Here is an 89881-nt window from a genome sequence, read left to right on the forward strand (position 1 = left end):
GCGACCAGGCCGGGCAGCACCTGTGGGACTGGTTCATGCACTGCATTTTTGTGCTGGGGCGGGTGCATGCCGACCCGCACCCGGGCAACTTTCTGTTCGCGCCCGATGGCACGGTGGGCGTGCTCGACTTTGGCTGCACGCGTGCCCTGCCCAGCGCATTCCGAGCGCAGGTGGTGCAGGCGTGGTCGGCCCTGCTGCGCGCTCCCGCCGACCCCGCGCACAACGCGCAGGTGCTGCAGGCCTACCAGGCGCTGGGGCTCTTGCGCAAGGACCTGACCGTGCAGGCCTACACCAGCGAACTCGCCCCCGCACTGGCCGAGATGCAGGCCTGGCAGATGGAGCCCTTCACCCAGCCGGTGTTTGACTTTGGCACCAAGACACCGCCGCCCATCACCCCCGGCCAGCACCAGCGCGTGCTGGGCCAGCACCTCGCCCAGATCCCCGGCGAGATGCCCGCGTTCGAACGCATGTGGATGGGGCTGATGCACCTGCTGACGCGGCTGGGTGCCCGCGTGCACACCCGGGCCCACGGGGCGCTGGCCATTCACCCATGACCAACACGGCGCTGACCCTGGCGGCAGCCGGGCTGGCCCTGGTGGGTGTGGCCCATTCGGTGCTGGGGGAGCTTCTGCTGTTTCGCAGCCTGCGCACGCAGGGGCACCAAACGGCGGGGCGCCTGGAGTCCGGCACTGCGCGGCAGGTGCTGCATACCCCGCACCTGCGCATCCTGTGGGGCACCTGGCATGTGGCCTCGGTGCTGAGCTGGGCGTTGAGCGCCCTGCTCTGGCGCCTGGGCACCGCGCCTTGGGACGCGGCCCTGGGCGCCTGGGCCGCCGACGCCGTGGGCATTGCCACCCTGGCCAGTGGCATGCTGGTGTTCTTTGCCACGCACGGCAGACACCCGGCGTGGTGCGCGTTGCTGGTGATTGCGACGCTGGTGTGGTGGCGCTGAAGCAAGCCATCGCGGGCGGATGGATGGGGGACGCCGACGCCGGACGCCTGAGCAGGCGTGACAAAAATCACACGGCAACCGTTTGCCTCCGAAGTCGGCAACACAACTTCACAAAGCTTCGCAATGGGACTACACCGGCTTGACGCAGCGTGCGCACCATGAAGTCTCCGGTTCCGCAAGGAATCACATCTGAGGAGAACCTTATGGCCCGCAAAGCACTTGCCGCTGTGTCCATCGCCCTGCTGTCGCTGGGCGCCGCGAGCGCGGCGCAGGCGCAGACCAGCGCCACCGTTGTCATCCAGGCAGGTACGCCTGTCTACCAGCAACCCGCCCCGGTGCGCGTGCAGTACCAGGCGCCGCCCCCACCCCGCTACGAGGTGGCGCCGCACCCGCGCCGCGGCATGGTGTGGGTGCCCGGCCACTGGGAATGGCGTGGCCACCGCCACGTGTGGATGCAGGGCTACTGGGTGAAGGCCCGCCCCGGCTACCACTACCGCGAGCCCCGCTGGGTAGAACATGGCGGTCGCTGGAACATGCAGCCCGGCGGCTGGGACCGTGATGGCGATGGCATCCCCAACCGCCGCGACCGGGACCGTGACGGAGACGGCGTGCCCAACCGCTACGACCAGCGCCCGGACAACCCGTACCGCCGCTGATCCCCCTTGGTGGGACCGCTGCGCGGGCCGACATGCAATGGGCAGCCCGGCTGACAGACGCCCCACCACCCACCGGCCACGATGAGGCCACAGACGCAACACCCGGCCCGACGCAGGCAGTGCCTGCGGTCGGCCAGACACGACAAGGAGTTCACCATGACCCACGCCACTTTCTTGCGCAACACCTTCACCGCAGCGGCCCTGTCCGTGACAACGCTGACGGCGCTGACAGGGGCCATCACACCGGCACAGGCCGCCACGCAAGCCACTGTCATCGTGCAGTCGGGCCCGCAGCAGGGCATCGTCATTCCGGCACCCCCGCCACCCCGCCGCGAAGCCGTTCCACACGCCCGCAAGGGACAGGTGTGGGTGCCTGGCTACTGGGACTGGCGGGGCCACCGCCATGTATGGGTGGCAGGCCACTTTGAAAAGGTGCGGCCAGGCTACCGCTATCGCACCCCCCAGTGGGAGCAGCGCGACGGGCGCTGGGAGCTGCACCGGGGCGGTTGGGACCGCGATGGCGACGGCATTGCCAACCGCAATGACCGCGACCGTGACGGCGACGGCGTGCCCAACCGCCGCGACCACCAGCCGGACAACCCACGCCGCAACTGATCGACGCTCCGCTGGCTAGCCAGGGCGCCAGGCCCTGTGCCTTTATGGCAGGTGCAACACCGCCTGCCCCAGCCCGGGAAAGTCGGCCACCACCTCGGCCCCCGGCGCCACCAGCACGGTGCCGGTGCATGACCCGGTGGTGACCCAGTGCCCCGCGCGCAGTCCACCCAGGCTGCGCGCGCCTTCGTTGGCCAGCCACACCAGCAGGCGCAGCGGGTCGCCCGCCGGGTTGCCCCAGGTGGCATGTTGCACGGCCACGGCCCCGTTTACCGACAAAGTCACCGCTTGCGCCAGGGGCTGTGCGGTGGCCACTTCGTCGGTGCCAGTCCCCACAATCAGCGCTCCGTGGCATGCCTGGTCGGCCAGGCGGCTCCACTCGCCCTGCTGCGCCCAGGCAGCAAAGCGCGTGTCGCACACCTCGATGGCGGCCCGCACCGACGCCACGGCCGCCAGCACTTCGGCGGCGCTGTAGGGGGTGGCGCGGGCGGGCAGGTCGGCCCCCAGTTCGTAGACCCATTCCGCCTCCACCCCCATCACGGCAAAACCAGATGCAGCCAGCAACACGGGCTCGCCCGCTGCAGCCACCCACACCGAATCGCGGGTGAGTGCAGCGCGTGCCGGTTGCGCCTGGGGCGACGCAGCCCCGACCTTCCAGCCAGCGATGTGCCCGCGTGCACGCACCACCGCGTCTTGCACGGCATAGGCCTCGGAGGCATCCCGCGGGCGCAGCCCTGCGGGAAAGTCCAACGGGCGGGGCGTGCGCACTTCCCGGGCCTGGGTGATGACGGCGGCGCTGGCGGCAGGGTCCAAAGCGGTGGGGGACATGACAAAACTCTCCGTGGTGCAAGGGGTCGGCGGGATTATCGGCACCTTCCCCCATCGGCCCCGCCCCGCTGCATCAGCAACGATTGCGCCCCATTAGCCGCCGGAGTTGATCCGGCGCACAGGCTTGCCCCCTAGAATCGGCCTCGCAGGAGAGCACGGCAGGCACAGGCCACCGCTGCACCGAAGGCGCAAACTCCCATACACGCTCAGGTCCCGTACTGCACCATTCATCAAAGCCGTCTGGAGAGCCGCCTCGCGCAACGCGAAGCGCACCGAAGGAGCAAGCCGCAGCCCGGGTGGGTAGCGGTGAATCTCTCAGGTACCAAGGACAGGGGGAGCGGCAGCTAGGGCATTCATGCGCCAGCTGCACGCTATTGAATTCATAGCTGCCAGCGCATGTTTTTCTAGCGCCAGAGCCCAGAAAGGCTTTGAAAATCATGCGCGTGATCGTTTTGGGCGCCGGCTTGCTCGGCGTGACTTCGGCTTATTTCCTCTCGCAACTGGGTCACGAAGTGACCGTCATCGACCGCCAGGGCACGCCCGGCGCCGAAACCAGCTTTGCCAACGGCGGCCAGATCTCGGTGAGCCACGCCGAGCCCTGGGCCAACCCCAATGCGCCGCTCAAGGTGCTGCAATGGCTGGGCAAGGAAGATGCGCCCTTGCTCTTCCGCCTGCGCGCCGACATGCGCCAGTGGCTGTGGGGCCTGTCCTTCCTGCGCAACTGCACGCCCGCACGCACGCGCCACAACATCGAACAGATCGTGCGCCTGGGCACCTACAGCCGCGACACGCTGCAGCAGCTGCGCGCGGCCACTGGCATCCAGTACGACCAGCGCACACAGGGCATCCTGCACTTCTATACCAACCAAAAAGAATTCGACGGCGCGCTGGCCCCGGCCGAGCAGATGCGCGCGCTGGGCTGCGAGCGCCAGGTGATCAGTGCTGACGAGGCCGTGCGCATCGAGCCCGCGCTGGCCCACATCCGCCCGCAGCTCGCAGGCGCCACCTACACGGCCGAAGATGAATCCGGCGACGCCAACCAGTTCACGCGCGAGCTGGCCAAGCTGTGCGAGGCGGCGGGCGTGCAGTTCCGCATGGGCCACCACATCACCGCACTGCGCGAGGTGGGCGGCCGTATCGACCATGTCGAAGTGACCAATGCCGAAGGCCGCTTCGAGCGCGTGCGCGGCGATGCGTTTGTGCTGGCCATGGGCTCGTTCAGCCCGCTGCTGGCGCAGCCGCTGGGCATCCAGCTGCCCATCTACCCGGCCAAGGGCTACTCGGTGACGATGCCGGTCAAGGACGCCAGCAAGGCACACCAGGTGAGCCTGACGGACGACGAGTTCAAGCTCGTGTTCTCACGCTACACCAGCGAGCGGGGCGACCGCCTGCGCATTGCGGGCACGGCGGAATTGAATGGCTACGACCGCCACCTGAACCAGGTGCGCTGCGAGGCCATCGTGCGGCGGGTGGAGCAGCTCTTCCCCGGCGCCGGCGACACCACCCAGGCGCAGTTCTGGAGCGGCCTGCGCCCCGCCACGCCCAGCAACGTGCCGCTGATCGGCAAGACCAAAGTGGGCAATTTGTTCCTCAACACCGGCCACGGCACGCTGGGCTGGACGCACGCCTGCGGCTCGGGCAAGGCGCTGGCCGACATCGTGAGTGGCCGCGTGCCCGAGGTGGACTTTGCGTTCCAGGGGCTGCAAGGGCGCGCAGCCGGGGCGGCGCTGGTGCCGTCGCGCACGGCGGCCTGAGGCAGCGCGCGGTTGCAGGCGGTTGCAGCGAGGCCACGCTGCAACCGGTGCGAAAGGCTGCGCCTACTTGGCCGCGCCCGTGGCGTGCGCCACAAACTGCGCCACGGCCAACATGTCCTTCTCGCTCATGCGCTCGGCATACGAGGGCATTACACCGATGCCCGCCTTGAGCGCGCGCAACACGCGGCCCGCGTCGGGCTTCAACTCATCCAGCACCGGTCCGACCTGACCTTCAGCACCCGCAGCCTGCAGCGTGTGGCACACGGCGCAGGCGGGCTGGATCTTGGTGAACAGCTCCTTGCCGCGCGCCAGTTCGGCCGGGTCGGCGGCCGCAGCCGACGCACAGGCGCCAGCTGCCCACAGCGCCGCGGCAAGGCGACGCGCTCCGTTGCTCCCACCCATCTCAGGCCACGGTCACGGTGACGGCGTGGTCGCGCCAGCTGGCGTTGTTGTAGCCGCCCAGGTTTTCCTCGCGCTGCTCGGCCTGCACATTGCCTGCCGTGTCGGTGGCGCGGCTGGCCAACACATGGGTGCCCGCCTCCAGGCGCACGGGCAGCGCAAACTGCCGCCAGGCAAAGGGGCCCAGGTCGGGGCCGATGAGCTTGGCCGCCTGCCAGGTCTTGCCGCCGTCGGCCGACACCTCCACGCCCTTGATTCCGCGCGTGCCGCCAAAGGCCACGCCATGCACCTGCACCTGGCCGGGCTTGAGGGGGCCCTTGTCGGCCAAGGGGCCGTTGATCCAGGACTTCACGCCCATCTCCCACACCGAAGGCTGGTCGGGGCTGGCCTTGCTGCCGGGCGGCGACATGCGGTAGCCATGCGACATGATGCGGGCCTGCGACTGCGCGCTGGTGAAGGCCACGCGCTTGACGTACTTGATGTTGTTCACGCCCTGGTAGCCGGGCACCACCAGTCGCAGCGGGCCGCCATGTGCCAGCGACAGCGGCTCGCCATTCATCTCCCAGGCCAGCAGCGCATCGTCCATCGCCTTCACGGGCACCGAGCGCTCCACCAGCACCGACAGCGGGTCCACCCCCTCGGGCAGCTTCTCGCCGCCTGTGCCGGTCAGGTAGGTCGCGCCATCGGCCAGCCCGCCGAGGGCCGCCACCACGTTGCGCAGCGGCACACCGCTCCAGACCACACAGCCTGCAGCACCCACCGACCAGGGGGTGCCACTGGGCTTGCTGGGGAAAAAGCCCCGGCCGTTGCCCGAGCACTGCAACACGGTGGCCACGGTCTCCACGCCCAGCGTCTTGAGCTCGGCCAGGGTCAGGCTGCGCGGGCTTTTGACCCCTTCGATGGACACCGTCCACGCGTCGCGGTTGTCCAGGATGGCCGCGTCGGGCGCGGGCAGGTTGTTGCGCACGTACAGCTGGTTGGACGGCGTGATGACGCTGGTGCCGAACGCGGAGCGCCGCGTTTCCAGGGTGCTGCTGCTGTGCACGATCAGCGCATCCGGCGACTTCCACCCTGCATAGGCGGGCAGCGGCTTGGCTGCGGGGGCGGCGGCCTGCTGGGCGCGCGCACTGCCCGTCCATCCGGCCAGGCCCAGCGCGCTCAGGGCGGCAGCACTTCCGGCCAGCATGTGGCGGCGCGGCAGGGTCATCGAATCTTTCATGCGAACGTCTCCAAAGAGTGGGTGAACAAAACCTTTCGCCCCCGATTCCCCTCGCAAGCGCAGGGCGTCGGGCCAGCCCGCATTCTGTGCGGCAGCACTTCGCACCGCACGTGCGGCGTCGTTAGCAGAAGTAACAAAAACAAAACATCGGAAACATTCGTACGCAGGTGCGGAGGCCGTGGGCATATTCGCGCTTTGTTGTGGGGAGAGGAAAAGCGCTATGAACATCATCAGAAAACGATCCTGGCGACCCATTGGGCTGCTCCTGCTCTGGGGCCTGGGTTGCAGCAACGCGCTGGCCCAGCTGACGGCCATCGTGGTCGTGGAGCCCACGGCCCGCAAGGCCGCGCACTCCATCCTGCGCACCTCGGCCGAGTCGGGCTTGTCGAAGGCGGCGGGCCAGCCTGTAGCGCTGACCACTAGCGACGACCTGGCCGACGTGATGCGCGCCACCCGCAGCGCGGGCTATGACATCTTCATTGCGCCAGCCCAGGTGGCGGCATCTGCACTGCAACGCGGCTACGAACTGGTGGGCGCCACGCACAAATCGGACAAGTACCTGCTGGTCGGGCTGCAGCCCATCGCCACCGTGCCCGCCATGAAAGGCCGGCGGCTGTACCTGCCCCAGCAGGACTCGGTCTACACCTACATGGCGCGCGGCATGCTGAACGAGGCGGGGTTGTCGTTCCAGGACCTGCGGGCGGTGCAGTACGAAAAATTCCCCCAGGCGGGCCTCACGGCCCTGACCCTGGGCGCGGCCGACGCCACCGTGGTGCGCGAGGACGACTGGGCCGAATGGTCGGCGGCGCACCCCGGCATCGCGCGGGTGCTGGCTACGTCGCAGCCCGTACCGGGCGGGTTCTCCATCGTGGTCAAGAAAGACCTGCCTGCGGATGCACGCAGCAAGCTGGCCCAGTGGTTCAGCACATCGTCCTCGGCCAGCGGCCTGCCGCTGGTCTCGGTGCGCCCGGAGGCTATGGAATACCGCCGCGTGGCCGAACTGGGGCTGTTCACCCCCACCAGCCTGCCTGGCGTGAACCGCATCACCGCGCGCGAAGCGCAGACCCTGCTGGCACAAGGCGCCACCCTGGTGGACACGCGCACCGAAAAGGAATTCAAGACCAAGCGCATCCGTGGCGCCGTGTTTGCGGCCTACGTGGAAAAGAGCCTGAAGGACGTGGCCTTCAATGCGGCGCAGGACGACTTCCAGGCGCTGGACAAGCTGCCAGGGCTGGACAAGGCCAAGCCGGTGATTTTTGCGTGCAATGGCGCCGAGTGCTGGAAGTCCTACAAGGCCGCCAAAGTGGCCACCACCAAGGGATTCCAGTCGGTGTACTGGCTGCGCGGGGGGCTGCCTGAATGGGACGAGACCGGCTTGCCCACAGAGGGTGGTTAGGAACCTGCGCGGGGCCTCCGGGCCCCAGTCCTTACAATGGGTTGCTTATCAACACCCAAGGGCGCGTAAGGCGCCCTTTGTATGGAAATAGCAATACTGTTCGCCCTCATCTTCCTCAACGGCCTGTTTGCCATGTCAGAGATCGCTCTGGTCACGGCCCGCAAGGTGCGGTTGCAAAAGCTGATTGATGAGGGCGATAGCGGTGCCGCCGCTGCCGTGAAGCTGGGCGAAGACCCCACGCGCTTCCTCTCCACCATCCAGATCGGCATCACGTCCATCGGCGTGCTGAACGGTATCGTGGGCGAGGCTGCCCTGGCAGCGCCGCTGGCATCGTGGCTGGAGCGCCTGGGCGTGCCGCTGCCCTACGGTGGCTACGCGGCCACCGGGCTGGTGGTGGTGCTGATCACGTACTTCTCCATCGTGGTGGGCGAGCTGGTGCCCAAGCGCATCGGTCAGTCGTACCCCGAAACCTTTGCCCGCTTGGTAGCGCGGCCCATCAACTTTCTGGCACTGGCCACCAAGCCGTTTGTGCTGCTGCTGTCCACGTCCACTCGCACCCTGCTGCGCCTGCTGGGCGTGAAGGAAACCAGCGGCAGCCCAGTGACCGAAGAAGAGATCCACGCCATGCTGGTCGAAGGCACGACGGCCGGTGTGATCGAGTCGCACGAGCACACCATGGTGCGCAACGTGTTCCGCCTGGACGACCGCCAGATCGGCTCGCTGATGGTGCCGCGTGGCGATGTGGTGTGCCTGGACATCGATGCTCCGTTTGAAGAAAACCTGAAGTGCATCGAAGAGTCCGACCACGCACGCTTCCCGGTGGTGCGCGGTGGCATGGACAACATCCTGGGCGTGATCAATGCGCGCCAATGGTTGTCGCGCACGCTGCGCGACAAGGCGCGCGGCGGCCTGGCCGACCAGCCGTTGCAGACGGCGCTGTATGTGCCCGAAACCATCACGGGCATGGAGCTGCTGGACAACTTCCGCCTGTCGGACGTGCACATGGCCTTTGTGATCGACGAATACGGCGAGGTGCAGGGCATCGTCACGCTGCAGGACCTGATCGAAGCCATCACCGGCGAGTTCCAGCCGCGCGACCCCGAAACCTCGTGGGCGCTGCAACGTGAGGATGGCAGCTGGCTGCTGGACGGCCACATCCCCGTGCCCGAGCTGAAAGACCGCCTGAACCTGGACGCCGTGCCCGAAGAAGAACGCGGCCGCTACCACACGCTCAGCGGCATGATCATGCTGCTGACCGGCCGCCTGCCCAAGGTGACCGACACGGTGCAGTGGGAGGACTGGAAGCTGGAAGTGGTGGACATGGATGGCAAGACCATCGACAAGATCCTGGCCACGCGGCTGACGCCCGAGGAAAAAGCCGAGTCCGACGAGAACGGCGCGGGCTGACCGAACCCGCCGGGGGGACTGCTTGCCGGCAAGCCCCCTCTTTCCTCTTCTACATCAGGACGGTGAGGGCTCGCCGTCCACAAACACCGTCAACACGCCGGTGTAGCCGTACAGATGGTGGTGGGCGATCTCGCCCCCCGCAAAGAACCCCGCCAGGGGCACATCGCCCAGCGCGTGGCGCACGATCTGCAGCTCGGCGCTGGGCCCGCCAAAATGCGGGCCGCCCCGGCCCGAGCAGCTCACATAAATCGCGCCGCAAATGCGCCGCCCAACGGGCGGTTGAGCGCCAGCGGGCGTTGCGGCTCCCGGCGCAGCATCGAGGCCGCCGGGGGCGTCGGACGACAGCATCGGCGCGGACTCCAGTTCCTCGGGCGATAGCTCCTCCCGGATTTCGGCGCAGATGCGCATGAGGTCGGCACGCGCCGCCGCCACGTTGCGCTGGCAGAACGCCAGATGCATGCCCGGCTCCACACGGTCGGCCAGCGCCACACCCCGGCGAGAACCGTCCAGCCCCAGGATATGGCGCACGCGCGTGTCGGCGCCAAAGTGGCCCGTGCGGCGCTGTCCCTGCGGTTGTTCACCGGCGTTGACCAGGCCTGCCAGCGTGGCGCGCACCTTGCGCAGCGCGGGCTGCGGGTCGCCCCCGTCGAGCGAGACCTGCAGCGTGTCGAGCAGCACATCCAGCGCAGGCTCGCCGTCGAGCGCGAGCACGACGTTGTCCTGCGCGGCCGTGATGGTGTGCAGCGCGCCCACGGGCTGGCAGCCCTGCGTGACACGCGACACCACCGACACGCCCGGGCCAAACGCCACGCCCGAGAGACCGCCGTCAAACACCCCGCTGGCACCGCCTTGCCCGACGATGTTGCCGTCGCCGCCCACGGCAAACTGCACGCTGGCTGTGCGGCTGGCGCTGAGGCCGCCGAACAGATAGCCCGTGTCGGTCCGCGCAGCCATCTCGGCGAGCAGTTCGGTGAGGTCCGGCGTGTGGCCGTCGGCATGCACCAGCGCGGTGTGGGCCACAAAGCCCGTGCCGGCGTGCGGCGCATGGGCAGGCAGCGGCGCCACGCCCGAGAACACGCGGTACTGGTCAGCCGGCACATCCAGCAGCATGACCGAGAGCGCGGGCTCATCAAAGTATTCGGCATTGTTGGCCGACACGCCCACCCCCACGGTGCCGCTCCAGTCGGTCACTTCAGGCAGCTCACCGCTCAGGTAGTCGAGCAGCGCCTGGGCTTCGTTGGCGTAGTGGTCGGTGATGTAGAGCAGGCCCAGGGTGGGGGCCGATGCGTAGTCGGGCAGCGCCATCTGGGCGCGCAGCTGCGCCAGCACCAGCGCAGCGGCCATGCGCCACTGGGGGTGGGTGGCGTGGCCGGTGGGAAAGAGTTTCATGGTGAGGGTCTCCGTGCCGGGGCGGGAGGTGATGCAACGTGGCACCACCCGCGTGCTGCCGCACCCGCCCGCGTTGGCGTCAGCCCGCTCGCTTGCGGGCAGCCGGGCTGCGGGTGCCGCCGGCCTTCTTGGCGGCGGGCTTCGTGGTGGTTTTGCGGGCTGCGGGCTTCTTGGCCGCAGCAGTCTTTTTTGCGGCGCCTGCGGATGATGCCGCCGCGCGCTTGGCGCCGCCCTGCATGGTCTGCATGCCCTTGGCCGCAAACTGGCTGGCCATGCCGGTGGCCGTCTTCAGGGCTTCCTTGGCCAGGCCGGTGGCCATGTTCTTGGTGGTGTCGATGGCAGTCTGCTTGGCCGCGTCCTTCATGGCGTTGGCCGCGATCTGCTGGAACTGGCTGGTGAGCGCTCCCCACCACTGCATCGGGTCCACCACGGCGGGCTCGGCCGCAGCCGCAGTCTTGCCCTTGGCTTTGGGCTTGGATTTGGCGGCCGGCTCAGCGTCGTCCTCGGTCTCTTCCGGTGCTTCCTCAGCGGCGGCGCGGCCCGTGACGCGGGCCGCCGCACCAGCCACGGCCTCGGCGGCGCCGCTCACGGTGTCGGCGGCCTTTTGCACGCCACTCATCACTGTGTCGGCGGTCTTGAGCTTGAAGGCGTTGGCCACATCGCCCATGCTGAAGTTCATGCCCTTGAGCGTGGCCAGGGTCATCTTCTGCACCTCCAGCGCCTGGATGGTGGCGGCCAGCGCGCGGGAGTTCTGCTCCAACCAGAACTGCACGGCCTTCAGCTCTTCAATGCGCTTTTCCAGCTCTTCCACGCTGATGGTGGGGGCCACCCAGTTGGAGAGGTTGGGCAACTGCGGAATGCTGCTGGACGCCCCCTTGGCCAGGCTTTGCAGAAAGTCAAAACCGGGGACGAATTTGCCGAAACCGAAGTTGTTGGATGTGTCGCTCATGGCCGCTCCGCGAGAGGTGGGTCGTTGGAACCTGCTCCAGGTTCTTGAGGAGGCACAGCTTACTCCAATGCGTTGCGCCCGCGAAGGCGCTGCGGTCGTGGGGATCTCAGTGTTTGTGCCCATCCATCATGCTGCCCGCCGTGGCGCCGCCGGGTGCGGAGGTGCCCACCGGCACCGTCAGGTTCAGCTTGCTTTCCACGCCCTTGGCGTCCTGGAACACCAGGGTGAGCGGCACCGTGCTGTCCTTGGCCAGCGGCGCCTTCAGGTCCAGCAGCATGACGTGGTAGCCGCCGGGCTTGAGCTCCACCGTCTTGCCCGCCGGCAGGTCCAGCGCGGGCACGGCGCGCATCTTCATGATGTCGCCTTCCATCTTCATCTCGTGCACTTCGGCCAGGCCGGCCGCGGGCGACTCGGCGCGCACCAGGCGCGCGCCGTCCTTGGCCGTGAGGCGCATGAACGCGCCCGTGGCCTTCTGGCCCTGCACGCTGGCGCGGGCCCAGGCGCCTTCGACCTTGACGGCGGCGGTCTGCGCCCATGCCGGGGCGCTGAGCAGTGCAGCAATGATGGCGGCGGTGTGAAGCAGTGTTTTCATGGTGAATGTCTTTCGGTTGGCTCAAAGAAAAGAGGGATAGAGGGGGATGAGGGGCTGGGCCCGACTGTCAATGATTGTGGGCAGCCGCGCCACCGCTGGGCAGAATCTCCAGCGCTGCCGCAGGGGACTTGAGGTCTGACAGCTTCTGGCCCGCCTGGGGCACATCCACCCAGTCGTTACGGCCTTCGACGCAGACCTGGCGCACGGGCCAGTACACGGTTCCTGCTTGCTCGGGGGCGGTGGCGACCAGCACGAACTCGTCGTAGTGGGCGCTCTGCAGCATGTCGTCTGCGGTCTTGGCTGTCCAGGTCACGCGCACCACGTCTTCGGTGATGGTGCGGCCATGGCTGGTGTACGGCTGTGCCAGCTTGTCGCGCTGCACGTCGAGCGTCCAGCCCGGCTTGGGCATGGGGCGCGCGCCGCGCATGCCCGCGGGGATGTCCACCACCACCTGCCGCGTGGGCGATGCGCCGCAGCCGTGGCCCACCTTGAACGCGGCCTTGTAGCTAGCGCCGGCCGGTGCCACCTGGTATTCAAGCACCACATGGGCCGATGCAGTGCCAAACAGGGCGGTAGCGCTAGTCAAACATGCGGCAGCAGCTATCTTTTTCATAGTATTCAACAACATGGGGAGTATTCCTTTCAGAGGGAGACCTTCAACTCAGCCATGTAGCTGCGCTGCGGGTAGGGGTGGAAGTTCCAGAACTGGTAGTTGTTCAGGTTGTCGATGCCCACGGCGGCGCTGACCGCTTTGGTGATCTGGTAGCGCACGCGCACATCGGTAGTGAAGTAGCGGCTTGCGCCCTGGTAGGCAAAACCGTTGGGATCGCTGTTGTCGAGCGTGCTGTATTGCTTGCCGCTGTAGCGCGCGCCCAGGGTGTACGACCATTTATCGTCCGGCCGGTAGGTGGCCACGGCGGTAGCGCGCCACTCGGGGATGCGTGGTTGCCATTTGCCGACGCTGGCGGGGAACTTGTCGTTGCGCGTGATCTTGGAGTCTGTCCAGGTCAGGCTGCTGCCCAGCTCCAGCCCACGCACGAAGACGTTGGCGGCCTGGTACGACAGCTCAATGCCCTTGGTACTGATGGCGTCCACGTTCTGCACGTTGGTGACGTTGGGGGTGACGAGCACATTGGTCTGAGAGTACAGCGCGTCCTTGGTGCGCTCAAAGAACGCCGTCAGGCGCAGCAAACCGTTGCCTAGGTCCCGCTCGGCCGTCAGCTCGGTGGTCCAGCTCTTTTCGGGCTTGAGGTTGGGGTCGTTGTTGATGAGCGTGCCGCTGCCGCTGATGCCGCCCTGGTACAGCTCAGACACCGTGGGCATGCGTACGGCGCGGCCTGTCGATGCCTTGAGCACCCAGAGGTCGCTGGCCTGGTAGGCCACCGCAGCCTTGGGCGAGAGGTAGTTTTCGTTGCGATCAGGGTGGCCCACGGTGGTGGTGGCGTTGCCTGTCTGGCCGTTGCTGGCGCTCCAACGCTCGGCGCGAGCGCCCAGCACGGCCTTCCATTGGGGCGCGATCTTCCAGGTGTCTTGCGCCCACAGGCCGATGAGCTGCGTGTCGCCGTTGAAGGCTTGGTTGCGGGCACCTGCGGCACCGTTGATCCAGTTGGTCGTGGTGTTCTCCACGGTGCGCAGCTGGTAGCTGTCGCGCTGCAGGCCAAAGTCCACGATGTGTGCGCCCAACACCCCATCAGGCCGCCAGGTGCCCTTGGCGGCCAGGGTGTTCCAGCCCGTGCCCTTGCTGTTGACAATGCGCCCTGCCCCGCCGTTCAGCGCCGCGGGCAGTGCCACGGTGGCGGCGCGCAGGGTGTCGGTCTGGTAGTCGTACAGGCTGGCGGCTACCTCCCAGTCAAACACGCCTTGCGTGCGGCTCTTGACCGACAGGCCGTGCATGAAATGCGTGAGGTCTTCGTTGGAGACGTTGAAGTCGGTGGGCGTGAGCGCGAACGAGCGGCCGTTGATGTTGACCGTGCCGCTGTACACCGCATTGCCATTGGCGTCGCGCAGGTAGCTGGTGGGCCGACCTTCGGACTCGTTGTGCCACCAGCCCAAGGTGTAGGCGGCCCGCACCGTGGGCGAGAAGTCGTAAGCGATCTTGGCCTTGATGTGGTCTTGCTGCGTGTGGTACTGCGTGGCGGTGCCCAGCAGATACCAGGGCTGGTTGCTGCGGTTGTTGTCCAGTACGGCGCCCGTCACGGGTGTGCCCGCACTGCCCACGGCACCTGCCGACACGAGGCGCGTGGGGAAGGTGAGCGGCTGGCCTTCGCTGTCGGTCTTGTTGAAGTTAAGGAACCACGACCAGTCGCCATTCTTATTGCCCACCGAGGCGCTCACCTGCTTGCCGCCGTAGGTGCCGTTGGTGCTGTACAGGTCGAACGGCTGGTGCTGGTAGCTCACCTGCCCGTGCGCCTCAAACTTCGTCGGCATGCGCGTAAGGTAGTCCACCACCGCGCCCACCGAGTTGCCTGCGTAGGCGGCCGAGAACGGGCCGTAGAGCACGTCCACGCGCTCGATCTCTTCGGGCGTGACCAGCATCCAGCGCGGCGCGTTGGTGGGGCCGTTGCCCAGGTAGTTACTCAGCAAGATGCCATCGGCAAACACCATGGAGCGCGCCGGGTTGCCCGTGCCCGACGCGCGGGTGGACAACACGGCGTGGTTGTAGTCGCCGATGTAGCGCTTGCGCACCAGCAGACTGGGCAGGTACTTGAGGGCGTCTTCGCTGTCGGTGGCGTTGATCGAGTGCTCGATCTGCTCGCGCGTCACGCCTTCGATGGTGGTGGGGATCTGCGTGGGCAGAGAGGTGGGCTGGCCACCGCTGATGGTAACCACGCCCAGTTCCTTGACCGGGGCATGGCTGGCAGTGCTGGTGCTTGCGCTATCAGCGGCGGAGGAAGCACCGGCATACGTGATGCCCAGGACGAGGGGAAAGGCACTGGCCACGGCCAGCGCCATGCGGCTTTTGCGCATGGAAACTCCTGAAAATCAAGCCAAATAGGCCGCAAGCGCAGGTGAATCATGCGCAAGCAGCTATCGAATCAATAGCGATTTCAGGAGAGCGATGGGGGCCCGCGCGGCGGCAGCGGCGCGGCAGTGCGCGCTGCAATGTGCGCGGCAGGGATGGGGCGCAGGGCATGCGCCAGGGGGTGAACCACAGGCAGCTGGGCCTGGGATGCGGGAGGGGGAGCGCCCACATGCGCACACAGCGGGCAGTCCAGCGTGTGGCTGGACAGTTCCTTGGCGCCGTCGTCGGTCTTGACCAGCACCTTGATGGCGCCCGAGCCCGAGCAAATCAGCTCCATGGCCTGCGGATGCACCAGCGGCGACGCCACCGCCACGCCGATCGACAACACAAACCACGCCAGCACCAGGCGGGCGAGCCAGCGAAGGCTGCGAAGGGTTTGCAGGGACGGCAAGGACATGGAGGCGCCATTGTAGGTGCGCGGCTCGCGCCGACCGGCGCGCGGGTCATCTGCGTGACCGCTTGACGCCACCCACCGACCTAGGATGTGCGCCTGCCAACACCACAAACAAGGAGACACGCCATGCTCACACTCTGCGGCTTTTCGGCCAGCAACTACTACAACAAGGTCAAGCTGGCCCTGCTCGAAAAGGGCCTGCCGTTCACCGAAGAGCTGGCCTGGGTGGGCGAAACCGACCGCAGCGCCAGCCCGCTGGGCAAGGTGCCCTACCTGCGCACGCCGCAGGGACCGCTGTGTGAGTCTGCCGTGATGGCCGACTACATCGAAGCCGCCCATCCCGAGCACCCGCTGATCCCGGCCGACCCCTACCAAGCCGCCAAGGTGCGCGAGCTGATCACATTCCTGGAACTGCACCTGGAGCTGGTCGCGCGCAACCTGTATCCCCAGGCCTTCTTTGGCGGCACCGTGAGCGAGACGGCCAAGGAAAAGGTCGGCGCACAGCTGCAGAAGAACATTGCCGCCTTCGGCCAGCTGGCCCAGTTCAGCCCCTACGTGGGCGGCGACACCTTCACCATGGCCGACTGCGCGGCCATCGTGCACCTGCCGCTGGTCAGCTCGGCCACCAAGATCGTCTACGGCAAGGACTACCTGGCCGACCTGCCCGTGCGCGACTACCTGGCCCGCATGGCCGAGCGCCCCCATGTGCAGCGCGTGAACGCGGACCGCAAGACCAACACAGCCGAAATGCTGGCGCGCCCGCCCAAGCGCTGAGCCCTCCCCGCAGCGGTGTCACCGGGCAGTGACACCGCGCGCCATCCCTTGACCTTGGTCAACCCACCGCGCCGCGCACAGGCGCACCATGCAGGTATCCGATCACCCCGAGGAGACCCCGCATGGACAAGACCCAAGCCGCCCCATTTCGCCAGCAGTTGCTGACCCGGCAGTCCGAGCTGCTGGCCCAGCTGGCCGCACAGCGCGGCGGCGTCATCGGTCGCGCCGAAGTGGCCGCTGAACACTTTGGGCAACCGGAAGACCCACGCGCCCAGGTGGCCACCGAGCGCGAACTGGAATTTGCCCTGGGCGAACGCGAAACTGCGCACCTAGCGGCTGTCGAAGCCGCCCTCGCCCGCATCGAAGCGGGCACATATGGCGAGTGCACAGACTGCGGCGCCCACATCACCGCCGCCCGCCTGCATGCCCAACCCGAGGCAGCGCGCTGCGTGCATTGCCAGGAAAAGGCCGAGCAACACCCGCGTGCTGCGTGAGCAGGTTCGCCCGCTCCCCCCTCTTCCTTCCCGTTTTTGTCATCACTTCAAGAAAGCCGATTCATGAGCACTTTTCACGCCGTTGTCTGGATGGACCAATCCGAAGCCCATGTGGTGATGTTCGACCGCGAACACGCCGAAGCTCAGCGCATCAAGTCCCGCAGCCACCACAAGCACCAGGGCAAGGCCGAAGACCTCGCACCGTTTTTTGCCGAAGTGGCCCAGGCCCTGACCCACACCCGCGAGGTGCTGCTGGCCGGCCCGGGCCTGGTGCGCAACCAGTTCCGCGACTGGACCGCCAAACACCATGCGGCCGTGGCCGGCGTGGTCGTGGACTCGGTGGCCGCGGACCATCCGACAGACGCCCAGCTGGTGGCCATGGCGCGCCAGTACTTCAAGAAGTTTGACAACATGGCCGCCGATCCGTCGGTCGCCTGACCGACCTCCCGGCCACGCCACGGCGTGGCCCCTGGCTGCTATCCTCTGCGGGATGCGCAGCCTCTTTCACCTCGCCTTTCACGTCACCGACCTGGACGCCGCCCGCCGCTTTTACGGCGGCGTGCTGGGCTGCCAGGAAGGCCGAAGCACCGACACCTGGGTGGACTTCGATTTTTTTGGCCACCAGATCTCGTTGCACCTGGGCACACCGTTTGCCAGCGCCCGCACCGGGCATGTGGGGGACCACCTGGTCCCCATGCCGCATTTCGGCGCCATTCTGGAACTCCCCGACTGGCATGCACTGGCCGCGCGGTTGAAGGCCGCCGGCACTGCCTTCGTGCTGGAGCCGCAGGTGCGCTTTGAAGGCCAGCCCGGCGAGCAGTGGACGATGTTCTTCCACGACCCCAGCGGCAATCCGATCGAGATCAAGGGCTTTCGCTCGCTGGACGCGGTGTACGCAACGTGAGCTACACCTTCGCGTCGGCCACCATCCTGCTCCTGCTGATCACCGATCCGCTGGGCAACATCCCTATCTTTGCCAATGCCCTGCGGGGCGTGGCGCCCGAGCGCCGGGCGCGGGTGATCCTGCGGGAGGTGCTGATTGCGTTTGCCCTGCTGCTGGTGTTCCTGTTCTTCGGGGCAGAGTTTCTGCGGGTGATGAACCTGAGCGACCTGTCGCTGCAGATTGCCGGCGCCGTGGTGCTGTTTTTGATCGCGCTGCGCATGATCTTTCCGTCGGCAGATGGTCCGCAGGCGGAGCTGCCCGGCGAGCCGCTGATCGTGCCGCTGGCCATTCCTGCGCTGGCAGGCCCTTCGGCACTGGCCACCGTCATGCTGCTGGTGGCCCAGGCGCCGGAGCGGCGATGGGAATGGGTGGGCGCGCTGTGCGTCACCATGGCCGTGTGTGCCGTGGTGCTCTTGCTGGCCGAACGCATCCAGCGCCTGGTGGGCGAACGCGTGGTGATGGCGTTTGAACGCCTGATGGGTCTGGTCCTGGTTGCGATCTCTGTCGAGATGCTGATCCGGGGCATCAAGCAGCTCGCACACCAGTTGTAACGTAGCCGTCGGCAGCCAGGCAGCCTGCCGCTGCGCCAGCCTCGGTGGGCGTGGCACCGCACCCGACGCCTTGCACCACCGCGGGGTCCCTTCGCCTCAGCGGCGCTGCAGGATCGGCATGCTCCCCAAGGCAAACACCGAGTTGGGCACATTGACCCGCGCCATCAGTGGACGGGGCTTGGGCGCCAGGGGCAGCTTGGTCCGGGCAGCCGGGGCCTTTTCCTCCACCACCGTGCCCTGCTTCAGGGCCTGGTCCACCAAGTCCTGCAGCGTCACCGACTGCAGGTATTCCATCACGCGGGAGTTGAAGCTGGTCCACAGCTCGCCCGTCATGGATTTGACCTGCGCAGCCTGGCCAGCGCCAAGGTTCTGCAGCTCGTCGTTCTTGAGGTTCTCCACCGCCAGGATGATTTCGGCCACCGACACCTGCTCGGCCCGCCGCGCCAGCGTGTAGCCGCCGCCTGGTCCGCGGGTACTGTCCACGAGGCCGGCACGGCGCAGCGCGCTGAACAGCTGCTCCAGGTAGGAAAGGGAAATGCCCTGCCGCGCGCTGATGGTGGACAAGGGCACGGGCCGCAGCTTCTGGCGCAGGGCCAGGTCGGTCATGGCGGATACCGCCAGCTGTCCTCGGGTCGTGATACGCATCGTTGCTACTCCTTGTGAACACAGGCAGCTACAGGCCGCAGCGCAGATCGCCACGGAAGCTGCCAAACGTCAATGTAGATAGTTTCATACTTCGCGTATATTCGTTTTATCGTGTTTTTTTCTTCGATTTTTTCGAAGCTTTGAGGTCTCCATGAATTTCAAGCACTTGCGTTACTTCTGGACGGTGGCCAAGGCAGGCGGCGTGATGCGGGCGGGTGAGCAGCTGAACACCACCCCGCAAACGCTGTCTGGCCAGATCAAGCAGCTGGAAGAATGGCTGGGCCACGACCTGTTCCGCAAGCGGGGGCGCGGCCTGGAGCTGACCAGCGAGGGCCGCGTGGCACTGGGCTATGCTGAGCAGATCTTTGCGCTGGGGGACGAGCTGGAAAAATCCATCCGGCTGGCGCGGGGGCAGGAGAAGCCCCTGGAGTTCCGGGTGGGCGTGGCCGACTCGATTGCCAAATCCGTCGCCTACCACCTGCTGGAGCCCGCGCTGGGGATGCCGCAGCGCGTGCACATGACCTGCCATGAGGGCAAGTTTCCCGAACTGATTGCGCAGTTGAGCCTGCACCGGCTGGACCTGGTGCTGGCCGATGAGCCGGTGTCCAACAAGATCGGCGTCAAGGCCTTCAACCACCCGCTGGGCACCAGCAGCATGAGTTTTCTGTGCGCCCCCGCCTTGAGGGCCCAGCTGGAGGGACCCTTCCCACAGTGCCTGCATGGCGCGCCCATGCTCATTCAAGGCCCCATGTCGTCCGTGCGCCAGCAGCTCGACCATTGGCTGAACAAGCACCAACTGCAGCCCCGCCTGGTCGGTGAGTTCGACGACAGTGCGTTGATGAATGCGTTTGGACGTGAAGGCCGGGGCATCTTCACCTCCCCCTCCGTACTGGACGAGGAGACCACGGCCCAGTTTGGCGTGGAAGTCATCGGGCGCTCCTCCGAACTGGTGGAGGAGTTCTTTGCCATCTCCGTCGAAAGGCGCATCACCCACCCTTGTGTGGTGGCCATCACCAAAGCCGCGAAGGCGGATCTTTTTGCCCATTGAGCCCGTCGGAAACGTCGCGGTAGTCGGGCACCTCCACGGCAGTCTGAACAGGAGACCGCGAAGGCAATCCACCCTTGGCAGCGCCTAGCGCGTCAACCATCGGGCGCACAAACAAAAACGCCCACTGGGTAGTGGGCGTTTTGCTTTAGCAAGGATTGCTATGTTTTGGTTGCGCGAGAAGGATTTGAACCTCCGACCTTTGGGTTATGAGCCCAACGAGCTACCAGACTGCTCCATCGCGCGATAAGGAGTAAATTATACCCTATTATTCAGCTGCTGCCGAATTATTTTCGGTTTCTGCAGCACGGTCGACCAGTTCGACCAGGGCCATGGGCGCATTGTCGCCCACGCGGAAGCCCATCTTCAGGATGCGGGTGTAGCCACCAGGACGCACCTTGAAACGGGGGCCCAGGTCGTTGAACAGCTTGGTCACGCTATCACGGTCGCGCAGACGGTTGAAAGCCAGGCGGCGGTTGGCCACGGAGTCTTCCTTGGCCAGGGTGATCATGGGCTCGATCACGCGGCGCAGTTCCTTGGCCTTGGGAACGGTGGTCTTGATGACTTCGTGCTCGATGAGCGAGTTCATCATGTTCTGCAGCATCGCGAGGCGGTGCGAGCTGGTGCGGTTGAGTTTGCGAAGGCCGTGTCCGTGGCGCATGGTGCTTTCTTTCTACTGTCTATGTAATTAAATCGGGCAGCCGGATCAGGTACTGTCCGAGGCACTGTTCCCCGTGAGGAACGAAAAGTCCCCCTTTCGGAGGACATCAAACCGGGCGCCCAAACTTTGGGCAGCCTTCGATTATAGCTTTGGCTTAACGCTTGTCCAGACCTGCTGGAGGCCAGTTCTCAAGCTTCATGCCCAAGGTGAGGCCGCGCGATGCCAGCACTTCCTTGATTTCGTTGAGCGACTTGCGACCCAGGTTAGGCGTCTTGAGCAGCTCGTTCTCGGTGCGCTGGATCAGGTCACCGATGTAATAGATGTTCTCCGCCTTCAGGCAGTTGGCAGAACGCACGGTCAGTTCCAGCTCGTCCACAGGACGCAGCAGGATCGGATCGAACGTCGCATTACCACGTGGGCCTGCAGGTGCATCGAATGCAGCCAGTTCGCCGCCTTCGAGCTGCGCAAATACCGCCAGCTGTTCCACCAGGATCTTGGCCGATGCGCGCACAGCGTCTTCGGCAGTGATCGCACCGTTGGTTTCGATCTCGACCACCAGCTTGTCCAGGTCGGTACGCTGCTCCACACGGGCGCTTTCCACGGTGTAGCTCACGCGCTTCACGGGGGAGAACGATGCGTCCAGCACAATGCGGCCAATCGACTTGGTCGATTCGTCGGCATAGCGGCGCATGTTACCGGGCACATAGCCACGACCCTTCTCCACCTTGATCTGCATGTCCAGCTTCCCGCCGGCAGACAGGTTGGCGATCACGTGATCAGGGTTGACGATTTCCACATCGTGAGGGGTCTGGATATCACGGGCAGTGACCACACCTTCGCCATCTTTGCGCAGGCTCAGTGTCACTTCGTCACGGTTGTGGAGCTTGAAAACCACGCCCTTGAGGTTCAACAGGATGTTGACCACGTCCTCTTGAACGCCGTCGATGGACGAATACTCGTGCAGAACGCCTGCAATCGTGACTTCCGTCGCTGCGTAACCCACCATGGACGAGAGCAGGACGCGCCGGATGGCATTGCCCAGCGTGTGGCCGTACCCACGCTCGAACGGCTCCAGTGCGACCTTGGCACGGTTATGGCCAAGCTGTTCGACATTGATCGCCTTGGGTTTCAGCAAATTGGTTTGCATTCAGACTTCCTCTCAATACCCCCAGCTCGTTACACCGGTAAGGCTGGTGAAGCACCTAAACCGCGATGCCTCGCGGTTCAGGGACGGTTTGCTTGAAATACTTCCGTACTCTACGGATTAACGCGAGTACAACTCAACGATCAGCGATTCGTTGATGTCGGCGCCGAACTCGTCGCGGTCAGGCACCTTCTTGAACACGCCTTCAGCCTTGTCGGCGTTCACTTCAACCCAGGCAGGCATGCCCACTTGGGCTGCCAGCTGCAGAGCCTCGACCACGCGGGCTTGCTTCTTGGACTTTTCGCGGACAGCAACCACGTCACCCACCTTGACCAGGTACGAAGCGATGTTCACCGATTTGCCGTTCACCGTGATCGACTTGTGGGACACCAGTTGGCGCGCTTCAGCGCGGGTGGAGCCGAAACCCATGCGGTACACGACGTTGTCCAGACGCGATTCCAGCAGGAACAGCAGGTTGGCGCCGGTGTTGCCCTTCTTGCCGTCGGCAGCTTCGAAGTAACGGCGGAACTGCTTTTCCAGCACGCCGTACATACGCTTGACCTTCTGCTTTTCACGCAGTTGCAGACCGTAGTCAGAGGTGCGGGCGCCCGAAGTGCGGCCGTGTTGGCCGGGCTTGGAGTCGAACTTGGACTTGTCCGCGATGGAGCGACGTGCGCTCTTCAGGAACAGGTCGGTGCCTTCACGGCGGGAGAGTTTGGCCTTGGGGCCGAGATAACGTGCCACTTGAGCTTCCTTTGTGTCATCTGCCGCAAACCATTGCGGGAGCCGCCTGAGGCGCTTGCGCGTTCACAGGCGGCGGTGGGCTTAGAGAGAAATTAGATACGACGGCGCTTTTGAGGGCGGCAGCCGTTGTGAGGCACCGGGGTCACATCGGAGATCGATGTGATGCGGATGCCCAGTGCGCCCAGTGCGCGCACCGACGACTCACGGCCAGGACCTGGGCCCTTGATTTCCACGTCAAGGTTCTTGATACCTTGATCGATGGCAGCGCGGCCGGCCACTTCGGAAGCCACCTGGGCTGCGAAGGGGGTGGACTTGCGCGAGCCCTTGAAACCTTGGCCACCGGACGAAGCCCATGACAGAGCGTTGCCCTGGCGATCGGTGATCGTGATGATGGTGTTGTTGAACGAGGCGTGCACGTGGGCAATGCCGTCCGAAACGTTCTTCCGGACCTTCTTGCGGACGCGCTGAGCTGCGTTATTGGCAGGAGACTTAGCCATGATGATCTTTCAATCTTTATTTCTTCAGTGCAGCAGCACCCTTGCGCGGACCCTTGCGAGTGCGTGCATTGGTACGAGTGCGCTGACCACGCATTGGCAGACCGCGGCGATGGCGGAAGCCACGATAGCAGCCGATGTCCATCAAACGCTTGATGTTCATCGTGGTTTCGCGGCGCAGGTCACCTTCAATGGTGAACTGCTCGATTTGCTCGCGAATTTTTTCCAGATCGCCGTCCGTCAGATCTTTGATCTTCTTGGAGTAAGCGATACCAGTTGCTTCGCAGATCTTGCGAGCGCGGGTGCGACCAATGCCAAAAATGGCGGTCAAACCGATTTCCGCGTGCTTGTGCGGCGGAATGTTAATGCCAGCGATACGTGCCATATGCGTCCTCTAATACTTTCCAATCAACCTTGGCGCTGCTTGTGACGCAGATCCGTGCAGATCACACGCACCACACCCTTGCGGCGGATGATCTTGCAGTTGCGGCAGATTTTTTTGACCGAAGCCGAAACTCTCATTGCATTCTCCTAAAACTTTTCCATCCGTCCCGGCTGCTTCGCACGGAACACAATTTGTGCCCGCGAAAATCGTGGGGCGCCAATTCAACCGATATCCAACTCTTTGCAGACAGCGCCGTGCGCCGCCTTGGTGCCATCAACCGCCTGCACCGCCCTTGAAGTTCGCCTTCTTGAGCAGCGATTCGTACTGCTGCGACATCATGTAGTTCTGAACCTGGGCCATAAAGTCCATGGTCACCACCACAATGATCAGCAGCGAGGTTCCACCAAAGTAAAACGGAACGTTGTACTTCAGGATCAGGAACTCGGGCAGCAGACACACAAAAGTGATGTACACCGCGCCCGCCAACGTCAGGCGAACCAGGATCTTGTCGATGTAACGTGCAGTTTGCTCACCTGGACGAATGCCCGGGATGAACGCGCCGCTCTTCTTCAGGTTGTCTGCAGTCTCGCGGCTGTTGAACACCAAAGCCGTGTAGAAGAAGCAGAAGAAGACGATCGCTGCAGCGTAGAACATCACATAGATCGGCTGACCTGGCGTCAGTGCACCCGAGATGTCCTTCAGCCAACGCATCGATTCGCCAGCGCTGAACCAGTTCACCACGGTCGCAGGCAACAGGATGATCGACGATGCGAAGATCGGAGGAATCACGCCCGCCATGTTCAGCTTCAAGGGCAGGTGCGACGACTGGCCGCCATACACCTTGTTGCCGACTTGTCGTCGTGCGTAATTCACCAGGATCTTGCGCTGACCACGCTCCACGAACACCACGAAGTAAGTCACGAGACCCACCACGATGACGATGAAGATGGCTGCGAGGATGCTCATTGCACCGGTGCGTACCAGTTCCAGAAGACCGCCGATCGAGCTGGGCAGACCGGCAGCAATACCACCGAAGATCAGGATCGAGATCCCGTTGCCCAGACCACGCTCCGTGATCTGCTCACCCAGCCACATCAGGAACATGGTTCCCGCGGTCAGGCTGACCACTGCCGTCAGGCGGAAGCCAAAACCGGGGCTCAGCACCAGACCAGCAGAGCTTTCAAGGGCCACTGCAATACCCAGCGACTGGAACAGGGCCAAGCCCAGGGTCCCATAACGAGTGTACTGCGTGATCTTCCGGCGGCCGGCTTCGCCTTCCTTCTTCAACTGCTCGAAGGCGGGCAGCACGTACGTCATCAGCTGCATGATGATCGATGCCGAGATGTACGGCATGATCCCCAGAGCAAACACCGTGAAACGCGACAGCGCGCCACCCGAGAACATGTTGAACAGGTTCAGGATGCCGCCCTGCTGGCCACTGAACAGCTGCTGAAGTTGGGCTGGATCGATGCCCGGCACGGGGATATGCGCCCCGATGCGGTACACGACCAGCGCCAGCAACAGAAAAACCAGACGCCGACGCAGATCGCCGAATTTTCCGGTCTTTGCAATTTGAGCCGCGCTAGTAGCCACAGATGCCTTCCTTCAGTGCCACACTCAGGCGACGCTGCCACCAGCAGCTTCGATGGCTGCCTTGGCACCTGCCGTAGCGCCCACGCCAGACAGCTTGACTGCCTTGGTCAGGGAACCGCTCTTGATGACCTTGACCACCTTGGCCAGCTCGCCCACCAGACCAGCTTGCTTCAGTGCCAGAACGTCCACTTCAGCCAGACCCAGTTGGTCCAGGGCTGTCAGCGTCACTTCCGCATTGAACTTGAGCAGGTGCGACTTGAAGCCGCGCTTGGGCAAGCGACGTTGCAGAGGCATTTGACCGCCTTCGAAGCCCACCTTGTGGTAGCCACCGGAGCGGGACTTTTGGCCCTTGTGACCACGGCCAGCGGTCTTGCCCAGGCCGGAGCCGATACCACGGCCTACGCGGCGCTTGGCATGCTTGGCGCCGTCTGCGGGCTTGATGCTATTGAGTTCCATGATCTATCTCTCAGACGATTTTGACCAGGTAGCTGATCTTGTTAATCATGCCGCGAACTTCGGGCGAATCCTTCAATTCGCTGACGCTGTTCAGCTTGCGCAGACCCAGGCCACGGACGGTGGCGCGGTGCGATTCCTTGGTGCCAATCGGGCTGCGCACCAGTTGAATCTTGACGGTTTGTTGCGTTGTCATATTCAGGCTCCGGTTCAGGCGAAGATGTCTTCGACTGTCTTGCCGCGCTTGGCTGCAACGTTCGATGGAGTCGTCGAATTGACGAGCGCATCAAAGGTAGCACGGACCATGTTGTAGGGGTTGGACGAACCATGGCTCTTGGCCACGATGTCGGTCACACCCAGCACTTCAAAGACTGCGCGCATCGGGCCGCCGGCGATGATACCGGTACCCTTGGGAGCGGGAGCCATCATCACAACAGCCGCGCCATGGTGGCCGGTCACGTTGTGATAGATGGTGCCGTTCTTCAGAGACACCTTGACCATGTTGCGGCGAGCTTCTTCCATCGCCTTTTGCACGGCAGCAGGCACTTCCTTGGACTTGCCCTTGCCCATGCCCACGCGGCCATCACCGTCGCCAACCACCGTCAGTGCAGCGAAACCGAGGATACGGCCACCCTTCACGACTTTGGTCACGCGGTTGACCGCGATCATTTTTTCGCGCAGACCGTCGTCACGACCTTCGTCTTGCACTTTGGGTTGAAATTTAGCCATTTTGTATTCCGCTCCGCTTAGAACTGCAGGCCGGCTTCACGGGCTGCGTCGGCCAGAGCCTTGACGCGACCGTGGTAGGCAAAGCCTGCGCGATCAAATGCAACCTTCTCGACACCTGCAGCCTTCGCCTTTTCAGCGATACGCTTGCCGATGACCTGGGCTGCAGCGGCGTTGCCACCCTTGCCCGAACCGCCGAGCGACTTGCGCACGTCGGCTTCTGCCGTCGAAGCGCTTGCCAGCACCTTGCTGCCGTCGCCGGAAATCACACTGGCGTAGATATGGAGGTTCGTACGGTTCACGGTGAGACGCGCCACGCCTTGCTGTGCAATGCGGATGCGGGTCTGACGCGAACGACGAAGACGCTGCTCTTTCTTGGTCAACATGTTGCAGCTCCTTATTTCTTCTTGGTCTCTTTGATCGTGATCTTTTCGTCCGCATAGCGGATGCCCTTGCCCTTGTAGGGCTCGGGTGGACGAACAGCACGGATCTCAGCAGCGATTTGACCGACGCGTTGACGATCGGCACCCTTAATCACCACTTCCGTGGGCGTGGGGGTGGCAACCGTGATACCAGCGGGCATCTCGATGTTGACCGGGTGCGAATAACCGACGGCCAGATTGAGCTTGGAACCGGCTGCAGCAGCCTTGTAGCCCACGCCCACCAGGCTCAGCTTCTTTTCAAAGCCCTTGCTGACACCGACCACCATGTTGTTAACCAACTGGCGAATCGTGCCGCTCATGGCATTGGCTTCGCGGGAATCATTGGCAGGCTCAAAGCTGAGCTTGCCGTCATTGCTGGACACCTTCACCAGCGCGTTTTGCGCCAGCGACAGGGTGCCGCCAGAGCCCTTGACGGAGATCTGGTCGCTTTTCACGGACACATCCACACCTGCGGGGATGGTCACGGGCATTTTTCCTACTCGGGACATTTCAGTTTCTCCTCAATGCCGCGGGTTAGGCCACGTAGCAGAGCACTTCGCCACCGACACCGGTAGCGCGCGCCTTGCGATCGGTCATAACGCCCTTGGGCGTCGTGACAATTGCCACACCCAGACCGTTCATGACTTGTGGAATGGAATCACGGCCTTTGTAGACACGCAGACCAGGGCGGCTGACGCGCTCGATGCGCTCAATCACGGGACGGCCTGCGTAGTACTTCAGGGCAATTTCGAGTTCGGATTTGCCAGCTTCGGTCTTGACCTGGAAGCCGTCGATATAACCTTCGTCCTTCAGCACCTGGGCGATGGCGATCTTCACTTTGGAAGAAGGCACCAGAACCGTGGCCTTGGAGACCATCTGTGCATTACGGATGCGGGTCAGCAAGTCAGCGATGGGATCACTCATGCTCATGTTTAATCTCTCCTGCCTGCTTACCAGCTGGCCTTGGTGACACCGGGGATGTCGCCATTGAAAGCCAGTTCGCGGATCTTGGCGCGAGCCAGACCGAATTGACGGAAGGTGCCGCGTGGACGACCGGTGATTTCGCAACGGTTGCGCTGACGCGTGGGGTTGGCATTGCGGGGGAGCTTTTGCAGGCCCAGGCGGGCTGCATCACGCTCTTCGTCGCTGCGCTTGGCATCGCCAGCGATTGCCTTCAGTTCCGCATACTTGGTTGCGTACTTGGCTGCCAGTTTTTCGCGCTTCAGTTCGCGCTGGATCAAAGCTACTTTAGCCATGCTTCGCCTCAGTTCTTGAACGGGAAACGGAAACCAGCGAGAAGCGCCTTGGCTTCTTCGTCAGACTTGGCCGTCGTGGTGATGCTGATATTGAGACCGCGCAAAGCGTCAACCTTGTCGTACTCAATTTCAGGGAAGATGATCTGTTCTTTGACGCCGATGTTGTAGTTGCCACGGCCGTCGAAAGCGCGACCGGAGATACCACGGAAGTCACGAACGCGGGGCAGAGCCACGGTCACGAAACGGTCCAGGAACTCATACATCTGCACGCCACGCAGCGTGACCATGCAACCGATGGCCTGGCCTTCGCGGATCTTGAAACCGGCGATAGCCTTCTTGGCCTTGGTCACCACAGGCTTCTGACCGGCAATCTTGGTCAGGTCGGCCACGGCGTTATCCATCACCTTCTTGTCCGAGACTGCTTCGCTCACGCCCATATTCAGGGTGATCTTGGTCAGACGGGGAACCTGCATCGGCGAGGTGTAACCGAACTGCTTGGTCAGTTCGGGAGCGATCTTGTCGCGGTAAATGTCTTGGAGTCGTGCCATGTTTACCCCTTAGGCCGCCTTGATTTCAGCGCCGCTGGACTTGAACACGCGAACGCGCGAACCGTCAGCCTGCACCTTGATGCCCACGCGATCAGCCTTGCCAGTAGCGGCATTGAAGATGGCCACATTGGACTGGTGAATCGGCATGGCCTTTTCGATGATGCCGCCGGTCGTACCCTTCATGGGGTTCGGCTTGGCGTGCTTCTTGACCAGATTGATGCCGTCGATGACGAGGTGGGAGTCATCCTTGCGCAGCGTGACGGTGCCACGCTTGCCCTTGTCACGGCCGGTCAGCACGATGACTTCGTCGCCCTTGCGAATCTTGTTCATGGCGCGTCCTTAGAGAACTTCAGGAGCCAGGGACACGATCTTCATGAACTTCTCGGTACGCAGTTCACGCGTCACGGGTCCAAAGATGCGGGTGCCGATAGGCTCCAACTTTGCATTCAGCAACACTGCAGCATTGCCGTCGAATTTGACGAGCGAACCGTCGCCGCGACGAATACCCTTCGCCGTGCGAACCACCACTGCGCTGTAAACCTCGCCTTTTTTGACGCGGCCACGTGGAGCGGCTTCTTTGATGCTCACCTTGATGATGTCGCCAACGCTTGCATAGCGACGCTTCGAGCCACCCAGCACCTTGATGCAAAGGACGGACTTGGCGCCGGTATTGTCGGCAACCTCTAACCGAGATTCTGTCTGGATCATTTCAATATTCCCAACTTGCACCAGAAGACAACAGCCCCAGAGAACTTCTCAAGGGCCGCAAATCAGCCAGTCAGTCTTGGGCCCGTCGTCCGCACCGCAAACCATTTGCAGCACTTCCCGCTGGGCAGAAACTTCACGTAAGAAACGCGAAGCCTTCGATTATTGCAAAACACTTTCGGGAAGTCAAGCCCGTGTTATGCAGGCACATGCAGATACTGTGGCGCCAGCGCCAGGAAGGCGTCCAGTTGCGGGTCGGAGCCCAGCTCCTCGCTCAGGATGCGGGCGACGACGGGCGCCAACTCCATGGCCTTGCGGGCATCCAGGAACAGCAGGCGCGAGCGGCGCGCCAGCACATCCTCCACCGTGCAGGCATATTCAAACCGGGCCGCAAAACGGACCATGGCCTCGGTCAGGCCGCCGCCCAAATCTGTTTGTGCGCCTGGCATCGCCCGCACCTCGGCCGCTTCGCTGCCGTAGGAGTGCAACCCCTGGGCGTCGCTGATCCGGTGCTGGACCGGCTCCCGTGGCGTGCCCACCAGCGGCAACTGGTTCGTCACACCGGCAGGCTTTTCGGGCAGCAGACCCGTGGCGAAGCATTTTTGCAACACATCTTCGGCCATGGCCCGGTAGGTGGTCCACTTTCCGCCGGTCACGGTGATCAGGCCGCTGCGGCTCGCCAGCACCGTGTGCTCCCGGCTGATCTTCTTGGTGTTGTCGCCGTCGTCGTCTTGCGGCTTGACCAGCGGGCGCAAGCCCACCCAGATGCTGCGGATGTCCTCGACGCGGGGCGCGCGGGTCAGGTAGCGGGCGGATTCCTCCAGGATGAAGCGCACTTCCTCACGGAAGGGCTCGGGCTCACGCACCACGTCCTGGCGCGGGCTGTCGGTGGTGCCCAGAATGAGTTTGCCCAGCCAGGGCACGGCAAACAGCACGCGGCCATCGGCCGTCTTGGGCACCATCAAGGCGTGGTCGGACGGCAAGAACTCCCGGTCCACCACGATGTGCACGCCCTGGCTGGGCGCCACCATGGGCTTGACGGGCCGCCCGATGGCTTCGCCGTCCATCTGGCGCAGGGTGTCCACCCACACGCCCGTGGCGTTGACCACCGACCGTGCGCGCACGGTGAACTGCTGGCCGCTGTCCGCGTCCTCGCAGACAAAGCCCACGACCTTGCCCGCCTCGTGGACCAAAGACTTGGCCGGGCAGTAATTGACCACCAAGGCGCCCAGGCTGGCCGCCGTGCGCGCCAGCGCCAGAGCCAGGCGCGCATCGTCAAACTGGCCATCCCAGTACTTGACTCCGCCTTTCAGGCCCTCGGTACGGGCGGTGGGCAGGCACCGCAGGGTGCTCTCGCGCCCCAGGAACTGGGTGGCGCCCAGGCCCGCCTTGCCCGCCAGCGCGTCGTACATCATCAGCCCGACGCCGTAAAAGGGGGTTTCCCAGAAACGGTACGACGGCATCACGAAAGGCAGTGGCTGCGCCAGATGGGGCGCGTTGTGCAGCAGCGTGGTGCGCTCGTGCAGCGCCTCGCGCACCAGGGCGATGTTGCCCTGCGCCAGGTAACGGACTCCGCCATGCACCAGCTTCGTGGCGCGGGACGACGTCCCTTTGGCGAAATCGTGGGAATCCACCAGCACCACGCTGAAGCCGCGTGCCGCAGCATCCAGCGCCACCCCCAGGCCCGTCGCGCCCCCGCCGATCACGGCGAGGTCGTATTGGTGCGGCTGCGCCAGGCGGGCCAGGAGGTCGGCGCGCCGTGTGGGGAGGGGAGCGGTGGCAATGGTCATGGGGTGATTGTCCATGGGCGGAGTAAAAACCAAGGGTTTACCCTTGAATTCCTGACACTCCCGGGGTGAGAACCCGCCCCAAACCTCATGGAGGCCGGGGCGGTATGGAGCAAAAAAGGCAGCCAGAGACCTTGTGAGCCCTGGCTGCCGATCAATGGTGGTTACAAAAACCCCTTGATCTGCGGATCAGCGCGTCTTGCCGTCCTTCCACGCCTGCAGCAGTGTGTTGTAGGCAATCGTCTGGCCCTTGGGCTTCTCATTGGCGAGCTTGGCCCAAGGTGCCTGCTTGTCGCTCAGCCACTTGGAAGGATCGCTCTTGGGGTTCAGCTTGGGCGCGCAGTGGGCCATGCCGGCGCGCTCCAGACGGGCCATCACCTGGTCCATTTCGTCAGCCAGCGTGTCCATGGCGCCCTGGGGCGTCTTTTCACCCGTCACAGCCTGGGCCACGTTCTTCCACCAGAGCTGGGCCAGCTTGGGGTAGTCAGGCACGTTGGTGCCGGTGGGCGACCATGCCACGCGGGCGGGGCTGCGGTAGAACTCCACCAGGCCACCCAGCTTGGGTGCCATGTCGGTCATGGCCTTGGACTGGATGTCCGACTCGCGGATCGGGGTCAGGCCCACCATGGTCTTCTTCAGCGAAGTGGTCTTGGCGGTCACGAACTGGGCGTAGAGCCAGGCAGCTGCCGTCTTGTTGGCGTCGTGGTCCTTGAAGAAGGTCCAGCTGCCCACGTCCTGGTAGCCGTTCTGCATGCCTTGCTTCCAGTACGGGCCGTTGGGGCCGGGGGCCATGCGCCACTTGGGCGTGCCGTCGGCGTTCACCACCGGCAAGCCGGGCTTGGTCATGTCGGCCGTGAAGGCGGTGTACCAGAAAATCTGCTGCGCGATCTGGCCCTGGGCGGGCACGGGACCGGCTTCGCCGAAGGTCATGCCCGTGGCTTCCTTGGGCGCGTACTTCTTCATCCAGTCCACGTACTTGGTGAGGGCGTAGACGGCAGCGGGCGAGTTGGTCGCACCGCCACGGGCCACGCTGGCGCCCACGGGGGTGCACTTGTCGTCGGCCACGCGGATGCCCCACTCGTCGATCGGCAGGCCATTGGGCGTGCCAATGTCGGCAGAACCTGCCATGGACAGCCAGGCATCGGTAAAGCGCCAGCCCAGCGACGGGTCCTTCTTGCCGTAGTCCATGTGACCATAGATCGGCTTGCCGTCGATGTTCTTCACGTCGTTGGTAAAGAACTCGGCGATGTCTTCATAGGCCGACCAGTTCAGCGGCACGCCCAGGTCGTAGCCGTACTTGGCCTTGAACTTGTCCTTCAGGTCCTTGCGGTCGAACAGGTCGGCGCGGAACCAGTACAGGTTGGCGAACTGCTGGTCGGGCAGCTGGTACAGCTTGCCATCGGGCGCCGTGGTGAACTTGGTGCCGATGTAGTCCTTGATGTCGATGCCGGGGTTGGTCCACTCCTTGCCTGCGCCGCCCATGTAGTCGGTCAGGTTCATGATCTTGCCGTAGCGGTAGTGCGTGCCGATCAGGTCCGAGTCCGAGATCCAGCCGTCATAGATGGACTTGCCCGACTGCATGGAGGTCTGCAGCTTCTCGACCACGTCCCCTTCCTGGATCAGGTCGTGCTTGACCTTGATGCCGGTAATTTCCTCAAACGCCTTGGCGAGCGTCTTGGATTCGTACTCGTGCGTGGTGATGGTTTCGGAAACGACCGAAATTTCCTTCACGCCCTTGGCCTGGAGTTTTTTGGCGGCGTCGATGAACCACTTCATCTCGGCCATCTGCTGGTCTTTGCTCAGCGTGGATGGCTGGAATTCGCTGTCGATCCACTTCTTGGCCTCGGCCTCGCCGGCCCAGGCAGCCTGCCCCATCGCCAGAGCCGCGGCGGCGAAAGCGATCGCCTTGAACTGCATCTTCATTGCTGTCTCCTCTCAGATTGAGACCCCCATTGGTAGACCGGCACCAACCCGGGGGGGAACCAGGCCAGGCCTTCGACACTACAAAATCAATAGCTAGCAGCGCATATTCCTCTAGCGCTACCGGCTGTTTTTGCTTCAACCCTTGCGCAGGATCAGCACCAAGAGCGCCATCGACGCCACAAAGCTGATCCACACCGACGGCTCGGCCGACAGGCTGAACCACTGGACCAGCTTGCCGCTGATGCCCACAAAAATCAGGTTCACGTAGGCCGCCGACAGCAGGCCGATAAAGAGGCGGTCACCGCGCGTGGTCTCCAGCGGCAAGAAGCCCTTGCGCATCGTCGTGGGCGACTTGATCTCCCACACCGTCATGCCGATCAGCATCAGCACGATGCACGTGAAGAACACCGCCACCGGCAACGTCCAGGCCATCCAGTCAAACATGGGTACCCCCCTGAGCGCCTGCGGCGCTTCCCCCCAGGGGGACGCAGCCCGCGGCCGGGCAAAGCCCGCTCCGCGGCTGCCGCTGGCTCGGGAAGCAGCGCGCGCGCTGCTGCGGGTTGTTGTGGTTCATAGGTCGGCTTCCCCTCATATCAAACCCGGCCCATCGCAAAGCCTTTTGCGATGTAGTGCCGCACAAACCAGATCACGATGGCGCCGGGCACGATGGTCAGCACCCCGGCGGCAGCCAGCGTCGCCCAGTCCATGCCGCTCGCGCTCACGGTGCGCGTCATCGTGGCCACGATGGGCTTGGCGTTCACGCTGGTCAGCGTGCGGGCCAGCAGCAGCTCCACCCAGCTGAACATGAAGCAGAAGAACGCCGCCACACCCACGCCCGCCTTGATCAGCGGCAGGAAGATGGTCACGAAAAAGCGCGGAAAGCTGTAGCCGTCGATGTACGCCGTCTCGTCGATCTCGCGCGGGATGCCGCTCATGAAGCCTTCGAGAATCCACACCGCCAGCGGCACGTTGAACAACAGGTGCGCCAGCGCCACCGCGATGTGCGTGTCCATGAGCCCCACGGTGGTGTAGAGCTGAAAGAACGGCAGCAAAAACACGGCTGGTGGCGTCATGCGGTTGGTCAACAGCCAGAAGAACACATGCTTGTCGCCCAGGAACTGGTAGCGGCTGAAGGCATAGGCCGCCGGCAGCGCCACGGTGAGCGAGATCACCGTATTGATGCCCACGTAGATCAGGCTGTTGATGTAGCCCGAATACCAAGACTCGTCCGTGAAGATGGTCTTGTAGTTGGCCCAGGTGAAGTGCTGGGGGAAGAACGTGAAGGTCGACAGAATCTCCTCGTTCGTCTTGAAGCTCATGTTGACCATCCAGTAGATGGGCAGCAGCGCGAACAGCAGGTAGACCACCAGAAAGATCGACCGCTTCTGGAAGCGCTTTTCATTCATGGCCGGCTCCTTCGTTGCTGGCGGTGCCCACGCGCTGCATCCAGTTGTAGAGGATGAAGCACAGCAGCAAGATGATGAAGAAATAGATCAGCGAGAACGCTGCGGCAGGCCCCAGGTCGAACTGGCCCACGGCCTTGGTCGTGAGGTACTGGCTCAGGAAAGTGGTGGCATTGCCCGGTCCGCCACCGGTGAGCACGAAGGGCTCGGTGTAGATCATGAAGCTGTCCATGAAGCGCAGCAGCACGGCAATCATCAGCACGCCACGCATCTTGGGCAGCTGGATGTAGCGGAACACCGCGAACTTGCTCGCGCCGTCAATGCGGGCCGCCTGGTAGTACGCGTCGGGGATGGAGCGCAGACCGGCAAACGCCAGCAGCGCGACCAGCGGCGTCCAGTGCCACACGTCCATCAGCAGCACCGTGAGCCAGGCCTGCGTGGCGTTACCGGTGTAGCTGTATTCGATGCCCATCTCCTGCAGCAGCCGGCCCATGAGGCCGATGTCGGCACGGCCATAGATCTGCCAGATGGTGCCCACCACGTTCCAGGGAATCAGCAGCGACAGCGCCACCACCACCAGCACTGCGGACGACTTCCAGCCCTGCGCGGGCATGGACAGCGCCAGCAGGATGCCCAGCGGAATCTCCACCGCCAGCACGGCCAGCGAGAAGGTAAGCTGGCGCAGCAGCGCGGCGTGCAGCTCCTCGTCGCGCATCACCTGCACGAACCACTCGGTGCCCACAAACACGCGGCGCTCGGGGCTGATGATGTCCTGCACCGAGTAGTTCACCACCGTCATCAGCGGCAGGATGGCCGAGAAGGCCACACACAGGATCACCGGCAGGATCAGGAACCAGGCTTTCTGGTTGACGGGCTTGGTCGTTGTGCTCATCCCAGGAGCTCCTCATTTTGGTAGAAGCAGGTGTGCTCGCCCAGCACCTGCAGCCAGGCCGTGTCACCGGCCGATGGCAGGCGCGTCTCGGGCGTGAAACGCGCCTTGACGGTGTGCTCGCCCACCTTGGCGGTCAGCATCTGGTAGGTGCCGATGTCCTGCACCTGTACCACCGTGCCGGGCAGTGCACCGGCCTGTTGCGGCTGGGCCAGCGCCAGGTATTCGGGGCGGATGCCGACCTGCAGGGCGCCAGCGGGTAGCATGCGGCCCACGGGGCTGGCCAGGCGGTTGCCGGCCACGGTGAGGCTGTCGCCCTCGCTGTGCGCCGGCAAGAAGTTCATGCCCGGCGAGCCAATGAAGTGCCCCACGAAGGTGTGTGCGGGCCGCTCGAACAAGGCGTCGGCCGAGCCGACCTGCACGGCCTTGCCGCGCGTCATGACTACCACCTTGTCGGCAAAGGTCAGCGCCTCCACCTGGTCGTGGGTCACATAGATCAGCGTGAGCTTGAGTTCGTGGTGAATTTGCTTGAGCTTGCGCCGCAGCTGCCACTTGAGGTGTGGGTCGATCACCGTGAGCGGTTCGTCGAACAGCACGGCGGCCACGTCCGCGCGCACCAGGCCACGGCCCAGCGAAATCTTCTGCTTGGCATCCGCCGCCAGGCCTGCCGCGCGCTGGTTGAGCTGGCCGCTCATCTCCAGCATCTCGGCGATCACACCCACGCGCTGCTTGATCTGGTCCTCGGGCACCTTGCGGTTGCGCAGCGGAAAAGCCAGGTTCTCGGCCACCGTCATGGTGTCGTAGATCACGGGGAACTGGAACACCTGCGCAATGTTGCGCTCCTGCGGGCTGGCGCGCGTCACGTCGCGGCCGTCGAACAGCACCTTGCCATGCGAGGGCACAAGCAGGCCCGACATGATGTTGAGCATGGTGGTCTTGCCACAGCCCGAAGGGCCGAGCAGCGCATAGGCGCCGCCGTCCTCGAACTCCATCTTGAGCGGCAGCAGCGCGTAGTCGCTGTCCTGCTGCGGGTTGGGCTTGTACGAATGCGCCAAGTCCAGGCTGATGCGGGCCATGTCAGCGCCCTCCTTGTGCGGTAGCAGGCCGGGCGGGCGCCCAGGCCAGTCGGCCGTCGGCACCAAACACGTAGGCCTGGGCGGGGTCCAGGTGCAGCGTGATGGGCGTGCCCAGTTCAAAGTAATGCACGCCGGTCAGCTGCGCCACCAGGTCGCCCCAGGGCGTGGCCGCGTGCACAAAGGTGTCGGAGCCCGAAATCTCGGCCAGTTCCACCACCCCGGCCACGCTGACGTCGCCCGGGCGGGCCGCAACCCGCAGCGCACTGGCGCGCACGCCCACGGTGAGGCCGGCGGCTGCCGCCACGCCTTGTGGCAGCGGCACACTCAGCTCCAGGCCGCCCTGCAGGCGCACCCCGGAAGGCGTGGCCGATGCGGCAATCAGGTTCATCGGCGGGTCGCTGAAAGCGCGCGCCACGCGCAGCGAATTGGGCGCATGGAACACCTCGGCCGTGGGGCCGTACTGCAGCAGCTGGCCTTCGTCCAGCACCGCCGTGTAGCCGCCCAGCAGCAGGGCCTCGCCCGGCTCGGTGGTGGCGTAGACCACGGTGGACTGGCCGGCGGCAAACAGCTGGGTCAGCTCCTCGCGCAGTTCTTCGCGCAGTTTGTAGTCCAGGTTGACCAGGGGTTCATCCAGCAGCATCAGCGGCGCGCCCTTGGCCAGGGCGCGGGCCAGTGCCACGCGCTGCTGCTGGCCTCCCGACAGCTCGGCCGGGTAGCGGTCCAGGAACATGTCGATGTGCAGGCGGCTGGCAATTTCAAGCACGCGGGCGTCGATGTTCTTTTCGCCACGCAGCTTCAGGGGCGACGCAATGTTGGCCGCCACCTTCATCGAGGGGTAGTTGATGAACTGCTGGTACACCATGGCCACATTGCGGTCGCGCACGGGGGTGCCCGTCACGTCCTTGCCATCTACCAAAACGCGCCCGTGGGTGGGCACATCCAGCCCCGCCATGATGCGCATCAGGCTGGTCTTGCCCGCCTGGGTCGCTCCCAGCAACACCGTCACGGCATTGGGCTGCAGCGACAGGTTCATGTCGTACAGCCAGGTCTGCGCCCCGACTTTTTTGCTGATGCTGTCCAACGCCAGCTGCATGAAGCATCCTCTTCCGGCCCTGCGGCCTGTGTGAAAGGGCTGCACACACGCACGGCAGCCCTCAAATTTCGATCTTTTTCATTTTTGTTCCTTTTTGTTCGAATCGAATCAAGGTTTACCCTTAATCAATTCGTTTTTGTTCGATTTACAGTCTTTAGCGTGTCACCGGGCGCCCAAGCGGATGTTTCAGATTCGTTACGATTCGGTGACAAACCACTGCGCACCACACCCCACCGTGAACACCAATCCCCGCCAACTCCAACTCCTCGAAGAAGTGCGCGCACGCAAGTCCGCCACGGTGGAACAACTTGCCGACACCCTGGGGGTCACGCTGCAGACGGTGCGCCGCGATGTGCAGCGCCTCGCGGAGTCGGGACTGCTCACGCGCTTTCATGGCGGCGTGCGCGTGCCCAGCTCCACGGTGGAGAACCTGGCACACACCCAGCGCGAAAACCTGCATGCCGAAGGCAAGGCACGCATTGCGCGCGCCGTGGCCGAACAGGTGCCCAACGACTGCTCGCTGATCCTGAACATCGGCACCACCACCGAGGCCATTGCCAAGGCGCTGCTGCACCACCGGGGCCTGCGCGTGATCACCAACAACCTGAATGTGGCCGCCATCCTGAGCGGCAACCCCGAGTGCGAGGTCATCGTGGCGGGCGGCGTGGTGCGCGCGCGCGACCGGGGCATCGTGGGCGAAGCGGCGGTGGATTTCATCCGCCAGTTCAAGGTGGACATTGCGCTCATCGGCATTTCGGGCATCGAGCCGGACGGGTCGCTGCGCGACTTCGACTACCGCGAAGTGAAGGTGGCGCAAACCATCATCGAACACGCGCGCGAGGTCTGGCTGGCGGCCGACTTCAGCAAGTTCAACCGCCCGGCCATGGTGCAACTGGCCACGCTGGCACAGATCGACCGACTGTTCACCGACGCACCGCCGCCACAACCTTTCCCGGCCCTGCTGCAAGATGCTGAAGTCATCTGCACGGTAGCTGCATAGCTTCCCCTATCCTTTGCCCCCATGACCTACCTGCTAGCCCTCGACCAAGGCACCTCCAGCTCCCGCAGCATCGTTTTTGACGAAGGCGGCCACATCGTGGCGCAGGCGCAGCTGGAGCTGCCGCAGATCTACCCCCAGCCCGGCTGGGTGGAGCACGACCCGCTGGAAATCTGGCGCACCCAGATCGCCACCGCGCGCGACGCGCTGGCCAAGGCGGGCATTGCGGCCAGCGACATACGCGCTGTCGGCATCACCAACCAGCGCGAGACCACCGTGCTGTGGAACCGCCAAACCGGGCAGCCCGTGCACCACGCCATCGTGTGGCAGGACCGGCGCGCCGAACCCGCCTGCGCCCAGCTGCGCGAACAAGGCCATGCCGCCACCATCCAGGCCAAGACCGGCCTGCTGGTGGACGCCTACTTCTCCGGCACCAAACTGCAGTGGATGCTGGACCATGTGCCCGGCGCGCGGCAAGCGGCCGAGCGCGGCGAGCTGGCCTTTGGCACGGTGGACAGCTGGCTGATGTGGAAGCTCACCCACGGCAAAGTGCACGTGACGGATGTGAGCAACGCCTCGCGCACCATGCTGTTCAATGTGCACACCAACCAGTGGGACGACGAGCTGCTGGCGCTGCTGCGCATTCCCAAGGCGCTGATGCCAGAGGTGCTGCCGTCCAGCGCCCACTTTGGCGACATCGCGGCCGACCTGCTGGGCCACGCCATCCGCATTGGCGGCGTGGCGGGCGACCAGCAAAGCGCGCTGTTCGGCCAGGCCTGCTTCACGGCGGGCATGGCCAAGAACACCTATGGCACGGGCTGCTTCATGCTCATGCACACAGGCGGCAGGTTCCAGACATCGCAAAACGGCCTGCTCACCACCAGCGCGGCGCAGCCGGGCACGCAGCCCGAATTCGCCATGGAAGGCAGCGTGTTTGTGGGCGGCGCCGTGGTCCAGTGGCTGCGCGACGGCCTGCGCGCCATCTCCACCAGCAACGAGGTGGAGTCACTGGCCCAAAGCGTGCCCGATTCGGGCGGCGTGATGATGGTGCCCGCCTTCACCGGCCTCGGCGCCCCCTACTGGAAGCCTGACGCACGCGGCACCATCACGGGCCTCACGCGTGGCACCACGCTGGGCCACATTGCGCGCGCGGCGCTCGAAAGCATTGCCTACCAGAGCGCCGCCCTGCTGCTGGCCATGAGCCGCGACGCCGTGGCCGCCGGCGGCGCCCCGGTGAGCGAGCTGCGTGTGGACGGCGGCGCCTGCATCAACGACTTGCTGATGCAGTTCCAGGCCGACCTACTGGGCATCCCGGTGGTGCGGCCTGCAGTCATCGAGACCACCGCTTTGGGCGCGGCCTACCTGGCAGGGCTGTCGAGCGGCGTGTACCGCAGCACGGATGAACTCTCGCGGCTGTGGCGCGCCGACCGCCGCTTTGTGCCCACGCTCGGCAGCGCGCGTGCGCAGGAGCTGATGGCGAACTGGGAACACGCCGTGCGCCAAACTACGGCAGCCTGAGGTCCCCGCGGCGCTGGGGTGACAAAGTCTCTGCCGTCCCAGTAGCCCGTCTTTCCTCCCATGAGTCCTGCCGCTGTCGCCGCTGCAGACATGGACTGACGGCCCGGCGGCGCTACCATCGTGGCCCTTCCTTGTTTGCCACCTTGCCTGCACGCACCATGAGCCAGACCACTGCCTCCCCAAACCTCCCCACCATCGCCTTCATCGGCGGCGGCAACATGGCCAGCGCCATCATCGGCGGGCTGATCCGCCAGGGCCACCCGGCCAGCCAGATCGAGGTGGTCGAGCCCTACGCTCCCACGCGCGAGGCGTTGCTCAAGAACTTTGGACTCACGGCGCAGCCCGAGGCGGGCGCCGCACTGCAGCGCGCCAGCATCGTGGTCTGGGCGGTCAAGCCCCAGACCTTCAAGGACGCCGCCGCGCAGGCCAAGGCGCACACCCAGCAGGCCCTGCACCTGAGCGTGGCGGCGGGCATCCGCTCGGACAGCATCGCCCAGTGGCTGGGCACCGAGCGCATCGTGCGCACCATGCCCAACACGCCCGCGCTGGTGGGCAAGGGCATGAGCGCGATCTACGCACGCCCCGCCGTGACCAGCGCCGAGCGCCAGAGCGTGGAGGCCATCATGGCGTCCACCGGCGAATTCCTGTGGGTGGAGAGCGAGACCCAGCTGGACGCGGTCACCGCCCTGTCGGGCTCGGGCCCGGCCTATGTTTTCTACTTCCTCGAAGCCATGACACGCGCCGGCGTGGGCATGGGCCTGACCGAAGCGCAGGCGCACCAGTTGGCCGTGGGCACGTTTGTGGGCGCGTCCGAGCTGGCCCGCCGTTCCGACGAATCCCCCGCCGTGCTGCGCGAACGCGTCACGTCCAAGGGCGGCACCACCTACGCGGCCCTGCAGTCGATGGAAGCCAGCGGCGTATCGCAGGCGTTCGAGGCCGCCATGCGCGCCGCCGAAAAACGTGCCAACGAACTGGGCAACGAGTTCGGATCTTGATGTTTTGGGGCGGTAGCGCTAGTCGATCAAGCGCTGACCGCTATCAATTAGTGAGCATTGCGCGCACGAGGTAACTGCCCGCAATGCCCGCAAACACCGTGGCGCCCAGCCAGTGGTTGATGCGGAACGCCTTGAAGCAGCCCTCGCGGGTGCGGGTGCGGATGAGCGTGATGTGCCACACGGCCTGGGCCAACGCCACCGCAAGCGCTACATAAAAAATAGCACCGAGGGCATGTGGTTGTAGCGCTACCGCCCAAATTCCCAAGAAAAGCAGATAGAACACCACGATGGCGGCCACATCCAGCCGCCCCAGGGTGATGGCCGAGGTCTTGATGCCGATCTTCAGGTCGTCGTCGCGGTCCACCATGGCGTATTCGGTGTCGTAAGCCAGCACCCAGAACATATTGCCCAGCCACATCCACCACGCCACCGCGGGCACGCTGCCCTGCACAGCGGCAAACGCGATGACGATGCCAAAGTTGAACGCAATGCCCAGCACCGCCTGGGGCATGGAGATGATGCGCTTGGTGAACGGGTAGGCAATGGCCACCAGCACGGCGGGTACCGACCACGCGATGGCGGCGGTGTTGGTGGTGAGCACCAGGCCAAAAGACACCAGCGCCAGCACTGCCCCCAGGCCCAGCGCCTCCTTCACCGACACCGCACCGGTGGTCACCGGGCGCTGCGCCGTGCGCTTGACGTGTTTGTCAAAGTCGCGGTCGGCCACGTCGTTCACGCAGCAGCCTGCGCTGCGCATAAGAAAGGTTCCAAGAACAAACACTGCCAGCAGGTGCCAGCCCGGAAACCCGTCGGCCGCAATCCACAACGCGCTCAGCGTGGGCCACAGGCACACCAGCCAGCCCGCAGGGCGGTCCCAGCGGATCAGGTCGAGGTAAAGCGAAAAACGGCTGCGGGCAGGGACATATTGCGGCGACATGGCGGGACGATCAAATGCGAAAAAAGCAGGCCCGGCAGCAAGGCGCTGCGGCGGGTGGCAAACCACGGGCGCACCGAATGTAGCAGCTGCGCCGCAGCCCGCTGGCGCAGCGCGCGCAAGCCGCGTAACAGCGCCCTACTGGCGCGTAAAACCCGTTACAGTCTCCGGTTCTCCCCCAACGCACCCGCCCTTTGGGGCACCAACGCATGCCCCATACATCGACCTCCCAGGCCGCCACGCGTTTTGCTGTCCCCCGCGGAATGCTGGTGGGATTTGTGATTGCCGCACTCGCCACCGTGCTGATCGCGCTGGTGAACTTCCGCACCGCCCAGGTGCGCGCGCAAGCGGTGGAGGCCATGGACGAGACCACGGTGACCATGCGCCACCTCAACCTGTTCGTGTCCTCGCTGAAGGACGCCGAGACCGGCCAGCGCGGCTACCTGCTGACGGGGGACGACACCTACCTGCAGCCCTACAACCTGTCGCTGAGCGCCATGGAGCGCAACATGGCGCGCCTGAAGGAACTGACGGACGACAGCGCCGTGCAGCGGCGCCTGGTGCTGCAGATCGACGACCTGCGCCACGAAAAACTGCGCGAGCTGGGCGAGACCATTGAACTGCGCCGCTCCAAGGGCCAGGAAGCCGCCGTGGCCGTGACCCGTAATGATGCCGGCCGCGTGCTGATGGACCGCATCCGCGACCTGGCGTCGGACCTGTCCACGCTGCTGAACCAGCAACTGGAGAGCGACCGCAAGCAATGGGTGGAGGCTGCGGCCATGTCCACCTACTACTCCTGGGGCGGCTCGTTCGTGCTGCTGGTGCTCATCTGCCTGTCGGCCGCCGCCAATGCGCGGGAGTACCGCCTCAAGGCGCAGCAGTCCTGGGTGGCGGCCGGCCTCAACGGGCTGAGCCAGCGCATCCAGGGCGACCACCGGCTGGAAGACCTGGGCCAGCTCACACTCGAATACCTGGCGCAGTACCTGCGCGCCGCCGTGGGTGCGGGCTACGTGGCCGACTGCAATGGCGCACTCACCCTGTTTGGGGGTTACGCCCTGCCCCGCGAGCGGCTGGAGCAGCGCCTGCTGCCCGGCGAGGGCCTGGTGGGCCAGGTGGCGCGCTCGCGCCAGATGCTACATGTGCGCGATGTGCCCGCCGGGCACCTGATGGTGTCGTCCAGCACCGGCCAGTCCGCACCGACCGAACTGCTGCTGGCACCCGCCATCGAGAACGGCGAAGTCTTTGCCGTGATCGAGCTGGGCTTTCATCGCCCGCTGACGGAGCCCGAGCGCACCCTGATGGAACGCGCCTCGGGCATCCTGGCGGTGGCGATTCGCGCGGGCATTGACCGCAACCGTCTGGAGGCCTTGCTGGAAGAAACCCAGCGCCAGTCCGAAGAGCTGCAGACCCAGCAAGAAGAACTGCGCGTGAGCAACGAGGAGCTGGAGCAGCAAAGCCGCATCCTGCAAGAGTCGCAGGCCCAGATGGAGGTGCAGCAGACCGAGCTGGAGCAGACCAACGCCCACCTGGAGGCGCAGACCCAGCAGCTGGAATACCAGCGCGAGCAACTGCTGCGCGCCCAAAGCGCCATGACGGACAAGGCCCGCGAGCTGGAGCTGGCCAGCCAGTACAAGAGCGAGTTCCTGGCCAACATGAGCCACGAGCTGCGCACGCCGCTCAACTCGACCCTGATCCTGGCCAAGCTGCTGTCCGACAACAAGCAGGGCAACCTGAGCGCCGAGCAGGTGAAGTACGCGCAGACCATTTACGCGGCGGGCAACGACCTGCTGGCACTCATCAACGACATCCTCGACCTGTCCAAGATCGAGGCCGGCCAAGCCACCGTGTCGGTGGAAACGGTGACGCTGTCCAAGGCCCTACAAACCCTCATCGACCCGCTGCGCCCGCTGGCACAAGAGAAGGGCCTGACGCTCACGGCCACCGTTGCGCCCGACGCCCCCGCCACACTGGACACCGACCCGCAGCGCCTGGGACAGGTGCTGAAGAACCTGCTGTCCAACGCGCTCAAGTTCACCGAGAAGGGCTCGGTGGCGCTGCATGTGTCGCGCAACCCGGACGACACCCTGTCGTTCGCCGTGAAGGACACGGGCATCGGCATCCCGGCGCACCAGCAGGAGCTGATTTTCGAAGCCTTCCGCCAGGCCGATGGCAGCACGCACCGCAAATACGGCGGCACGGGCCTGGGCCTGTCGATCTCGCGCGACCTGGCGCAGCTGCTGGGCGGATCGATCCACGTGCACAGCACGCCGGGCGAAGGCAGCGTCTTCACCCTGGTGCTGCCCCAGAAGCTGGTGCCCCCGTCGCCAGAAGCGGCCCCCGCAGCGCCGCTGGCGGCCCCTGCTCCAGCCCATGCGGCGGCACCGGTCGTCGCACCCGCCCCCTCTGCCCCAGCATTGCCGCCCGTGACTGCACCCGTTTCACCCGCAGCCCCGCGCCTTGCGGGCGCGCGCAGCATTCTGGTGATCGAAGACGACGTGCGCTTTGCGCAGATCCTGAGCGACCTGGCGCGGGAGATGGACTTCGACTGCCACCTGGCCCACAACGCGGCCGACGGCCTGGCCTATGCGATACACAGCCTGCCCAGCGCCATCGTGCTGGACGTGAACCTGCCCGACTTTTCGGGCCTGGGCGTGCTCGACCAGCTCAAGCGCAACCCGGCCACGCGCCACATCCCGGTGCACGTGGTTTCGGTGGCCGACTACTCCCAAGAGGCCCTGGGCCGGGGGGCCGTGGGCTACGCCCTCAAGCCCGTCAAGCGCGACGAACTGGTGCATGCCTTGCAGCGGCTCGAAGCCAAGTTCACCCAGAACCTGCGGCGCGTGCTGGTGGTGGAAGACGACGAGCGCCAGCGCGAGAGCGTGCGCCACCTGCTCACCAACGACGACGTGGAGATCGTGGGCGCCGGCACGGCGGCTGAGGCGCTGGCGCACCTGCGCGGCTCTACCTTCGACTGCATGGTGATGGACCTGAACCTGCCCGACCTGAGCGGTTACGAACTGCTGCAGCAGATGACCGAGCAGGACGGCGTCTCCTTCCCGCCGGTCATCGTGTACACGGGCCGCGCCCTGTCACGCGACGAGGAGCAGCAACTGCGCCGGTTCTCCAAGTCCATCATCATCAAGGACGCGCGCTCGCCCGAGCGGCTGCTGGACGAAGTCACCCTGTTCCTACACCAGGTGGAGTCCGAACTGTCGGCAGAGCACCGCCAGATGCTGCAGGTGGCCCGCAACCGCGAGACTGCCCTGGAAGGCCGCAATGTGCTGGTGGTGGAAGACGATGTGCGCAACGTGTTTGCGCTCTCCAGCATTCTGGAGCCCACCGGCATCCGCGTGGAGATTGCGCGCAACGGCCTGGAGGCCCTGCAGGCGCTGGAGCGCGCCGGCAGCGGCGGCCACCCTGCGATTGACCTGGTGCTGATGGACATCATGATGCCGGAGATGGACGGCTACACCGCCATGCGCGAGATCCGCAACCGCCCCGAGTGGCGCCGCCTGCCCATCATCGCGTTGACCGCCAAGGCCATGAAGGACGATCAGGAAAAATGCCTGGCCGCCGGGGCCAACGACTACATCGCCAAACCGCTGGACGTGGAGAAGCTGCTGTCCCTGGTGCGGGTGTGGATGCCCAAGTAGGCCCCGCCATGCCGCACCGCAAGGCCCGCACCGCCGACATCGAGCAGCGCCTGCTGATCGATGCCATCTACCACCGCTACCACTACGACTTCCGGGGCTACGCGCAGGCGTCGCTCAAGCGGCGGCTGGCGTCGGCACTGGTGCAGTTTGACTGCAAGACGCTGTCGCAGCTGCAGGACCGCGTGCTGCACGAACCCGCCGTGTTCCCTGCGCTGCTCGAATACCTCACCGTGCAGGTGAGCGACATGTTCCGCGACCCGAGTTACTTCCAGGCGCTGCGCCAGGAGGTGGTGCCGCTGCTGCGCACCTACCCGTCGCTCAAGGTCTGGGTGGCCGGATGCAGCGCGGGGGAGGAGGTGTATTCGCTGGCCATCCTGCTACAGGAAGAAGGCCTGCTGGACCGCACCCTGATCTACGCCACCGACATCAACCCGCACGCGCTGCGCGCCGCCGAGTCGGGCGTGTTCGACGTGTCGCGGGTGGCGGCTTTTACCGAGAACCATGCGCGCTCCGGCGCCCGCAGCTCGTTGTCGGACTACTACGCCGCTGCCTATGGCCGCGTGGTGTTCGACAAGGGGCTGCGTGAGCACATGGTGTTCTCCGACCACAGCCTGGCCACCGACAGCGTGTTCGCCGAAGTCCATCTGGTGTCGTGCCGCAATGTGCTCATCTACTTCGAGCGCGACCTGCAGGACCGCGCCCTGGGGCTGTTCCGCGAGTCACTGTGCCACCGGGGGTTTCTGGGCCTGGGCTCCAAGGAGTCGCTGCGGTTTTCGGCGCACACCGATGCGTTCGACGACTTCGTGCTGCAAGACCGCATTTACCGCAAGAAGGCCGGGCTGTGAGCACCACCGACCGCGCACCCAGGCCAGTGCCCCCCGGGGGCTACGCCGCCATCGTGGTGGGCGGGTCTTCGGGCGGTATTGACGCCTTGCTGGAACTGCTGCCCGCGCTGCCCGCCACCCTGCAGGCGGCGGTGCTGGTGGTGCTGCATCTACCCCGGGACCGGCGCAGCCTGCTGGTGGAGATTTTTCAGCCCCGCTGCGCCCTGCCGCTGCGCGAGGCGCAGGACAAGGATGCCATCACGCCAGGATCGGTGAGCTTTGCGCCACCGGACTACCACCTGCTGGTCGATGCTGGGCCCCAGGGCCCGCATGTGGGGCTGTCGGTGGACCCGCCCCTGCATTTTTCGCGCCCCTCCATCGACGTACTGTTCGAGTCGGCGGCGGACCACTATGGCCAGCGGCTGGTGGGCATTCTGCTGTCGGGCGCCAACGAAGACGGCGTGCACGGCCTGCAAGCCATTCAGGCGGCGGGTGGCCTCACCATCGTGCAAGACCCTGCCAGCGCCAGCATGCCCACCATGCCGCAGGCGGCCCTCGCGGCCGTGGCGGTGGACCACATCCTGCCCCCTGAAGGCATTGCAAGGCTGCTGGCGGACCTGCACCAGCGCCAGCAGCTTTGATACGGGCATATGCGTCCTTGCTTGAGAACCCCATCCACCCTCCCCACCGCCCATGCCCCAGACCGACCGCACCAAATGCCTGCTCGTTGACGATGTCGAGGAAAACCTCATCGCCCTGGAGGCGCTGCTGCAACGCGACGGGCTGGACATCCTCAAGGCCCAGTCGGGCCCCGAGGCCCTGGAACTGCTGCTGGCCCACGACGATGTGGCCCTGGCCTTGCTGGACGTGCAGATGCCCGAGATGAACGGCTTTGAGCTGGCAGAGCTGATCCGGGGCAGCGAACGCACTAGACACATTCCGCTTATCTTCATGACGGCGGGCTCGCGCGAGCAGAACTGGCAGTTCCGGGGGTACGAGAGCGGTGCGGTGGACTTTTTGTACAAGCCCATCGACCCGCACATGCTCACCAACAAGGCCAGCGTGTTCTTTGAGCTGCACCGCCGCAAACAGGCGTTGGCGCACGAGCTGCGCGCGCGCACCGAGGCGTTGCGCATCAACGAAATGTTCATGGCCGTGCTCAGCCACGACCTGCGCACACCGCTGCAGTCCATCGTCGCTGCGGCCTCCGTACTCAAGCGTCAGCCGTCGCCCGACAAGACTGCCCTGATGGCCGACCGGGTGCTGAGCGCGAGCCAGCGCATGGGCCACATGATCGAAGACCTGCTGGACGTGACCCGCATCCGCCAGGCGGGCGGGCTGGCCCTGCAACTGGGCCCTGCCCACATGCAAACGCTGGTGCAGCGCACGCTGGACGAGGTGGCGACCAGCCACCCAGAGCGCCCCATCGACTCCACGCTCGCAGGGGATCTGGCCGGCACCTGGGACGCCGAGCGCCTGTGCCAGGTGGTCACCAACCTGGTGGGCAACGCCCTGCACCACGGCAGCGTCGACCACCCGGTGCGCATTGCGGTGGACGGCACCCGCCCCGAGGAGGTGAGCATCACGGTGTCCAACGGCGGCACCATTCCCCCGGGGCTGCTGCCACATCTGTTTGACCCGTTCCGGGGCGGTGAGCGCGAGCCGGGCCGCCACCAGGGGCTGGGGCTGGGGTTGTTCATTGCGCACCAGATCGTGCGGGCCCACCATGGAACCATTGAGGCCCGGTCACACAACGATGTGACGAGCTTTCGGGTGACGTTGCCACGCCACGCGCCCGCACGCAGCCCCCGCAGTTGACGCAGCGCAGCCCCATCACACGTCCCAGACCCTCAGGGTCCAGGGAGGCGCGATGGGGAAGAAGGAAAGAGGAAGGCAGGAAACGCGAGCGGTGGCCGCCCGCCAGACTTAGAAAGGCTAGCAAAACTCAGCGAAGCGGTTCTAGCCAGGCGCTGTGTCGCAGGCAGTACGAGCAGTACGACAAGACACAGCAACGACGCCAGAAGAGTTTTGTGACCCGCTCTCAACCGGCGGCTGCAGCCAGCGCGGTATGAATGGAAGTCAGGAGCTGTTCCAGCTCTTCCAGCTCGAAAGGCTTGAGCAAGACGCGCACATTGGGGCCCCATTGGGTTGGATGGCTGCCCAGTTCGTAGCCGGAGCACAGCACCACCCACCGCTGCGGGTCGTCCGCCAGCAGCTGGCGGGCCAGGTCCGTGCCCGAGAGGCCGGGCAGGCTGACATCGGTCACCAGCACGTCAAAGGGATCGCCAGCATCCAGGGCCATCGCCTCCTCAGCAGAGGCGCAGGGCGTGACCGTCCGGCCTTCACCTTCCATGAGCATGCCAATGGTCTCGCGCAGCTCCGGATGGTCTTCAACGTACAGGATTCGCATACATCAGAGGGGGGTTGAGCCGCCATGCCACCCAGCAAAGAGAGGACATGGCCTAAACCCGCATCATGTGCAGGCGGCCGTGCCGCGCCGTGTAGGACAAGGCGCTCTTTTGCACCCTGGAGCACCCTGCGCGCGCCTGGCCAGGCCGGACTTTGTGCGACGCAGGCGGGTGCAACTGGCCTTTTTATTCTTCCAGCAGCGAACGCAGCATCCACGCCGTCTGCTCATGCACCGTGAGGCGCTGCGTCAGCAGGTCGGCCGTTGGCTCGTCGCTGGCCTTGTCGGCCAGGGGGAACAGGCTGCGCGCGGTGCGGGCCACGGCCTCGTGGCCCTCGACCAGCACGCGCACCATGTCCATCGCCTTGGGCGGCTTGGCGGGGGCGTCAGGCACGGTGGCCAGCTTGCCAAACTCGGCGTACGAACCCGGGGCCACATGGCCCAGCGAGCGGATGCGCTCGGCAATCGGGTCCACCGCATTCCACAGTTCGGTGTACTGCGCCATGAACATGGTGTGCAGCGTGTTGAACATGGGGCCCGTCACGTTCCAGTGGAAGTTGTGAGTGGTGAGATACAGCGTGTAGGTGTCGGCCAGCAGGCGCGACAGGCCCTGGGCGATGGCAGCGCGGTCTTTGTCGCTGATGCCGATGTTGATGCTGGGGGCAGAGGTTTTGCCGGATGCGGCTTTGCCGGGAGCTTTGGCCATGGGGGAGGTTCCTTCCGTGCGGAAAACATGAAACACCCCGCGCTGTGCGGGGTCCTCAAACACTTTAGCGCAAGCCGCAGCGCTCCTGTGTCAGCCAAGGCCGATGCCTTGGACCAGGGTCAAGAAACCAGCGCGGGCGCCCCCCCGGTCGGCTGGTTTATTGCATCTTCGGCAAGTTGCCGATGCGCACCAGCATCTCGGTGAACATCTGCATGTCGGCATCCAGGTCCACCACTTCCTTGAACTCCTTGGCGTTGTGGGCCGTGTACTTCTTGCCCGGCATGGCAGGGCCGAAGTTGATGGCGTTAGGCATCAGCTTGGCGGTGGTGCTGCCGGCCGTGGGCACGGGCTTGGCTTCGAGGCCGGTGGTGTCGCCAAAGGTGTTGAGCAGCGTGGCCAGCCAGGCGCCCTTCGGGTCGCGCGCCATCCAGTTGCCCTGCTGGTGATCCACTTCCACCGCCACACCAGCCTGGGCGCCCCAGGCCTTGATCTTGGCCGACGTAGCCTGCGTGAGCGCCTCAGGCGTGCTGCCACGGGGCATGCGCACGTTCACCAGCACATCGACCTTGCCGTCCTTTTCACGGATGAGGTTGGGCGACATCGTGAGCGGGCCCATGAAGTCGTCGCTGTAGGCTAGGCCCATCGTGCGCCCCAGGTAGTCGGTGCCGTAGAGGTCGGTCAGGTAGCGCACGGCCTGCGCGTAGCCGTTGGGTGCCAGCGCAAGGCCCGACTCCTTCAGGAACAGCGCCAGGCGCGGCAGGGGGTTCACGCCTTCTTCGGGGCGCGATCCGTGGGCCGAAGCGCCCGTCACTTTCACCACCACCGCGCCGCCGTCCTGCGCCACGTCGATGCTGAATGCGCCGCCTTGCGGCTGGTACTTGGCGACAAAGGCGCCCTTCGCCGCGTTCAGCCGCGCAGCCACGTCGGCCAGGTTGCCGCCCTGCAGGCGGGCGGTGGCCGTCTGGGGCACAGCGTTGGCCGATGCAGCACCCGCCATGGCGGTGATGGCCGTAACGTCCGGGTTGGCAGTCGGTGGCAGCGGGAAGGAGGCGCGCAGTGCGCCCGATCCCTTTTCGGCCACGACGGCAGGGTACTTGCTGTCGAGCACGATGTTGTACTCGGGCAGCGCGGTCTTGGCGCGGTAGTACTTCATCGCGTCGCCGCCGGTTTCCTCGGTGGTCTCGATCATCAGGCGGATGGTGCGCGCTAGCGGCAGGCCACTGTCCTTCACGGCCTTCATCGCAAACAGCACGGTGGCGATGGAGCCTTTGTCGTCGATGGAGCCCCGGCCATACAAGTTACCGCCCACGCGGGTCAGCTTGAAAGGGTCGAGCCGGGTGCCGTCGTCCAGCACCCATTCGTCGGCCACCACGGGCACCACGTCGGCGTGCGTGAGGATGCCGAACTCCTCAGGGCCGCTTCCGGGCAGCTTCACTTCAAAGATGCGGTTGTCCACGTTGCGGTACTGCAGGCCAAAGTCCTTGGCCATGCCCTCTACCAGGGCACCAAACGCAATGATGTGTTTGTCTTCGTGCGGCGGCGCCTTGTCGGCGCGCACGGTGGGAATGGCCACCATCTTCGCCGTGGCGTCGATCACCGCCGCCTGGTTGCGCAAGCGGTTGTGCAGGCCCAGCAGGCGGCTGATATTGACCAGGTCATCGCCCGCCAGGGGCTTGTGGGCCAGGTACGCCGACACAGCGGTTTGCAGCTGCGGCTGCATCTGCGCGGCCAGGGCCAGGAACTGGCGGAAGTCCGCCGCCGTTGCTGCCGCAGGCGCCGCCGCAATGTGGTCGAGTGCGGGCTTCTTCAGCGCCTGGGTGGCAGGCGGAGTGGTGGGGGTGGAGCATGCCGTCAGGGCAGCGGCCAGCGTGGCGGTGAGCCAAAGCGTCTTCATAGAAACCTCTTGTGGGGGCAAAGGCACCGACCGCCGATGGGCGGAGGGTGCCGTGGAGGGAACATCGCCTGCCCAGGCCGGATGGACCTGCGCAGGGGCGGCGCGAGTGTAGCGCCGATCCCCCGCCGCGAATCGGAGTCCTGACGCAGTCAGGACAGTCGCGTCACGCCCGGGAGCTCACACGCATAGATGGCATTGCGCAGAGCCGCAATGGCTTCATAACGGGTGAAGCTGCGGCGCCAGGCCAGCACCACGCGGCGCATGGGCGGCGGGCCGCCGTCTTCTTCGCGGATGGGCAGGTAGCGGATATAGGTCTCGTCGCTCTTGCGGCGGCGCGACACGGTGAGCAGCGCATCGCGGGGCACCGACAGGCGGGGCACCAGCGTCACGCCCATGCCTGCGGCCACCATGTGTTTGATGGTCTCCAGTGACGAGCCCTCGAACGACTTGCGGATGCCCTCGGCGTTGCTCGCAAAACGCGCGAACTCGGGGCACACCTCCAGCACATGGTCGCGAAAGCAGTGGCCTGCGCCCAGCAGCAGCATGGTTTCGTTCTTCAACTCGGCCGCCGTGACGGACTTCTTGGATGCCAGCGGGTGCGTGCTGGGCACAGCCGCCATGAAAGGCTCGTCATACAGCGGCGCCATGGCCAGGCCAGTGTCGGGGAAGGGCTCGGCCAGGATGGCGCAGTCGATCTCGCCCGTGCGCAGCATCTCCAGCAGCTTCACGGTGAAGTTCTCCTGCAGCATCAGCGGCATTTGCGGCGTGCGCGTGATGGACTGGCGCACCAGCTCAGGCAGCAGATAGGGGCCGATGGTGTAGATCACGCCCAGTGTGAGCGGCCCGGCCAGCGGGTCCTTGCCGCGCTTGGCGATTTCCTTGATGGCCGCCGCCTGCTCCAGCACGCTTTGCGCCTGGCGCACGATGTCTTCGCCCAGCGGCGTCACCGTCACCTCGCCCGCGCTGCGCTCGAACAGCTTCACGTCCAGCTCTTCTTCCAGCTTCTTGATGGCCACCGAGAGCGTGGGTTGCGACACATAGCAGGCATCGGCCGCATGGCCGAAGTGCTTCTCGCGGGCCACCGCAACGATGTACTTGAGTTCGGTGAGGGTCATGGTGAACTGCTAAGAGTGCTATTCATCCAGGAGTTGCTTTTGTCCCCCATTGAACCAGGCAGCATCAAAACCTTCCGCTAGGACAATTGCCTGCGCAGATGCTTGACCCTGGTCGCGGAGTCTTCCCAGGTACTTGACCAGGGTGTTTGAATCTTCAGTGAGGATGTGCGTGATGGACTCACACACCATCTGCGCCAGCAACTTGACGTCGTCCTTGACTGCCACCCGGTCGTCGCCAGTATCGCGCGACAGCACACGCATGAAATTACCGGAGGTCATAGCGTGGTCAATATTGAAGGGCAATACATGAAAATTGCGCAAAGGGAGGTCGCTCACAGGTTGTCCTACTTGGAACTCTGACGCGACCACGGCAGACAAGTACAAGGGACAGCCTTGAGCCAAGGCCTCGCGCAGATAACGCTTGGCCGTCTCGTGGTGCGCGCGCCCTGGATCGGCCAGCGTGATCAAGTAACTCGTATCCAGAAGAATCGAGATCAAGCTGGACCTCCCCGCAAGGAGTCCACCCAACCGCTCGCATTAGGCACGTCCCGCCAAGCCTTCGCTCCTCGCTCCGTCAACCGACGTAACTGCGCCTCGTCCAAAGTCTGGTGATGCTCTTCAAAACCGAGCAATCGCGCATTGCGGTACTTTCGCGTCACCACGTTGTACTCTGCACTGATGCGAGCCATAGCGACCTTGTAGAGGCGATTCACAGTATCGCTGCGAAAGAACTCGCGATCCGATTCCACCGGAATCAAAGTGCCATCGGGCAAACGAATATGTGCATTGACTTTTTTAAGTCCGCCCATTTCGACAATCTCACCCTGCAAGTAACGCTCAACCTGGACCCATTGGTCTGCGTCGTCCGCGTGGAAATCAGTAGCAGCACTGATGCTGATGTCCCGTTGCGGAATGCCTGGGGCGGTAATTCGAAAAACGCAGCGACGCGCCCCCCGCGCGAGCTTCTGCCACCGCTCCACTACTTCCCGACGCTTTTTGTCGAGGCCATCCAAACGCTCGGAGGCAGCAAGCTGAAGCAGATCCCGCAGAAGGCCTGGCGAAGACACAGGAGCAGTCTGGATCGCCAGGGAGCCTTTGACCACCCCTACATCCAGCGCCTGTAGATCCACTTCGGAGCCATCTCCTCGAAGGAAATCCTCCACGTCTTTCACAAAAGTTCGCAAGACTGCCAAGGGCACTCTGTCCGGGGATATCTCATATCCACCAGACTCGTCGTGCAAACTAATGAAAAGGGGCTGTGCGTCCATCCAGCAATTCTAGGCACTTACCGTGCTGTCCGCACCTCTCATCGAAATCCATTGACGCACAGTAGTTGCGAGCGCCTCAGGCCTTGAGATAGTCCGATTTTCCACCCAACCACCGCGCAACATGCCGAGCCGCCAATTCGGGGTGGCGATCCAGCATCTGCGGCGCCAGTTCGCGCGCCCATTCGAGCAGATGGGTGTCGGTGGCCAGGTCGGCAAAACGCAGCAGCGCATCGCCCGACTGGCGCGCACCCAGAAACTCGCCGGGGCCGCGGATTTCCAGGTCGCGCCGGGCGATCTCGAAGCCGTCGTTGGTCTCGGCCATGGCGCGCAGGCGCTCTTTAGCCGTTTCGCCCACGCGGCCGCTGTCGTTGGTGGCGTACAGCAGCACGCAGGCCGACGCTGCCGCGCCGCGCCCCACCCGGCCGCGCAGCTGGTGCAGCTGGCTCAGGCCAAAACGCTCGGCATGCTCGATGACCATGAGCGATGCGTTGGGCACATCCACCCCCACTTCAATCACGGTGGTGCTGACCAGCACGCCCATCTGGCCGCTGGTGAAAAGCGCCATCACGGCCTTCTTCTCGGCCGTGGGCATGCGCGAGTGCAGCAGGCCGACCATCACGCCGGGCAGGGCCTCGCTCAGGTCGGCGTGTGTGGCGGTGGCGTTGGAGAGGTCCAGCGCCTCGCTCTCTTCGATCAGCGGGCAGACCCAGTACACCTGCCGCCCGGCCTCCACCTGCGCGCCGATGCGCTCGATCACCTCGTCCTTGCGGCTGTCGGCGATCAGCTTGGTGACGATGGGGGTGCGGCCGGGGGGCAGCTCGTCGATGACGGACACGTCCAGATCGGCGTAGTAGCTCATGGCCAGCGTGCGCGGGATGGGCGTGGCGCTCATCATCAGCATGTGCGGCTCCATGCCGTGGGCGGCCAGCTTTTGCCGCAAGGCCAGGCGCTGCGCTACGCCAAAGCGGTGCTGCTCGTCGATGATGGCCAGCGCCAGGTTCTTGAACTGCACCTGCTCCTGGATCACGGCGTGCGTGCCCACCACCAGCGCAGCCTCACCGCTGGCCACCAGGGCCAGCATGGCGGTGCGGTCCTTCTTTTTCTGCCCGCCCACCAGCCAGGCCACCTTGCGGCCGTGCTGCGCCAGCAGCGGCTCCAGCCAGCCGATCATCTTGGCGAAGTGCTGCTCGGCCAGGATTTCGGTGGGCGCCATCAGCGCGCATTGCCAGCCCGCATCCATGGCCAGGCAGGCAGCCAGGGCCGACACCACGGTTTTGCCCGATCCCACATCGCCCTGCAGCAGCCTGTGCATGGGAATCTTGCGGGCCAGGTCGGCGGCAATCTCTTCACCCACCCGGCGCTGGGCGGCGGTCAGGTCGAACGGCAGCACGGCCATCAGCTGTTCGTGCAAGGGCAAGGCACCCTCCGCACCGGGCCGGGGCCGCAGCACGGGGGCACGCAGCATGTCGCGTTCGCGCCGCGACTGCTGCTGCGACAGCTGCTGGGCCAGTAGTTCTTCGGCCTTCAGGCGCTGCCAGGCGGGGTGGCTGTGGTCCTCCAGCGTGGACAGCGCCACGTCGGGCGTGGGGTGATGCAAAAAAGTGAGCGCTTCACGCAAGCTGAACGCGCGGCGGAGGCCATTTTGACCATAAAACCGTGCCCAGGGCGGCTCAGCCCCCGGCGGCAGCGTGTCCGACAAGTCCACCCGGGTCAGCGCACTGACCACGGCGCGGCGCAGGTAAGGCTGGGGCAGCCCGGCGGTGGTGGGGTACACAGGCGTGAGCGCGGCGGGCAGCTCCCCCCCGGCCAGGCGAAACGCGGGGTGCAGCATCTGCCGCCCCCAGAAGCCGCCCTTGACCTCACCCCGGATGCGCAGCCGGTTTCCCACGGCCAGGGTCTTCTGGTGCGACGGGTAAAAGCTGAAGAAGCGCAGCTCACAGCTGCCGGTGTCGTCCTCCACCTGCACCAGCAACTGGCGGCGGGGGCGCAGTTGCACCTCGCAGGCCGTGACCGTGGCCTCGATCTGCACCGTCTGCCCGTCCCGCGCGTTGGCCAGCGGGGTGATGCGGGTTTCGTCCTCGTAGCGCAGGGGCAGGTGCAGTGCCAGGTCAATGTCGCGGCGCAGGCCCAGCTTTTGCAACGCCTTCTGCGCGACCGAGGCCGCGCCCTGGCCCCGCGCTGCTGGGTTGGCGGCACGCGCGGGGGCTTTGGCAGGGGCTGGGGCGGCAGCGGGCATGGAGAGCAATTTGCTAGGGAAAACGAGCGGAGATGGCAGCCCGAAAAGGCTACCATGGTTACCATTGCTCACGCCTGACCAGGGCGTGTTTTCGAGTCCCGGGTTTCTGCCATGCTCAAGCGCATCCACATCCAACACCTCACCCTGGGCATGTACCTGCACGAGTTTTGTGGCTCGTGGATGGATCACCCGTTCTGGCGGGCCAAGTTCCTGCTCAAGGACCCCAAGGACCTCGCCCGCATACAGGCCACGGCCATCCAGGAAATCTGGATCGACACGGACAAAGGCCTGGACGTAGCGGAGGGCACCGCGTCGATGTCCCGCGAAGAGGTGGATGCGCAGATCGAAACCGACTTCAGCCGCCTGGAAGAACTGCCCCCGGTCAAGGTCAAGCTGCCGTCGCCCCCCCCGCCCCCCAAGCGCGACCGCAAACCGGCCGACATGCACAGCGAGCTCAAGATGGCCGCCGCCATCTGCGTGAAGTCCAAGGAAGCCGTGGTGTCGATGTTCAACGAGGCCCGCATGGGCCGGGCGGTGGATTCTGCGGGCGCCCAAAGCCTGGTGGAGGAGATTTCGGACTCCGTCACCCGCAACCCCGGTGCGCTCATCAGCCTGGCGCGGCTCAAGACCGCCGACGACTACACCTACATGCACTCGGTGGCCGTGTGTGCGCTCATGGTGGCGCTGGCCAAGCAGCTCAAGCTCAAGGAAGACCAGCAGCGGCTCGCCGGCATGGCGGGCCTGCTGCATGACCTGGGCAAGGCGGCCATTCCGCTGGCCGTGCTCAACAAGCCCGGCAAGCTCACCGACCAGGAGTTCACCGTGGTGCGCAGCCACCCGGTGGAGGGCTATCACATGCTCAAGGAGGGTGGCAACGTGCCCGATGCGGTGCTGGACGCCTGCCTGCACCACCACGAAAAGGTGGACGGATCGGGCTACCCCGACAAGCTGGCGGGCGAAGGCATCAGCGTGATCGCGCGCATGACGGCCATCTGCGACGTGTACGACGCCATCACCTCCGACCGGCCCTACAAGCGCGGCTGGGACCCGGCCGAGTCGCTGCGCCGCATGGCCGAGTGGACCAGGGACCACTTCGACGCGCGCATCTTCCAGGCGTTTGTCAAAAGCATCGGCATCTACCCCGTGGGCTCGCTGGTGCGGCTGACCTCGGGCCGCATCGGGGTGGTGACGGAGCAATCGCCCACCGCGCTCACCACACCCGTCGTCAAGGTGTTCTTCTCGACCAAGTCCGACCTGCGCATTCCGCCCGAGGTGGTGAACTTGGCCGCCCCGGACTGCAACGAGAAGATCGTGGCACGCGAAGACCCCGAGAAGTGGCGCTTTCCCGACCTGGACGAGCTGTGGTCCGGCTTCTCCGACAAGGTCTGGTAGCCCATGCCCACACTGATCACCCTGACGCTCAACCCCGCCCTCGATCTGGCGACCACCACCGACCACGTAGCCCCCACGCACAAGCTGCGCTGCGGCCCGGTGCGGCGGTTTGCGGGCGGCGGCGGCATCAACGTGGCGCGGGTGCTGCACCGCCTGGGCGCGGACGTGTACGCCTGGGCCCTGGCGGGCGGCGCGGCGGGCGCGCAGGTGCAGCAGCTGCTGGCCGACGAGGGCGTGCCCACGCAGCTGCAGCGCATTGCGGGCGACACGCGCGAGAACTTTTCGGTGGTCGAGACCACCACGGGCCAGGAGTTTCGGTTTGTGCTGCCCGGCCCCACGCTGCAGGCCAGCGAGTGGCAGGCTTGCCTGGATGCGCTGGCAACCCACGCCCCACCACCCCGCTGGCTCATTGCGAGCGGCAGCCTGCCGCCCGGCACGCCCGACGACTTCTATGCCCAGCTGGTACGCGCTGTATCCGCTGTATCCGACCAGGGCGTGCGGGTGGCCGTTGACACCTCAGGCCCGCCGCTGGCGGCGGCATTGAAAGCCGGGGTGGCGCTGGTCAAACCCAGCCTGCGCGAGCTGCGCGACCTGCTGCAACAGCCGCTGGAGCACGCCGCCGACTGGTGCACGGCTGCCCAGTCGCTGGTGCACAGCGGCGCGGCCGACACCGTGGCCCTGTCGGTGGGCGAACAAGGCGCGGTGCTGGCCACGCGGGAGGGCGTATGGCAAGCCCCCGCCCTCAACGTGCCCGCCACCACCGGCACCACGGGCGCGGGCGACTGCTTTCTGGCCGCGCTGGTCTGGGCGCTGGACCGGGGCGATGCGCCTGCCGAGGCGCTGCGCTGGGGCGTGGCCGCAGGCGCCGCCGCGCTGCTGCACCCGGGCACCACATTGGCCCAGGCCGAGGACGTGCAGCGGCTGGTGCGCAGCGTGCCCGCACCGGTGGCATTCAACATCCAGCCATAGCACCCCGCCTGCAGGGCCAACAGCCCCGTGGGACAATCGCGTCTTCCGCAATTTTTACCTTGGCACGGGCCCGTTCGGCCCTCAAGCACGATGACTGATCTTTCCTCCGGCGCAGCCAGCGCGCCCCACGCTCCCCGCGTGTTCACCCTCAGCGACTTCGACTTTTCGCTGCCCCCCGAACTCATTGCCCAGCACCCCGCGCCCGAACGCAGCGCCTCGCGCCTGCTCGACGGCCGCGCCATGCAACCGGTGGACCGCATCTTTCGCGAACTGCCCGGCCTGCTGCGCGAAGGCGATTTGCTCGTCTTCAACGACACGCGCGTGGTCAAGGCGCGCATCTTTGGCGAGAAGGCCAGTGGCGGCAAGCTGGAGTTGCTGATCGAGCGCGTGCTGCCCGCCGAGGCGGGCAACCCGGGTAACGAAGTCGTGGCCCACATGAAGGTCAGCAAGAAGCCCCTGCCTGGCAGCGTGGTGCACATGGCCGGCGGCCGCCAGGCGGGCGGCTTTGACGCGCAGCTGCTGGGCCGCTGGCCCACCGAAGACGGACCGCTGTTCCGCTTTGCGCTGCACGGCCCGGCGGGCGAGTCGCCCTGGGAGCTGATGGACCGCCACGGCCACCTGCCGCTGCCGCCCTACATCGAGCGCCACCAAAACAGCGACCACGACCCCGACGAGGCCGAAGACAGCCAGCGCTACCAGACCGTGTTTGCCCGCAACCCCGGCGCCGTGGCCGCGCCCACGGCCGCACTGCACTTTGACGAAGGCGTGCTGGCCGACCTGGCCGCACGCGGCGTCGATCGCGCCAGCGTCACGTTGCACGTGGGCGCAGGCACCTTCCAACCCTGCAAGACCGAGAACCTGGCCGAGCACCAGATGCACAGCGAGTGGTACGAGATTCCGCTGGCCACGCTGGCCGCGCTGGAGCGCTGCCGCCAGCACGGCGGCCGCGTGGTGGCCGTGGGCACCACCACCGTGCGCACACTCGAATCCTGGGCGAAGACGGGCCAGGCCTCTGGCGACACCAACATCTTCATCACACCGGGCTTTGCTTTCCAGGTGGTGGATGTGCTGATCACCAACTTCCACCTGCCCAAGAGCACGCTGATGATGCTGGTGAGCGCGTTTGCGGGTTATGCCCACATCATGGGCCTGTACCGGCACGCCATTGCGCAGCAGTACCGCTTCTTCAGTTATGGCGACGCCATGCTGCTGGAGCGTGCGCGCGGCACGCCGTGAGTTCCTCAGGCCCTGCGTCGTCGACCAGCCCTGCAGCCCGCCGGCGTGCGGCGCTGGCAGGCATCGCGCTGGCCGTGGTGGCCTGCGCTTTCTTTGCCTTGCTGGACACCGCCAGCAAGCTGGTCAGCGTGGGCGTGCCCATCGTCATGGCGCTGTGGATGCGTTACGTGTTCCAGTCGCTGCTGACCACGGCCTTTGTGCTGCAGCGCGCGGGGCGCTCGGCGCTGCGCACCACGCAGCCCCGCTTCCAGGCCCTGCGGGGCGCGCTGTTCGCCATGACCAGCCTGTTCGGCTTCATCAGCCTCACCGCCCTGCCGCTGGCAGAGTTCACGGCCATCGTGGCGACGGTGCCCCTGTGCGTGACGGTGGTGGCGGCCCTGTGGCTGCACCAGCCTGTAAGCCCTTTGCGCTGGTTGCTGGTGGTAGCCGGGCTGGCGGGCGCGCTCGCCATCATCCGGCCCGGCGGCGAGGCATTCACCTGGGCGCTGCTGTGGCCGCTGTGCATGCTGGCTTCGGGCACTGGCTACCAGGTACTTAGCAGCAAGATGGCGGGCCAGGAGAGCCCTGCCACCACGCAGCTCTACACCAGCTGGATCGCCACCGCGCTGGTGTCGCTGGGCGTGCCGTTCTTCTGGCAGCCGGTGAGTGACCCGTGGATGTGGGCGGGCATGTTCACCATGGGCCTGTCGAGCGCGGTGGGCCACATGCTGCTGCTCAACGCCTATGCACGCACCACGCCGGTGACGATTGCGCCGTTTTTGTATTCGCAGATCGGGTTTGCCATGCTGGCAGGCTGGCTGGTGTACCGCCATGTGCCCGATGCGTGGTCCATGGCGGGCATTACGGCCATCGTGCTCAGCGGCGCGGCCAGCGCGTGGCTGACCGTGCGCGAGACCCGTTAGGCACCAAAACAGCCGGTAGCGCCAGTGCAATATGCCTGAAAAGCTACATATTCAATAGCATCAAGCCCGCCACCTGGGCATGGATCAGAACGCCACCGCGTGCCCGTCCTTGCGCGGGTCCGAGCCTGCGATGTAGCTGTTGCCGTTCTTCAGCACCAGCTGGGCGCCGCCAAAAGCGAACACGCCGTTGCCCTCTTCCACCGTCACCTCGTGCCCGCGCGCGCGCAGCGCGGCGACCACGGCGGGGTCAAAGCCTGGCTCCACGGCCACGCCCTTGCCACCCGTCACGCGCCAGCGGGGCGCATCGGCCGCCGCCTGCGGGTTCTGGCCGTAGCGCAGCACGCGCAGCGCCATCTGGGTGTGGCCCTGGCTTTGCATGGGGCCGCCCATCACGCCAAAGGCCATCTGCGGCGTGCCGTCGGCATGCATGGTAAAGGCCGGGATGATGGTGTGCGAGGGGCGCTTGCGCGGCGCCACTTGGTTGGCATGGCCCGGAGTCAGGTTGAAGCCGTGGCCCCGGTTCTGCAGGCTGATGCCCGTGCCCGGGACCACCACGCCCGAGCCAAAGCCCATGTAGTTGGACTGGATGAACGAGACCATCATGCCGGACGCATCGGCCGCCGCCAGGTACACCGTGCCGCCGGGGCGTGGCGCGCCGTAGCCAGGGTCGCCAGCGCGCGTGGTGTCGATCAGCGCAGCGCGGCTGCGCAGGTAGTCGGGGTCCAGCAGCGCATCGGGCTTGACGTGCATGGCGTCAATGTCGGCGTTGTACTGGTGCAGGTCGGCAAAAGCAAGCTTCATGGCCTCGATGCTGGCGTGCACGGTTTCCACGTCGTCCAGCGGGTGCTTGCCAATGCCATGCGCGTCGAGCATGCCCAGCGCCATCAGCGCGGCAATGCCCTGGCCGTTGGGCGGAATCTCGTGGATGACCGAGTCACCAAACCGCTGCTGGATGGTGCCCACCCAGTCGGCCTGGTGTGCGGCCAGGTCGGCCATCGTCATCGCGCCGCCGTTGGCTTGCGCATGGGCGGCAATGCGTTCGGCAATCACGCCCCGGTAGAAGGCCTCGCCCTCGGTTTCGGCAATCAGCTCCAGCGTGCGCGCATGGGCTTCACTGCGAAAGACTTCACCCGCCTTTGGCACCCGACCATTCGGCATGAAGCACTCGGCAAACCCGGGCTGCGTGCCCAGCTTGGCCGCGCCCAGCGCCCACAGGCGGGCGATGGTGGGCGACACCGGAAAGCCGTTGCGCGCGTAGTCGATGGCGGGCTGGGCCAACTGCGCAAACGGCAGCTTGCCCAGGCGCTTGGACAGCGCCACCCAGGCCGACACGGCGCCCGGCACGGTGACGGCGTTCCAGCCGGTTTCAGGAATGCCGCCCAGCTTTTCGAAGTATTCAGGCGTCCACGCCGCAGGCGAGCGGCCCGAGGCATTCAAACCGTGCAGCTCCTTGCCATCCCACACGATGGCAAACCCGTCGCTGCCCAGGCCGCAGCCCGTGGGCTCCACCACCGTGAGCGCCATGGCGGCGGCAATGGCCGCATCCACCGCATTGCCACCCGCCAGCAGCATGCGCAGGCCCGCTTGTGCGGCCAGCGGCTGCGAGGTGGAAACCACATTGCGGCCCATGACCGCGCTGCGGTTGGAGGCGTAGGGAAGGGACCAGTCGAGGGATGGGGTATTCATAGCGTTCTGACTCTGTTGCCCCGCACAGGGCGGGCTGCATGAAACCGGCGCGGCGCAAAGCGAGGGACGCCGAGGAAGGGCCGCCCCGCACCGAGGGCGTCGTCCCCCTTCCCGAATGGCAACGCCATTCGAGAGAAGGGGGAAGCGGCAAAGCCGCTCAGGGGGATGTCACTCCAGGGTTATTTTGTGCTGGCGAATCACCGCCGCCCAGCGGTTGCTGTCGGCCTGCACCATGCTGGCGAACTGCGCGGGCGTACGCGGCGCAGCGGGCTCCACGCCCAGCTTGGCCAGGCTCTCGGCCACTTCAGGCGCCTGCACGGCCTTGGCAAAGGCCTTGTGCACCTTCTCGACCAGCGCGGGCGATGCGCCCGCAGGCAGGTACACCCCAAACCAGGTCACCGACGAATAACCGGGCAGACCGGACTCGGCCAGCGTGGGCAGCTCGGGCGCCAGGGTGCTGCGCTTTTCGCTGGTCACCGCGATGGCGCGCAGGCGGCCCGCCTTGGCGTGGGGCATGCCAGTGGGGAGCGAGTCGAACAGCACATGGGTCTGCCCGGCAATCAGGTCGGGGATGGCCAGGGCCGTGCCCTTGTAGGGGATGTGCGTCATCTCCACACCCGCCTGGGCGCTGAAGGCCGCCGTGTTCAGGTGCACGATGGTGCCGTTGCCGCTGGTGGCGTAGTTGAGCTTGCCGGGGTGGGCCTTGGCATAGGCAATCAGTTCGCCCACGGTCTTGACCGGCAGCGAGTTGGTGACCAGCAGCACGCTGGGTGCGTCGGCCACATGGGCCACGGGCGTGAAGTCTTTGCGCGGGTCGTAGGCCAGCTTGGGCATCAGGTGCGGCGAGATGGCGTGCGTGCTGCTGGTGGTCAGCAGCAGCGTGTAGCCGTCGGGTGCGGCCTTGGCCGCCTCGGCCGTGCCCAGAGTGCCGCCCGCGCCGGGCTTGTTGTCCACCACCAGTTGCTGGCCCAGGTCGGCCGCCACACGCTGCGTGACCACGCGCGCCACCAGGTCGGTCGCGCCGCTGGCCGGGAAGGGCACGATCACCCGCACAGGGCGGTCCGGCCAGTTGGCTTGTGCCTGCGCGGCAGACGCCAGCACCAGCAGGCCGGCCAGGCCCCAGACACCACGGCCCCAGGAAAGTAGACGCATACAGAGCACTCCCGCAAAGAAATCGGAGACAACAAAGGATGGAACCATCTTAGAAAGCTGCGCCTTGCTTGACCACCAGCATTTCAGCAAGCTGCTTTGCCGTCACGGCAAACCGACGCATACTGCCAGCCTCGCTCCCGACTCCGTCACCCATGCGCCCCCACCTGCTGCAAGACACCACCCTGCGCTACTTTCTGGCCGTGGCGCAGAGCGGCTCGCTCACCGAGGCCTCGGCCCGGCTGCATGTGGCCGCCTCGGCGCTGAGTCGCCAGATCGCGGGGCTGGAGGCGCAACTGGGCACGCCCCTGTTCGAGCGCCACCCGCGCGGCATGGTGCTGACAGCGGCGGGCGAGATCCTGGCCGTGCACGCGCGCCGCACCCTGCTGGACGCCGAGCGTGCGCTGGGCGAGATCGGTGCGCTGCAGGGCCTGCGGGCCGGGCAGGTGCGCCTGGCCACGTCCGACGCATTTGCCAACGAGCTGGTGCCACGCCTGTGCGTGGAGTTCCAGCGCACCTATGCCGGGGTGCAGTTCAGCGTGATCGCCCTGCCCACGGCCCAGGTCCCGGACGCCGTGCGCAGCGGCGCGGCCGACATCGGCCTGTGCTTCAGCCGCGCGCCGCACAGGGACATCGACGTGGCCTACCGCCAAAGCGCCCCCGTGCTGGCCCTGCTGCCGCCCGGCCACCCACTAGCCAGCGCAGGCAGCGTGACCCTGGCGCAGATGGCCGCCTACCCGCTGGCCCTGCCCCCGGCCGAAACCACGGTGCGCCAGATGATCGACATCGTCTGCAGCCGCCAGGGCCTGCAGCTCGAAGCCGTGCTCATCAGCAACCACGCCAAGACGGTGGTCAACTTTGTGCAGCTGGGCGGCGGACTGTCCGTGGCCAGCGAGATCGCCGTGCGCCACCTGGTGGCCGAAGGCGCCATCGTGGCCCTGCCCATCAGCGACCCCGGCATGGACCTGCGCGACATCGAGATCCAGACCCTGGCCGGGCGCAGCCTGCCGGTGGCGGCGCAGGCGTTTCTGGAGCTACTCAAGGAGCGGCTACCGCAGCCATGGTAGCCCTGGTCGTGGGTTATTCGCTATGCGGGTCATCACCCGGGAGTCCCAGGCGAATCGGGCCGCCGGGCGCCGTGGCATCCACCAGCACACCGCCGCGCGTGACGCGCAAGCGGTGCTGCTGTGCCAAAGCCTGCGCCACCTGCCTGACGTGGGGCATGTGCTGACGCCAGGCGCCACCCTCGGAGGCCAACGCCCGGGCGACCTCTGACGGGCAGATCGTCGTGTGCGGCTTGCGCTGTGCGAGCAAGGCGAAGATCTGCGCTTCCACGTCTACGTCGGTCATGGCGCACTCGTGGTGTTGCGACCCCTGCTCAATACCCGTGCTGCGCGCGAAAATCCCGCGCCTTGCCAAAGTGCCCGTTGCCAATGAAAGGTACGGGCGGGCGCAGTGCCGACAGCGGCGAGGGGTGGTTGGAGGTGAGCACCAGGTGCCCCCGGTCTGCGGGAATCCACGCCCGCTTGGACTGGGCGTGCGAGCCCCAGAGCATGAACACCACCGGGCGCGGCCCCTCGGCAACGTGGCGGATGACGGTGTCGGTCAGCACCTCCCAGCCTTTGCCTGCGTGGCTGGCGGCCTGGCCCTCTTCGACCGTCAGGCAGGTGTTGAGCAGCAGCACGCCGTTTTTGGCCCACTTGACCAGGCTGCCGCCGGGGTTGGGGAACGGGGGAAACGCCACCCCCAGGTCGCGCTGCATTTCCTTGAAGATGTTTTGCAGCGAGGGCGGCAGGCGCACGCCCGGCGCGACAGAAAACGCCAGCCCCTCGGCCTGGCCCCGGCCGTGGTACGGGTCCTGCCCCAGGATGACCACGCGCACCTCCTCGGGCGGCGTCAGCTCCAGCGCACGCAGCGGCTGGGGCGGAAAGATCGCAGCCCCCGCCTGCAACCGCGCCTGCAAAAACGCGAGCAGTGCCTGCCCACGCGCGCCGGCAAAGAACGCGTCCACCAAGGGCTGCCAGCCCGGGGCCACCGGCCAGTCGGCGGGATGGGCCGTCTGGAGTTGCGTGGCGGGCATTTCAGAGGGATTCATGGCGAAATGGGCTGGAAGCGCAGGTGATATATGCGCCAACAGCTATCAAAAAGATAGTAATTGTTCGCTGTCAAGCAAACAGCTTGGCCAGCGCCAGGCCGGGGTCGTCGGCGCGCATGAAGGCCTCGCCCACCAGGAAGGCGTGCACGCCCGCGTCGCGCATGGTCTTCACGTCGGCAGGCTTCAGGATGCCCGACTCGGTGACCAGCAGGCGGTCGGCGGGCACGTCTTTGAGCATGTCCAGGGTCGTGTCCAGCGTGACTTCGAAGGTGCGCAGGTTGCGGTTGTTGATGCCGACCAGCGGGGTCTTGAGCTTCAGCGCGCGCTCCAGCTCGGCGCGGTCATGCACCTCCACCAGTACCGCCATGTCCAGGCTACGGGCGATGGCTTCAAAGTCGGCCATCTGGGCATCGTCCAGGCAGGCCGCGATCAGCAGGATGGCATCGGCGCCCATCGCGCGCGATTCGTAGATCTGGTACGCGTCCACCATGAAGTCCTTGCGCAGCACGGGGAGCGTAGTGCTGGCGCGGGCCTGCTTGAGGTAATCGGGCTGACCCTGGAAGAACTGCCGGTCGGTCAGCACCGACAGGCAGGCCGCGCTGACCTTGCCATCGCCTTCCATGTAGCTCTGGGCGATGTCGGCCGGCTCAAAGTCGGCGCGCAGCACGCCCTTGCTGGGGCTGGCCTTCTTGATCTCGGCAATCACTGCCGCCTGGCCCTTGGCGATCTTGGCCCGCAGCGCGCCTTCAAAGTCGCGCGTGAGCACGCGGCTCTCGGCATCGGCGCGCATGGCATCGAACGGCAGGCGCTTTTTGGCGGCGGCCACTTCTTCGTGCTTGACGGCCACGATCTTGTTGAGGATGTCACTGCTCATGGTGGGCTGCCTTGTCGGTTTCATTGGGCTCGGCGGAGCCCTGTTTCAGAATGCGGGTGAACACGCGGTGCATCACGACCCCAGCCACGATGAACAGGGCAGAGACGCCCAGTGCAATCCAGGTGCCAGGGTCGTGCCACATGGCTACGTCAGGCCGTCGTATCAGACCGCTGCCGCCAGCGCATGCGTGCGCGTGACCACCTGCTCAAGCTTGGCCAGCGCGGCGCCGGAGGCAATCGCAGCGCGTGCCTTGGCAATGCCCGTCTGGATGGACTCGGCCACGTTGGCGGCGTACAGGGCCACGCCTGCGTTCAGGCAAACAATGTCCTGCGCAGCGCCGGGCTCGCCCTTGAGCACGCCGATCAGCATCTCACGCGATTGCTCAGGCGTTTCGACCTTCAGCGCGCGGTTGCTCGCCATCGGCAGGCCAAAGTCCTCGGGGTGGATTTCGTACTCGGTGATCTGGCCGTTTTTCAGCTCACCCACCAGTGTGGCAGCGCCCAGGCTCACTTCGTCCATACCGTCGCGGCCGTACACCACCAGCGCATGCTCGGCGCCCAGGCGCTGCAGTGCGCGCACCTGGATACCGACGAGATCGGGGTGGAACACGCCCATCAGGATGTTGGGTGCGCCTGCGGGGTTGGTGAGCGGGCCCAGGATGTTGAAGATGGTGCGCACGCCCAGCTCCTTGCGCACCGGGGCCACGTTCTTCATGGCGGGGTGGTGGTTGGGTGCGAACATGAAGCCGATGCCGACGTCGGCAATGCACTGGGCGATCTGCTCGGGCTTGAGGTTGATGTGGATGCCCAGGGCTTCCATCACATCAGCGCTGCCGCTTTTGCTCGACACGCCGCGCCCGCCATGTTTGCTGACCTTGGCGCCTGCGGCGGCGGCCACGAACATCGAGCAGGTGGAGATGTTGAAAGTGTTGGCACCGTCGCCGCCCGTTCCCACGATGTCCACCATGTGGGTCGCGTCCTTGACGTGCACCTTGGTGCTGAACTCGCGCATCACCTGCGCGGCGGCGGTGATCTCGCCGATGGTTTCCTTCTTCACACGCAGGCCGGTGATGATGGACGCCGTCATGACCGGCGAGAGTTCGCCATTCATGATGAGACGCATCAGGTGCAGCATCTCGTCGTGGAAGATTTCGCGGTGCTCGATGGTGCGCTGCAGCGCTTCCTGGGGGGTAATGGGCATGGAATGTCTCCTGGTATTTATGCAGAGGGCTGGTCTGTGAAGGCCAGCTTGAGCCCGAAGCCGACGAACATGGCACCCGCCACGCGGTCCAGCCAGTGCATGCCACGCTGGATCACCCCGGCGCGGCGCGCCATCCAAGACGCAGCCAGCGCCCAGCCCACGTTGACGGGGATGGCGTTGACGTTGAACAGCACGCCCAGCAGCACAAAGGCCAGCGCCTTGTTGTCCGCACCCGGCGCGATGAACTGCGGCACAAAGGCCAGGAAGAAAATCGCCACCTTGGGGTTGAGCACATTGGTCCAGAAGCCACCGAGGAACACTTTGCGCAGCGGCGTGTGCTGCGCAGGGGCCGCCTGCGCAGCCGCCAGTGCAGCCGTGTTGCCGTTGTCGGCGCCGGGCTTGGACAGCAGCATGCGCACGCCCATCCACATAAGGTACGCCGCACCGATCCACTTGAGCACGGTGAAGGCAGTGGCCGATGCGGCCAGCAGTGCGCCCACGCCCACGGCGGCGGCAAAGATGTGCACAAAGCACCCGGCCGTGATGCCCAGCCCCGCCACGATGCCAGCACGCGTGCCGGACTTGAGCGCGTTGGTCACGATGTAGAGCACATCAGGCCCGGGCGTGAGGTTGAGCAGCCAGCCTGCGGCGATGAACATCACCAGCTGGTGGGCGTCGATGAAGTTCATGCGCGCTGCTCCAGAAAGTTCTTCAGCATGGCGTGGCCATGTTCGGTGAGGATGCTTTCGGGGTGGAACTGCACGCCTTCGACGGGCAGGGTCTTGTGGCGCACGCCCATGATCTCGCCGTCGTCGGTCCAGGCCGTCACCTCCAGCACATCGGGGCAAGAGGCGCGCTCGATGGCCAGGGAGTGGTAACGGTTGACCGTGAACTTCTCGGGCAAGCCCGCAAACACGCCCTTTTGCGTGGTGGTGATAACGCTGGTCTTGCCGTGCATCAGCTCTTGCGCGCGGATGATGGTGCCGCCAAAGGCTGCGCCAATGGCCTGGTGGCCCAGGCACACGCCCAGGATGGGCAACTTGCCAGCAAAGTGCTGGATCGCGGCGACCGAAATGCCTGCCTCGGCGGGGGAGCAAGGACCGGGCGAAATCACCAGGCGATCGAGCTGGCCTGCATTCAGGCGCGCATCGATCTCGGCCACGGTGATCTCGTCGTTGCGGAACACCTCCACCTCGGCGCCCAGTTCACCAAAGTACTGGACGATGTTGTAAGTGAAGCTGTCGTAGTTATCGACCATCAAGAGTTTTGTCATGCGGCGCTCCCGGCCAAGGCGGGCTCGCGCAGACGGGCGAACTCGCGGTGTTCATAGGCAATGCAGGCTTCCATGAGGCTGCGGTAGATGGCTTCCATCACGTCGGCGTCGCCGCCTTCGGCCTGTGCGCGTTCGCGCACGCGGGCCACGATGGCCTGGATACGCGCTTCATCGCGCACCTGCTCAGCGCCTTGCTTGATGCGCGCGGCCTGGGTCATGTAGCCCACGCGCTCCACCAGCAAGGGCACCAGGACGTCGTCCAGCGCGTTCACTTCGCGGCGCACGTCCTGCATGGTGGTGCAGTCCTTCACTTTGGCAATGGCCTTGGTTTCAGAGGACGTCATTCCAGCCCCTCCTCGACCAGCTCTGCGGCACGCAGCAGTGCGCGGGCCTTGTGCTCGGTTTCTTTCCATTCCAGCTCGGGCACCGAATCGGCCACCACCCCCGCAGCGGCCTGCACATAGAGTGTGCCGTTCTTGATGATGCCGGTGCGGATGGCAATGGCCACATCCATGTCGCCCGCGTAGCTCAGGTAGCCACAGGCGCCGCCGTACAGGCCGCGCTTGGTGGGTTCGAGCTGGTCGATGAGCTCCATGGCGTGCACCTTGGGTGCGCCGGTCAGCGTGCCAGCGGGGAAGGTGGCCTTGAGCACGTCCATGCTGGTCATGCCGTCGTGCAGGATGCCTTCCACGTTGCTCACGATGTGCATCACGTGGCTGTAGCGCTCCACCGCAAAGGCCTCGGTCACCTTCACGGTGCCGGTCTTGGCGATGCGGCCGATGTCGTTGCGCGCCAGGTCGATCAGCATCACGTGCTCGGCGCGCTCCTTGGGGTCGTTGATGAGTTCGACCTCGGTGGCCTTGTCCTTCTCGGGCGTGGCGCCGCGTGGGCGGGTACCCGCCAGGGGGCGGATGGTGACCTTGGTGCCTTCGTCGGTCTTTTCCTGCCGCACCAGGATCTCTGGGCTGGCGCCCACCACATGGAAGTCGCCAAAGTCGTAGAAGTACATGTACGGCGAGGGGTTCAGCGAACGCAGGGCGCGGTACAGCGACAAGGGCGATTCGGTGTAGCGCTTGTGGATGCGCTGGCCCACCTGCACCTGCATGAAGTCGCCGGCCGCGATCAGCTCCTTGGCACGGTCCACGGCGGCGAGGTAGTCGGCCTTGGCAAAGTCGCGCTGGGCAGGGTGGCTTTCGGTGGGCTTGACCACGGGCGCGCTCACCGAATATTTGAGCTGCTCCTTCAGGTCGCGCAGGCGCTTCTTGGCCTTGGCGTAGGCCTCGGGCTGGGCCGGGTCGGCGTAGACGATGAGGTAGAGCTTGCCCGAGAGGTTGTCGATGACAGCCAGCTCCTCGCACTGCAGCAGCAGGATGTCGGGGCATCCCAGCGTGTCCGGCGGGCAAGTGGTTTCGAGCTTTTTCTCGATATAGCGCACCGCGTCATAGCCAAAGTAACCGGCCAAGCCACCGCAAAAACGCGGCAGGCCGGGGCGCAAAGCCACCTTGAAGCGCTTTTGGTAGGCCTCGATGAAATCGAGCGGGTTGCCTTGGGCGGTCTCAACCACCTGGCCGTCGGTCACCACCTCGGTCCTGGCCTGGCTGCCAAAGCCGCTGGCGCGCAGCAGGGTGCGTGCGGGCAGGCCAATGAAGCTGTAGCGCCCGAAGCGCTCACCGCCCACCACCGATTCCAGCAGGAAGCTGTGCTTGCCGCCGTCCTTGGTGTGCGCCAGCTTCAGGTAGAGCGAGAGCGGGGTTTCCAGGTCCGCAAAGGCCTCGGCCATGAGCGGAATGCGGTTGTAGCCTTCGCTGGCCAGGCTTTTGAATTCAAGTTCTGTGATCACGGGGAAAGCTCCCAGCTGTCGCAGCGCGTGTCCCTGTGCATGAAAGCGGGGCGCTGCGGTCCATTCAATCGGCCTCACCGCATCGGGGTGGGGCCACGGGTGCACGCTGGGGCGATTGCCCAGGTGCCATCAGGCGTTCAAAGCGACAGGCTGACGCCAGGGCCAGGCTCCCCGGTCGCTGCAACCTGTGATGAACACGTGGTGAATGAACATGGGCCAAAGTGTAGCAAAGCTTTTTTGGCGGACCGATTTGACCGCCCTCACAGCGAGATCGCACAACCGCTCGAAAACCCTGTTGCGGCCCGAGGGGAGCGCTGCAACAATTTGAAACGAACGACCGTTCTTTTTTTAGGAGCTGCGCATGAAATTCCTGACGCGATGGGCTGTGATGGCCGGTGCATGCCTGCTGGCAGCCAGCGCCGTTGCCCAGCCCATGACCGTGGCCGACGTGAAATACGAAGAAACCGCCAGCGTGAGCGGCAGCACCCTGCAGCTCAATGGTGCCGGGGTGCGCTACAAGGCGGTTTTCAAGGTGTACACGGCGGGGCTGTATCTTGAAAAGAAAGCCGGCACACCTGCCGACGTCATGGCCCAGAAAGGCCCCAAGCGCATGAGCATCACCATGCTGCGCGACATCGACTCCACCGAGCTGGGCAAGCTGTTCTCGCGGGGCATGGAGGACAACATGGACCGCGCGGCGTTCTCCAAGCTCATCCCGGGCGTACTGCGCATGAGCCAGATCTTCTCGGACCACAAGAAGCTGGTGGCGGGCGATCAGTTCCAGATCGACTGGATTCCCGGGACCGGCACCATCATCACTGTCAAGGGCAAGCCGCAGGGTGAGCCCTTCAAGGAGCCCGAGTTCTTCAACGCGCTGCTGGGTATCTGGCTGGGCAACGCACCGGCCGACTGGAAGCTCAAGGACGCCTTGCTGGGCAAGACTGCCCAGTCCCCGTCCTAAAAGGCTCTGTTTGCCCTAGGGCAAACACCCACGCTCTCCCGGCCCCAGTTGTCGCGCGTCCGACAGACGCGCCCTCTACCCGGGAGTAGCCTGCCTCTTACTTTTTGCTACAGCCATTTCCCATCTTTAAGACTTCCGACGACGCGACAACCGGCCTCCCGCTGCGCACACCCGCAGCGCCCGAGGCCACGGCCTGAACCGAGTTTTATGCGCTACCCGCGCCCCGCAACGAGCCGTCTGTAACGCCCCTTGTGATCCCTGCCCTCCTTCGCGCCAGACACCACCATGAAACTCAGCAACCTTTCCGTCGGCCTGCGCCTGAGCGCATCCTTCGGCGCCATCTTGCTCATCACAGCCCTCATCGCGGCCACCGGAATGTGGCGCATCGCCAGCCTGCAAAGTGCCAGTGAGCGCGTCGCCACGCAGGAGATCGAGCAGCAGACCCTGGTGGAAGACTGGGCGTCGGACATCCGCCTGAACTGGGTGCGTACCGAAGCGTTCCTCAAGGCCATTGACCGCGACTACATGGACAAGCTCACCGCCGACACGCAGGCGACGGCCAAGGGCATGGAAGCCAAGGTCAAGCGCATTGAGGCGCTGGTGCAAGGCGACAAGGCCAAGGGCCTTTTGGCTGCGATTGCCACGGCACGTCAGGCCTACAACGACAAGCTCAACGAAATCCGGGAACTGCACCGCGGCGGCGAGCCCAACGTGCCTGCCCTGGTGGACAAGGACCTCCGCCCGCTGGCCGACAAGTACCTCCAGTCCCTCGACGACCTGCGCAAGACCATGGCCGCACAGCTGGCCGAAAGCCAGTCCGACACCTCAACCCTGGCCAAGGCCAGCCAGGTGCTGCTGGGTGTGGGCACGCTGGTGGCTGTTGCGCTGGGCGCGCTGATGGGCCTGACCGTCACGCGTTCCATCGTCCGCCCCTTGCAGCAAGGCCAGCAAGCCGCCGAAAGCATTGCCGATGGCGACCTGACCCACCCCATCACCGCCAGTGGCAACGATGAAACCGGCCAGCTGCTCCAGGCACTGTCCACCATGCAATCACGCCTGGCCACCATCGTGGGCAACGTGCGCTACAGCGCCGAGGGCGTGGCCACGGCCAGTGCCGAGATTGCATCGGGCAACAACGACCTGAGTGCCCGCACCGAACAGCAGGCCAGCGCACTGGAAGAAACCGCCGCCTCCATGGAAGAGCTGGGCTCCACCGTGCGCCAGAACGCCGATAACGCCCGCACCGCCAACCAGCTGGCCATGAGCGCATCCACCGTCGCCCAGCAGGGCGGCGACGTGGTGGCCGAGGTAGTAGACACCATGAAGGGCATCAACGACAGCAGCCGCAAGATCGCCGACATCATCAGCGTGATCGACGGGATCGCCTTCCAGACCAACATCCTGGCGCTGAACGCCGCCGTGGAGGCTGCCCGTGCCGGCGAGCAGGGCCGGGGCTTTGCCGTGGTTGCGGGCGAGGTGCGCAGCCTGGCGCAACGCAGCGCCGAAGCCGCCAAAGAGATCAAGGGCCTGATTGGCACCAGCGTGGAGCGCGTGGAGCGCGGCACGGCCCTGGTGGACAAGGCCGGCGCCACCATGACCGAGGTGGTCAGCGCCATCCGCCGCGTGACTGACATCATGGGCGAAATCAGCGCCGCCAGCAGCGAACAGAGCCAGGGCGTCTCGCAAGTCGGCGAAGCCATCACGCAGATGGACCAGGCCACGCAGCAAAACGCCGCCCTGGTGGAACAAAGCGCCGCAGCCGCCGACAGCCTCAAAACCCAGGCCGGCCAGCTGGTGGATGCCGTGGCGGTGTTCCGCCTTTCGGACAACGCCACGCGCCACAACAGCTCCGCGCCCGCCCCAGTGCGCAGCAGTGCCCCTGCAGCGTCGCGTCTGGACTACCGCAACGTGGCGCCGCGCCAGCTGACCGCCTGAACGCCAGCGCCCCGCGGACCGAACCGGCAGGCTCAGGTCAGCTGGGCCAGCGAATCCACAAAACCATCGGCGTCCACGGCCCGCACGGGCTGGCCGTGGTTGTAGCCGTAGGTGACCAGCACCACCGGGCAGCCGGCAGCCCGCGCGGCCTGCGCATCGTTGCTGGAGTCGCCCACCATGAGCGTGCGCGCGGGGTCGGTACCCAAGGCTTCGCAGGTCTTGAGCAATGGCAACGGGTCGGGCTTCTTGCGCTCGAACGAGTCGCCACCGAAGACCTTCTCGAAATACCCATCCAGGCCCTTGGACTGCAGCAGGGGCAGCGCAAAGTCCTGGGGCTTGTTGGTCAGGCACGCCAGCCGCAGGCCACGGGCTTGCAAAGCCTGCAGCCCCGCCTTCACACCGTCATACACCCCGGCATACTGGCCATTGATGGCGAGGTAGTGGCGCTGGTAGCTGGCCCAAGCTGACGGGTAGAGCGCTTCAATTTCCGTAGCAATGGAGGAATGTTTGACCTGCACCAGAACGTGATTGAGCACTGATCGCAACAGATGCTCCGACCCCTTGCCCACCATGTGCTCAATCGTCTGGGCCGCAATCGACGGCAGCTCCAGTTCACGCAGCATGCGGTTCAGGGCCTCGTTGAAATCACCCATGGTGTCCACCATGGTTCCGTCCAGGTCGATGATGGCGGCGTCCACACGGGCGTGGTCTATCGGAATAAAGTTCACAAATGCGAAATAGAGTTTGCAACTTTTCGGATCGTAAGGCCTAGCGCCTCGGAATAGAGTTTGCAATCGATGGTCACGTTGCCCGCCGCCACGGCACATGCTGGCGCAAGCTGACCTGCATGTGGGCCAGGCCGACGGCTTTGCAGCGATTGCGGCCGTTGGTATTCAGCGGCCCAGCTTCCCGTGAATAGCGTGAAGCAGTCTTAGCAGCAGGAGAGCGTATGCCGGTTTATGGCGGCGGCCCGGACAACAGCCGATCCGGGCTGAACGCCAAGTCTGCCTGGATGCGATACATCCGAATTGATAGGTCCAAGTTGTCCGAGGATCACACTCAAGCGTCTGGAACAGGCGTAGCGGAGACCGCCTCCTCAGCCAGTTCATCGAGCACGGCAAAAACCCCCTCGAGATCGTCTCGATAGAACGCCGTGTAGCTAGGCAAAAAAACGCATCGCCCGCTGCCTTGGAGGCCAAGTCCCAGAATGTGATTGCGATGGGTCAGCCAATACCTTCCCATAGCCTTCGGATCCAACCCACCTGGTAGCCCCGACTTGGTCGCGACATAGCCCTCTTCGTCTCGCCCCGTGTGGAAGGGGCTGCTCAGGTGGGCGAGGCAGTGGTCGAGGAACAGCTGCACGTTGTCGCCATCGACGATCGGACTAAAGCAATGGCCAAAGACGTAGTCGTTCATCAATCTGGAGATGCTGCCTCCATCTTCGGCACCGCTTTCATCGTAGTGACCACATCCGACGCCAGAGCCGTTAGGGGGCAGTGCATTGCTGAGCTGATAGATGACGAACGACGCGGCAAAGGACCGTGCGGCCGCAACTCGACGGGCAATTGTTGTGTCACCTTGATCGGATCCGGGGTCCAGCGAAGCCTCCTCACGTAGATGCGCAAAGGCCTGGCCGAGGAACGCATCTACAGGCACTCCCCGTGCTTCAGCGATGAAGTTTCGTCCAGGCTCGATGTAGGTGCGCTTGAAGTGCGCGAAGACCTGCTGAGACAACGTCCTCATCCCCATCAACGCCAGCTGACTGACCAACCCGGACCTTGGAGCAGACATGTCTTGGTGGACGATGAGCGCAGTGTGCAGGTTGTACAACTGTCCACCGCGATCCGCCGAGCACTGTAGCCTGAAGAGCATGAGGTCGTTCCAGCCCAGAACGCCGCGCTCTGGGGTGGCAACGCCATGAGGATTCGTGAAACTCTACGCTGCATCTCTCTCGCGCTCACGCTGGCCGCATGCGTCGCGGCACCGTGCGCTCACGCACAGGCGATGGCGCCACAGCGGGACGGGACCGTCCTGAACGAACGCCATCCGCTCTCCGAAACGAGGATTCCCGACACTGCGTTGGCGCGCGACGCGGCGCGGGCCATCCGCCAGGCGGAGGGCGACCTTTTATTCGAGCACTCGATGCGGGTCTACTACTGGGCCGCCTTGGCCGCAAAGCGCAAGGGCCTGCCCATTGACCCCGAGCTTCTCTACGTCGCTGCCATGTTCCACGACTACGGGCTGACGGCCGGCTATGGAGAGAGCCATCTCCGATTCGAAGTGGATGGAGCCAACGCCGCACGGGAGTTCCTGCGCAGGCACGGCAGGCCGGAGGCCGAAGCCCAAAGAGTCTGGCTCTCGATCGCACTGCATACGACGAATGGCATCTCTCGCCATCTCGACCCCATCGCACAGGTCTTGGCCGAGGGTGCCAACATGGACCTCGTCGGGGCAGGCTTTGGCGACTTCACGAGCGCGCAGCGGCGCGCAGTCGAGGCTGCCCACCCGCGTCCGGCATCGTTCGCGGAAGACTTCCTGCGCGACGTATACGAAAGCCTGAAGCACCGCCCGGAGACGACGCAGGGCACCGGCCTGGCGGACGTCATGGCGTCCCAGGACCCTGCTTTCCAACGCAGGGACTTCAGCAGCCTGGTGCGCCACTCGCCCTGGGCCAGCGGGAACTAGCGGGAGAAGGCGGGGGAGCAGGCGGGAGGGCGCAAGGCTCCGGTCCTCACGAGCGACGCGGAACAGCCGATGCGGGTTGCATCGGCTTCAGCTTTTCCACTACCCAGTCGACGAACACCCTCACGCGCGGAGCGAGCTGGCGCTGGCGCGGGTACATCACGGCGACCGGCATGTGCGGCGGGGGAGACTTCGGCAGTGCCTCCAGCAGCTCACCGTCGGCAAGGTATGTTTCCAGCCGGTATCGCGGGGCCTGGATGAATCCGAGACCCTGGAGGCAGCACGCCGTGTATGCGTCCGTGCTGGTCACCGACACGCGTCCCTTGAGCGTTACGCTGCGCACCTTGCCCCTCACGACGAACGCGAACGGCGAATGCCTGCCCGTCGCCGATGACAGGAAGTTCACCGCCTGGTGCGTACGGAACTGCTCGATGGAGCGAGGCATCCCATGCTCCTCCACGTAGCTGCGGCTGGCACAGGTCACGGTCGGCATCAGCGCCACGCGCCGCGCAACGAGGCCGATGTCGCGCGGCGCACCCGCGCGGACGACGCAGTCGACGCTTTCGCGCAGGAGGTCGACGAGGCGATCCGTCGTGCCGATCTCAAGATCGATCTTCGGGTACCGGCGGCAGAATTCCCCCAGATGCGGCAGCAGAAAGGCTGCCCCAATCGCCCCTCCTAAGTCGACGCGCAGCCGCCCGCCCGGATTCGCCGCCGCGTCCCCGAGCAAGGACTCGGCCTCCTCGACTTCGCCAAGCACGCGCTGGCACCGCTCGTAGTACGCCTGTCCTTCCAGCGTGGGGCTGACATGGCGGGTGGTGCGGTGCAGGAGGCGCACGCCCACGCGGCGTTCGAGCTGCTGGATGGCGTGGGTGGCGGTCGCGCGCGGCAGGTTCATGTCCTCGGCGGCTGCGGTGAAGCTGCCGAGATCCACTATCCGCGTGAACAGCCGCATGACGTCAATGCGATCCATGGAGTTCTCGTATTTGGGTGAGGGGGAAGTGCATAACTGTTTGTGATTATTGAATAGTGATGTCGATGAGGGTCCATTGATCCGCCGTCGCTTACCGCCGACCATGCATCCTGTCGCAAAACACCGAAAGGACTTTATGAACAGTGGAAAAATTGCCCTCGTGACGGGCGGCGGCCGCGGGCTCGGCCGCAACATGGCTCTGCATCTTGCGCGCGAAGGCCACGATGTGATCGTGACGTACAGGACGCGCGCAGACGAAGCCGCGGACGTGCAGGCGCAGGTCGAAGCTCTGGGGCGGCGAGCGGCAATCCTGCCGTTGGACGTCGCTGACCTGGGGTCATTCCCCGTGTTTTCAGCCCAGCTTCGTGAGGTCCTCAAGAGGCATTGGGACCGCCAAACCATCGACTTCCTGGTCAACAACGGGGGCACAAATGGACAGGGCAAGCTCGGCGAAACGGAAGAAGGCGTGTTCGATGCACTCGCAAACGTCCACTTCAAGGGCGTGTACTTCCTGACGCAGCAGCTGCTTGCGCAGATTGCAGACGGAGGGGCGATCGTGTGCGTCTCCTCAGGCCTGACGCGGATCGCGATACCGGGGTACGGCCCGTATGCGGCGATGAAATCGGCCGTGGAAACACTCGTGCGGTACTGGGCCAAAGAGCTCGGCCCACGCCGAATCCGCGTGAACGCGATCGCACCCGGGGCCATTGCCACCGACTTCAGCCGCGAGGTGTATGAAGCCAACCCGCAATTGCCGATCATGATCGCCCAGAACACCGCGCTCGGAAGAATGGGACAGGCGGAAGACATCGGCCCGGTCGTCGCATTTCTCTGCTCGGAGGCGGCTGCATGGGTCAACGCACAGCGGCTGGAGGTCAGCGGCGGGCAGATGATTTGACCCACGCGGGTCTGGAGTGACTTTCCGGGTGACGATGACTTGAGCCGCCTGCAAGTTGTCCTTGCACAGAGTTCAGTTCCATTCCGTGCCCTGGCCGCTGATGATGACGCCATCGCGGTGCCGGGCAACCGCTTTGGCGAGTTGCAACGGCAACGACGTCCACTGCCACCGTTACCACCCGTCGAGGAAAGTCATGACTCCCAGAGAAGTTTCCGGAATACGCATCCCCGATAGTCAGCTCGCTCGCGAGCTGACAGAGTTCGTTCGCGACACCGAGAGCGACCTGCTCTACAACCACTCCTTGCGCTGCTACTGCTGGGGCTGCCTCGCGGGCCGCCGCAAAGAGCTGAAGTACGACGCCGAACTGCTCTACGCCGCCTCGATGTTCCACGACATCGGCCTGACGGCCAAGTACGAGAACAGTCAGCTTCGCTTCGAAGTGGACGGCGCGAATGCGGCGAGTGATTTCCTCCGGAGCCATGGCATTTCCGAAACGGACATCGAGACGGTCTGGAATGCCGTGGCCCTGCACAGCACCCCCGGCATCCCGCAGTTCATGCGAGCGGAGATCGCCCTCGTCCAAGCAGGCGCGGGCATGGACGTTGCCGGGCGGGGATACGATGAGTTCACGGACGCGGAACGCCAGGCAGTGCTTGCTGCCTTTCCCCGCGAAGACGACTTCAAGAGCGGAATCATCGATGCCTTCTACGAAGGCATGAAGCACCGACCCGCCAGCACCATCGGCACCTTCAATGACGACTTCCTCGCGCACAAGGACCCGCACTTCCAGCGGGTCGACATGTGCGCAGTCATCTTCGCGTCGAAGTGGCAGGGTTGATGCCGCTGCGGCTTCAGGAATGCCCTGCTGGCGTCCTGAATTGAGGCGGGGAAGAGGCGCGCAGTGACGAGGCTCGCCGCCTGGAGGACTCGGATGCCCGTTGAAGCGGCGGGCAACGAACGTCGGCTACGCGAACGTGGAGGCCTTCCGCCGCGCGTTCAGCCGGCGGTTCGGCGTGAGTCCACGCGAGGATCGGAAGCAGTTCGCGAACTGAGCACAGTCGCCTCGCGTGCAGGCGCGGCAGGCTCGAAGCCGACGAACTGAGCGAACTCGCGCGCACCCTGTCGCGGCATTCGGACCTGGTTCACCGCCGCCACCGTTTCGGCGAAGCCCATGGACATCCCGCAGGCGGTCAGGTGGTCCGGGGACATGCTAAGGTAGGAAGCGATCACCGGATGGAAGCGTGCGAACGAGACCTGCGGGCACGTGGCGATGCCGCGTGCCCCGGCTGCGATCATCACGTTCTGCACGAACAGGCCAAGGTCGAGCCAGCTGTGTGCCGTCAAGCGCCGGTCAATGCTGAAGAGCAGGCCGACCGGCGCGCCGAAGAAGTGGAAGTTCTTCTCGGTCTGTGCGGCGCGCGCGGCGGCGTCGTGCCGGTCGATTCCGAGACAGCCGTAGTAACGTGTTGCAAAGTCCGCCTGTCGTTCGCTGAATTCCGGGGGGAGCGGATCCGGAAAATGGGGCGACGGGGGCAGACTTCCTTCCCTGAAGCTCGCTACCAGCGCGTCGCCCAACTCGCGCAGGGCGGCGCCCGCCAGCACGTGCACGCGCCACGGCTGCGTGTTCGAATTGCTGGGCGCCGTCGCGGCGGCGTCGAGGATCTCGAGCACCGTCTCTGCCGGGAGCGGGTCCGGTCGGTATGCGCGCGTGGACCGGCGTGACTGCAGCACCCGGTCGACACAGCGCGCAATTTCCGCCTGCGTGCGGTGCTCCGTGTCCATGTCAGTCCTCGGAGCGGAAACCGGAAGCCTGCACGATGGGACGCCAGAACTCCCGCTGGGACTGCAGCTGCTTCGCATACTCGCCGGGCGGAAGCGTCAGGGTTTCCAGGCCGACCTGCTCCAAGGCCGAGCGAAGCGCCGGATCCTTGGCGGCGGTAACAATGGACGCGTGCACCGCCTGCACGGTCGACTCGGAGGTCCCGGGTGGCGCGAAGATCCCATAGTTCTCCACCCCGACGACCTTTGGGTATCCCTGCTCGATGAAGGTGGGTACCTTCGGCAGGAAGGCGGAGCGCTTTTCGCCGGAGACACCCAGGATCCTGAGCTTGCCTTGTTGCAGGTAAGGCAAGAAGTCGGCGACGAACCCGAAGTACGCCGGGATCTGCCCACCGATCAGGTCCTGAATCGCCGGTGCGGATCCGCGATAGCCCACGTGTTGCAGCTTCAGACCCGCAGTGTCGGAGAGCTGGTATCCGAGGAAGTGCGCGAAGGAGCCGGCAGCGGGCGACGCAAAGGTGGCGGAGCTCGGCGTGCGACGCACCCATTCGACATACGTCTGCAGATCGTGAACGCTGGCCGGCGCAGCGCTGCTCACGGCAAACGCACAGGTCGCCGTGACCACTGGCGACACCGGCACCAAGTCTGCCGCTGGATCGTACGCGAGCCGCGCATAGACGTGCGGGTAGATCGTGAGCGCGGATGCGTGCGTGCACAGGAGCACACTGCCGTCCGCGCGCTCGCGTTTCAACTGGCTGTTGGCGATGCGGCCGGCGGCCCCCGCCCGGTTGTCAACGATGTACTGGCGCCCCTGCTTGCGCCAGGCCTCCGTCAGGTGGCGTGCCGTCGTATCGAGGGTTCCCCCGGGAGGATAGCCGACGAGCAGCTTGCCCACGCCCGTCTGGGACAACGCCGGCAGTAGCCAGCCCGCGGCCGGCACGGCCAGGGCGATGCGCGCAAAAGCGCGCCGATTGATTGCGTCCATTCCGCACCTCGCTTCGCTAAATGATTGGTACAGCCGAATCATGGTCGGCTGGCGCGGGAGTTGGAACTGAAGACTTTGCAAGGGCAAAGTGCACGCCGTGCAATTTGCCCTGTGCGCCGCTAGCCGAGCGCCTCCTCGGCAACACGTGCTGTTGCCGCCACCGCTTCGCGCAGCCAAACATGGCCTTCGTCGTGCTCGTCGCGGCGGTGCCAGACCGCACGGATCGTCGACGTTCCTGCCTGATAAGGGGGTTGCCGTCGCAGCAGGTCGCTGCTCTTCGCCAGTGCCATGGCAAGCGAGGCGGGCACGATGGACAGCATGTCGGTCTCGCGCAGCAGAGCGGGGATAGCCAGCGAGTGTGGCACTGTCACACGCGCGCGCGGGACTTCCGCTGCCGCAAGCAGCGCCTCCTCCAGTGCGTGGCGGTCGAACATCTCGGACTGCCGCGCAAGGCCACGCTCCAGAATGAAGCCGCCCACCGCGCCTTCTTCCTCGCCCCCAACGGAAAGCGTGACCAGCGGGAATTTCGCCATGTCTCGGAGGGTGAGCTTGCGGCGCGAGGCAGGATGCCCCTTGCGCATCAAGATCGCTTCGCCCTGCGACATGAGCGTGTGGGAGTTCAGCCGGCCAGGCAGCTGCGAGAAGATGCCGATGGCCAGATCGATGCGGCCCAGGTCAATCTGCTCCGCGAGGTCGAGCCGGGTGAAAGGACGGATGACGAGGTCCACGCCCGGCGCCGAGCGCAGCAGCTCGCGCGAGAGCGGTGCGACGATGACTGCGGTCATGTGGTCATTTGCGGCGATGACGAAACGCCGTGTCGACTGTTGCGAAGAGAAGGGCTCGACGCCCAGTGTGGCCTCGATCCGTCGCAGCGAGTCGCGCAAGGCAGGGGCCATCGCCGCAGCACGGCCGGTAGGGACCATGCCCTTTCCCGTGCGCATGAAGAGCTCGTCCCCCACCAGTTCACGAAGCCTGGCGAGGGCGTGGCTCACCGCTGACTGTGACAGGTGCAGCCGCTTGCCTGCGAGGACCAGGTTGCGTTCCTCGTACACGGCATCGAAGACCTTGAGCAGGTTGAGGTCGGTCCGGCCGATGCTCATATTCGTCCTCCATCCAATGAACGGCATGCATTATGGGCTTGCAGAGAGATCAGTTCCGTTTCCGGGGAAGCTTGCCCATCATTGCGACCAGCCAATCAGGAGCTCACACCATGATCACCGAAACACTCATACAGGACCGCGAGGCCTTGATCGACCGCTGCATACCCTTCCTCGCGGAAGTGAAGGACATGACGGCGAGCACCGAGGTCGAGCGCTGGCTGAACCAGAAGTACGGGCCGGACAGCGAGCTGTACCAGACGCTCGCGAGCCTCGTGAAGAAGGGTGTGGAAGACGGCTGGGCGGCGAATGTGGAGATCGACGGCCCGCACTACCGTCGCAGCCGCATCGCCGAACCTTCGGACAAGACCCTCCACTTCAGCATCACCGCGGTGTACATGGACAGCACGGGGAACGAGCAGGGCCATCCCGACCACCGGTTCCGCGGCCAATACCATGGCCACCCCTACGGCGAGTTCAACATGGTCGTGCCCGTCACGCCCGGTGCAGCCTTGAACGGTCCGAACGGCTGGTGCTTCGGCGGGTGGACCGCGCCCTCGCCCGGCAGCCAGCACTATCCCGAAGCCAAGGGAGGCACCGTCATCGCGCTCTTCTTCCTGCCTTCGGGCCGGATCTCGTATCACGCCGCGCCGCAGGAGTAAGCCATGACCACCAACCCTCGTGAATGGGCCCAGGAGGCCGTTGCGCAATGTGTGGCGAGTGTCGTGCGTTCCCGCCGCGCGGTGCGCGCTTTCAAGCAGAAGCCGCTCGAACGCAAGCTGGTGGACGAGATTCTTTCGGACGCAGCCACCGCGCCGAGCGGCGCCAATGTCCAACCCTGGCGGGTGTATGTCGTGACTGGAGCGGCCAAGGAGGAATTGGCTGCGGCGCTGGTCGCGGCGTCGCGGTCTGGGACGGCTCCCGCGCCCGCGCACTTCCCCGAGCCGCTGCCCGAGGTGTTCCGCGCCAGGCTGCAGGACTTCGGCGCGCGGTACTACGCATCCCTGGGTATCGAACGCAGCGACGCGGAGGCACGCACCCGCCAGTCCGAACGGAACTTCTCGTTCTTCGGCGCACCGGTCGGCCTTCTTTTCAGTATCGACCGCCGCCTGAAGCCGCACAGCTGGATCGATCTCGGCCTCTTCGCGCAGAACCTGATGATCTCTGCCAAGGCGCGGGGTATCGACACCTGTCCGCAGGTGTCCTTCGCCCCATTCCATGACGTGATTGCCTCGCATCTTGGCATGGCACCCGAGGAAGTGACGGCTTTCGGCATGTCCATGGGCTACGGCGACCCCGATGCACCCGTTAACCAGACTGCGATGCCGCGCGAGCGCGTTCAGGACTTCGCTCGCATGGTCGGCTTTCCCGAATGAACCCAGGAGAACTCACTTGAAGAACATACTGCTCGCCTGCGTCGTGGCGGTCACGATGGGCGCACTCGCCCCCGCTTCCGTCTTGGCCCATGAGACGACCGAGAAGGTCACTCCCGCATTCCGGCAATCCATCCCCAACATTCCCGGAAAGTCGCTCATCTCAGTCGTGGTTGACTACGCGCCCGGCGCTGCATCGCGTCCGCACGTGCATGCGAAGTCCGCGTTCATCTACGCGTACGTGCTTTCTGGCGCAATCGAATCTCGGATCGACGACGGCCCTGTGCAGGTCCTGCATGCGGGGGAAAGCTTTTATGAGCCCCCGGGCGCAAGACACGTCGTAAGCCGAAACGCGAGCAAGACCGAGCCTGCCAGGCTGCTCGCCGTCTTCGTGCTGGACACCGGGGACACCCCTCTCACGACTCCCACCACCTCAACCGAATCTTCGGAGAACAAGCCATGACCATGCGTCTCGACTACAACCAACTCGCTCCCGCTGGCGCCAAGGCGCTCGGCACCCTCTATGGCTACGTGTCGCAGAGCGGCCTCTCGCCCGCACTCGTGGACCTCGTCTACCTGCGCGTGTCCCAGATCAACAACTGCGCGTTTTGCCTGGACATGCATACGCGCGACTTGCTGAAGAAGGACTTGCCGATCGAGAAACTCGCGCTGCTGCAGGCATGGCGGGAGGCCGGCGATCTCTTTGACCCGCGCGAGCGGGCCGCACTCGCCTGGGCAGAGTCGGTGACGCGCGTCGCCGACACCGGCGTGCCGGATGAAGACTACGAAGCCGCGCGCGACGTCTTCGCCGAGAAGGAATTGGTGGACCTCACCCTGGCAATCGGTCTGATGAACACCTACAACCGCATGGCGATCAGCTTCCGCAACACGCCGCAGGCCGTCCTGAAGAAGTAGACCTTCGGGCTCGCTCCGAGCCAATTCACCCGCATTTCTTCGTCGCACCGTTGCCGATCCGGCAATGGTGCCGCCGTGTGGCGGCCAATGCTTTGGTGGCCTTTCCCAACGAATTACCTAATACCTGAAATCAAGATGGCAAAAGTCCTCGTCCTGTACCACAGCTTCTACGGCCACATCGAGGCCATGGCGGCAGCCGTCGCGCGCGGCGCGCGCAGCGTTCCCGACGCCGTCGTGGACTTGAAGCGGGTGCCCGAAACGGTGCCCCCGGACGTGTTCCGCGGAGCGGGTGGCAAGGCCGACCAGGCCGCCGCGCTCGCGAAGCCGGAAGAACTCGCCAACTACGACGCGATCGTCTTCGGCGCTCCCACCCGCTTCGGCAACGTCAGCGCACAGATGCGCACCTTCATCGACCAGACGGGACCGCTCTGGATGAAGGGTGCACTCGTTGGAAAGGTGGGGTCCGTGTTCACCTCCTCGGCAACCCAGCACGGCGGCCAGGAGAGCACCATCCTCACGTTCCTCCCGACCCTGCTGCACCATGGCATGGTCGTGGTCGGCCTGCCTTATGCCGAGAGGCGCCAGATGGGCATCGACGAGATCAAAGGTGGCAGCCCGTACGGAGCGGCAACTATCGCCGGTGGCCAGGGCGAGCGCCTGCCCAGCGAGCAGGAGCTGGGCATGGCGGAGTTCCAGGGCCGTCACGTCGCGACCATCGCGACGAAGCTCCACGGCTGAAGCACGCAGCGATATTGCCGGAAGGTCCGGGCGCTGATCGCGTTAGCACGATGGCGGCAGTGCTCCTCGACGCAGTCTCGAAGACGGGACGATTTGACTATTCGTGCGGTGGGAGGGGAGGGGCGTCGGCAGGCGCTGCGCTCCGCCCCACTTGGTCGGTGCTGATCCGCACGCGCACAGCGCGCCGACGTTGCGAAGCTGCTGCACAAGGTTCGTTGTAAGGCCAGCGGATCTCCCATCCCGCCCAAAGATCGACACAGGGGCAGACCATTTCACACATACAGGTCTTGGCACGCTGCTGACCACCTAGACAGTCTGCTTTCCCGGCTTACTGATAGGGAGACAAGGCCGATCTTTGACATGCCAGTCAAGGAACCGTCCATAATCCTCGGCAGGAGGATGTCCGATGGCTGGAATGCGGCAGTTCGATGAGGAAGCGATGCTCGAGCAGGCGCTCGAACTGTTTTGGCAGAAGGGCTTCGCCAACACCACGATGCAGGACCTTGCGGCGGCCACCGGCGTGCAGCGTGGCTCGCTGTACAACGCATACGGGGACAAGGACGCCCTCTTTCTCAAGGTATTTGAAAGGTACCGCCTGCGCTTTCTGGGGCAGGTGGGTGAGGCCTTGGCGCGGCCCAGGCTCCGTGATGCGCTGCGCTCGTTCCTTTCCTTCGTCATCTCCTCCATGACCACCGGCACGCCGACGCGCGGGTGCCTGAGTACGAAGACGGCCCTTGGCAGCGAAGTTCTCGATCCAGCCCTGCAAGGCGCCCTGCGGCTACTGCTGGACGACATCGAGGCTGCGCTGGTGGAGAGGTTCTCGCAGGATGGCGAGTCCGAAAGCCTCCCCATCCCCGTTCGCCAGGCAGCGCGCCTGATCGTCACGTTCACCCGCGGCTTGGTCGTCATTGAGCGGGTCTACGCGGATGAGAAGCGGCTACGCGCAACTGCCGATGCGCTAGTCAAGCTGCTGCTGCCTACCCCAGTTCACTAGCACGCAAGCACAACGCAGTCGGGGCGGCTCCCGTCGATCGCATACCCGTGCGGCCGGAAGGCTCAATATCGCATCATCTTTGACGACTTTGTCAAACATGACAACATTGACAAATATGAACACCCCAACTTCCTCTGCCGCTCGCGCGGCCGCACCAGCGCCTGCGCCTGGCCTCGCCGTCTATCCGCTAATTGCGGCTGGCTTGTGTGCCAGCCTGATCGGTATCGGTCTTGCCCGGTTCGCGTATACCCCGCTGATCCCTCCGCTGATCGCCGCAAGGTGGTTCACTGCCGACGCCGTGGTGTTCCTGGCAGCAGCGAACCTGCTCGGCTACCTCTTGGGCGCGATCGGTGGAAAACGCTTGGCATCGGCGATCGGGTCGGTTGCCACGCTTCGGGCGATGATGCTTGTGACGGCGTTGTCCTTCCTGGCCTGCGCCATGCCGGTATCCCCGACCTGGTTCTTCTCGTGGCGGCTGGTCTCGGGAGTCACCGGCGGGGCCATCATGGTCCTGGTCGGAAGTGTGGTGCTCCCCCACGTGCCAGCGGCGCGCAAGGGGATGGCAGCCGGAGCGATCTTCCTTGGCTTGGGCCTGGGCATCGCGGCCTCGGGCACGATGGTGCCTCTACTGCTGAGAGCCGGCCTGAGCGCCACCTGGATCGGACTTGCCGTCGTCTCGCTGATTCTGACGTTGCTCACGTGGGGCGCGTGGCCGCACAATGCGCGGCCGCCGAAACTCGAGGCGGTCATGCTGCAGCGTGAGGAGCGCCGATCCTTGCTGCACATCTATGGCCAATATGGCCTGATGGCGATCGGCGTTGTGCCGTCCATGGTGTTCCTGGTCGACTACGCCGTGCGCGGCCTGCACTGGACCGTGAACGGTGGCGCATTACTCTGGATCGTGTTCGGTATCGGAGCTCTGGTCGGCCCTCTTTCTTACGGAGCTACTGCCGATCGGCTCGGCTTTGCGCGGACCATACGCCTCACGCTTGTGCTGCAGGTCGTCGCGGGAGCCACTCTGGTTTCTGCAACGTCGGCATGGATCATCACACCCGCAGTCTTCCTGCTTGGGACGTTCCCGCCGGGCGCCGTACCTCTCGTTCTCGGCCGGGTCAACGAACTAGTCAAAGGACCGCCAGCCGCGCAGCAGGCGGCCTGGGGCCGGGCCACTATGGCATTCGCATTGGTTCAGGCTGCTGCGGGCTACGGGGACAGTGCGCTGCTGACCTTGACCGGGGGGAACTTCAAGCTCCTGTTCGCGGGCGCGGCCGCAGCGTTCGTCGGAGCGCTTGTGTGGGATCTCGTGACCAGCCCGTCGAGTTCCAAGTCAAATCGAGGAGCACACACGGAACGGTCATCCAACTGATCCAGCCGTATGCGGAGGGCGCAAAGTGGCTATCCGAAGCAACGCGGTTGGGAAGGAACACCATGCGCCCGTAGCTTGTCAGTTCAAAGCGGTCGGCACGGTCGCGCGAGTGATAGCGCGTTTGGCCTCGCTTTGGAATGGTGAGCCACCAAGCGGCGGCCCGGACAATCAGAGTTAACTGAGGCAACGTCCACCCAACAACTGGCCCTGGGCGTCACGATGCGGAGCATCAGACTGCGCTGTAGAGACTTCCAGTATGAAGGCGGCCCCGGCCCCACCGTCCCGGTCTTTTCTGACCAAAATCGCATGTAGAAGAGGCCAACGATGAGCAGCAGAATGTTCACGGCCCAACGAACTCTTTTCGACTTCCACACGGCAAGAAGCACCCTGGCACGCACCCTTGCGGCGATTCCGATCGAAGCGGGCTCGTCGAGCATTACATTCATGGACCACTGCAGTCAATAGACGAAAGACGAGTCGCGTTGGACACGCGGCACGCATAGGCGCCCTGCCACGCGCGAGCGCTGAGGACATTCGCACGCCAGGAGTAACGCCGATGGCGCAGCCAAGGCTTCACCCATGTGTTAGTGCCGATGCAATCTTGACCAGCTAAACCGCAAATTGCCAATCCAATATTGACCAGGGTGTTCCACTGACCTGCTGAGAATTTCAGCAGGGGATTCAAGGTGATCACCATGGACATGATTGGCAAGGTCAGGCGCATGAGGCTGCGCGACCAACTCTCTCTCAGCGAGATCGCAAAGCGCACGGGCCTGTCGCGCAATACGGTCAAGAAGTGGCTCAAGGCGCCCGGCGATGTTGTGCCGAAGTACGAACGGGTGAAGCTCGATGGCAAGCTCACGGCGTTCGAGCCGGCCCTGCACCAGGCGCTCACGACCGACAGCCATCGCCCCAAGCAGGGACGGCGCAGCGGCCGTGCCTTGTTTGCTCAGATACAGGCCCAGGGCTACCGCGGCGGCTACAGCGCCGTCACCGACTACATCCGGCGCTGGCGGGTGCCCGCAGCCACGGCACATGCTGGCGCAAGCTGATCTGCATGTGGGGCAGGCCGACGGCTTTGCAGCGATTGCAGCCGTTCGCACCTTGCCCACTAACGGCTACTCTTGGCCAAAAACCGCCGCTCAGCTCAAGCATGCAGAGCGACCGCTTCCCGCAGACCTGAACGACTGCAACGCCCGAAGCCGGCCTTCGATGGCTTGTGGAAGCAGCCCCTCGCGCGGCCCCTCCTGCTTCGTGCCTTTTTTAACACCGCTCCTCATGACGGCTCAGCCGATTGAGACTTCAGTGCTCAGCGCCCCTGGAGCAGGATACTTCAACCAACATTTCAGCCGGCTACCACGTTAGAGACTCCGTTTGCCCAGTTCACCTGCCTGACTGAGTAAAGCATCGCATGCGCTTCGTGCAAGTTTCGTGGCTCCGTTGAACCACTTGCGAGCGAGCATGATTACAGTGTCGGGAAAATTGACGAGGAGCAACTCTTGGCGGACGCGTTCGAACAGATCAAAGAAGACCTCGAAGATGACGAAGACAGCGAGGTCGATGTAGAGGGTGCTACGAAAAAAATTGTCCCACAAGGTGCCCCTGAATGGACCGAGTTGGGTGAAAAGCAAGGCCAGGACCCACTTGGCATGCAAGCCTTATGCATTTCCCTCTACCAATCGTTGGTGCCAGGCATCAGCAATGTGACACTGAGAGTCCGCTACTACGGGTTCTATGCTTGGCTTAGTTGGCGATACTCCGTTGACGTGCGGAATGGCTCAGTGGCTGAGTGGCGCCGTTATCTCCGTAGGGCTGAAGCCCTCTGCGCGCTCATCTCCCGACATTTGGACCCCAGCGAAAGCGGCATCTCCGGCTCTATTTGGGCACGTCGTCTGCTGCGTAGTGACCAAGAGATGTTGGAGTTTCACTCGGCGACGGACCAAGAGAAAGGGCTCACGCAGTATCTTCGGCAAGACAACGGAGCTTTCGGTGCCGCGTATGGCTCCCAGATAGAGGAGATTGGACTGCTCGAAAAGAACGGCGAGAAGCACAAAATTCCCTTGGCTAGCAAGGAAGGGTTGGCAATGGCTCGCGTCTACGCAGAGAGCGTTGGCGCTGCAGGTGAAAAGTTTTTAGAGGTGGCGGCCGCCGGTGTCGTAAGCCGCGCACAGCTGACGGAACTTGCGCCAATGTCCTTAGGGTACGTGGAGGGTGCCGAGCGGCAAGCCTACGAAACCCTGCTGTTTAGTGACTCCTCGAATTCCTCGGAAGCCGACAGAGCCCGCAGAATGACGCTGGAGCTTGTGCTTCGCATAACGGAAAAGCTCGGCAGAGAGCCCAACGCCAGGGAAATCCGGTGGGCAGCCTACTCTGGCCGCACCTCCGACGGAGAGTCGCTCGAACTGCCTGGCGAGGAGTTGGGAGACCACCGCTTCAAGTGGTTCGTGTACCACGCCAATGATTTACTCCACATGGCGTACGAAGGTCTGTTCAAGTTCACCCTACAGCGCCTGTCCAAGCATCCTGCGGGGCTACGTCCTGAGACGCTGCTCCGCTACGTCGTAAGCGACCTGATGCACGAATGGGCCGACGCAGCTGAAACTTGGCATCATCTGACCGATAGGGTCGAACTCGCGGAAAATGCTTGGCGGTTTCAACAACGAAGTGCGCCAGTCCCCAGTGTAAGTGGGGTCACTTTG

Annotated in this window: 98 protein-coding genes, 1 tRNA gene, 1 pseudogene and 1 riboswitch (1 of these 101 only partly in view); of the genes and pseudogenes, 39 read left to right on the forward strand and 61 right to left on the reverse strand. The window is 65.0% G+C overall.

The window, feature by feature from the left end; all coding sequences use genetic code 11:
- From ACODSU_RS14545 to ACODSU_RS14560, 4 genes are all read left to right on the forward strand, one after another.
- Positions 1-554, forward strand: partial view of an ABC1 kinase family protein gene (locus ACODSU_RS14545; RefSeq protein ID WP_488842790.1) — the final stretch only. Its footprint begins 778 nt before the window's first position; 554 of the gene's 1332 nt are visible here — the last part of the coding sequence; its start codon lies beyond the left edge, outside the window; it ends in the stop codon at positions 552-554.
- Positions 551-952, forward strand: coding sequence for a hypothetical protein (locus ACODSU_RS14550; RefSeq protein ID WP_488842791.1), 402 nt, complete (start codon positions 551-553; stop codon positions 950-952). Before ACODSU_RS14545 ends, ACODSU_RS14550 begins: the two co-directional genes overlap by 4 nt.
- 203 nt (positions 953-1155) lie before the next feature.
- On the forward strand, positions 1156-1608 hold the full coding sequence (locus ACODSU_RS14555; protein ID WP_015015990.1) for a YXWGXW repeat-containing protein: 453 nt from the start codon (positions 1156-1158) through the stop codon (positions 1606-1608).
- 156 nt (positions 1609-1764) lie between these two features.
- On the forward strand, positions 1765-2223 hold the full coding sequence (locus ACODSU_RS14560) for a YXWGXW repeat-containing protein (protein WP_488842792.1): 459 nt from the start codon (positions 1765-1767) through the stop codon (positions 2221-2223).
- Positions 2224-2265: 42 nt separating this feature from the next.
- Here the strand turns inward: ACODSU_RS14560 and ACODSU_RS14565 are convergent, their stop codons facing one another.
- A complete protein-coding gene (locus ACODSU_RS14565) occupies positions 2266-3048 on the reverse strand; it encodes a 2-keto-4-pentenoate hydratase (RefSeq protein WP_110961809.1) in 783 nt (260 codons plus the stop codon).
- 230 nt (positions 3049-3278) lie between these two features.
- Positions 3279-3390, forward strand: a riboswitch (glycine riboswitch).
- Positions 3391-3485: 95 nt separating this feature from the next.
- Between ACODSU_RS14565 and ACODSU_RS14570 the strand changes: the two genes are divergently transcribed.
- Complete coding sequence (locus ACODSU_RS14570) at positions 3486-4802, forward strand: D-amino acid dehydrogenase (protein WP_488842793.1); 1317 nt, start codon at positions 3486-3488, stop codon at positions 4800-4802.
- Positions 4803-4865: 63 nt separating this feature from the next.
- Here ACODSU_RS14570 and sorU read toward each other — a convergent pair whose 3' ends face one another.
- Both sorU and sorT read right to left on the reverse strand, forming a co-directional pair.
- Positions 4866-5204, reverse strand: coding sequence for a SorU family sulfite dehydrogenase c-type cytochrome subunit (gene sorU, locus ACODSU_RS14575; protein WP_209820530.1), 339 nt, complete (start codon positions 5202-5204; stop codon positions 4866-4868).
- A 1-nt stretch (position 5205) separates the two neighbouring features.
- Positions 5206-6420 (reverse strand): SorT family sulfite dehydrogenase catalytic subunit, encoded by a 1215-nt coding sequence (sorT, locus tag ACODSU_RS14580; protein WP_488842794.1) that lies wholly within the window; start codon positions 6418-6420, stop codon positions 5206-5208.
- Positions 6421-6640: 220 nt separating this feature from the next.
- Here sorT and ACODSU_RS14585 point away from each other — a divergent pair, with 220 nt between their 5' ends.
- Both ACODSU_RS14585 and ACODSU_RS14590 read left to right on the forward strand, forming a co-directional pair.
- On the forward strand, positions 6641-7816 hold the full coding sequence (locus ACODSU_RS14585) for a rhodanese-like domain-containing protein (RefSeq protein WP_488842795.1): 1176 nt from the start codon (positions 6641-6643) through the stop codon (positions 7814-7816).
- An 81-nt stretch (positions 7817-7897) separates the two neighbouring features.
- Complete coding sequence (locus ACODSU_RS14590) at positions 7898-9223, forward strand: hemolysin family protein (RefSeq protein WP_309828539.1); 1326 nt, start codon at positions 7898-7900, stop codon at positions 9221-9223.
- A gap of 54 nt (positions 9224-9277) precedes the next feature.
- Here the strand turns inward: ACODSU_RS14590 and ACODSU_RS14595 are convergent, their stop codons facing one another.
- The 6 genes from ACODSU_RS14595 to ACODSU_RS14620 form a co-directional block, all read right to left on the reverse strand.
- On the reverse strand, positions 9278-10612 hold the full coding sequence (locus ACODSU_RS14595) for an FIST signal transduction protein (RefSeq protein ID WP_488842796.1): 1335 nt from the start codon (positions 10610-10612) through the stop codon (positions 9278-9280).
- A gap of 79 nt (positions 10613-10691) precedes the next feature.
- Positions 10692-11561, reverse strand: a complete 870-nt coding sequence (locus tag ACODSU_RS14600) for a PhaM family polyhydroxyalkanoate granule multifunctional regulatory protein (protein ID WP_488842797.1) — start codon at positions 11559-11561, stop codon at positions 10692-10694.
- Between the two features lie 106 nt (positions 11562-11667).
- Positions 11668-12153, reverse strand: a complete 486-nt coding sequence (locus ACODSU_RS14605) for a copper chaperone PCu(A)C (RefSeq protein WP_488842798.1) — start codon at positions 12151-12153, stop codon at positions 11668-11670.
- A gap of 67 nt (positions 12154-12220) precedes the next feature.
- Positions 12221-12781 carry a YcnI family copper-binding membrane protein gene (locus tag ACODSU_RS14610; protein WP_203422433.1) on the reverse strand — a complete coding sequence of 187 codons (561 nt, stop codon included), beginning with the start codon at positions 12779-12781 and terminating at the stop codon, positions 12221-12223.
- A 14-nt stretch (positions 12782-12795) separates the two neighbouring features.
- Positions 12796-15120 carry a TonB-dependent receptor gene (locus ACODSU_RS14615; RefSeq protein ID WP_488842799.1) on the reverse strand — a complete coding sequence of 775 codons (2325 nt, stop codon included), beginning with the start codon at positions 15118-15120 and terminating at the stop codon, positions 12796-12798.
- A gap of 80 nt (positions 15121-15200) precedes the next feature.
- The gene (locus ACODSU_RS14620; RefSeq protein WP_209820522.1) at positions 15201-15572 is read right to left on the reverse strand and encodes a DUF2946 family protein; all 372 of its coding nucleotides are present in this window, start codon (positions 15570-15572) and stop codon (positions 15201-15203) included.
- Positions 15573-15695: 123 nt separating this feature from the next.
- On the opposite strand from ACODSU_RS14620, the gene ACODSU_RS14625 reads away from it, so the two are divergent.
- From ACODSU_RS14625 to ACODSU_RS14645, 5 genes are all read left to right on the forward strand, one after another.
- Complete coding sequence (locus tag ACODSU_RS14625) at positions 15696-16343, forward strand: glutathione S-transferase (RefSeq protein ID WP_488842800.1); 648 nt, start codon at positions 15696-15698, stop codon at positions 16341-16343.
- Between the two features lie 122 nt (positions 16344-16465).
- Entirely contained in the window at positions 16466-16837 is a 372-nt protein-coding gene (locus tag ACODSU_RS14630) for a TraR/DksA family transcriptional regulator (protein WP_488842801.1), read from the forward strand.
- Between the two features lie 63 nt (positions 16838-16900).
- Positions 16901-17275 carry a hypothetical protein gene (locus ACODSU_RS14635; RefSeq protein ID WP_295944054.1) on the forward strand — a complete coding sequence of 125 codons (375 nt, stop codon included), beginning with the start codon at positions 16901-16903 and terminating at the stop codon, positions 17273-17275.
- Between the two features lie 52 nt (positions 17276-17327).
- On the forward strand, positions 17328-17741 hold the full coding sequence (locus ACODSU_RS14640; protein ID WP_110961797.1) for a VOC family protein: 414 nt from the start codon (positions 17328-17330) through the stop codon (positions 17739-17741).
- Complete coding sequence (locus tag ACODSU_RS14645) at positions 17738-18331, forward strand: MarC family protein (RefSeq protein WP_488842802.1); 594 nt, start codon at positions 17738-17740, stop codon at positions 18329-18331. Before ACODSU_RS14640 ends, ACODSU_RS14645 begins: the two co-directional genes overlap by 4 nt.
- 96 nt (positions 18332-18427) lie before the next feature.
- Here ACODSU_RS14645 and ACODSU_RS14650 read toward each other — a convergent pair whose 3' ends face one another.
- Positions 18428-18976, reverse strand: a complete 549-nt coding sequence (locus tag ACODSU_RS14650; protein ID WP_110961796.1) for an Rrf2 family transcriptional regulator — start codon at positions 18974-18976, stop codon at positions 18428-18430.
- A gap of 151 nt (positions 18977-19127) precedes the next feature.
- On the opposite strand from ACODSU_RS14650, the gene nhaR reads away from it, so the two are divergent.
- Positions 19128-20024 carry a transcriptional activator NhaR gene (gene nhaR, locus ACODSU_RS14655; protein WP_110961795.1) on the forward strand — a complete coding sequence of 299 codons (897 nt, stop codon included), beginning with the start codon at positions 19128-19130 and terminating at the stop codon, positions 20022-20024.
- 166 nt (positions 20025-20190) lie between these two features.
- Here nhaR and ACODSU_RS14660 read toward each other — a convergent pair.
- From ACODSU_RS14660 to ACODSU_RS14780, 25 genes are all read right to left on the reverse strand, one after another.
- Positions 20191-20267 (reverse strand) — tRNA-Met (locus ACODSU_RS14660).
- A gap of 22 nt (positions 20268-20289) precedes the next feature.
- Positions 20290-20682 carry a 50S ribosomal protein L17 gene (gene rplQ, locus ACODSU_RS14665; protein ID WP_008906513.1) on the reverse strand — a complete coding sequence of 131 codons (393 nt, stop codon included), beginning with the start codon at positions 20680-20682 and terminating at the stop codon, positions 20290-20292.
- Between the two features lie 154 nt (positions 20683-20836).
- Positions 20837-21829 carry a DNA-directed RNA polymerase subunit alpha gene (locus ACODSU_RS14670; protein ID WP_409785284.1) on the reverse strand — a complete coding sequence of 331 codons (993 nt, stop codon included), beginning with the start codon at positions 21827-21829 and terminating at the stop codon, positions 20837-20839.
- 117 nt (positions 21830-21946) lie between these two features.
- Positions 21947-22570 (reverse strand): 30S ribosomal protein S4, encoded by a 624-nt coding sequence (gene rpsD, locus ACODSU_RS14675; RefSeq protein ID WP_488842803.1) that lies wholly within the window; start codon positions 22568-22570, stop codon positions 21947-21949.
- A 92-nt stretch (positions 22571-22662) separates the two neighbouring features.
- The gene (gene rpsK, locus ACODSU_RS14680; protein ID WP_005793662.1) at positions 22663-23067 is read right to left on the reverse strand and encodes a 30S ribosomal protein S11; all 405 of its coding nucleotides are present in this window, start codon (positions 23065-23067) and stop codon (positions 22663-22665) included.
- Between the two features lie 16 nt (positions 23068-23083).
- Complete coding sequence (rpsM, locus tag ACODSU_RS14685) at positions 23084-23449, reverse strand: 30S ribosomal protein S13 (protein ID WP_008906516.1); 366 nt, start codon at positions 23447-23449, stop codon at positions 23084-23086.
- A gap of 23 nt (positions 23450-23472) precedes the next feature.
- Entirely contained in the window at positions 23473-23586 is a 114-nt protein-coding gene (gene rpmJ / locus ACODSU_RS14690; RefSeq protein WP_005793651.1) for a 50S ribosomal protein L36, read from the reverse strand.
- Positions 23587-23722: 136 nt separating this feature from the next.
- Positions 23723-25042 carry a preprotein translocase subunit SecY gene (gene secY, locus ACODSU_RS14695; RefSeq protein WP_015016012.1) on the reverse strand — a complete coding sequence of 440 codons (1320 nt, stop codon included), beginning with the start codon at positions 25040-25042 and terminating at the stop codon, positions 23723-23725.
- Between the two features lie 24 nt (positions 25043-25066).
- On the reverse strand, positions 25067-25498 hold the full coding sequence (rplO, locus tag ACODSU_RS14700) for a 50S ribosomal protein L15 (RefSeq protein ID WP_015016013.1): 432 nt from the start codon (positions 25496-25498) through the stop codon (positions 25067-25069).
- 10 nt (positions 25499-25508) lie between these two features.
- Positions 25509-25691, reverse strand: a complete 183-nt coding sequence (rpmD, locus tag ACODSU_RS14705; RefSeq protein ID WP_005793644.1) for a 50S ribosomal protein L30 — start codon at positions 25689-25691, stop codon at positions 25509-25511.
- 14 nt (positions 25692-25705) lie between these two features.
- Positions 25706-26224 (reverse strand): 30S ribosomal protein S5, encoded by a 519-nt coding sequence (gene rpsE / locus ACODSU_RS14710; RefSeq protein ID WP_015016014.1) that lies wholly within the window; start codon positions 26222-26224, stop codon positions 25706-25708.
- A gap of 17 nt (positions 26225-26241) precedes the next feature.
- On the reverse strand, positions 26242-26607 hold the full coding sequence (rplR, locus tag ACODSU_RS14715) for a 50S ribosomal protein L18 (RefSeq protein ID WP_015016015.1): 366 nt from the start codon (positions 26605-26607) through the stop codon (positions 26242-26244).
- 11 nt (positions 26608-26618) lie between these two features.
- The gene (gene rplF, locus ACODSU_RS14720; RefSeq protein ID WP_015016016.1) at positions 26619-27152 is read right to left on the reverse strand and encodes a 50S ribosomal protein L6; all 534 of its coding nucleotides are present in this window, start codon (positions 27150-27152) and stop codon (positions 26619-26621) included.
- Positions 27153-27177: 25 nt separating this feature from the next.
- Positions 27178-27573: a 30S ribosomal protein S8 gene (gene rpsH / locus ACODSU_RS14725; RefSeq protein WP_005793636.1), complete on the reverse strand. Its 396-nt coding sequence runs from the start codon at positions 27571-27573 to the stop codon at positions 27178-27180.
- A gap of 20 nt (positions 27574-27593) precedes the next feature.
- Positions 27594-27899, reverse strand: a complete 306-nt coding sequence (gene rpsN / locus ACODSU_RS14730; RefSeq protein ID WP_015016017.1) for a 30S ribosomal protein S14 — start codon at positions 27897-27899, stop codon at positions 27594-27596.
- Positions 27900-27907: 8 nt separating this feature from the next.
- Entirely contained in the window at positions 27908-28447 is a 540-nt protein-coding gene (gene rplE, locus ACODSU_RS14735; RefSeq protein ID WP_015016018.1) for a 50S ribosomal protein L5, read from the reverse strand.
- A gap of 9 nt (positions 28448-28456) precedes the next feature.
- The gene (gene rplX / locus ACODSU_RS14740; RefSeq protein ID WP_015016019.1) at positions 28457-28777 is read right to left on the reverse strand and encodes a 50S ribosomal protein L24; all 321 of its coding nucleotides are present in this window, start codon (positions 28775-28777) and stop codon (positions 28457-28459) included.
- Between the two features lie 9 nt (positions 28778-28786).
- Complete coding sequence (rplN, locus tag ACODSU_RS14745) at positions 28787-29155, reverse strand: 50S ribosomal protein L14 (RefSeq protein WP_007861702.1); 369 nt, start codon at positions 29153-29155, stop codon at positions 28787-28789.
- A 194-nt stretch (positions 29156-29349) separates the two neighbouring features.
- Positions 29350-30942, reverse strand: a complete 1593-nt coding sequence (locus ACODSU_RS14750; RefSeq protein ID WP_488842804.1) for a glycerol-3-phosphate dehydrogenase/oxidase — start codon at positions 30940-30942, stop codon at positions 29350-29352.
- 186 nt (positions 30943-31128) lie between these two features.
- Complete coding sequence (locus ACODSU_RS14755; protein ID WP_015016021.1) at positions 31129-32862, reverse strand: ABC transporter substrate-binding protein; 1734 nt, start codon at positions 32860-32862, stop codon at positions 31129-31131.
- Positions 32863-32997: 135 nt separating this feature from the next.
- The gene (locus tag ACODSU_RS14760; RefSeq protein ID WP_015016022.1) at positions 32998-33306 is read right to left on the reverse strand and encodes a DUF2160 domain-containing protein; all 309 of its coding nucleotides are present in this window, start codon (positions 33304-33306) and stop codon (positions 32998-33000) included.
- Positions 33307-33455: 149 nt separating this feature from the next.
- Positions 33456-34268 (reverse strand): carbohydrate ABC transporter permease, encoded by an 813-nt coding sequence (locus ACODSU_RS14765; protein ID WP_015016023.1) that lies wholly within the window; start codon positions 34266-34268, stop codon positions 33456-33458.
- Positions 34261-35157 (reverse strand): carbohydrate ABC transporter permease, encoded by an 897-nt coding sequence (locus tag ACODSU_RS14770; RefSeq protein ID WP_110961794.1) that lies wholly within the window; start codon positions 35155-35157, stop codon positions 34261-34263. Before ACODSU_RS14770 ends, ACODSU_RS14765 begins: the two co-directional genes overlap by 8 nt.
- The gene (locus tag ACODSU_RS14775; protein ID WP_110961895.1) at positions 35154-36230 is read right to left on the reverse strand and encodes an ABC transporter ATP-binding protein; all 1077 of its coding nucleotides are present in this window, start codon (positions 36228-36230) and stop codon (positions 35154-35156) included. The genes ACODSU_RS14770 and ACODSU_RS14775 overlap by 4 nt, the downstream gene beginning before the upstream one ends.
- Before the next feature lies 1 nt (position 36231).
- Positions 36232-37323: an ABC transporter ATP-binding protein gene (locus tag ACODSU_RS14780; RefSeq protein ID WP_110961793.1), complete on the reverse strand. Its 1092-nt coding sequence runs from the start codon at positions 37321-37323 to the stop codon at positions 36232-36234.
- Positions 37324-37558: 235 nt separating this feature from the next.
- Here ACODSU_RS14780 and ACODSU_RS14785 point away from each other — a divergent pair, with 235 nt between their 5' ends.
- From ACODSU_RS14785 to proC, 3 genes are all read left to right on the forward strand, one after another.
- The gene (locus ACODSU_RS14785) at positions 37559-38323 is read left to right on the forward strand and encodes a DeoR/GlpR family DNA-binding transcription regulator (protein ID WP_015016027.1); all 765 of its coding nucleotides are present in this window, start codon (positions 37559-37561) and stop codon (positions 38321-38323) included.
- 21 nt (positions 38324-38344) lie between these two features.
- Entirely contained in the window at positions 38345-39838 is a 1494-nt protein-coding gene (glpK, locus tag ACODSU_RS14790) for a glycerol kinase GlpK (protein ID WP_488842805.1), read from the forward strand.
- Positions 39839-39996: 158 nt separating this feature from the next.
- Positions 39997-40833, forward strand: coding sequence for a pyrroline-5-carboxylate reductase (gene proC, locus ACODSU_RS14795; protein WP_488842806.1), 837 nt, complete (start codon positions 39997-39999; stop codon positions 40831-40833).
- A gap of 43 nt (positions 40834-40876) precedes the next feature.
- Here the strand turns inward: proC and ubiA are convergent, their stop codons facing one another.
- Positions 40877-41770, reverse strand: a complete 894-nt coding sequence (ubiA, locus tag ACODSU_RS14800; RefSeq protein WP_488842807.1) for a 4-hydroxybenzoate octaprenyltransferase — start codon at positions 41768-41770, stop codon at positions 40877-40879.
- A gap of 206 nt (positions 41771-41976) precedes the next feature.
- Between ubiA and ACODSU_RS14805 the strand changes: the two genes are divergently transcribed.
- Genes ACODSU_RS14805 through ACODSU_RS14820 form a run of 4 tightly spaced genes read left to right on the forward strand, consistent with a single transcriptional unit; the run spans position 41977 to position 48062 of the window.
- Complete coding sequence (locus ACODSU_RS14805; protein ID WP_488842808.1) at positions 41977-45420, forward strand: response regulator; 3444 nt, start codon at positions 41977-41979, stop codon at positions 45418-45420.
- 8 nt (positions 45421-45428) lie between these two features.
- Positions 45429-46265 (forward strand): CheR family methyltransferase, encoded by an 837-nt coding sequence (locus ACODSU_RS14810; protein WP_116750181.1) that lies wholly within the window; start codon positions 45429-45431, stop codon positions 46263-46265.
- Positions 46262-46885 carry a chemotaxis protein CheB gene (locus ACODSU_RS14815; RefSeq protein ID WP_488842809.1) on the forward strand — a complete coding sequence of 208 codons (624 nt, stop codon included), beginning with the start codon at positions 46262-46264 and terminating at the stop codon, positions 46883-46885. The genes ACODSU_RS14810 and ACODSU_RS14815 overlap by 4 nt, the downstream gene beginning before the upstream one ends.
- 52 nt (positions 46886-46937) lie before the next feature.
- Positions 46938-48062: a hybrid sensor histidine kinase/response regulator gene (locus ACODSU_RS14820; protein WP_488842810.1), complete on the forward strand. Its 1125-nt coding sequence runs from the start codon at positions 46938-46940 to the stop codon at positions 48060-48062.
- 223 nt (positions 48063-48285) lie between these two features.
- On the opposite strand, the gene ACODSU_RS14825 is transcribed toward ACODSU_RS14820, so the two are convergent.
- The 7 genes from ACODSU_RS14825 to recG form a co-directional block, all read right to left on the reverse strand.
- On the reverse strand, positions 48286-48654 hold the full coding sequence (locus ACODSU_RS14825; RefSeq protein WP_422847929.1) for a response regulator: 369 nt from the start codon (positions 48652-48654) through the stop codon (positions 48286-48288).
- 184 nt (positions 48655-48838) lie between these two features.
- Positions 48839-49357, reverse strand: a complete 519-nt coding sequence (locus ACODSU_RS14830) for a Dps family protein (RefSeq protein WP_015016036.1) — start codon at positions 49355-49357, stop codon at positions 48839-48841.
- A gap of 157 nt (positions 49358-49514) precedes the next feature.
- The gene (locus ACODSU_RS14835) at positions 49515-51251 is read right to left on the reverse strand and encodes a dipeptidase (RefSeq protein WP_488842811.1); all 1737 of its coding nucleotides are present in this window, start codon (positions 51249-51251) and stop codon (positions 49515-49517) included.
- Between the two features lie 149 nt (positions 51252-51400).
- The gene (locus ACODSU_RS14840; RefSeq protein WP_060984996.1) at positions 51401-52366 is read right to left on the reverse strand and encodes a LysR substrate-binding domain-containing protein; all 966 of its coding nucleotides are present in this window, start codon (positions 52364-52366) and stop codon (positions 51401-51403) included.
- Between the two features lie 18 nt (positions 52367-52384).
- On the reverse strand, positions 52385-52864 hold the full coding sequence (locus ACODSU_RS14845) for a type II toxin-antitoxin system VapC family toxin (RefSeq protein WP_476018129.1): 480 nt from the start codon (positions 52862-52864) through the stop codon (positions 52385-52387).
- Positions 52861-53559: a hypothetical protein gene (locus ACODSU_RS14850; protein WP_488842812.1), complete on the reverse strand. Its 699-nt coding sequence runs from the start codon at positions 53557-53559 to the stop codon at positions 52861-52863. The genes ACODSU_RS14845 and ACODSU_RS14850 overlap by 4 nt, the downstream gene beginning before the upstream one ends.
- A gap of 151 nt (positions 53560-53710) precedes the next feature.
- Positions 53711-55870: an ATP-dependent DNA helicase RecG gene (gene recG, locus ACODSU_RS14855; RefSeq protein WP_488842813.1), complete on the reverse strand. Its 2160-nt coding sequence runs from the start codon at positions 55868-55870 to the stop codon at positions 53711-53713.
- Positions 55871-55981: 111 nt separating this feature from the next.
- On the opposite strand from recG, the gene ACODSU_RS14860 reads away from it, so the two are divergent.
- From ACODSU_RS14860 to ACODSU_RS14875, 4 genes are all read left to right on the forward strand, one after another.
- Complete coding sequence (locus tag ACODSU_RS14860; protein WP_488842814.1) at positions 55982-57262, forward strand: cyclic di-GMP phosphodiesterase; 1281 nt, start codon at positions 55982-55984, stop codon at positions 57260-57262.
- A 3-nt stretch (positions 57263-57265) separates the two neighbouring features.
- Entirely contained in the window at positions 57266-58231 is a 966-nt protein-coding gene (locus ACODSU_RS14865) for a 1-phosphofructokinase family hexose kinase (protein WP_488842815.1), read from the forward strand.
- A gap of 90 nt (positions 58232-58321) precedes the next feature.
- A complete protein-coding gene (gene queA, locus ACODSU_RS14870) occupies positions 58322-59467 on the forward strand; it encodes a tRNA preQ1(34) S-adenosylmethionine ribosyltransferase-isomerase QueA (protein WP_488842816.1) in 1146 nt (381 codons plus the stop codon).
- The gene (locus tag ACODSU_RS14875) at positions 59464-60369 is read left to right on the forward strand and encodes a DMT family transporter (protein ID WP_488842817.1); all 906 of its coding nucleotides are present in this window, start codon (positions 59464-59466) and stop codon (positions 60367-60369) included. The genes queA and ACODSU_RS14875 overlap by 4 nt, the downstream gene beginning before the upstream one ends.
- An 84-nt stretch (positions 60370-60453) precedes the next feature.
- Here ACODSU_RS14875 and ACODSU_RS14880 read toward each other — a convergent pair whose 3' ends face one another.
- Both ACODSU_RS14880 and ACODSU_RS14885 read right to left on the reverse strand, forming a co-directional pair.
- Positions 60454-62055, reverse strand: a complete 1602-nt coding sequence (locus tag ACODSU_RS14880) for a gamma-glutamyltransferase family protein (protein WP_488842818.1) — start codon at positions 62053-62055, stop codon at positions 60454-60456.
- Between the two features lie 168 nt (positions 62056-62223).
- On the reverse strand, positions 62224-63207 hold the full coding sequence (locus tag ACODSU_RS14885) for a Bug family tripartite tricarboxylate transporter substrate binding protein (protein ID WP_488842819.1): 984 nt from the start codon (positions 63205-63207) through the stop codon (positions 62224-62226).
- Between the two features lie 152 nt (positions 63208-63359).
- Between ACODSU_RS14885 and ACODSU_RS14890 the strand changes: the two genes are divergently transcribed.
- The gene (locus ACODSU_RS14890; RefSeq protein WP_488842820.1) at positions 63360-64271 is read left to right on the forward strand and encodes a LysR family transcriptional regulator; all 912 of its coding nucleotides are present in this window, start codon (positions 63360-63362) and stop codon (positions 64269-64271) included.
- A gap of 13 nt (positions 64272-64284) precedes the next feature.
- Here ACODSU_RS14890 and ACODSU_RS14895 read toward each other — a convergent pair whose 3' ends face one another.
- The 9 genes from ACODSU_RS14895 to trpE form a co-directional block, all read right to left on the reverse strand.
- The gene (locus tag ACODSU_RS14895) at positions 64285-64554 is read right to left on the reverse strand and encodes a DUF3253 domain-containing protein (RefSeq protein WP_015016047.1); all 270 of its coding nucleotides are present in this window, start codon (positions 64552-64554) and stop codon (positions 64285-64287) included.
- A 28-nt stretch (positions 64555-64582) separates the two neighbouring features.
- Positions 64583-65299, reverse strand: coding sequence for a uracil-DNA glycosylase (locus ACODSU_RS14900; protein WP_291444334.1), 717 nt, complete (start codon positions 65297-65299; stop codon positions 64583-64585).
- Between the two features lie 70 nt (positions 65300-65369).
- Complete coding sequence (gene trpC / locus ACODSU_RS14905; RefSeq protein WP_291444336.1) at positions 65370-66173, reverse strand: indole-3-glycerol phosphate synthase TrpC; 804 nt, start codon at positions 66171-66173, stop codon at positions 65370-65372.
- A complete protein-coding gene (locus ACODSU_RS14910; protein ID WP_291444337.1) occupies positions 66163-66315 on the reverse strand; it encodes a hypothetical protein in 153 nt (50 codons plus the stop codon). The genes trpC and ACODSU_RS14910 overlap by 11 nt, the downstream gene beginning before the upstream one ends.
- Before the next feature lie 20 nt (positions 66316-66335).
- Positions 66336-67373, reverse strand: a complete 1038-nt coding sequence (gene trpD, locus ACODSU_RS14915; RefSeq protein ID WP_488842821.1) for an anthranilate phosphoribosyltransferase — start codon at positions 67371-67373, stop codon at positions 66336-66338.
- 17 nt (positions 67374-67390) lie between these two features.
- Positions 67391-68062: a LysE family translocator gene (locus ACODSU_RS14920; protein WP_488804680.1), complete on the reverse strand. Its 672-nt coding sequence runs from the start codon at positions 68060-68062 to the stop codon at positions 67391-67393.
- Positions 68059-68646: an aminodeoxychorismate/anthranilate synthase component II gene (locus ACODSU_RS14925; RefSeq protein ID WP_488842822.1), complete on the reverse strand. Its 588-nt coding sequence runs from the start codon at positions 68644-68646 to the stop codon at positions 68059-68061. The genes ACODSU_RS14920 and ACODSU_RS14925 overlap by 4 nt, the downstream gene beginning before the upstream one ends.
- Entirely contained in the window at positions 68643-68990 is a 348-nt protein-coding gene (locus ACODSU_RS14930) for a chorismate mutase (RefSeq protein ID WP_488842823.1), read from the reverse strand. The genes ACODSU_RS14925 and ACODSU_RS14930 overlap by 4 nt, the downstream gene beginning before the upstream one ends.
- Positions 68987-70486: an anthranilate synthase component I gene (gene trpE, locus ACODSU_RS14935; RefSeq protein WP_309828436.1), complete on the reverse strand. Its 1500-nt coding sequence runs from the start codon at positions 70484-70486 to the stop codon at positions 68987-68989. The genes ACODSU_RS14930 and trpE overlap by 4 nt, the downstream gene beginning before the upstream one ends.
- Positions 70487-70847: 361 nt before the next feature.
- On the opposite strand from trpE, the gene ACODSU_RS14940 reads away from it, so the two are divergent.
- On the forward strand, positions 70848-71447 hold the full coding sequence (locus ACODSU_RS14940) for a chalcone isomerase family protein (RefSeq protein ID WP_060986298.1): 600 nt from the start codon (positions 70848-70850) through the stop codon (positions 71445-71447).
- A gap of 285 nt (positions 71448-71732) precedes the next feature.
- Complete coding sequence (locus ACODSU_RS14945; protein WP_488842824.1) at positions 71733-73382, forward strand: methyl-accepting chemotaxis protein; 1650 nt, start codon at positions 71733-71735, stop codon at positions 73380-73382.
- 32 nt (positions 73383-73414) lie between these two features.
- Here ACODSU_RS14945 and ACODSU_RS14950 read toward each other — a convergent pair whose 3' ends face one another.
- Positions 73415-74110 carry a phosphoglycolate phosphatase gene (locus ACODSU_RS14950; RefSeq protein WP_488842825.1) on the reverse strand — a complete coding sequence of 232 codons (696 nt, stop codon included), beginning with the start codon at positions 74108-74110 and terminating at the stop codon, positions 73415-73417.
- Between the two features lie 331 nt (positions 74111-74441).
- Positions 74442-75212, reverse strand: a complete 771-nt coding sequence (locus tag ACODSU_RS14955) for a hypothetical protein (RefSeq protein WP_488842826.1) — start codon at positions 75210-75212, stop codon at positions 74442-74444.
- 87 nt (positions 75213-75299) lie between these two features.
- Here ACODSU_RS14955 and ACODSU_RS14960 point away from each other — a divergent pair, with 87 nt between their 5' ends.
- Positions 75300-76067, forward strand: a complete 768-nt coding sequence (locus ACODSU_RS14960; protein ID WP_488842828.1) for an HD domain-containing protein — start codon at positions 75300-75302, stop codon at positions 76065-76067.
- Positions 76068-76113: 46 nt separating this feature from the next.
- On the opposite strand, the gene ACODSU_RS14965 is transcribed toward ACODSU_RS14960, so the two are convergent.
- The gene (locus ACODSU_RS14965; RefSeq protein WP_488842830.1) at positions 76114-77037 is read right to left on the reverse strand and encodes a LysR family transcriptional regulator; all 924 of its coding nucleotides are present in this window, start codon (positions 77035-77037) and stop codon (positions 76114-76116) included.
- A gap of 103 nt (positions 77038-77140) precedes the next feature.
- On the opposite strand from ACODSU_RS14965, the gene ACODSU_RS14970 reads away from it, so the two are divergent.
- Together ACODSU_RS14970 and ACODSU_RS14975 are read left to right on the forward strand one after the other, a co-directional pair.
- Positions 77141-77935, forward strand: a complete 795-nt coding sequence (locus tag ACODSU_RS14970; RefSeq protein WP_488842832.1) for an SDR family NAD(P)-dependent oxidoreductase — start codon at positions 77141-77143, stop codon at positions 77933-77935.
- A gap of 193 nt (positions 77936-78128) precedes the next feature.
- On the forward strand, positions 78129-78773 hold the full coding sequence (locus ACODSU_RS14975; protein ID WP_488842834.1) for an HD domain-containing protein: 645 nt from the start codon (positions 78129-78131) through the stop codon (positions 78771-78773).
- A gap of 158 nt (positions 78774-78931) precedes the next feature.
- On the opposite strand, the gene ACODSU_RS14980 is transcribed toward ACODSU_RS14975, so the two are convergent.
- The 3 genes from ACODSU_RS14980 to ACODSU_RS14990 form a co-directional block, all read right to left on the reverse strand.
- On the reverse strand, positions 78932-79717 hold the full coding sequence (locus ACODSU_RS14980; protein WP_488842836.1) for a nitroreductase: 786 nt from the start codon (positions 79715-79717) through the stop codon (positions 78932-78934).
- 1 nt (position 79718) lies between these two features.
- Entirely contained in the window at positions 79719-80699 is a 981-nt protein-coding gene (locus ACODSU_RS14985; protein ID WP_488842838.1) for a tripartite tricarboxylate transporter substrate-binding protein, read from the reverse strand.
- Between the two features lie 119 nt (positions 80700-80818).
- Positions 80819-81799 (reverse strand): LysR family transcriptional regulator, encoded by a 981-nt coding sequence (locus tag ACODSU_RS14990; RefSeq protein WP_488842840.1) that lies wholly within the window; start codon positions 81797-81799, stop codon positions 80819-80821.
- Between the two features lie 110 nt (positions 81800-81909).
- Between ACODSU_RS14990 and ACODSU_RS14995 the strand changes: the two genes are divergently transcribed.
- The 7 genes from ACODSU_RS14995 to ACODSU_RS15025 all read left to right on the forward strand — a co-directional run bounded on the left by ACODSU_RS14995 (position 81910) and on the right by ACODSU_RS15025 (position 87182).
- On the forward strand, positions 81910-82458 hold the full coding sequence (locus ACODSU_RS14995; RefSeq protein ID WP_488842842.1) for a 4-hydroxylaminobenzoate lyase: 549 nt from the start codon (positions 81910-81912) through the stop codon (positions 82456-82458).
- 3 nt (positions 82459-82461) lie between these two features.
- Positions 82462-83172: a nitroreductase gene (locus ACODSU_RS15000; RefSeq protein WP_488842844.1), complete on the forward strand. Its 711-nt coding sequence runs from the start codon at positions 82462-82464 to the stop codon at positions 83170-83172.
- A 55-nt stretch (positions 83173-83227) separates the two neighbouring features.
- Positions 83228-83632, forward strand: coding sequence for a cupin domain-containing protein (locus ACODSU_RS15005; protein ID WP_488842868.1), 405 nt, complete (start codon positions 83228-83230; stop codon positions 83630-83632).
- On the forward strand, positions 83629-84084 hold the full coding sequence (locus tag ACODSU_RS15010; protein ID WP_488842846.1) for a carboxymuconolactone decarboxylase family protein: 456 nt from the start codon (positions 83629-83631) through the stop codon (positions 84082-84084). Before ACODSU_RS15005 ends, ACODSU_RS15010 begins: the two co-directional genes overlap by 4 nt.
- A 135-nt stretch (positions 84085-84219) precedes the next feature.
- Entirely contained in the window at positions 84220-84822 is a 603-nt protein-coding gene (wrbA, locus tag ACODSU_RS15015) for an NAD(P)H:quinone oxidoreductase (protein ID WP_488842848.1), read from the forward strand.
- A 406-nt stretch (positions 84823-85228) separates the two neighbouring features.
- On the forward strand, positions 85229-85816 hold the full coding sequence (locus tag ACODSU_RS15020; protein ID WP_488842850.1) for a TetR/AcrR family transcriptional regulator: 588 nt from the start codon (positions 85229-85231) through the stop codon (positions 85814-85816).
- Between the two features lie 115 nt (positions 85817-85931).
- Positions 85932-87182, forward strand: coding sequence for a YbfB/YjiJ family MFS transporter (locus ACODSU_RS15025; RefSeq protein ID WP_488842852.1), 1251 nt, complete (start codon positions 85932-85934; stop codon positions 87180-87182).
- A 442-nt stretch (positions 87183-87624) separates the two neighbouring features.
- Here ACODSU_RS15025 and ACODSU_RS15030 read toward each other — a convergent pair whose 3' ends face one another.
- On the reverse strand, positions 87625-87879 hold the full coding sequence (locus ACODSU_RS15030) for a hypothetical protein (RefSeq protein ID WP_488842854.1): 255 nt from the start codon (positions 87877-87879) through the stop codon (positions 87625-87627).
- Here ACODSU_RS15030 and ACODSU_RS15035 point away from each other — a divergent pair.
- Both ACODSU_RS15035 and ACODSU_RS15040 read left to right on the forward strand, forming a co-directional pair.
- Positions 87878-88198: pseudogene (locus ACODSU_RS15035) on the forward strand (helix-turn-helix domain-containing protein); the annotation flags it as partial. The gene ACODSU_RS15030 and the pseudogene ACODSU_RS15035 overlap by 2 nt on opposite strands.
- A gap of 483 nt (positions 88199-88681) precedes the next feature.
- The coding region (locus ACODSU_RS15040) for a hypothetical protein (RefSeq protein ID WP_488842856.1) at positions 88682-89881 on the forward strand (1200 nt) is incomplete at its 3' end.

This window comes from Acidovorax sp. FG48, assembly GCF_057809085.1.

Bases quoted from the DNA above. Each gene is read 5' to 3' on its own strand.
- ACODSU_RS14780 (WP_110961793.1), bottom strand. From the start codon at position 37,323: ATGCAGCTGGCGTTGGACAGCATCAGCAAAAAAGTCGGGGCGCAGACC.
- rpsN (WP_015016017.1), bottom strand. From the start codon at position 27,899: ATGGCTAAAGTAGCTTTGATCCAGCGCGAACTGAAGCGCGAAAAACTG.
- ACODSU_RS14770 (WP_110961794.1), bottom strand. From the start codon at position 35,157: ATGAGCACAACGACCAAGCCCGTCAACCAGAAAGCCTGGTTCCTGATC.
- rpsH (WP_005793636.1), bottom strand. From the start codon at position 27,573: ATGAGCATGAGTGATCCCATCGCTGACTTGCTGACCCGCATCCGTAAT.
- sorT (WP_488842794.1), bottom strand. From the start codon at position 6,420: ATGAAAGATTCGATGACCCTGCCGCGCCGCCACATGCTGGCCGGAAGT.
- rplN (WP_007861702.1), bottom strand. From the start codon at position 29,155: ATGATCCAGACAGAATCTCGGTTAGAGGTTGCCGACAATACCGGCGCC.
- ACODSU_RS14805 (WP_488842808.1), top strand. From the start codon at position 41,977: ATGCCCCATACATCGACCTCCCAGGCCGCCACGCGTTTTGCTGTCCCC.
- ACODSU_RS14765 (WP_015016023.1), bottom strand. From the start codon at position 34,268: ATGAATGAAAAGCGCTTCCAGAAGCGGTCGATCTTTCTGGTGGTCTAC.
- rpmJ (WP_005793651.1), bottom strand. From the start codon at position 23,586: ATGAGAGTTTCGGCTTCGGTCAAAAAAATCTGCCGCAACTGCAAGATC.
- ACODSU_RS14635 (WP_295944054.1), top strand. From the start codon at position 16,901: ATGAGCACTTTTCACGCCGTTGTCTGGATGGACCAATCCGAAGCCCAT.
- rplF (WP_015016016.1), bottom strand. From the start codon at position 27,152: ATGTCCCGAGTAGGAAAAATGCCCGTGACCATCCCCGCAGGTGTGGAT.
- ACODSU_RS14885 (WP_488842819.1), bottom strand. From the start codon at position 63,207: ATGCGTCTACTTTCCTGGGGCCGTGGTGTCTGGGGCCTGGCCGGCCTG.
- rpsK (WP_005793662.1), bottom strand. From the start codon at position 23,067: ATGGCTAAGTCTCCTGCCAATAACGCAGCTCAGCGCGTCCGCAAGAAG.
- rpsM (WP_008906516.1), bottom strand. From the start codon at position 23,449: ATGGCACGTATCGCTGGCATTAACATTCCGCCGCACAAGCACGCGGAA.
- ACODSU_RS14755 (WP_015016021.1), bottom strand. From the start codon at position 32,862: ATGAAGATGCAGTTCAAGGCGATCGCTTTCGCCGCCGCGGCTCTGGCG.
- ACODSU_RS14990 (WP_488842840.1), bottom strand. From the start codon at position 81,799: ATGAGCATCGGCCGGACCGACCTCAACCTGCTCAAGGTCTTCGATGCC.
- ACODSU_RS14595 (WP_488842796.1), bottom strand. From the start codon at position 10,612: ATGAAACTCTTTCCCACCGGCCACGCCACCCACCCCCAGTGGCGCATG.
- ACODSU_RS14570 (WP_488842793.1), top strand. From the start codon at position 3,486: ATGCGCGTGATCGTTTTGGGCGCCGGCTTGCTCGGCGTGACTTCGGCT.
- trpD (WP_488842821.1), bottom strand. From the start codon at position 67,373: ATGCCCATTACCCCCCAGGAAGCGCTGCAGCGCACCATCGAGCACCGC.
- rpsE (WP_015016014.1), bottom strand. From the start codon at position 26,224: ATGGCTAAATTTCAACCCAAAGTGCAAGACGAAGGTCGTGACGACGGT.
- ACODSU_RS14840 (WP_060984996.1), bottom strand. From the start codon at position 52,366: ATGACCCTCACCGAACTCAAGTACATCGTTGCGGTGGCCCGCGAGAAG.
- ACODSU_RS14900 (WP_291444334.1), bottom strand. From the start codon at position 65,299: ATGAATCCCTCTGAAATGCCCGCCACGCAACTCCAGACGGCCCATCCC.
- rplO (WP_015016013.1), bottom strand. From the start codon at position 25,498: ATGGAACTCAATAGCATCAAGCCCGCAGACGGCGCCAAGCATGCCAAG.
- ACODSU_RS14615 (WP_488842799.1), bottom strand. From the start codon at position 15,120: ATGCGCAAAAGCCGCATGGCGCTGGCCGTGGCCAGTGCCTTTCCCCTC.
- ACODSU_RS14605 (WP_488842798.1), bottom strand. From the start codon at position 12,153: ATGAAAACACTGCTTCACACCGCCGCCATCATTGCTGCACTGCTCAGC.
- ACODSU_RS14910 (WP_291444337.1), bottom strand. From the start codon at position 66,315: ATGTGGCACGACCCTGGCACCTGGATTGCACTGGGCGTCTCTGCCCTG.
- ACODSU_RS14600 (WP_488842797.1), bottom strand. From the start codon at position 11,561: ATGAGCGACACATCCAACAACTTCGGTTTCGGCAAATTCGTCCCCGGT.
- rplQ (WP_008906513.1), bottom strand. From the start codon at position 20,682: ATGCGCCACGGACACGGCCTTCGCAAACTCAACCGCACCAGCTCGCAC.
- ACODSU_RS14940 (WP_060986298.1), top strand. From the start codon at position 70,848: ATGAAATTCCTGACGCGATGGGCTGTGATGGCCGGTGCATGCCTGCTG.
- rplE (WP_015016018.1), bottom strand. From the start codon at position 28,447: ATGGCACGACTCCAAGACATTTACCGCGACAAGATCGCTCCCGAACTG.
- ACODSU_RS14775 (WP_110961895.1), bottom strand. From the start codon at position 36,230: ATGGCCCGCATCAGCCTGGACTTGGCGCATTCGTACAAGCCCAACCCG.
- ACODSU_RS14930 (WP_488842823.1), bottom strand. From the start codon at position 68,990: ATGACGTCCTCTGAAACCAAGGCCATTGCCAAAGTGAAGGACTGCACC.
- ACODSU_RS14925 (WP_488842822.1), bottom strand. From the start codon at position 68,646: ATGACAAAACTCTTGATGGTCGATAACTACGACAGCTTCACTTACAAC.
- ACODSU_RS14860 (WP_488842814.1), top strand. From the start codon at position 55,982: ATGCTCAAGCGCATCCACATCCAACACCTCACCCTGGGCATGTACCTG.
- ACODSU_RS14585 (WP_488842795.1), top strand. From the start codon at position 6,641: ATGAACATCATCAGAAAACGATCCTGGCGACCCATTGGGCTGCTCCTG.
- ACODSU_RS14945 (WP_488842824.1), top strand. From the start codon at position 71,733: ATGAAACTCAGCAACCTTTCCGTCGGCCTGCGCCTGAGCGCATCCTTC.
- sorU (WP_209820530.1), bottom strand. From the start codon at position 5,204: ATGGGTGGGAGCAACGGAGCGCGTCGCCTTGCCGCGGCGCTGTGGGCA.
- glpK (WP_488842805.1), top strand. From the start codon at position 38,345: ATGACCTACCTGCTAGCCCTCGACCAAGGCACCTCCAGCTCCCGCAGC.
- proC (WP_488842806.1), top strand. From the start codon at position 39,997: ATGAGCCAGACCACTGCCTCCCCAAACCTCCCCACCATCGCCTTCATC.
- ACODSU_RS14865 (WP_488842815.1), top strand. From the start codon at position 57,266: ATGCCCACACTGATCACCCTGACGCTCAACCCCGCCCTCGATCTGGCG.
- ACODSU_RS14670 (WP_409785284.1), bottom strand. From the start codon at position 21,829: ATGCAAACCAATTTGCTGAAACCCAAGGCGATCAATGTCGAACAGCTT.
- ACODSU_RS14920 (WP_488804680.1), bottom strand. From the start codon at position 68,062: ATGAACTTCATCGACGCCCACCAGCTGGTGATGTTCATCGCCGCAGGC.
- ACODSU_RS14985 (WP_488842838.1), bottom strand. From the start codon at position 80,699: ATGGACGCAATCAATCGGCGCGCTTTTGCGCGCATCGCCCTGGCCGTG.
- ACODSU_RS14830 (WP_015016036.1), bottom strand. From the start codon at position 49,357: ATGGCCAAAGCTCCCGGCAAAGCCGCATCCGGCAAAACCTCTGCCCCC.
- ACODSU_RS14760 (WP_015016022.1), bottom strand. From the start codon at position 33,306: ATGTTTGACTGGATGGCCTGGACGTTGCCGGTGGCGGTGTTCTTCACG.
- ACODSU_RS14590 (WP_309828539.1), top strand. From the start codon at position 7,898: ATGGAAATAGCAATACTGTTCGCCCTCATCTTCCTCAACGGCCTGTTT.
- ACODSU_RS14640 (WP_110961797.1), top strand. From the start codon at position 17,328: ATGCGCAGCCTCTTTCACCTCGCCTTTCACGTCACCGACCTGGACGCC.
- ACODSU_RS14750 (WP_488842804.1), bottom strand. From the start codon at position 30,942: ATGACCATTGCCACCGCTCCCCTCCCCACACGGCGCGCCGACCTCCTG.
- ACODSU_RS14835 (WP_488842811.1), bottom strand. From the start codon at position 51,251: ATGAAGACGCTTTGGCTCACCGCCACGCTGGCCGCTGCCCTGACGGCA.
- ACODSU_RS15025 (WP_488842852.1), top strand. From the start codon at position 85,932: ATGAACACCCCAACTTCCTCTGCCGCTCGCGCGGCCGCACCAGCGCCT.
- ACODSU_RS14630 (WP_488842801.1), top strand. From the start codon at position 16,466: ATGGACAAGACCCAAGCCGCCCCATTTCGCCAGCAGTTGCTGACCCGG.
- rplX (WP_015016019.1), bottom strand. From the start codon at position 28,777: ATGAACAAGATTCGCAAGGGCGACGAAGTCATCGTGCTGACCGGCCGT.
- rplR (WP_015016015.1), bottom strand. From the start codon at position 26,607: ATGTTGACCAAGAAAGAGCAGCGTCTTCGTCGTTCGCGTCAGACCCGC.
- ACODSU_RS14650 (WP_110961796.1), bottom strand. From the start codon at position 18,976: ATGCGTATCACGACCCGAGGACAGCTGGCGGTATCCGCCATGACCGAC.
- ACODSU_RS14880 (WP_488842818.1), bottom strand. From the start codon at position 62,055: ATGAATACCCCATCCCTCGACTGGTCCCTTCCCTACGCCTCCAACCGC.
- ACODSU_RS14895 (WP_015016047.1), bottom strand. From the start codon at position 64,554: ATGACCGACGTAGACGTGGAAGCGCAGATCTTCGCCTTGCTCGCACAG.
- ubiA (WP_488842807.1), bottom strand. From the start codon at position 41,770: ATGTCGCCGCAATATGTCCCTGCCCGCAGCCGTTTTTCGCTTTACCTC.
- ACODSU_RS14975 (WP_488842834.1), top strand. From the start codon at position 78,129: ATGACTCCCAGAGAAGTTTCCGGAATACGCATCCCCGATAGTCAGCTC.
- recG (WP_488842813.1), bottom strand. From the start codon at position 55,870: ATGCCCGCTGCCGCCCCAGCCCCTGCCAAAGCCCCCGCGCGTGCCGCC.
- ACODSU_RS14890 (WP_488842820.1), top strand. From the start codon at position 63,360: ATGCGCCCCCACCTGCTGCAAGACACCACCCTGCGCTACTTTCTGGCC.
- ACODSU_RS14970 (WP_488842832.1), top strand. From the start codon at position 77,141: ATGCATCCTGTCGCAAAACACCGAAAGGACTTTATGAACAGTGGAAAA.
- ACODSU_RS15005 (WP_488842868.1), top strand. From the start codon at position 83,228: ATGGGCGCACTCGCCCCCGCTTCCGTCTTGGCCCATGAGACGACCGAG.
- ACODSU_RS14550 (WP_488842791.1), top strand. From the start codon at position 551: ATGACCAACACGGCGCTGACCCTGGCGGCAGCCGGGCTGGCCCTGGTG.
- ACODSU_RS15030 (WP_488842854.1), bottom strand. From the start codon at position 87,879: ATGGTGATCACCTTGAATCCCCTGCTGAAATTCTCAGCAGGTCAGTGG.
- rpmD (WP_005793644.1), bottom strand. From the start codon at position 25,691: ATGACAACGCAACAAACCGTCAAGATTCAACTGGTGCGCAGCCCGATT.
- ACODSU_RS14820 (WP_488842810.1), top strand. From the start codon at position 46,938: ATGCCCCAGACCGACCGCACCAAATGCCTGCTCGTTGACGATGTCGAG.
- ACODSU_RS14560 (WP_488842792.1), top strand. From the start codon at position 1,765: ATGACCCACGCCACTTTCTTGCGCAACACCTTCACCGCAGCGGCCCTG.
- ACODSU_RS14555 (WP_015015990.1), top strand. From the start codon at position 1,156: ATGGCCCGCAAAGCACTTGCCGCTGTGTCCATCGCCCTGCTGTCGCTG.
- ACODSU_RS14965 (WP_488842830.1), bottom strand. From the start codon at position 77,037: ATGGATCGCATTGACGTCATGCGGCTGTTCACGCGGATAGTGGATCTC.
- ACODSU_RS14565 (WP_110961809.1), bottom strand. From the start codon at position 3,048: ATGTCCCCCACCGCTTTGGACCCTGCCGCCAGCGCCGCCGTCATCACC.
- trpC (WP_291444336.1), bottom strand. From the start codon at position 66,173: ATGAGCAGTGACATCCTCAACAAGATCGTGGCCGTCAAGCACGAAGAA.
- ACODSU_RS14960 (WP_488842828.1), top strand. From the start codon at position 75,300: ATGAGGATTCGTGAAACTCTACGCTGCATCTCTCTCGCGCTCACGCTG.
- ACODSU_RS15020 (WP_488842850.1), top strand. From the start codon at position 85,229: ATGGCTGGAATGCGGCAGTTCGATGAGGAAGCGATGCTCGAGCAGGCG.
- ACODSU_RS14810 (WP_116750181.1), top strand. From the start codon at position 45,429: ATGCCGCACCGCAAGGCCCGCACCGCCGACATCGAGCAGCGCCTGCTG.
- ACODSU_RS14825 (WP_422847929.1), bottom strand. From the start codon at position 48,654: ATGCGAATCCTGTACGTTGAAGACCATCCGGAGCTGCGCGAGACCATT.
- ACODSU_RS14610 (WP_203422433.1), bottom strand. From the start codon at position 12,781: ATGTTGTTGAATACTATGAAAAAGATAGCTGCTGCCGCATGTTTGACT.
- queA (WP_488842816.1), top strand. From the start codon at position 58,322: ATGACTGATCTTTCCTCCGGCGCAGCCAGCGCGCCCCACGCTCCCCGC.
- nhaR (WP_110961795.1), top strand. From the start codon at position 19,128: ATGAATTTCAAGCACTTGCGTTACTTCTGGACGGTGGCCAAGGCAGGC.
- ACODSU_RS15010 (WP_488842846.1), top strand. From the start codon at position 83,629: ATGACCATGCGTCTCGACTACAACCAACTCGCTCCCGCTGGCGCCAAG.
- ACODSU_RS14625 (WP_488842800.1), top strand. From the start codon at position 15,696: ATGCTCACACTCTGCGGCTTTTCGGCCAGCAACTACTACAACAAGGTC.
- ACODSU_RS14980 (WP_488842836.1), bottom strand. From the start codon at position 79,717: ATGGACACGGAGCACCGCACGCAGGCGGAAATTGCGCGCTGTGTCGAC.
- ACODSU_RS14620 (WP_209820522.1), bottom strand. From the start codon at position 15,572: ATGTCCTTGCCGTCCCTGCAAACCCTTCGCAGCCTTCGCTGGCTCGCC.
- ACODSU_RS14995 (WP_488842842.1), top strand. From the start codon at position 81,910: ATGATCACCGAAACACTCATACAGGACCGCGAGGCCTTGATCGACCGC.
- ACODSU_RS15000 (WP_488842844.1), top strand. From the start codon at position 82,462: ATGACCACCAACCCTCGTGAATGGGCCCAGGAGGCCGTTGCGCAATGT.
- wrbA (WP_488842848.1), top strand. From the start codon at position 84,220: ATGGCAAAAGTCCTCGTCCTGTACCACAGCTTCTACGGCCACATCGAG.